Source organism: Roseobacter insulae (assembly GCF_019375555.1).
In the GTDB taxonomy this organism is placed as follows: domain Bacteria; phylum Pseudomonadota; class Alphaproteobacteria; order Rhodobacterales; family Rhodobacteraceae; genus Roseobacter; species Roseobacter insulae.
The window spans coordinates 629307-744649 of the sequence record NZ_JAHXDN010000001.1; the positions used below are offsets into that span (position 1 = coordinate 629307).

Genomic DNA, 115343 nt, shown 5'->3' on the forward strand with positions numbered 1-115343 from the left:
ATGCGTTATACTCCTCCTCGGGGTCGATATCACCATACTGTCTGTCATAGAGTTCTTGCACCGCATCCTCGGTCACCGCTTCGGCCAGCACGGCCTCGACAACTTCCGCAGCGATCAGTGATCTTTTCTCGTTGTCCAGCGACATGGCGACACGCGGCGGCAAATCCCCTTCGAATTTCTGCGCCAGCGCGCTTTGCTGCACGAGCTGCTCCAAAATGCCATCATAGAGCACGTCATCCGCCAGTTCCTGATACTGCTGCGGCAGGCTGGCGCGCGCCGCGATCATATGGCCGAGCTTTATTTCAACACCATTCACGGTTGCCACGACCGTCTGTGCGGTGACGGGCTCCGCGGCAGCGTCGTCCTGTGCCCAGACCTGTGATGCGATGCTGGCCATAAGCGCGGCCGTGGCCAGGATTTTGAGATGTTTTTGCATGGATCGGTCCTATGGATGCGTCACGGTAGGGCGCGACATTGACACGGTTTGGCGTGACCCTTACATCGCCCTATGGGCGTCGCAAGAGAGCTTCGTTCTATTCCTATCTATGGGCTGCATCGTAGACGAGCAAGCAGATCGGCACCATTACCTAAACTTCGGCTGGAGAACGCATGCTGGGCATCGGAACAATCGCAAAAAAGGTCTTTGGCACGCCCAATGACCGCAAAGTCAAAGCGACCCGCCCGCTGATCGACAAGATCAACGCGCTTGAGCCGGAATTCGAGAAGCTGACAGACGACGGCATCAAACAGAAAACCGAAGAGCTGCGCAAGCGTGCCCTGGACGGGGAACGCCTCGATGATCTTTTGCCCGAAGCTTTCGCAAACTGCCGCGAAGCCGCGCGGCGTGCGCTGGGTCTGCGGGCGTTTGACACACAGCTGATGGGTGCAGTGTTCCTGCACCAGGGCAACATCGCCGAGCAGAAAACGGGCGAGGGCAAGACCCTGACGGCGACCTTTGCCGCCTATCTGAATGCGCTGACCGGCAAGGGCGTTCATATCGTGACGGTGAACGAATACCTCGCCAAGCGGGATGCGGCGTGGATGGGTCAGGTCTTTGGTGCTTTGGGTCTGACAACGGGCGTTGCCCACTCGGAAATGACCGAGGAAGACAAGCGCGCGGCCTACGAGAGCGACATCACCTACGCGACGAACAACGAACTGGGCTTCGACTATCTGCGCGACAATATGAAATCCGAGCTCAGCCAGATTTTCCAGAAGCAGCACAATTTCGCAATCGTGGATGAGGTCGATTCCATCCTGATCGACGAAGCACGTACGCCACTGATCATCTCCGGCCCGTCGCAGGACCGCTCGGAAATGTACAAGGTCATCGATCAGGTGATCCCGGAGCTGGACGCGTCGCATTTCGAGCTGGATGAGAAAACCCGCAATGTAACCTTCACCGACGAAGGGAACGAATTCCTCGAAGACCTGCTGCGGTCCCGCGAACTGCTTGAAGAGGGGCAGACCCTCTATGATCCGGAAAGCACGACCATCGTCCACCACGTGAACCAGGGGTTGCGGGCGCATAAGCTCTTTCAACGTGACAAGGATTACATTGTCCGCGACGACGACGTGGTTCTGATCGATGAATTCACGGGCCGGATGATGGCCGGGCGGCGGCTGTCGGATGGTCTGCATCAGGCCATTGAGGCCAAAGAGAACGTCGCGATCAAACCAGAGAACGTGACGCTCGCATCCGTAACATTTCAGAACTATTTCCGGCTTTATGACAAGCTGGCCGGGATGACCGGCACCGCGCTGACCGAAGCGGAGGAGTTTCAGGAAATCTACGGGTTGGGCGTGGTCGAAGTGCCCACCAACAAGCCGATTGCCCGCGTGGATGAGGATGACCAGGTCTACCGCACCGTGCGCGAGAAATATGCGGCGATGCTGGAGCAGATCAAGGAAAGCAATGCCAAGGGCCAGCCCGCGCTGGTGGGCACCACCTCCATCGAGAAGTCGGAAATCCTGAGTAATCTGCTGACCGAGGCGGGCATCAAGCATAATGTGCTGAACGCCCGGCAGCACGAACAGGAAGCGCAGATCGTGGCGGATGCCGGCAAGTTCGGCGCGGTGACGATTGCCACCAACATGGCGGGCCGTGGTACGGATATCCAATTGGGTGGCAACGTTGATATGCAGGTGATGAACGCCATTGCCGCCGATCCCGACGCGGACCCCGAGGCCATCCGTGCGAAGGTCGAAGCGGAACACGCAGATGAGAAGGCCAAGGTGCTGGAGGCTGGTGGTCTTTATGTTCTGGCGTCTGAGCGACATGAAAGCCGCCGGATCGACAACCAGCTTCGCGGCCGATCCGGCCGTCAGGGTGACCCCGGGCGCTCCTCCTTCTACCTCAGCCTCGAAGATGACCTGATGCGCATTTTCGGCTCCGAACGGCTGGAGAAAGTGCTGACAACCCTTGGTCTCAAGGAAGGCGAAGCCATTGTGCACCCTTGGGTCAACAAATCGCTCGAACGTGCGCAGGCGAAGGTCGAGGGCCGCAACTTCGACATCCGCAAGCAACTATTGAAATTCGATGACGTGATGAACGAACAGCGTAAAGTTGTCTTCACGCAGCGGCGCGACATCATGGAAGCCGCCGACCTGTCCGAGATCACGACGGATATGCGCCATCAGGTGATCGATGACCTTATCGATCAGTACCTGCCGCCCAATACGTATGCAGATCAGTGGGACTCAGAGGGGCTCTATGCTGCTGTCAAGGAACAGCTGAGTGTTGACGTGCCCGTGCCCGACTGGGTGGAAGAAGAAGGGGTGGATGACGAGGCGATCCGGGACCGCCTTGTGGAAGCGACCGACAAGCTGATGACCGAGAAGGCCGCACAATTCGGTTCCGAAAACATGCGCAACATCGAAAAGCAGCTGCTCCTGCAATCCATTGACGGCAAGTGGCGCGAGCATCTCCTGACATTGGAACATCTGCGCTCGGTCGTGGGTTTCCGTGGTTACGCCCAGCGTGACCCGCTGAACGAATACAAGAATGAATCTTTCCAGCTGTTTGAGCGCATGCTCGACAGCCTGCGCGAGGACGTCACACAGAAGCTGTCGCAGATCAGACCGCTCTCGGAAGATGAGCAACGCGAGATGCTGGAGCAGATCAGAGCGCAGCAAGCCGCGGCCCAGGGTGCCGCGGCCGCGGCCGTTGCAAGCAGCGGAGACGGGCAATTGTCTGATCAGGCGGCCGAGGGATTTGTTGAAGACGATCCGTCGACATGGGGCAATCCTGGCCGAAACGAGACCTGTCCCTGTGGCTCCGGCAAGAAGTTCAAGCACTGTCATGGGCGCCTCGTCTGAGCTGACTGCCATGTTCTTGCCCGAATGACTCCCCGGCACGGCCACAACTCAGCCGTGTTTACGTTTCATTAAGACTTTGTTCCAACTGGTGGAGAGGGATCAAAGCAATGTCGCATAAGACAGAAATAATGACAGCGGTGGGCACCTTGGCCTGTGCTGTCGGCATCGGTTTCGTCATGCAAAGCGGCGAGGTTGCGGAGTTGCGGTACGGATCGGCAACGACATCTGTCGAAAACATAAAAGCCCAAAGCGCCTTATCCCTGGAACGCGCCGCACCAGCTGATCTTGAGATCGCCAACGATGAACCGGTTCTGGACGTCAGCGGCATCACCCTGACGTCGGCGGAAGTTGCGGCGCCCCAGATCCTCCCCAGTCGCCAAGAGCCGGTCGATATTGCAACTGCGCTGATCAGCAGCCTCGAAAAACCGGCCGCGCCGGAAACGCATCCGCAACTTGTCTGTCCGGTGAAAATGACGGTCGAACCCCATGCTGCAGCCATGGTCAAATTGAGCCTGACAGCGCCTTGCATGCAGAATGAGCGCGTCACGGTCAGCCACAACGGATTGCAGTTTACCGAAACAACTTCTGACACCGGCGGTCTTGACGTTGCCGTTCCCGCCATGTCGGAACGGGCGGAATTCTCCGTCGCATTTGCCAATGGGCATAGCGTCGATGCCATCGCACAAGTTCCCGGCGTCGCCCTTTACGACCGCGTGGCTGTGCAGTGGCAGGGCGCGGATACCGTACAAATCCACGCCCGGGAATTCGGCGCATCTTACGGGGATGCCGGACACGTGTGGGCCGGTGCCGCGCGCGACGTCTCCGCAGTTGTTGACGGACGCGGCGGTTTCCTTACGCGTCACGGAGACAGCTCCGCTGACGATGGCCTGATGATCGAGGTTTACACATACCCGTCCGAGCTCACCGCTGCTCAGAACGCGCTTGAACTCAGCGTGGAAACAGAAGTGACCAACAAGAATTGCGGACGCGAGGTTGAAGCGAAAGCCCTGAAACTGGTTGCGGGCGCGGTTCTCCCCATCAAGGCCCTGTCGCTGGCGGTGCCGGGATGTGATGCGATTGGTGATTTTCTGGTGTTGAATAATCCGCTTCAAGACCTGACAGTCGCATCGAACTAAATCTGCGACGAGGCACCTTAACATGACATGGAGACGTGCAGCGATTTTCGCTGCACTTTGCCTTTCCACCTTCCTCCCGGCAGCCCGGGCGCAGGACGTCACGTTGACGTCGCGGGATGGTCGTGTGGAGCTCACCGGCACCATCCTGGGGTTCGACGGGGAATTCTACCGCATCGAAACACTCTACGGCGAACTGACGGTGGATGGGTCGGGCGTGCTATGCGAGGGCCCCGGATGCCCAAACCTGCAGGACTTCGTGGCCGAACTCTATATCTCGGGTTCCGCAACCATGGGTGCCGTTCTGATGCCCGCGCTGGTCGAAGGCTTTGCCCTGCGCAATGGCTACGACGCGGTGCGCGAAACGCAGGACAAGACGCATTTCACCTACCGGCTGATGAATTCGGATACCGGCAAGCTCGCCGCCGAGTTTTTCTTCAGGGTCAGTAATACCGATGAAGGTTTCGCTGATCTTTTGGCCAATGAGGCGGACCTCGTGATGGCCTTGCGCGAAATCAGGCCCGATGAGCAGCTGCGCGCCCGCGAATCCGGCATGGGTGACATGACCGATGACAATCGCAGCCGGGTTCTGGCGCTGGACGCGGTTGTTCCCATCGTGGCCCCGAATAATCCCGTGCGCGATATCGCACCGCTCAGTCTGGCGCGTGCCTATGCCGGACAAATCACCAACTGGACCGACCTAGGGGGGCCGGACGCACCGATCACCCTGCATGCGCCCGCGGCCGAAACCGGCTTGGGTCAGGCGATTGACGATGAGATTATTGCGCCGGCGGGTCTCCAGATGTCACCCAACATCATCCGCCACAGTCGTGGCGCTGACCTTGCACAGGCCGTCGCGTCCGATGCCTTTGCCTTGGGTGCTGCCAGCTATGCCGAGGTTGGCAACGCGCAACCGCTGACCCTCAAAGGTCAGTGTGGCCGGGTATTGCGTGCAACGCGCCGGACAATCAAGACCGAAGATTATCCCCTCACGGCACCGATGTTCCTCTATCTTCCCGCCCGCCGTTTGCCCAAGATCGCGCGCGAGTTTCTGGCCTTTACACGCGGTCCCGCCGCGCAAATCGTGATCCGGCGCGCGGGTTTTGTGGATCAGGCGCCCGAAGAGGTCCCTTTGGATGAACAGGGGAACCGTTTTGCCAACGCTATTGCGGCCGCCGGGGCGGAAACGAGCCTGCAGGAATTGCAGCGGATGACCACGACCCTTTCACCGATGAAGCGGCTGACCACGTCCTTCAGGTTCGAAGCCGGGTCCGTCCGACTGGATGCGCAATCGCGCTCGAACGTGCAGCAAATGGCCCGCGCTCTTGAACAGGGGCGCTATGATGCGCGCCGTCTGTTGTTTGTTGGTTTCAGTGACGGTGACGGCCCGGCGGTGGCCAACAGGGGGATTGCCCTGCGCCGCGCGGAAGCCGTGAAACAAGCCGTGGTGCAGGCGGCGGAAACCGCCGATCTGGAGCGGGTTGTGTTGGACGTCGATGCATTTGGTGAAGCCATGCCAATGGCCTGTGACAGCAGCGCCTGGGGCCGCCAGGCCAATCGCCGTGTCGAGGTCTGGGTGCGATGAACCTAGAGGTACCCCTCGCTGCGGAAGCTCAGCTCTCGGGATTTTCCAATAATGAGATGATCATGCAAAGTCAGGCCGAGGGCGATGCATGCATTGTTGATCTGATCCGTCATCGTGATGTCCGACTGCGAAGGCGTCGGATCACCGGATGGATGATTATGAACTAATATCAATGCGCTGGCATTCAGTTCCAGTGCGCGCTTTGCCACCTCGCGCGGGTAGACCGGTACGTGATCCACGGTTCCTTTTGCCTGTTCTTCATCTGCAATGATCACGTTTTTCCGGTCAAGATAAAGCACGCGGAACTGCTCCGTCGCCCGATGCGCCATGGTGGTGTGACAATAGTCCAGCAGCGCATCCCAACTGCTGAGAACATGTTGCTGCATGACTTTCGCGCGCGCCATGCGATGTGCTGCAGCTTCGATGATCTTGAGCTCGGTGATCACCGCTTCGCCGACGCCCGATACGTCGCGAAGGCGCTCTGCGGGTGCTGTAACCACCCGGTTGAAATCGCCAAACTGTTCCATGAGCGCCCGCGCCAGCGGCTTGACGTCGCGCCGCGGAATCGCGCGGAACAGCGCGAGTTCCAGCAGTTCATAGTCCGGCATCGCGGCCGCACCGCCTTCCATGAACCGTGCACGCAACCTCTTCCGGTGATCGGCAATGTAGGAAGGCGTTTTACCGGCAGGCAGCGGTACAGGCTCCGCCTCGTCCAGCAGGAACGGCAGCGTGGATTCGGCAAATGTGTTTGAATCTTGAGACATGCCGCAAGCGTGCCGGATCATGGTTTCCGAATGGTTAATCCAAAGCCGAAATTCGGACTTGCCTGCAAGTAGATCGAACTGCCCGCGCTGGCGTCTCGGGAACACAAAAAAACCAGGCACCGGGCCTGGCCATTCGTACCTGTACTTGGTCGATATGGTGAGCAATTCCAACGGAACCGCTCACCGATATTTGCGCGGCCTGTGTTCGGGCCGGCTTACCCTTTCATCGAATCCCAGAAAGTTTTGACGCTGGAAAAGAAGCTGGACGATTCCGGATTGTTGTTCTCTGACAAATCCTCGAACTCTGCCAGCAACTCTTTTTGCCGCGTTGTCAGGTTCACCGGGGTTTCGACGGCAAGCTCTATGAACATGTCACCCGCACCCGCGCCGCGCAGGGCGGGCATGCCCTTACCGCGCAGACGCATCTGGCGACCGGATTGGCTGCCAGCGGGGATTTGCACACGTCCGCGGCCACCGTCGATGGTCGGCACTTCGATCGATCCGCCCAAAGCGGCCTTGGCCATGGAGACGGGGACACGGCAGAAGAGGTTGCCCCCATCACGCTGGAACAGTTCATGCTCGGCCACCTCGATGAAGATATAGAGATCTCCGGAAGGACCGCCGCGCATGCCCGCTTCGCCCTCGCCCGCCAGCCGGATGCGCGTACCGGTTTCAACACCGGCGGGAATGTTCACCGACAGCGCCCGGTCTTTTTCGACACGTCCGGCCCCGTGGCAGGAGTTACAGGGGTTCTTGATGTGCTGACCAAGGCCCGAGCAGGTGGGACAGGTCCGCTCAACGGTAAAGAAGCCCTGTTGCGCCCGCACCTTGCCCATGCCGGAACAGGTGGGACAGGTTGTGGGTTCGGAGCCGCCTTCAGCGCCCGTGCCGTTGCAGCTGTCACAGCCGACGGATGTAGGCACGTTGATGGTTTTTTGCAGCCCGTTATATGCCTCTTCCAGCGTGACGCTCAGGTTGTACCGCAGGTCGGACCCGCGTGCGGCACGGCGCCCACCGCCACCGCGTTGACCACCCATGAAGTCGCCGAAGAGATCGTCAAAAACGTCTGAAAATGCAGATGAGAAATCGCCTTGTCCGCCACCAAAGCCACCGCCGGGCCTGCCACCGCCACCCATGCCGCCTTCAAAGGCCGCGTGGCCATATCGGTCATAGGCTGCCTTCTTGTCGGCATCCTTGAGGACTTCATAGGCCTCGTTGGCTTCCTTGAATTGGGATTCGGCTTGCGGATTGTCCTTGTTACGGTCGGGATGCAGCTCTTTCGCCTTGGAGCGGTAGCCTTTCTTGATCTCGTCCGCCGAGGCTCCCTTGGCGACGCCAAGTACCTCGTAATAATCACGTTTTGCCATCAGCTGGGTCCCCTTACTGGAACGTGAGAGGCCGACCCGGGGGTCGGCCTATGCAGTGGTTCCGGGTTACGCGTCGTTCACGCGCGCTTGTCGTCGTCGAGGTCTTCGAACTCGGCGTCGACGATATCATCCTCGCCGCCATGCGGTTCATCCGCCGCCTCGGCGACGTCCTCGCCGTCTTCCTGAGCGGCTTTGTAGATGGCCTCGCCCAGTTTCATCGCGGCCTCGGTCACGTTCTGGATGCCGGATTTGATCTTGTCGGCATTGTCGGATTCCAGTTCGTCCTTGAGCGCTGCGATTGCAAGCTCAATGGCTTCGACCGTGGTCGGGTCAACCTTGTCAGAGTGCTCCTCGATCGACTTCTCGGTCGAGTGGATAAGGCTCTCCGCCTGGTTTTTCGCCTCGATCAGCTCGCGGCGCTCTTTATCGGCCTCCGCGTTCTCTTCGGCGTCCTTGACCATTTTCTCGATGTCTTCATCGGACAGACCGCCAGAAGCCTGGATCGTGATCTTCTGCTCCTTGCCGGTGCCCTTGTCCATCGCACCCACCGACACGATGCCGTTGGCGTCAATGTCGAAGGTGACTTCGATCTGCGGCATGCCGCGCGGGGCGGGCGGGATGTTTTCCAGGTTGAAAGCGCCGAGGATCTTGTTGTCGGACGCCATTTCACGTTCCCCCTGGAAAACCCGGATCGTCACAGCGTTCTGGTTGTCCTCGGCGGTGGAGAAGATCTGGCTTTTCTTGGTGGGGATCGTGGTGTTGCGGTCAATGAGACGGGTGAAGACGCCGCCGAGGGTTTCGATGCCGAGCGACAGCGGTGTCACGTCGAGCAGCACCACGTCTTTGACGTCGCCTTGCAGAACACCGGCCTGAATGGCGGCACCCATGGCAACCACTTCGTCAGGGTTCACACCCTTGTGCGGCTCCTTGCCGAAGAACTTGGTGACTTCCTCGACCACTTTCGGCATGCGGGTCATACCCCCAACCAGAACCACCTCGTCGATATCGGAGGGCGACAGACCCGCGTCTTTCAGCGCGGCCTGGCATGGCTTGATCGAATTCTTGATCAGGTCGTTCACGAGGCTTTCCAGCTTGGAACGGGTCAGCTTCATCACCATATGCAGCGGCTGGCCGTTGGCGCCCATGGAAATGAACGGCTGGTTGATCTCGGTCTGGCTGGAGCTCGACAGTTCGATCTTGGCTTTTTCAGCGGCTTCTTTCAGACGCTGCAGGGCCATCTTGTCTTTCGTCAGATCGACCTGATGCTCTTTTTTGAACTCATCCGCAAGGTAGTTCACGATGCGCATGTCGAAGTCCTCGCCACCGAGGAAGGTGTCACCGTTGGTGGATTTCACTTCGAAAAGGCCGTCATCGATTTCGAGGATGGTCACGTCGAAGGTCCCACCGCCGAGGTCGTAGACCGCGATGGTTTGCGTGTTTTCCTTATCGAGCCCATAGGCGAGGGCCGCGGCTGTCGGCTCGTTGATGATCCGCAGCACTTCAAGGCCCGCGATCTTACCCGCATCCTTAGTGGCCTGACGCTGGGCGTCGTTGAAATAGGCAGGCACGGTGATGACCGCCTGGGTCACCTCTTCGCCGAGATACGATTCAGCGGTCTCTTTCATCTTGCCAAGGATGAAGGCGGAGATTTGGCTCGGGGAGTATTTCTCCCCCTTGGCTTCCACCCAGGCGTCGCCATTGCCGCCGTCGATGACGTTGAACGGCATGTTCTTCTTGTCCTTGGCGAGGTCCGCGTCGTCGAACCGACGACCGATCAGACGCTTGACGCCGAAGATGGTGTTTTCGGGGTTGGTGACGGCTTGCCGTTTCGCGGGCTGACCCACGAGGCGCTCGTCATCCGTGAAAGCGACGATGGACGGTGTTGTCCGCGCGCCTTCGGAGTTTTCAATTACACGGGGCTGGCTGCCGTCCATGATGGAAATGCAGCTGTTGGTCGTCCCCAGGTCGATACCAATGACTTTGGCCATGTTTTAGATCCCTCATTTACTCAAGGCGATGACACGGAGCGATTGGCCCGTTATGGCGCCGCTGCCCCGATCTCAATACACATGAAGCGGGTCGCCTCACGCGGTTCGGAGGGTATATAAGGAGGGGCCTCGCGCGCTGCAACCTTTAGAGACCGGGTGTATGAGGAATCTTGGTACAATTTTGGCGTATTTTGATAATCCCGGAGGATGGATGGCACATTTGACGGTCGCGGGGTTCGACATTCACAAATCCTACCTGTCCGTTGAGGCGCAGCGCGGTCTGCTGGAGGACTTGCGACAGGTGGTGCGGTTGGCGCCGTTTTTCGCCCCGGTGACACCACGCGGCAAAGCGATGTCGGTGCGGATGACCGCAGCGGGCACATTCGGATGGATCACCGACCGGCGCGGCTATCGGTACGCCGAAACTCATCCGCAGGGGATGGCGTGGCCGCCAATGCCACAAAGTGTCCTGGATATCTGGCATGACCTCACCGGGTTGGCCCATCGGCCCGAGTGCTGCCTGATCAACTACTACGGCGAAGGCGCGCGAATGGGGATGCACCAGGACAAGGACGAAAGCAGCTTCGACTGGCCCGTGGTGTCTGTCTCCTTGGGCGATGATGGCCTGTTTCGAATGGGTGGCCCGCAGCGTGGTGACAAAACCCGATCGATCTGGTTGCACTCCGGTGACGTGGTGGTCATGGGCGGCACCGCGCGTCTGGCTCACCATGGTGTCGACCGGATCAGGTTCGGGTCGTCGTCTCTCTTGCCCAGAGGCGGACGGATCAACCTGACCCTGCGCGTTGTCGGCTAGCAGTTTGACGGCAGGTTTGAACCCACACCGAAAGGGTCAAAACCTGCTGCGTGTGTTCGCAGCGTAAGAAGCACCGCAGGGGCGCGGAAATCGGCCGCCGCGCAGCAGGAGAAACAGCCACTCAAGGAGAAGCAACATTTAGCAAAGCTCACATTCACAGGTCGGAGTAAGAGCTGCCATTGACCCTCTGCGCACCCAGACCTGCCTGCGGCTGCTCAAGATGCCGGAAGGGGTTCGAAGGGACCCAATGTGCCTGCAGCAGCGCTCAGAGGATGGTCGACTGAAAAGCCTTCGTTTCAAACGCCGCTGGATTGCTGACGTCAGCGCGATGCTGATGTCTGGGTTTGCAGAGCGGATTGGAGGGTAAACCACGCCAAAGGTCAAACTTCCCACGGTCACCCGAAACGCCAAGCCTGAAACAGCGGCCGGATCATTGGACAGAAATGACCTCTCTTACCAGAACAAGTAGGAGTTCTTTCACAAAAGCAGAGACCCTGAGCAGGCCTGCGTTCATGCGTCCCATTCTGTGACCGTAGCAGATTTCTCCATCTTGGTTTTGAGCTGGAAGATGCGCGGGGCATTGCCAGAATGACTGATGTCTGACAAGCCGCCGATGCTGCGGGCCAACGCCCGGTGGAGGACGCAAACTTTCACACAAAGGCTGCATTGATGAATTCCGCGACCAGTTTCAAACGGGTGCGGTCCTTGGTGGCGATCAGATACGTATCCTGCGAGTCCGGCATCTCGCGTATGGCGATCTGTGCGATGTTGTCCTGAATCAGGCTGCTGTTGCGCAGAAACAGCGCGACGCCAATGCCCTGCAACACGGCTTCGCACATCAGCGGAAAGGTTGTCATCGTGACCGTACGGGTCAGCGTGATCCCGTGGTCTTTACATGTCTGGCCAAGCAAACGTTGTGTGAGCGAGCCCTTTTCCGGCACAATGAGCGTTTCTTGTTGAAGCTCGGTCAGCGACACATCGTCTTGCTGGGCAAATCGATGATTCGCAGGGCAATAGAGGACGTAATGCGATTGCTCGATGTGGATACGCTCCCAGGTTTCATGTTCCGGTGCATCCGTGATCAGCCCGACATCGGCCAACCTGCTGCGGATCATCGATGTGGCCGTTGTCCAGTCATGTAACCCGAAGTCAACGCGAATATCCGGATAGCGCTGCCGGAACTGGGCGATAATCTTCAAGGCGGGCTGCGGCGCATTGCCGATAACTTTCAGCCTGCCCTCCTGCATCGCGTTGAACCCCTCCAAACGTTCGGAGACTTCTGCATCAAGAGCGACCATGCGGTCAGCGAGATCATAGAAATCCTGCCCGGTCGGGGTAAGCTCCACACCATCACGGCCCCGGAGCAGCAGCACAGTGCCGACGCTGTTTTCAAGCTTGGCAATATGCTGGGTGATTGTGGATTGCGTCACACCCAACCGGGCTGCGGCCGCAGAAAAACTGCCTTCACGAACGACATAGGCAAAGGCTTCGAATTGGTGGTGGTTCGGGCGCACGGCAGATCCTTTCCCATCACCCATAGCACCCATCGGTTTCACTAATATGACGTCACAAAACTTAAGCCTGCACCGACGTAAGGTCGGCCTGTTCCTAGGGGGAATCGCATGGCTCAACTGTCGATCACATCGATCACCAAACGCTTTGGGGAAACGCCGGTTCTGAAAGGTGTTTCTCTGGATGTGGCGAACGGCGAATTCGTCTCGCTCGTAGGCCCGTCAGGTTGTGGAAAGTCCACGCTGTTGCGCATCATCGCGGGGCTTGAGGCGCCGACGACGGGCAGCGTTACCCTTGGGGGTGTTGATGTGACGGCCACGCGTGCCGCGGATCGCAACCTGTCCATGGTGTTTCAATCCTATGCGCTTTACCCGCATCTCAGCGTGGGCGAGAACATCGCCGTTCCGCTGCGCATGCGCGAACTGACCGGGCTCCAGCGACTGCCCGTTGTGGGCGGTTTGATGCCGGGCGCGAAAGCGCGCAGACAACGCATTGCAAGCCAGGTCAGCCGCGCAGCAGAAATGCTGGAGATTGGCGCGTTGTTGGATCGCAAACCCGGGCAATTGTCCGGTGGGCAGCGGCAGCGTGTGGCGTTGGGCCGGGCGCTTGTTCGGAACCCGGCTGCGTTCCTGCTGGATGAACCCCTTTCAAACCTCGATGCGAAATTGCGGGTTCAGACGCGCGCGGAAATCGCAGAACTGCACCGGACCCTTGGGGCAACATTCATCTACGTGACCCACGACCAAGTGGAAGCAATGACGATGTCGGACCGTATTGCCGTGATGATGGGCGGCGAGATCCTGCAATGCGCGGCACCTGACATCATTTACGAAGACCCCGACGACATTCGCGTGGCCGAGTTCATCGGGTCCCCGAAGATCAATATCCTTCCGCTGGAGCGATCGGGCACCGGCCTGTACCTGTTTGGCAGGTCGCTGGAGTGGCGTGTGACAAATGCCGCGCCGGAGGTCATGCAGCTTGGGCTGCGACCCGAAGCGCTGCACCTGACGCAGCATGCGCCGCGCCTGACGGGTCGGGTGGCGCATTTCGAAAACCTCGGCTCCGAAGTCTTTGCCCAGATTGCACTCAACGACGACGCATTGCGCGTCACCCTGCGGGCGACGCCAGCCCAGCGGCAAATGCTGGGGCTTGGAGCAGAGGTCGGGCTGGGCTTCGACACACAGGCGGCAATGGTCTTTGACCCTGACGGAAAGCGCTTGCGCAAAGTCGAAGCCATGGCCGGCATGACAAGCGAGGTCGCCTGAGATGGCGGTGATTGACACAAGGGCGGTCGCGCACGCCAAGCCAGAGACCCGGCAAGCGCGGACGGCCTGGGGCCTTACAGCCCCGGCGCTGGCGCTGATGGTGTTGATCCTGCTGGTCCCGGTGTTCGTCGCAGGCGTGCTGTCTTTCAGCAACTACTCGTTGGGCAATCCGGGATTTGACTGGGTTGGGGCGCAGAACTACGAGAGACTTTTCACCCGCTCGACCTATGAAAAGATGTTCATAGCGACGTTCACCTATGTGGTGACGGTGGTGCCGATCTCCGTCGGCCTGGGGCTTGGTGCGGCCATGCTGGTGCATTCGCTGGGCCGGATCGGGGACATCTACAAGACCATTTATTTTCTGCCCGTTATGGCAACGCTGCTGGCGATGGCCATCGCATGGGAGTTCATGTTGCATCCGACCATCGGGATGGTGAATCGCACGCTGGCGATGGCCTGTGGCACGTGGGCGGAGGCCATTTCGTTCTTTAAAAGTGGATGCGCTGACGGGTTTCCGCTGTGGCTCGGGGATCGCGATTATGCGATCTGGGTGGTGTGCTTCATTGGCATCTGGCAAGGGTTCGGCTTCAACATGGTCCTGTACCTTGCAGGGCTGACATCCGTGCACCGCGAGTTGTACCACGCCGCCGAAGTGGACGGCGCAAAAAGCGCGTGGGAGCGGTTCCGGCTGGTCACGTGGCCCGCGCTTGGGCCAACGACCGTGTTTGTCGTGACGATCTCCTGTATCCGCGCCTTTCAGGTCTTTGACACGATTGAGGCATTTTGGCCGCAGGGCGGCGGCCCGAACAAATCTGCCTACGTGATGATGTTCGCGATCTTCGAGAAGGGTGTGCAGCAAAACCTGATCGGCATCGGCTCCGCTATCACCATGCTATTCCTGATCTTTGTGATGTTCCTGACCCTGATCCAGCGCTGGCTGGTCGAGCGCAGGGTTCACTACGGATGACACGCGACTGGCTCAAGCATCTGATACTCATCCTCGGCGCGATCATCGTGCTGGCACCGTTCTATATGATGGTCAGCTATTCGTTCAAAAGTCCGGGCGAGATTGACCGCGGCGAAGGGGGATTTTTTGGCCGTCAGGAGATGATGATCGACCCGCGTTGCGTGGCCTTGCGCCAGCCGGACCGCGCCGATATCGAAGCAGCGCGGTCGCAGTTTCCCGGGCAGGACGATGCGGGGGTTCAGTCAGCGTTATTGGCGGAGACAGAGGCTGCCTGTTCTATCCGCCCCGCGGTTTTCAACTACACCAAGGCCTTCACCGAAGCGCCCTTGCTGCGATATCTGCTGAATGGCGTCATTGTCACCGTATCCATTTTTCTGATCCAGATCGTGGTGGCCCTGCCTGCCGCCTATGCGCTGGCCAAACTGAGGTTCTGGGGCCGCGAGGCGGTCTTCGGGCTGGTGCTCTTTTGCCTGCTGATCCCGGTCCATGCCATCGCGCTGCCGCTTTACATCATGCTGGCAAAGCTGGGACTGACCAACACCTATGCGGCTTTGGTCGTGCCCTGGACGATCTCGGTCTTCGGGATATTTCTGATGCGCCAGTTTTTCATGACAGTGCCGGATGATCTGATCGATGCCGCGCGTATGGATGGGATGAGCGAATTCGCCATCGTCTGGCGCGTGATGCTGCCGACAGCCATCCCGGCGCTACTGGCCTTTGCCATCTTCAGCATCGTGGCCCACTGGAACGACTATTTCTGGCCGCGCATCGTGGTCACCGGCAACCGGGATTTGTTCACGCCTCCACTTGGTCTGCGTGAGTTCAAGGGCGATGGGGACGGGTCATTCTTTGGCCCCATGATGGCCACGGCCACCGTCATTGTCACACCGCTGATCGTCGCGTTTCTGATCGCACAACGCCGCTTTATCGAGGGGATCACATTGTCTGGAATGAAGTAAGGCGGGATCGCTCCCGCCCTACCCATAGCCCCGCAGGGGCACAATCACCGGGGTCTGCCAATCGCCAAATCGCACCTCCCCGGGCAACAGGAGCAAACCTAATGAAACTGACCACAACTGCAATGGTCTTGGCTTTATCTGCCAGTGCCGCGCTCGCCGAGGACAAGGTAACAATCGAGTTCGCCTATCCGTACAGCCACCTCTTTGACGTGACCTACGAGGCGATGATGCCGGCCTTCCAGGAGGCGCATCCCAACATCGAAGTAAAGTTTCGGGCCACGTACGAATCCTATGAAGACGGTACCAACACCGTTCTGCGCGAGGCCGTCGCGGGCAACCTTCCCGATGTGACCATGCGCGGCCTGAACCGTCAGGCGCCGCTGGTGGACAAGGGCATTGCCCAGTCGCTGGAGACCTTTATCGCCGCCGAAGCTGACTTTGAAAAGGACGGCTACCATCAGGCCATGCTGTCGCTGTCGACCTTTGATGACAAAGTCTATGGCCTGCCATTCTCGATTTCGCTGCCGGTCGGCTATTACAACATGGACATCCTGTGCGCTGGCGGCATCGACTCACTGCCCCAGACTTGGGACGACGTGATCGCCGCTTGCCAGACAATGAAGGCCAACGGCATCGACAACCCGATCTTCTGGGGGTGGAACATCACCGGCAACTGGTTCATGCAAGCGCTGCTGTGGAGCCAGGACAAGGCCATTGTCGAAGACGGTCGCGTCACGCTCGACAGCCCTGAAACGCTGGTTGCACTTGAGCAGATGCAGGAGATCTTCACCGAGTGCGAGATGCAGAACCTCGAATGGAAAGCCGCACTTTCGTCCTTCTCGGCCGGTGACATCGGCATGATGTTCTGGTCCACATCCGCCCTGGGTGCGGTTGAGCGGAGCCAAGGCGATTTCGAGCTGGTGACCGGCCCGTTCCCGGGTCTGGGCGATGCGCCGATGGGCCTGCCGGCGGGTGGTAACGCGGCGATGCTGACCTCGACGTCAGACGACCCAAAGGTGCGCGAAGCTGCGTGGACATGGCTCAAATACATCACGTCCGGTGAAGGCGCTGCGGAAGTGGCCAAGACGACGGGCTACATGCCCCCGAACAAGGCCGCCAACGAAATCATCCTGGCCGACTTCTACGAGCAGAACCCCAACAAGCAGACGGCCGTGGATCAGCTGCCCCTGCTGCGCGACTGGCTGGCCTATCCCGGCGACAACGGTCTGGCGATCACGCAGGTGATCTATGACAGCATTGAGCGGATCGTGACGGGTGATGCCACCGACATGAAAGAGCTCCAGCAGGAGATGGTGGAAGAGGTTGCTGACCTCTTGCCCAACGGCTGAGCCTGATGTGACCCGGCGGGGGGGGAGACATCCCCCTCGCCCTTTCCGGACGAAATCCAACATCTGAACGCAGGAGGAGCCGCCATGAAGCTCATCCACATGTCCGACATCCATCTCACCGTGCCCGGTGAACAGATGGGCGGTCTCGACCCCCACGCGCGCTTTGCGCAAGCCTTGGCCCATGTGGAAACGCATCACGGCGATGCCACGCGCCTGATCATCACGGGCGATCTGACCCATTGGGGGGAACCCAGGGCCTTCGACGCGCTGAAAGACGCGATAGACGCGTTTGTCGTGCCGGTCCGCCTGATGATCGGCAATCACGATGATCGCGCGGCGTTTCAGAACGCCTTTCCCGAGTACCCGAAGGACCCATCCGGCTACGTCAATCACTTCGAAGAGGTGGATGGCCTGCGCCTGATTTACCTCGACACCTGCGCGCCCAGGACACATGCGGGCCATTTCGGCGCAGATCGCTGTGACTGGCTTGCAGGCGCGCTTGAAGGCGCAGATCGCGCGCGGCTGTTTCTGCACCACAATCCGATGACGCTGGGCCTGCCCGCCGAGGATAAAATCGCACTGGTGCCTGAAGACCGCTCCGGGTTCCGCGCGGTGCTTGAAGCCCATCGGGACCGGATCGAGTATATCCATTTCGGCCACGTGCACGCGCCGATCCACGGCACCTATTGCCGCATTCCCTTCGCCAGCGTGCCGTCGACTGGCAACCAATCCATTCCGGACCTGAGGGAAACAGAGATGTTGACCGGCGGCCCATTGCCCCCGGCCTATTTCGTCATCGTCATCGATGCTGGCGCAACGACCATTCATCAGATCCCCTTTGCCTGGGACGGGCCGGTGCACAAAACCGGCACCGCATGGGATGACTGGGCGAAGCCGGTGGCCGCGGAATGAAATTCATTCACCTCACCGACACCCATGTGACAGGCGATGGTTTGCTTTATGGGCAGAACCCGGCGGCGCGGTTGGCGGTGGCGGTGCAGTCGATCAACGCCGAACATGGCGATGCGGCGTTTGTCGTGGTGACCGGCGATCTGACCCATTGGGGTGATGCCGACGCCTATGCACGCTTCTCCAATGAGATAGGCAATTTGCACATGCCAGTGCATCTGATGGTGGGAAACCACGACGATACAGGGGCATTTTCAGAGACATTTCCGGACACGCCGCAGGACAAAAACGGCTTTGTGCAAACGGCCATCGACACAGAGGCCGGGCGGTTTCTGCTGCTCGATACCACGGCTCCGGAAGGGCACGGCGGGGCCTATTGCGCGGCGCGGCGCGATTGGTTGCGCGGGCACCTCGAAACGCCTGAAGATCCGATCCTGATGTTCATGCACCACCCCCCTTGTCCGGTTGGGATCGCCGCCATGGACCGGATCATGCTGCAGGATGCCGAGGCGTTTCACGCCGTGATCGCACCGCATACCGCGCGCATTCGCCACCTGTTCCTTGGCCATGTGCATCGCGCCATCTGGGGCAATTGGCGCGGCATCAGCTATTCCTGCATGCGGGGGCTGAACCATCAGGTCGCGCTCGATCTGGATGCGCCCGCTGACCGCATTTCCGGCACCTTCGAACCACCGGCCAATGGGGTTGTTCTGCTGGGCGATGACCAGGTCACGGTTCACCTGCACGACTTCACCGACAGATCCGAAAGGTTCGACTTATAGCGCCAACCGCCGCTCGGGCTGTCACCTTGCACCCTCAACCAACCCAACCCCAACCTGGAGAGACCCATGAAACTTAAATCTGTTATCCTCGGTATCGGCCTTGCCGCTGCATCCGCCGTGGCGGTGGCTGCGGACACCTGGAAACTGGCTGTCACGGACGTCGAAGGCATGGAACGCCTGCAACTTGAATGGGGCCCCTTTAAGGACGCGCTGGAAGCTGCAACCGGCGACACATTCCAATTCTATGCCGTAAATTCGCGCACCGCTGCCGCTGAGGCACTGCGCGGTGAAACCGTAGATTTCGTCGTCTCCGGCCCTGCAGAATATGTCGTCATCAACAAGCTGACCAACGCAACCCCGCTGATCGGTCTGGGACGGCCTGACTATCACTGCGCCATCATCGTGCGCGCGGACAGCGGTATCAACGTGCCTGCAGATCTGAAGGGCAAAAAGGTGGCCTTCGGTGACATCGGCTCGACCTCGAACATGCTCTGCCCAATGCAGGTTCTGGCCGACCACGGTCTCGACCCTGTCAATGACATCGAAAAAACCCATACCTCGCGCAACATCGCGCATGAGGCGCTCAAGGCGGGTGATGTCGATGCGATTGGTTCCAATGCCGGGTCGTGGCTGAACGTGCGCAACAAGGAACCCGATCTGCCTTACGGATTCTTCAAAATGATCGCGCGGTCGGGCGACCTGCCCAATGACATGATCATGGTGGGCGCGCATGTGCCGTCCGAGGCGGCCGATCTGGTCAAAAACGCGATCCTTGAAAATAAACACGAGGTCATCGCGGGAATCACCGCCCATGAAGAAAACGACAAATATGTCGGCATGGATCTCGTCTCGATTGATGACAGCGCATATGACTACGTCCGCTCGATGTATTCCAACGCGGGCTTCCCCCAGTTCGATACCTTCATCGGTGACTGATCTTGGCGTCAAAAACCGGGCTGCGCCCCTTGCGCAGTCCGAACCCACCGGGGCCGCATTTGCCCCGGTGTCGCCCGTCGATATCGAGGCGCGGGGCGTTACCAAACGTTTTGGCGAGACGCCGGTTTTCTCTGACGTGAGCTTTCGTCTGGCGCGCGGCGAGGCCGTGGCGCTGGTGGGCGCCAACGGGACCGGTAAGTCCACGCTGCTGCGCTGCCTGATGGGGCTTATTCCGGCGACCGACGGCAGTGTGCATTTATTGGGTCAGCAAACCGACAGGTCCAAAGCTTCCGTCCTGCGTCAGCTTCGGGCAAATGTTGGCCTTGTGTCTCAGAAACACAATCTGGTGCCGCGCCTGTCTGTGCTGTCAAACGTCGTTCATGGGCTGCTGGGCACATACCCCGGCCTGCGCCACTGGAGCCATACTCTGGCCCCGCCACCCTCTCGCGCCGCCGCCCTGCATGCGCTGGAACGTGTCGGCCTGGCGCATTTTGCGGGCCGCCGTGCGGACCGTCTGTCGGGCGGGCAATCGCAGCGGGTCGCCATCGCCCGCGCCATTGTTGGTGCACCTAAGGTGCTGTTTGCTGATGAACCCTGCGCCTCACTCGACCCGTCCGCAGGTGAGGATGTGATGGAATTGTTCTTTCGCCTTGCCCGGGACGAAGGGGTTACGGTCGTCTTTACCTCTCACAACGTCACGCATGCGCTGAAGTACGGCGACCGGGTGCTTGGCCTTGCGCAGGGGCGCATGCGGCTTGACGCAACGGCCGCCTCGCTCAGTGCACAAGACCTTCGGGGGCTCTATGACTGATATCGCACCTGCCCGCTTCGAGCGGCCGTCGGCCCTTAGTTTCCTTGGATATGTTTTTGGCCTGGTGATCATCTTCTGGTGTCTCGCAGGTGCCGGATTTTCTGTTGAGAAAGTGGCCAGTGCCCCGCCGCGCTTTGCCGATTTCGCATCGCGCGCCTTCCCACCGAACCTTGCGCCGGATGTGTTGGTCCGGTTGGGCTGGAAAATGGTCGAAACACTGCAGATCGCCATCGCCGGGGCTGTGATCGGTGTCATTCTGTCGGTGCCTGTGGCGCTGGTGGCGGCGCGGGGGCTCATCGCCCCTCCATGGGTCAACCAGATCGTGCGCACCGCCTTGGGTTTCATCCGTGCGGTGCCGGACATCGCCTGGGCGCTGGTCTTTGTTGTCGCGGTGGGTCTTGGCCCCTTTGCGGGCATGCTCGCCATCGTGATCGACACGATCGGTTTTTGCGGGCGCTTCTTTGCCGACGACATGGAAGCGACGGAAAAGGGACCAGCCGAAAGCCTGACCGCCACCGGCGCGCGCAAGATCGATGTGGTTGCCTGCGCTACCATCCCTGCTGCCATGCCCGCGTTCATCTCAACCTCGCTCTATGCGCTGGAAAAAGCGGTGCGTTCATCCACCATTCTTGGTCTTGTGGGCGCGGGCGGGATCGGCATCGAACTGAAGGTCGGCTTTGATCTCTTTGACTATCCCACGGCGATGACGGTGATCCTGATGATTTCCGTTGTTGTTATCGGGATCGAACAGGTGAGTGGCTGGACCAGAACCAAAATTATCGGAGAACAGCAATGAAGACGGATACAGCCGATCAGCACTGGAACAATCAGTGGGCGGGCATTGAGCCGGGCAGCAAGTGGCTGACGCCCGAAGAGGACGTCAAAACCTGGGCGACCGGGCTGGCCAAAGGTGCCCGCATCCTCGATCTGGGCGCAGGCGTCGGGCGCCATGCGCTGTGGCTTGCAGGGGAAGGGTTTGACGTAACAGCCCTGGATGCGGCCCCCGAAGGTCTGGGCGAGATTGACAAGGCGGGCGGTGTGCAGACGGTGCAGGCCCGGATGGACAGCCTGCCGTTTGAGGATTGCAGTTTCGATCATGTGCTGAGCTGGAACGTGATCTATCACGGGGACGAGGACATCCTGCTGCGCACCATCAGCGAAATCCGGCGGGTCCTGAAACCCAGCGGCACCTATTTGGGCACGATGCTGTCCAGGCGTCGCCTGCCGCATGAACAGGCCAAGTATCCGGGCCGCGAAATCAGTCGCAACGCCTGGATTTTTGATGCACCGGGCACCGACAAGGTCCATCCGCACTACTTTTGCTCTGCGGCTGACCTCTTGGCCTTGTTCTCCGGCTTTGAGTGCCTCAGGCTGGAAGATCGGGAGCACGAGAAACCCGGCTCCTGGCACTGGCACCTGACACTGGAACGGCTTTAGATGATCACCTTTGAAGGCGCGCAGGTCTACCTGCCGACCGAGATTGCGGAGACAACCGTTACCGTGGCGGAGGGCCAGATCGCCGAGATTGGCGGCACCGCGCAAGGCGAGGTGATAGATGCGCGTGGCCTGATCCTGGCCCCTGCCCTGGTCGACGTTCACGGTGATGCGTTCGAACGCCAGCTGATGCCCCGGCCCGGCGTCTTTTTTCCAACCGAGACGGCGGTGATCGATACTGACAGACAACTGGCCGCCAACGGCATCGCCACCGCCTATCACGCCATTACACTGGGATGGGAACCGGGCCTGCGCGACGTCGCGCGCGGCGGCGATCTGATACGCGCCATGCGCGATCTGGCACCGCGGCTGACCGTAGAGAACCGGGTGCAACTGCGCTGGGAAACCTTCGCTTTCGAGGCCCTGGACGTCATCGAATGGGCGCTTTCAGGGCCACTGTTGCCAGCAATCGCCTTCAACGATCACACATCCATGACGATGCGCGCTTATGATGTATCAATTCAAGATCGTGCGTTTGAACTATCGCCTGATTTTTCGATTGCCTCGCTGGATGATGAACGGATGAGAACGCGCACGGCCTCCAAAGCCCATCGCTCAGGTCTGAGCGAAGACGACTACATCGCGCTTCTGGGCCGCGTCTGGGACCGGCGTGCTGAGGTGCCGGATGCGATCGCGCAGGTTGCTCAGATGGGCCGGGCCGTCGGTGCGCCAATGTTGAGCCATGATGATACCCGCGCTCAAACCCGCGCCTACTTCCGTGATCTGGGGGCCAGTGTCGCTGAATTTCCGATGGTCATGGAAGCCGCAGATGCCGCGCACGCAGGAGGTGATCCGATCATCTTCGGTGCGCCCAATGCGGCGCGCGGCGGCAGCCATATCGGCTCACTCGGTGCAGGCGACATGGTCGAGGCGGGTCTGTGCGATGCGCTGGCCTCGGACTATTTCTACCCTTCCATGCTTGCTGCTATCGCCAGACTTGACGATGAGCGCCGCGCGGATCGCCTTTCGCTCTGGTCACTGGTCTCGGCCGGCCCTGCGCGGGCGATGAAGCTGCACGACAGAGGCGGGATCGCAACAGGCAAGCGCGCTGACCTGGTTCTGGTGGACTGGCCCGATGGCGCAGCCCCGGCAATTCAGGGAACCTGGATCGCTGGCCGCTGCGCCTATCGTGGTATCCCCGCCGAACGATACGGATCACCAAGGCCCGCTTGAAGCGCGACAGCACCGCATGTGATTTTCTGTTGACGATGGCCGTGATGCACCGGGCGATAAAGCGCGGGGTCGCAGCGGTTTTTGATCCTAAAAAGCACATCTTCGACCCCTCCACGCCAGGTGAATTCGGCGGCGCAGAAAAAAACATCGTGATCCACTTCGTCGAGCAACTCCTGCACAAAGCGGGTAAACCGCGATGGATGGCACAAACGTCTCACCCGTTTAGGGCGTGGATTGTCCCGCGTATCGAAAGCGGATTGATACCTTGCCACCTACCGGGGTCACGCAACAGGCACGTTGCCCTGTTGTTGCTTCAAGAACCGCTTTCTGGTCTGGCGTGTTGAAAAGAGACGCAGTGTCCAGAGTACTGCCTATTGTCCTTTCGGGCGCTTGATCGAATCTTTGTCGTCAACGATGCTGCAAACAACACGTCAGTAATGATCGCTGGAAATTCGTCGGAAGTTCGGAGAAGCGTCCGGGCCCCAAGTCCGGTCTCCGCCGTGGTGTCTGACCTTGCTCTGGCGATCCGACATCGAAGGCATCGGAAAGACCTTGCTGATCAGCGAAACCTGGGGCTGGTATTTGAAAGATCAGATCGTCGGGTCGTGCGAACGTGCAGGCGAGTGAGAGGTCGATATTGATGGTTGCACGGTGGACTCCGATGGCGGTGAGGTATTTGACAGATCCTTGCGCAGCAAAGCGAAGTTGCGGTTATACGCCTTGAAGAAGAGGTAACATTCATCGCCAAGGATCGGCGCGGTGCCGAACAACGCGTCGAACCTCGTGTTCGCCGCCATCCGGGCAATCGTCTGCTTTTTGCACCCGGCCAGCAGTCGCAGCCGACCAACGCTTTGTCCTGCACGGTGCGCGTTTTCCTCGCTCTGATTTTGTGTCGTAGCAACTCAGGACGGTGGAGGCGTTGCAGTCAAAAACCCGCTTTCGACCTTGCCCATCCAACTCACAGAGTCCGACTGTAACGGGTTCGTGTTCCGCAAACCGATCCATTGGTATCGAAAATAATGGCGTTTTTCACTGCTACCTTCACCGCATTTTAATTGATCGCCCTTAATAGCCGCTTCTCAGAGCTAGGCAGCGCGAAGATCTGATCTTTGATATCACTCTACTGGCTTCGTCGGAAAAGGGAGGCTCACTCGATGACGCTCAACAAAAGACTCACACTGATGATCGGCGGACTGGTTGCAATCTCCTTGGGGATCGTGATCTGCGTGGTTCTGATCACTGGGAAAAATACCACAGAAAAACTGATCGTGTCGCAATTGGCAGACAGTCGGGACGCTGCAAAAGACGGCTTCAATGCTTATTTGACAAGCATCGAACAGGATGTTGACCTTTGGTCGTCGATGGCGCTGACGCGGGACGCATTGACCCAGTTCTCGGCCTCATGGAGCGCAATTGGCACCGACGCGACAGAGCAATTGCAGCGGCATTACATAACAGACAATCCAAATCCCGTGGGGGCAAAGCACAATCTGATTTCCGCGAATGACGGTAGCCAATACTCTGATGTCCATCGCATCTACCATCCAAGTTTCACTGCTCTGCAACAGGAGCGGGGCTACTACGACGTGTTCTTGTTCGACACCAATGGAAACCTTGTATACTCCGTGTTCAAGGAGCGTGACTTCGCAACGAATTTCGAAGATGGTCCATTCGCTGGTTCAGGATTGGGCGAGGTGTTTCGTGCCGCTCGCGATGGCATAACCGGAGAAATAGCATTCACAGACTTCGCTCCGTATGCGCCCAGCGAAGGTGCGCCAGCCAGTTTCATTGCCAAAAAAATTGTGGACGACAAGGGAAACTTTCTGGGTGTCCTAGCATTTCAGATGCCGGTTGACGCGCTCTCCGCTCTGGTTGGCGACCGCGGGGCCGGAATTCACGCTATGATCGTAGGTGCCGATGGACTTCTCCGAAATGACGACCTGCGCTTCGGCGAAGATACACTGCTCAAACACGAGATTTCCGGGAGTGCATTGGCGGCAGCTCTTTCAGGAAGCACCAGCACGGCGACTGATGTTCGGGACGGTGTCGCATATCTGCAGGCCGCCGCACCGCTGGAGTTTCAGGGCGTTTCCTGGGCTTTCGTCTCTGAAATTGATGAAAACCTCGCATTCGCGCCAATCCAGGCGATGCGCAACAAATTGCTGTTACTTTTGATAGGATGCCTGAGTGTCGCAATCGTCGCTTCTGTGCTTCTGGCGCGATCGATATCCAAACCTGTGGTTTCCCTGACCAAAACCATGAGCAAGCTGACCGAAGGCGAACTGGACGTTGAAGTTCACCATAATGACCGAAGCGATGAAATCGGTGCAATTGCCAAAAGTATCGATTACTTCAGAGAGAAACTGAAGGAAGTAGAAGCTGCGCGCGCCGAGAAAAGCGCGGCCGAAAAACGCGAGAGAGATGCGCTCGCCGAGCAGCAACGCGCTGAAGCTGAGGCGCTTGCAAAAGAGAAGGAAGCCGAAGAGCAACAGAGGCTTGAGGCAGAGGCAAAACGCACTTCTGAACTCGCAATTGCTGCGGAAATCGCGAAAGTTGTCACTGCCTGCGCCGATGGTGATTTTAGTCGGCGGCTCGATATGACTGGCAAGGACGGCGTATTTGCTGAACTCTGCACCGGTATCAATCAGATTGCCGAAGTCACTGAAGCGAACATCGCAGACGTAGTGGCCAGCATCAACGAGTTGGCGCGAGGCAACCTGGGCGCCCGGATTGACGGAGAGCGTCAGGGGGCTTTCCGCAAGATGCAGGATGACTTCAACGCGGCACTGATCACGCTTTCCGAGACCATGGCGATTGTACTGCAAAGCGGGGCAACTGTATCTTTGACCTCTTCGGAGCTTGAGAAATCATCAGTCGAGATGGCCCAACGCGCCGAAGACAATGCGGCAGCTGTCGAAGAAACCTCGGCAGCGGTGGAACAGATCACCGCGAGCATCCGTCAGGTCGTGACCAATTCAAAAGCTGCAGATGAAGCGACCCAAAGGGTGCGTGAGAGCGCTGACAAGAACCGTGCTATTTCCAACGAAACCGAAGCTTCGATCAACGCCATGACAGAGGCTTCCGCGCAGATTAACCGGGTTGTCAAGGTCATTGAGGACATTGCGTTCCAGATCAATCTTCTGGCTCTGAACGCTGGGGTTGAGGCTGCGCGCGCGGGCGAAGCGGGTCGAGGTTTCTCCGTGGTGGCCTCCGAAGTGCGCGCCCTTGCTCAGCGCTCACAGGATGCTGTTCAGGAAATTAGTGAAGTAATTCAACAGAACAACCTGAGCGTAGAAGCCGGTGTCGAGAAGGTCGGTCAATCCCGCAAAGCGCTTGACAGCATTATCTCCGAGGTTGAGGTCGCGGCGGGCCAAATCTCTGACATCGCAACAGCGGTTGAACAGCAGTCGATGGGCATAGGGGAGGTAAATTCAGCGATCAGATCAATCGATTCGACTTCGCAAACGAATGCTGCGGCTCTGGAAGAGATGACTGCTGCGAGCGTATCGTTGAGCGGAGAGGCAAAGGCTCTGGGCGACGCACTCAACCACTTCCACGGTGTTTCCGAAGCGGCGGCCGGGATCGGGAAAACGACAGTCGTTCCGTTTGATCGGAATTCGACCGGCAACGCCAGTGTTCGACCCAAAAACGCTGCATCTGCTGGCGGGGGAGGTTCTGTTGATGATGGTTGGGCCGAATTTTAATCATCTCAGGCATTTGAAAACCCACTCTCCCAGGTGTCGCTTTGCATCATGGGGAGTGGAAAAGCTTGGGTACGTGGCACCCCACTTGCCCTGCTGAAAGCCCACCGTTGAGAATAGTGACTTTTACTGTGGCCACGCAATGCGCTCCGCGCCGGAACCATCCCAGCCGCTGCTTTTTGCCGGTGCGGGTTTTGCGATGCCATCTACCAGGCCTTCAGCCCGAGAGGTTGAAACCGCCCGCCCTTGCAGCGGTCGCTGTTTATGGTTGACGACCGCGAAAATGTTGCAGTTGATTTGGATGCTGAGCTCTGTGGGGCGCGTAACAACCGATATTGCGACATCGCGCCTGGCTCCAATTGACTTTTCGCGCAATTGCATTCCGAGTTCGATCAGGGTTGCAAGTTCTCCCAAGGCCTGACCGGGCCGCCCGTGTGATACGCGCCATCGAAGGTTCCGGATCAACGTATCGATCTCATGGGTCTCAAAAGCGTACAGGTTGCGCAGTATGGTTTGACAGGTGGTGTCGACATGCCGGATGCAGACCGAGATATGCCGCCAGTCAACTGCGGTCACTATTCCGCTTCCGGATCGCCCTGGATTGGTATCTGTCGGAAGCCGGCCCAAACGCCATCGCACTACAAACTTGCCGTTCAGACGCTTCGAAAACATCCTGATTGCGCCGGACAGCTTCGCGGCGGCGGACAGGCTTCACCACATTTTCGTGGAATATCCTGAAGCATTACCTTATCCAAGGTCAGATCGGCGATCATGCGCTGTAGCTTGCTGCTCACGTCTTTGAGCTGCCTCGACCAACGTATCTCCGATATGCCCATCCCCGCATAGATTTTCCTGCGTCGATAGAACGTCGCTACCGCGATCCCCATGTTGCGAAAGACCTCGCCAACCGTCGTTGCCGCTTCAGCCTGTCTCAGCGCAAAGGCAATCTGCTCGTCGTTAAATCGTCTGCAATCCTCCCCCCTGAAGTGGTCCTCCGCTGTGTTTAGGAAACGGAGGAGACACATGGCAAAGAGGCGATCCAAGCCGGAAGGGATTGTCACAACTCTACGCCGAATTGATTTTCTGACCGGGCAAGGTATGCCACGTCTTGATGTGACCCGGCAGATCGGTGTGACGGAGCAAACTTTTTACCATTTCAGGAAGAAACACGGTGGAGCAGGCACAGATCAAATCAAAGAACTGAAGCGCCTGCTGAAAGAGAGAACGCGTGCGCAAGGCAGTCTCCGATCTGACGCATGACAAGCTGATCCTGGCGGAAGCTGCGAAGGGAAACGTCTGAGCGCCGCCGGTCGTCGCGTCTGCATTGATCGAGTTCGAATTGACCTGAATGTCTCAGCGCAGCGGGCTCGCCGGGTTCCAAGGCATCGTTCGACGCAGCGCAAAGTCGCGGTGGGCCGTGCTGATGACGAAATCCTGGTGTCTGACAAGATCGAACTGACCCGGCAATTTGGTCGATATGGGTATCGCAGGATCGCGGACTTGCTGAGAGATGCTGGCTGGCAAGTGAACGACAAACGTATCGAAAGGCTGTGGCGACGAGAGGGGCTGAAAGTGCCAAAGCAACAACCAAATAACGGGCGAATTTCTTTCGGGATGTGTCCCGCGCCTTGCCCGATCACGTAGCAACCTTTTGCCCGGCCGCGCAGGGTGTTCTCTGGGACGCAGACCAGCCGATCCCCTCGCAATGGGGGTTGGCCACATTCGTGCATAAATCGGTCCCGATCATCGGACAGGTCCAGGGCTTTGTTCACAAAAGCTATTCACCTGTTGGCTACGGTGATCATCCGAGACCCCGCAGCGCGCATGGTATTCGGATCTATGACGACAGGTTGGATCGCTCCATCAGCGTCACGCATATGCACGGGTTGCGTGATCTGAACGGTAAGATGGACACGCCCGCGCGGGCAGACCAAGCACGGCGACTTCTTGATCTGTCACAGCAGGTTTCAGAGCCGGACGACCTGAGGATCGTCTGTGGTGATTTCAACGTTGAACCCGACAGTGAAACGCTTGGTATTCTGGCCGGGGCAGGCCTGTCCGAGCTGGTGACCGGTCTTGGGTTCACCACTACGCGAAATGCACAATACAAAAAGCCCGGCAAATTCGCGGATTACATGCTGATCAGTGACGCCAATGCGATGCAAGGATTCGATGTGATCTACGATCCAGAAGTTTCAGATCATTGCCCGTTGGTGCTTAGAACTTAGCGCTCATACGAACAGTGCCGTATTTCACCGCCCTGACCTCAACGGCAGCTTCGTCCGGGAAGCAGCCCTTGCAGCCTGAATGGAGGTTCAGAGGAACAAAGGATCAGCTCTCGCAAGCCTAGCGAGGCGCGCGGGGGTCAGCCGGGAAATTGGACGCGAGCAATACGATGAGGATGCACACCATCGGGACCGGATCAGGCGTGGGAGGATCTGCCTACCATACGAGGCGGCTTGCAGAGAACCTTGTCAATCTGGCCACACTACACCGAAATCTGTAACTACATCGTTGATCTGCGCAGGTGTCAGGGCGTTTGGATGCAGGCCGCGTGTCATCATTGCGAGCCGCGCGGTGTCCTCCAGCTCTTCAACGGCGTTGCAGGCGGCTTCGACATCCTTACCCGCGACGACCGGGCCATGGTTGGCGAGCATGACCGCGCTGCGCTTACCTGCCAATCCGCGCACTGCCTCCCCCATGGCCGGATCGCCGGGCACGTAGAACGGCAGTAACTTCACCTTGCCCAGCTTCATAATCGCGTAAGGGGTGAGCGGCGGCAGGAAGTTGTCCAGATCGACCCCGGGCACCATCGACCAAGCGACAGAGTGGCAGGAATGCAGATGCACAACGGCACCGGCAGAGCTGCGCGTGTCGTAAAAGGCGGCGTGCAGCGGCATCTCCTTTGTAGGCGGGTCACCGTCGATCAGTCGGCCAGAACGGTCAAAATGCGACAGTCGCGCGGGGTCCAGTCGCCCGAAACTTGTTCCCGTGGGTGAAACAAGAATCCCGCCCTCCGCTGTTCTGGCGGAGATGTTGCCCGTCGATCCGCCTGTCAGGCCCCGATCGAACAGGGACTTTGCCAATATGCAGATCTGCTCACGTAATGCCGCGTCAGCCATTGACGCTTCCCAGAACCTGCGCGGCCTTGGCAAAGTAATCCTCCGCACCGAAATTGCCCGATTTCAATGCGAGTACCAAGGCGTCATTGGCCCGCAGCGCCGGTACACCGGGGTCGATCTCCGGCCCGATTTCAAGTGTATCCAGCTTCAACCCTTCGACGACGGCACCTGACGTTTCGCCCCCTGCGGTCAGGATTTTTCCGATGCCCGCATCCACCAGTTGCTGCGCCAGGGTGGCGAAGAACGTCTCTAACGCGGCGGCGCTTCTCGTGCCACCAAAACGGTCTTGGATCGCTGCGACGTGATCTGGATCCGCTGAGCTGTAGGCCAGTGGCACGCCCTTTGACTCCAGCAGCCAGTCAGTCACTGTTTGCGGTACAAGCGTGCCCTCGATCACCTTCGCCGCGTCGATTTCATACGTGGGATTGGACTGGCCATGCAAAGCCACCTGCGCGCGTGTGGCGGTGGAACATGACCCTGACAAGGCCACGCATTTTCCTGGCTGCCCGCGCCAAGCGATGCCCGCTTTCGAAATCTGCCCGCGCTGCGCAAAATTGCGAGGCAATCCAAGCGCCACGCCTGATCCGCCTGTGATCAATGGCAATTGATCCGCCGCCTTGCCGATCTCCAGCAGGTCCACGTCTCGCAACGCATCCACGACGATGAGACGCTTGCCGGCACGATGTTCAGCATCCAGCGCGCGCCCGATCGCCGCCGCACCTTCAAGGACTGACGTAGCCGCGACATGACCGACAGGATGCGTTGTCTGCCGTGCGAGCCAGCGCCGGATGTCAGGATCAGTCATCGGGGTCAGCGGGTGGTTTTGCATACCACATTCGTTCAGCAAGACATCGTTGACGAACAAGTGGCCTTGATAGACAGAGCGCCCCGTCCCGGGGAATGCCGGGCATACGATGACTTTATGCGCGTCCAGCGCTTCTGCCAGCGCCTCCGCAACCGGGCCGATGTTGCCGTCTGGCGTGGAATCGAAGGTGGAGCAGTATTTGAAAAAGAACTGTGTGCATCCCTGCGCCTGCAGCCAGCGCAACGCTGCAAGCGACTGGCTCACTGCGTCATGTCGATCGAGTGAGCGCGACTTGAGAGCGACCACCCCCGCCTCAACATCGTCAGCCGCAGGGCCGCTCGGGATACCCACATATTGCACACAGCGCATGCCCTCTTTGGACAAGGTGTTGCCCAAATCGGATGAGCCCGTGAAATCATCGCCGATACAGCCCAGCAGCATTACACGTCCCCCGGCAAGGTCAGCCCGGCATTGCGGGCATAAACCTTGGCCACTGCCGCGTCGTCTTCCTTTCCCAAACCGGACCCTGCCGCCGCGAGAAACTGCTGCATCGCTGCTGCGGTCAACGGCGCGCCGAACCCGGCGGATTTGGCGACGTCGAGAACGATCCCAAGATCCTTGGGCCAGATATTCACTGATGAATGAGGGGTGTAGTCCCCGTTGACGATATGCGGCGCACGATTTTCCAGCATCCACGACGTGCCCGCACATTTACTGATCACGTCAACAAAGGTTTGCGGTGCAACGCCTTGCGTCATGCCAAAGGTAATCGCTTCGGCCATCGCGGCGATATGCACACCGGCGAGAAGTTGATTGACCGCCTTCATCGCGGACCCCGGCCCTGCCGCGTCACCGAGTTTGAAGATACTGGCCGCCGTGGCCTCCAGAATGGGATCTGCTGCCTTGAAGGCGGCCGGGGTGCCTGCCGCCATGACGCTTAGCGCACCCTCTGCCGCTTTCTTGGCACCACCGGAAATGGGTGCGTCGAGGTAGTGCAGGCCCAATGACGCGCATTTCGTTTCCATCTCGCGGGCGAAGTCAGGGGCGACGGTTGCACAGGCGATGACCACTGCACCTGACTTGAGCGCAGTTGCGATACCATCTTCGCCAAACAGTACGTCCTGTGTTTGCGCGGCATTCAGGACCACAACGACGAGAGCGTCGAGATCGCCCGCAACCTGCTCCAGTGTGCCCTCTGCGCCGCCATCCTTCCGGAACGCGGCAACCTGTTGTGGATTAAGGTCGTAGCCATAGGTCACATGGCCCGCGCGCAACAAGGATTTTGCCATCCCAAAGCCCATGGAACCAAGTCCGATTACTGCGGTTTGAACGGGCATTATAAGGCACCTTCCGGGTTGTTGGCTAAATGCAGAAAAGCGTGGGCCGCATCTGTCCGGGTTGTCTGGACGCGCCAGACCATTCCGGAAGACGTTATGAACATCTCCATACCAGAAGCCCCGCCAAAGCACAGGTTGGATGTTTGGGCGGGCAAACGGATTTTGCCCAGACAATGGCCGGCCTGATCAAGGCAGTGAACACCATCCATTGCACTGGTCCAGAGAATTCCGCCGTGATCAATCCGCAAGCCGTCCGGCACGCCGGGCGTGATCTCTGCAAAAACGCGTCCATTTGACAGAGCAGTCCCCTTTACGTCAAACACGCGGATATGATGTGGGCGTTCGTAATCGATACCTGGAAAACTCGCGCCGCGAATGGCGCCGGAATCAGCGATGTATAGCTGCGTCTCATCCGGCGAAAAGGCCAGCCCGTTGGGCTTGTCAAAGTCAGTCGCAACTGCCGTCAATGTCCCGTCGGGACCTGCGCAGAACACGTAACACCCGCCGATTTCGCTTTCAGCCGGGTAGCCTTCGATATCCGAGTTGATGCCGTAGGGCGGATCTGTAAACCAGACGGACCCGTCAGAGCGGACAACGACATCGTTTGGGGAATTCAGCCGCTTGCCTTGATAGCTGTCGGCAATCACCTCGACCCCAGAGGCGTCTTCGGGTGACAATCGTCGGATCACGCGCCGCCCGCCATGTTCGCACGATATCATCCGCCCTTGCATGTCCCGTGTATTTCCATTGGCGAATTCACTGTTGGAAAGCGCCGTGCTGACGCCTTGTCCTTCGCGCCACATCATCATGCGCTTGGCGGGGATGTCGTTGAAATAGAGCCGGTCGCCCATCCAAACCGGCCCTTCGGTCCATGTCATGCCCTCCCCGATACATTCGGGCGCGCGGTCCGTGTCGATCATGTCGGCGAATGAGGGGTCAAAGATCTCGTAAGCGGCATCCATATCACGGGTCCTTTCTGCGTAGGGTCTGAAGCAGTAGCATCACGATGATGATCAGGCCAAAGATGATGTTGCGCCACGCGTCGGAAATCTGCATCACCGACAGGATAGAGGTCAGAAGCGTGATGAACAGCACTCCACCAATGGTCCCGATCAGGCTTCCACGCCCGCCCAGGATTGATGTGCCACCAATGACGACGGCCGCAATCGTTGGCAACAGGAACGGGTCGCCCATCGACTGATACGCCTGGTTTGCGTAACCGGCGAGCATCACGCCACCCAGCGCCGAACACAGGCCGGCGATTGCGAAGGCCGCGAAGATAACCGACGGGGTGGAGACACCCGATAGCAGGGTTGCCTTCTCATTGTACCCGATCGCGGACAGATAGCGCCCGAACCCGCTGCGTGTCAGCAGGAGCGCCATCACCCCCGTCACGGCCATCCAGACAACAAAGGCAACCGGGAAACCCGCCACGGTGCCGGTCGCAAGCCAGATCATCGTGCCGCTGGCCTCGCCCTTCGGGTTGAAGCCACCGGTATTGAGAACGGCCACGCCGAGCAGCATGGAGTTAACGGCGAGGGTCCAGACCATTGACGGTATGCGCAGGATCGCCACACCTGCGCCGTTGATCACTCCGACCACCGCACCAAAAAGCAGCGCTGCCGGGATCGCCATGCCCGCCAAAGCCGGATCGCCGGACCCCACCAGTGACGTTGACACGATGGCGGCACCGCCCAGCACCCAGGGCACCGACAGGTCGATGTGCCCCAGAAGGATAACCAAAGTGGCCCCAAGCGCCAACAGCCCGAGAAACGCTGCGATCTGCAACTGTTGTGCAAGGTAGTCGAGCCCGAGGATCTGAGGGAAGAAATAGCTTCCGCCCAGAACCAGAAGAACCGCACCGCCATAGGGCAACAAGGCGTCGACACCGGGAAGAGCCTGCGTGACCTTGCTCATTGCGCAAAGACCTCCAACCGGTTTTTGACACGCAGTACGCCTGCGCCGCCGATGGCGATGGCACCCGCGAGGATCAGGCCTTCGATGAAGGGTTGCGCCAAGGGCGGCAGGCCGGAGAAGAACATCAATGATCCGATGGTTTTGAGGATGAAGGCACCTGCCATGGCGCCGGTCAACGTGCCGACCCCCCCGCGAAGCGCGACTCCCCCCAGGACAACGGCGGCGATGGAATTCAGCGTGAAATTTGGTCCTATTCCGGCATCGCCAGTTGTCGTCACAAAGCTGAAATAAAGCCCGGCCAGCCCGGCAAACAGACCACCCATCGCGAAAGAGGCCAGCCGGATCACGGGTACCGGCATCCCCGATTGAAATGCCGCCTGTTCCGAGGAACCCACCGCGTAAAGCCCAAGGCCCAGGCCGGTCCGGCGCAGGGGCACCCAGAAGAGGCCAACGACCGCGGCTGCAATGATCAGGGCGGTTGGGATGCCGAGCACGTCCAAGGTGAATGCATCCGCCAGATCGTAGTCGATCTGCCCCCCCGGTGTCGGGCGCAAGAGCAAAGCCAGGCCAACGAACAGAGAGGCCGTGGCCAGTGTCGCCACGATGGGTTGCAGGCGGCCGAACACAACCAACGCTCCGTTAACGAGGCCGCAGGCAATACCCACGGCCAGAACCGCAACGATCCCTAGACCCATCTCCAGACCTGAGCCGATCACCAGATAGGATGCCACGCAATTGGTCAGCGCCATGACCGCGCCGACGGACAGATCGATGCCGCGCACGATCACTGCGAAAAACTGGGCAATCGCGGCCAGGGCAAGAATTAGACACTGGTTGGCCCAGATCGTCATCACATAGGTGTTCGGGCCACTCGGGTGCGTTGCAAGATACAGCGCAAGCAAGACAGAAAGCACCGCGATTGCGATCGCTTCGCGTTGATTGGACCTGAACAGATTACGCATTGGCGGCCTCTGAGCGTTCGGTGGTTGCGGGAATATTCAAAGACGCGGCAATGATCGCCTCGGCTGTGACGTCCTTCCCGGTCAGGTGTCGCACGATGCGGCCTTGGTAGAAAATATGCGTCTCGTCACACAGATGGATCAGTTCCTCGTAGTCGGTTGACAGCAAGAGGATCGCAACGCCGCTGTCGGCCAATCGGCGCAGCAGCGCATAAATCTGTGTTTTGGTTTTCACATCAATGCCGCGCGTCGGATCAGCCAGCAGCATGCATCGCGGTCCGAGCGTCAGCCATTTTGTCAAAGCCACCTTTTGCTGATTGCCGCCGGACAGCTGACTGACCGGTTGGTCGAGACTGTCACACTTCAGTTCAAGAGCATCCAGAAACGGCTGGTAAATCGTTTTGTCCGCCGCATCGATCCCGTGAGTTCCAAGGGCCGCCAGTTCCAGATTTCGGGCAATGCTCTGATCAAGAATGAGGCCTTCGGTCTTTCGGTCTTCTGGCACGAGCGCGATACCCAGCTTCGGATCTTTTGCCTGTTTGGGGTGGCGGATCGACACCTCCGTTTCGCCAATAAGGCAGCGCCCCGTTGTCCCCTTCAGCAACCCAAACAGCCCCTGCAGGACATCCCCTTGCCCTTGGCCATCCAGCCCGCCAAGCCCCGTGATCTGACCCTTGCGCAATACGATGGAGATATCTTGCAGCCTGTCCGACCAACCGAACGCTTCAAGGCGCAAAACCTCGTCGGCGTCCGGATCGGCCTTCGGTTTCGCCGGGAAAAGGTCGTCAATCCGCTGTCCGACCATCTTGCTGATGATTGCTCCGTAATCGTAGGCACCGTTGTCAAATGTTTCAACATGTGCGCCATTGCGAAAGATCGAAATGCGGTCAGCAAGCGTTTCGATCTCGTGAAACCGGTGTGAAATAAAAAGCACACCTACGCCCCGGTCACGTTCCGCGCGGATCAGGCGAAACACTTTTTCGACGACGGATGCGTTCAGGGCGGATGTCGCCTCGTCCAAGATCAACAGTTTCGGATCGCGCGTCAGGGCCTTGGCGATTTCGACCTGCTGACGCTCTGCCAGTGTCAGATCGGCAACCCGTGTCGTCAGGCCGATCGCCTCGCCATCTATCTGCCCAAGGATGTCCTGCGCGCGTTTGACCACGTCGGCATTCAGCCGTCCCAGCCCGGTTCCCACCGCGCCCAGCATCAGGTTTTCGCGTACACTGAGGTCCGGCACCAATGACAGTTCCTGAAACATGCAGATCAGCCCGCGGGAGATCGCGTCAGAAGGTCCCTTTAGCCGGGTGAGCTCGCCGTCAATTTCGATCTCACCGGCGGTCGGTTGAATGACCCCCGACACAAGTTTCATCAATGTCGATTTGCCAGCGCCGTTCTCACCCAGGATCGCGTGGATTTCCCCGCCATAACAGGAAAAATCGACGTCGGATAAAGCATGGGTTGCACCATAGACTTTAGAGACTCCACGAAGGTGCACAATCGGGTGTTCAGATCGAGACATCCAAAAATCTTCCGTGAGAAAAGCCGTGTTCCGGCGACGCAGCGCCGCCGGAACCCGTTACGTAAGGATCAGGTGTTATCCGCGCTTTGGCCGAGGAGTTCTTCTGGCGTGAACGGCGCAAAGCAATCAGGGAAACCGGTACCTGTGTTGAAGGATTTCGGCAGATCGGGGAAATAGTTCACCCCAGCCTCAAGATCCGCTGCCGCCACCTGTGGAATTGGCAGGAATACCGTCTGGGGCAGCTTGTTTCCCTGAAGCAGCGCCACAGCCGCTTCAAGCGCGACGGCGGACATTGCCGGGGCTTGTGAAGCGGAAATGCCGGGTATGTTGAGCTCATCCATCAGCATGCGGACTCCGTTCTCACCGTCCACGCCCATTGGCACAATCGGATGCCCGGCCGCCTGCATCGCGTTGATCGTACCGGCAGCGCCATGCTGAGACACGACAGCGTCAAACTGCCCGTGCGTGGCCAGCGCGTCTGCGACGACCTTCTGACTTGTCCCGGTATCCCAGTTGCCGACCACCTCGACAATCTCAAGGCCGTCGATCTTATCAAAAACGCTCATCATGCCTAAGCGGCGATCGCGATCCGTGGCATTGCCGGGCAAGCCGTTCACCATCAGGATCTTTTTGGCACTGCCGCCAAGCTCGTCCATGACTGTCTGCGCTTTGAGGCGGCCGAGTTCCAGCTGGCTTTCGTTGATCTGAACAACCTTGTCGGTATCCAAAACGTTGTCGAAAGGCACCAGAACTGTTCCTTGACGTTCTGCCCGGCGGATCACCGGCTCAAAGGCGCTCGGGTTCACCGCGATAAAGGTGATTGCATCGTACCCTGCGGCGATAAAGTTATCGATCGCCGCAATCTGCGCGGCGCTGTCGTTACCGACCGAGACAACGGTGAACTCTTCGATGTTTGCCGCGTTTTCGGGGCGCGCTGCCCATGCTTTGGACGCCTGAATTGCGGCGATGCGCCAGTCATTCCCGGCAAAGCCATTCACAAACGCAATTTTATAGGGTCCGTCTTTCGCCTCACCCTGAATAGTTGCTGTCCCCGGCGCGGGGGCAAAGCATTCTGCCCGATAAGTCTCTGCGGATGCATGTGACGCTGCAACGACCGCCAATGCGGTGCCCAACAGTAACTTTTTCATTTGGTTTCCTCCCAGAAGTCCGTGATCAAAGTCTATGTTTACGTAAACATATGGCAATACTGAATGTTTACGTAAACATATGTCAAGCGATTCGGTGGGACGGCCTAAAGTCCAGAAAAATGGAGACCGGTCTTGGCTGATCGAAAAACAGCACAACCAACCATGGATGATGTTGCGGCGCGTGCCGGCGTCAGCCAGATGACCGTGTCGCGCGTGATGAGCGGGAAGGGCTATATTTCCGAGAAAGTGCGCGACCGGGTCCACGCCGCGGCATTGGAAATCGGCTATGTCCAAAACCGATTGGCCCGTGGGTTGCGATCCGAAGAAACGCCGTTGGTTGCCGTTGTTCTTCCGACCTTGGGGAACACCGTGTTTACCGAGGTCCTGAGCGGCATAACAGATGCCCTGACGGCGCAAAGCTTCCGTCCGGTGTTTGGCTTGACCGAGTATTCGGAAGAACGGGAGTACGAGCTGGTGCGGGACCTTCTGTCTTGGCGACCATCGGGAATACTGCTTGCCGGGCTCGAACACTCCGCTGCCACGCGACGGGCGATCGCGTCGTCCCGCGTGCGCGTTGCCGAGATCATGGATATTGATGGCGCACCAATTTCAACCGCGTTCGGGTTCTCTCAGATCTCCGCAGGTCAAGTCACGGCAAAACACATGCTGGCCAAAGGTCACCGCAAATTTGTCTATGTCGGAAGCCAGGGCGGATCCGATCTGAGGGCCGGAAAACGCCTTGAAGGTTTCCGGCAAACGCTGCGCGAAGCGGGGGCTGCCTTGATGTCCGAGGTTGTCAGCCAGCAGCCATCTTCCATGATCGAAGGGCGTCGCATGACAGCAGAGATACTTTCGCGATCTGACCGGCCAGACGCAATTTATTATTCGAATGATGACCTTGCCGCAGGTGGGATCATGCATTGCTTCGCGCAGGGTGTGAGCATCCCGGACGACATTGCGATGGCGGGTTTCAACGGGCTCCCGTATCTGGACGCGTTGCCAATCAAGCTGACGACGATCAAAAGCCCCCGCTACGAGATTGGCAGGCAGGCCGGGCAGTTCCTGGCGATGCCCGCTAAAAAAGATGGGAAGACAACGCCGCAATTGATTGATCTGGGTTTTGAACTCAGCGTTGGACAGACCTGTTGAAATCGACGGCCGAAACGGGCTGTAGCGGTCATCCCGACCGGGCGGCGTCTCGCGTCACAATGGGACAGATGCGCAGGGTGCTTGATTGCCCACCGCCACCGCGGCTTGTCTCCCGCGAACTCGGACAGGGTTGTTTGGTCTGAAACCTACTTGGCGTGGCAATATCGCGCTCAGGCCAGGTGATAGAGAGCCACGATCGACGCGCCGTAAACAAAAAGCACAAGCCAGGAATCCAGCCCGGCGCCAAGATACCGAGGTGTCCGGCGGATAAGGATCCCCGCCGCGTAGATCGCCGTGACAAGGATACCGGCGGAGATGCTGAGTTGGGCACCTTCGGTCGCTTCGTTCAGTATCGGCCCTTGCCGGTAGGCGATATCGGCAGGCAGAAGAAGGGCGAGCATGATGAGATTGCTGCCAAGGATGTTGGAAATTGCCATCGTGTAAGCGCCGATCCGGGCCGCCGCCAGCGTTGTGCTCAGTTCCGGAAGCGATGTTGCCGCTGCAAGCAGGGTGACGCCGATGAAGGATGCGCCGAGGGTCGTGCGCGCTGCCAGCAAATCGGCGCTGAGGGCAAGGGCGGTACCGCCCGCAATGATCACGCCGCTGTAGGCCGTCGCCTCCGTTAACAATCGACGCGTGCTGGACACCTCAGGCGACCGTAGCCGTGATCGCAGGGTTTGTGCCCGCTCTTCTTCATCCGGCAGATCGACCGGCGCCCAGCTTTCCTTTTGATCGAACGTCCGTTGCAGCAGAATCACGAGCGGAAATCCTGCCGACAGAAGGATTGCCCCAAGCCCAATGCCATAAAGCACCTCGACGTCCCCCAGAAATGTCGTGCACAGGAGCATGCTGAGCAAGGCAATCAGCATCACGGCCAGAAGCGCATAGGTGGGTTTCCGAGGCCAGGAGGTCAGTGCGTAGCGCACCAAGAAAATGTCCGCCACGGCAAGAATGGCGGTCTGCATCGTGATCCCGCCGAACAGATTTCCCAATACCAGGTGGGCGTTGTCGACCCGTGCCGCGGTGACGGTTGTAACGATCTCGGGCAGCGAGGTGACCGTTGCGAGAAAGATCAGCCCGACGAAATCCTTGGCGAGGTTGAAGCGCTCTGCGATTTCATCTCCGACCAGCGCGAGCCGGGTTCCCGCCAGCCAGACGAAGAGCGCTGCAATAAGAAACACGACCGCGAGACCTGCCGTCGAGATATCCGGCATCTGCGTCATGTGCACCCGATGTGATCGCGGAAATCTTTGCCGCAGAATTCCGCGCTTTGAACACTCTGCCCGGAAGGTGCGCATGCCATTTGCATCGGATTTTCAGTGCCGAGGGACATCGGCAACATAGCGGGAAACGTCTGCGCCATAGTCGAAAGCCTGCTCCGTCTCTTCCGATCCACGCACCTTTGCGCACTGGTTCCTGCCAGCCGTGGCAAGCTGAAACCAACTGATCGCGTTTCTTGATGTCGAGGTGAAAGCGCCCGACAGCATTGACCTAGCACGCGCAGGCGTGATCCGGATTGAGCCTGATCAATGCTCAAAGGGAAAGGGTCGCACGCCAGAGACGATTGTAACCGTCACCCTGAATTCGGAGGCCGGCCGATGCCAGCGGCTGCGACCAGCTTGCCCTTGATCCTCAATCGGCACCCAGATCCGGTGGGCGAGCGAAACACAGGAAATGCGTCTCCGACCCGGTGATCATGGGGGTGGCTTTGACCTCGTGCGAGAGATTGACCTATCTCAATCCCCCTGAGCGCAAAGGGCCTTATCCAGATCTTGCAGCCGCTGAGGAGATGGAACCATGAAACCTCAAGTCGAGATAACCTTCAAGGACATCGAACATTCCGATGCGGTGGAAACACGTATACGCGAGCGCGTCGCGAAACTGCTGGCGATGAGCGAAAACATCCGTCGATGCCATGTCTGGGTACGGGTGCCACACCGCCGTGGCCGCAAGCCCGCGGCCTATGTGATCGATCTCAGCGTGCAGATGACCGGATCCAGCCTGCATGTCGATCATCGCCCCGGTGACGACACTGCGCACACCGATATCTATGTTGCGATCCGCGACGCCTTCAACGCGATGGAGCGTCAGCTGCGCAAGTGGAAGGAGCAGCACAAGGGTCGTCCGCAAACGCATGAAACACCCCTGCAAGGGCGGATTGAGTCCCTCGACGGCTACGCAGAATGCGGCCAGATCGCAACAACTGACGGGCGGTTGATCTATTTCCACCGCAACAGCGTGGTCAATGATGGGTACGACGGTTTGAACGAGGGGGACGTGGTCGAGTTGAGCGTCGATACCCGGGACGCGGAGGAAGGTCCCCATGCCCGCTTTGTGCGCCCGGTCAGTACACTTCGTTTTGTGAACACGCCGAACACACGTGTCTGACGGCGGTGCGACCGTTCTGATCCGCGCCGGGGCACGGTGGCTAGTGTGGCCGTGCCGGAAGTGCACCGCCTTGCCACCGGGTCACAAACGCTGAATGCCGCGACACCGGATATTCCTGTGAAAATTGGCTATTTCCTGCGGTTCCCGAGTGAGGCCGCTGACCGTGTGGTCTATGAAGATATCCATCATCGCGACGGGGGTTCGACAGCTGCGCGCACCACCAATGATTGACCTGCGGGCGTGAGCCCGGTTGCGCCGCAACGTCTTTGCGCGGGCAGCCCCGAACCAAAGGGAGTTGGGGAAATCCAAATCATACGGCATAACACAGACTATAGATCGCGCCGCGCTGGTGTGGGCGCTGTTCAGCGAGCTTGCCTATCCCGGGCAGCTTCGTCCGGCGTGCTCCGGAGGGTTCAACCGAAGACGTAAAGGCTGTCATGACGCCGGAAATTGCCCTTGTTCTGACCTTGCTCGTTTCGGCCCTGATCCTTCTAGCAAAAGAAATCCTGCCGGTCGAGCAGGTGTCGTTGTTGCTGGTCGCCATTCTCGCGGCAAGCGGTGTTTTGCCTGCAGACGTGGCGTTTCAAGGCTTCGCCAGTACAACCGTTATTATGCTTGGATGCGTCATGGTTCTGTCGCGGCGCCTCGCGGAATCGGGGTTGATTGCACGCCTGTCCGCGCGGATCAGGCAAAACACCAGACCCGGGTCGCGGAGTACGCTGGCCTGGCTCATGACTGTCTCCGCTGGTCTCTCAAGCGTTGTGACCAACACCAGCACAACCGCAGTTCTCATTCCGGCGGTCTCGGAGATGGCGCGTCGCAGTGGGGTCCGTCCGGGGCGCTTTCTGATGCCCGTGGCATTTGCCTCGATGATGGGCGGGTCGGCTACGCTGATCGGAACTTCGACAAACCTTGCCGCCAGCGGCGCAGTCTCCCGTCTGGGAATGGAGCCCTTTGGCGTGTTCGAGTTTGCCATGGTGGGTCTCGTTGTCAGCATCTCGGGCATTGTCATGATGACGGTGCTCAACCCGTGGCTGCTGCCCGACAACCCCGAAGATACCGAGCATCTTCCCGCCGCTGCAAAGCAGTTCATGGCCACATTGGTCGTGCCCGCAGGTTCGCGCAGCATCGGGATGGCGGTGGGGGATCTTGGCTTGGATGCCCGTGCACTGACCGCGCTGGCTGTCAGCCGGGACGGCGGGCGCGTGGCCGCACACCCCCGCCGCAAGTTGCGCGAGGCGGATCGGGTTATCGTGCGCGGCGCGCGCGCCGGGTTGTTGGACGCACTTGGCGACCCGCTGCTTGGCCTGGATCTCGATGTTCCCGCCCCCTTGGATGAACCTGCACATTTCATTCTGGCTGAAGCCATCCTCCTGCCGGGCGCGCGCTGGATTGGACAGACCCTGCGTTCCGCGCGCGCGGAACTGGGATCAAACCTGTGCATACTCGCCCTGCACAGGCGCGGGCAGGAGACCGCGGCCCTGATTGAGCGTATGCGCCTGAAGACCGGAGACGTTTTGCTGATCTCGGGCCCGCGCGATCAGGTTGAAGCCTTGGATCGGGACCCCGACTTGTCATTGTTGATGCCGCCTGAACCCGGACCTCCGTCCGAAAGGGAGGGAAAGCACACGGTGGTGGCGCTGATCTCGGCCATTGCCGCCGGGGCAACGGGCCTTCTGCCCTTTTCGGTTGCGTTGCTCATCGCCGTTCTGGCCCTTGTGCTGACAGGTCGGTTTTCCCTGCAGGACATGTTTGGGATGATCAGCTGGCGGATTCTCATCCTGATCGGGGGCATGTCCAGCTTCGGTGTGGCAATGCAGACCTCAGGCACCGCATCCTGGCTTGCGGGCAATGTGGTATCAGCGCTCGGCGGGTTCGGTCCGGTGGCGCTGCTGCTGGGTCTGGGGGTGCTGACCATCATTCTGACACAGCCCATGTCGAATGCTGCGGCGGCGCTGACGGTGCTGCCGGTCGCGATTGGGGTGGCTGACCAACTGGGGGCCGATCCACGTCCGTTCGCGGTCATGGTGACGCTGTCGGCCTCGCTGTCCTTTATCGCGCCGTTCGAACCCGCGCTGCTCCTCGTTTACGGTCCCGGGCATTACAGCATTCGCGATTTTCTGCGCGCCGGAATTCCGCTGACGCTGGTGTCACTTTGCATTCTGCTGGTGCTCGTCCCGCTTCTGTGGCCGCTCGGCATTGCGGCCTTCTGAAATCGCGCGATGCGTCTTTTAGCGCCCGGCAACCACCAGATCACGGTTTCAAGACGTTCCAGCCAAAATGATCACGACGTCTGCGCTGGTACTCGTTGGGGCTGCATCACACCATTCGGCGGTCGATTGACGCTCGCTGCACTTGTCGCGCGTCAATCGTCACGCGCGCGGCCCATGATATCGTTGAAATCAACCGGCTTGTTCTGACGCCGGTGCATCAAGGAGTGGTGCTAAAAACTTCTTTGTCAGTAACGTATGGCTGATGTGGTCCACGATGCTTTCGTTTCAGCCGCGGCATTTGCTGGCCGAACTGCGGCGCTACCTACGGCGACCACGGACCGCTTGCTGTCGGACGTACAGATTGATTTCTAGTCCTCCAAGACCTCGACCGCGGCCTCGCGCCGGCGGGAAGCAGGCAGCGAGTCCTCGTGCAGACGGTTCATATGGTGCTGGATACGCCACAGATGATAGGCAACCCGGTGAAGCCAGCGCAATGCGTCAAGCCGCAGAATGGCTTCATCGTCTTCCAGCTGCCCCGTTGAGGCGCGCACAAAGATGCGGTGCCTGTACACTTCGCGGTGGCGTCGCAGCGCGAGGCGCAGCCGATTCATCCGGGCTTCGAGGTCGGCCGCGTCAAAGTCCGTGCCCGCATATTTTGCAAGTCCCCGCACCAGATTGCGCCGCCGGCACAACGTGTGATCAGCATCGAGGGCATTCAATCTCTGTTCCTGGGTGCAGCGAAAATACAGCCTTCCCAAATGATCCATCACGTGCAGCGCTGACAGGATCCGTCGCGATCGCAGCGCATCGGGAGGCCCCGGAGAGATGGCGTCGACGAAACGACGTGTCTCGGCCAGTGCAGTCGAGATGGCATGCAATTGCGTGACGTCCTCACGCGCCGTTTCCGAGTAGTGCAGGCGTCGGGCCAGGAAAGCGAATTGGGCGTTCACGATCTCCCCGACCGTCGAAATTGCAGCGTCCGTGGCTGCATCCGGGTCGCGCAGCATTTCCTCGCCCAGATGCCGGGTCAGTTCGGGGCCGCGTTCCGGTACAAGCTTGATAACCAGATGCGCGAAGGGCCTGACAAAGGGAAGGATGATCAGCACCCCCAGAATGTTGAAGGTGGAGTGGAAGGCCACCAGCGCGATCTGGCTGTCCCCGTTTGCGGCCACCGATGACGCGAGCGCTGTGAATGGACCCAGCAGCAGAAAGGCCATGAAACCGGTCAGCAGGTTGTAGATCACATGCGACAGCCCGGTGCGCCGTGTTGCCGTGGAGCCGCCAACCGTGGCCAATGCGGCGGTGAACGTGGTGCCGACGTCCATGCCGATCACCATGGCTGCCGCTTGTGGCAGGTTGATGGCGCCTGCACCAAGGGCCGTAAGCGCGGTTGCAACGCCAGCGCTGGAAGACTGGGTCACAACCGTTATCAGCACGCCAATCAGAACAAGTTGCAGCCTTCCGGTCATGCTGTCCTTGGGAAAGCTGGCCGGGGTCACCACACCTTCGAACCCGGCCATGCCCGCCTTCATCACGTCTATTCCGATGAAAACAAGGCTGAACCCTGCCAGCGCGGTTCCCAACAGGGCGATACGTGATACGCCGAACAGACGCATGATAGCACCCACGAAAATCAGCGGTAGGGTGATGTCTCCGAGGGTCAGCTTAAAGCCCAGGATCGCTACGAGCCAACCGGTGATCGTGGTGCCTACATTGGCCCCGAATATGATGCCCAGTGCCTGCGGAAAGGTCAGCAATCCGGCGCTGACAAAGCCAACGGTTGTGACTGTTGTCGCGCTGGATGATTGAACAAGCGCTGTGCTGACCGCGCCCGTGGCGGCACCTTCGAGGGGCGTTCGGGTGAAGCGTGCAAGGAATGTGCGCAACGTGGTCCCTGCGAGGTCGCGAAGCCCTTCGGTAAGCAATATCATCCCGAAGAGGAACAAACCAACGCCGCCGAGGGCCTGAATAGCATCACTGGTCATCCGGTGAGTATCGGTTGCATTCCACGCGCAGGCAATCGCCCGATCACCGTAGGATCGGGGTCACATGAATGCGGGTATGTCGGTAAGCTGATGCTGCGTCGGGTGCGGATTTACGCAGCTGTGTCCACTTTGGGATCTGAAGTTCCCCCCCAAGGCGATATTGTCAAAGATTACAGGAGCGGCGCAGAGCCGGCTACGATCTCGGACACCTGAAAATGTTGAGAGACTGATCATCAGCTGCAATGAGCTTCTTGGCCGGGGCACGCACCCGGCGCGCGGCGGTGACGTTCTGTGGAGGGCAGCGACAGGAGGGGCGACACAACCATTTGTCCGAATTGACCTATGACAATTCGGGGTTTGCGAAAACCACTAGGCTCTGAGCAGGCTTGAAGCTGCTGAAACAGCGTTCAGGAGGCTCCGGATGGATCAAACAATTGACCCGACAACACACCGGGTAGCATCCAGATCTCGGGATCTGGCGATGTCCGCGATCAAGGAAATGTCGATTCGCAGCGCGCAGATACCTGACGCGGCATCGCTTGCCTGGGGGCTGCCGTCATTTCGGACGCCCGAACCGATCCGCGAGGCTGTGGCACAGGCCCTTGAAGGCGACCTCAAGCTGGGCATGTACACGCTGCCCGGCGGGTTGCCGGAAGTATGCGAAGCTGCCGCCGCCGCGCATGAACGCCGGACAGGTCAACGCGTCGATCCCAAGCGCAACATCACGATCACCGCGGGCAACATGGAGGGGCTAAATACGCTCTTCGCTGTGCTGATCGACCCGGGCGACGAAGTCATCGTGACCGATCCGGGCTTTGTCTCCCATATCAGTCAGATCCGCTTCAATGGCGGCATCCCGGTCTATTGGAAGATGCACGAAGATCGCGACTGGGAGCCCGACATTGCCGGGCTGACCGGCCTGGTGGGTCCCCGGACCAAAGCAATTGTTCTGGTCACGCCGTCAAACCCCACCGGCTCTATCCTGTCGGAAGCGGCTTTGCACGCGGTGGCCGAGATCGCCCGCGCCCATGGATTGCTTGTCATTCTCGACGATCCCTACAGCCACTTCATCTACGAAAACCACGCGCGATACTTCAACCTGGCCGCTCTGCCGGAATGCGCGCAGAACATAGTCTATCTGTTCACCTTCTCGAAATGCTACGCGATGAGCGGTTGGCGGGCGGGTTACATGGTAATGCCCGCCGACCTGCGTGCAGATGTCGTGAAGGTTCACGACCTGACGATGATCTGTGCGCCGCGTATATCGCAGATTGCGGCACAGGCCGCCCTGCAGGCGGATCAATCCCATCTTGCCCTGTTCGAGAGCACGCTGGACCGCAGACGTCAGTTGATTTGCGACCGGCTCGACCGGCTGGGCCATGTGTTTCACTACGTGCGGCCGCAAGGCGCCTATTACGTCTTTCCCCGCGTGCTGGTTGCTGCGGACGGTGACGTCAGCTTCGCGCATCAGCTTCTTGATCAGGCGCATGTCGCCGTCACGCCGGGCAGCGCCTTCGGGCCGTCGGGGAAAAATCATGTGCGCATGGCCTTTTGCGTAGAGGACGATGTGATCAACACCGCCTTCGACCGGATGGAGGCCTATTTTGGAACCTAGCCAGACACAGCAAAGCTATCTGCACGGGGTGTCGGACATGTGTCTTGTGGGGCTGACGGTCGGCCAATTGCTTGAACAAAGTGCCGCCAGATATGCCGATAACGATGCCCTGATTGTGCCCTATCAGGGCCTGCGCTGGAGCTACGGGGAACTGAACCGTCAGGCTGATGAGATGGCAGCAGGACTTCTGGCGCTTGGCTTCGCGCCCGGTGACCGCCTGGGGATCTGGGCTCCCAACATGGCCGAATGGGTGGCGCTGCAGTTTGCCACTGCGAAGGCGGGGCTGATCCTTGTGAACATCAACCCGGCCTACCGGCTGGCCGAACTGGAATATGCGCTCACCCAGACCGGGGTGCGAGGTCTGATCACGGTGCCTACCTTCAAGACAAGCGACTACATCGCGATGCTGAATGAGCTGATGCCCGAGCTTGCGGGGTCAAAGCCGGGGCAACTCAAAGCCCAAAAGATCCCCAGCCTGCGCTGGATCATCACGCTGGGAGAGACCGCAACCCCCGGCGCAATAACGCATGAAGAGGTCAGAGCCGGCGCAACCAACGCGACCCGTGTGCAGGTCCAGACACTTGGACTGGCCCTGCAATTCGACGACCCGATCAACATCCAGTTCACTTCGGGCACGACAGGGCGGCCCAAGGCGGCGACGCTGACCCACCACAATATCGTCAATAACGCACTGTTTACGGGTCTGCAGATGAAGCTGAACCATGAGGACCGGATGTGCATCCCGGTGCCGATGTATCACTGCTTTGGCATGGTGCTGGGAACGCTGTGCTGTGTCGCCCATGGCGCGACGATGGTCTTTGCGTCACCCGGGTTCGACGCGGAATCGACGATGCGGGTTGTCGAGACTGAACGCTGTTCGGCGTTGCACGGTGTCCCGACCATGTTCATTGCCGCACTGGATAGCCCGGGCTTTGCGGAGCGCGATCTGACGTCTTTGCGCACGGGTATCATCGCGGGCGCTCCCTGCCCGGCGGAATTGATGAAGCGCATCATGTCCGAGATGCATATGGATCAGATCACCATTGCCTATGGCATGACGGAGACCGGGCCAGTCAGCACGCAGACCACTGTCGATGATCCGGTCGCGCGCAGGGTCGAGACGGTGGGACGGGTGCTGCCGCATACCGAGATCAAGATCGTGGACGACAAGGGCCACATCACGCCGCGCGGCACTCCGGGCGAACTGCTGACCCGCGGTTATTGCGTGATGCCGAAATACTGGAACGATCCCGAAAAAACGGCCAGTGCGATTGACGAGGCCCGCTGGATCGCGAGCGGGGATATCGCCACAGTGGATGACGAGGGGTATTTTCAGATCGTCGGGCGCATCAAGGACATGCTGATCCGCGGCGGGGAGAACATCTTTCCGCGTGAGATCGAGGATTTTCTGTACACCCATCCGGCCATTGAGCAGGTGGAGGTGATCGGCGCGCCGGATCAGAAATATGGCGAGGAAGTCTGTGCCTGGATCAGGCTGCGTGAGGGACACACTGCGACGGAGGAGGAGATCCGCGCGTTCTGCAAAGGTCAGATCGCCCATTTCAAGATCCCCCGGTACATCAGGTTCGTGGATGAATTTCCGATGACGATCACCGGCAAGGTGCAGAAGTTCGTCATGCGCGCGCAAATGGCGCAAGAACTGGAACAGGCAAAGATGGAAGGGACGCAATGACTGGCAGCGCCGCCCTCTCCCCCTCCGAATGCGGCGTCTTTCTGGATGCCGAGGGCAAGGTGCTGCGGGACCTGCCAGACTTCGCGTTGGATTCAGAAACGCTGGTCGCGCTCTATTCCATGATGGTGACAACGCGGGCTTTTGATGCCAAGGCGATTGCACTGCAACGGACCGGACGGCTGGGAACCTATGCCTCCAGCCTCGGGCAGGAAGCAATCAGCGTGGGTGTTGCCAGCGCACTGTCCGAGGCGGACGTGTTCCTGCCGTCGTTCCGTGAACACGGTGGCCAGCTCTGGCGTGGTGTGACGATGCAAGAGCTGTTCCTGTACTGGGGGGGTGACGAACGCGGCAATGACTTTGCAGGGCCACGGCACGACTTTCCCATCTGCATTCCCGTGGCGTCTCAGTTTCCCCACGCCGCCGGGGTTGCACTTGGCTTGCTGCATCAGGGTGCGGGCGGTGTCGCCGTGGCGATTGGTGGCGATGGCGCTACTTCCAAGGGTGATTTCTATGAAGCACTGAACGTGATCGGGGCATGGAATTTGCCGGCGGTTTTTGTGATCAGCAACAACCAATGGGCCATTTCCATGCCGCGTGCCGAACAGACACGGGCCAAAACGCTGGCGCAAAAGGCGGATGCCGTCGGACTACCGGGCGAGGTAGTCGACGGCAATGACGTGATTGCCGTGCGCGACGCCACAAGGCAAGCGCTGGAACGGGCGCGCGCAGGACAGGGCGGAACGCTCATTGAATGCCTGAGCTACCGTTTGAGCGATCACACCACGGCTGATGACGCCAGCCGGTACCGCGATGACGCCGAGGTCAGTCGCCACTGGAAGGCCGAGCCTCTGGTGCGGCTGCGGGCGCATCTGGTGGCCGCACACGGATGGTCCAAGGAAGACGAGGAAAGCCTGCTGCGCGAGAGCCGGTCGGAGACGGAGACCGCGGCGGAGCGGTATCTCGCCACGCCCCCGCAGCCCGCGCGCGCGATGTTCGAGCACCTTTACGCCACGGCCCCGCCCGAGATCGCGGCACTTGCGCAGGAGATGGGCGATGACTGATCTGACAATGATCGACGCGATCCGCAGGGCGTTGTCCCGCGCGCTGGAGGAGGATCCGGATGTCATCCTTTTTGGCGAAGATATCGGTATTGATGGCGGTGTTTTCCGGGCAACAGATGGGCTGATGCAACGTTTCGGGGCTGCGCGGGTGCGGGATACGCCGCTGGCGGAAACGGTGATCGCGGGCATGGCCATCGGGGCCGCCGCGCAAGGCCTGAGGCCCGTGGCAGAGATACAGTTCATGGGTTTTCTGTATTCTGCGATCGACCAGTTGGCCAACCACGCCGCACGGCTGCGCAACCGGACGCGCGGTCGTCTGACCTGCCCGATGGTGCTGCGCGCGCCCTACGGCGGCGGCGTCAGGGCGCCTGAACATCATTCCGAAAGCATGGAGGCGATGCTGGCGCATATTCCGGGCCTGCGGGTCGTTGTGCCCAGTTCTCCGGCGCGGGCCTACGGTTTACTGCTCACCGCGATCCGCGACCCTGATCCGGTGGTCTTTCTTGAGCCCAAGCGCCTGTATCGTGCGCTGAAAGAGCCAGTATCCGAAGATGCAGATGCATTGCCTGTTGATAAGGCACATCTGGTGCACGAGGGCCGCGATCTTACGATCATCGCCTGGGGCGCGATGCTTGCGGACGCACGCACGGCCGCTGAAACTCTAACAGGTCGCGGGGTGTCGCCTGAGCTGATCGACCTGTCGTCACTCAAGCCGATTGACCGGCAAACCATTCGTGCGTCGGTGCGGAAAACCGGGCGATGCGTCATCGTGCACGAGGCCCCGCTGACGGCCGGTCTGGGGGCCGAGATCGCGGCCGATCTGGCCGAACACTGTCTGACCAGCCTGCTTGCCCCGGTGATCCGGGTGACCGGCTATGATACGGTCATGCCCTATGCCCGGCTCGAAGACCGCTACATGCCGGATGCGGCACGCATCGTGGCGGCTGTCCAACAGGTAATGGAGTTCGCATGACTGTATTCACGCTGCCCGATCTTGGTGAAGGTCTGCAGGAGGCCGAAATCGTCGCCTGGCATGTATCGCAGGGGGACCATGTGATGACGGATCAGCCGCTCCTGTCAGTTGAAACCGACAAGGCGGTAGTGGAGGTACCATCGCCCAATTCCGGAACGGTCAAGCAGATCATCGCGCAGGAGGGTGAGGTGATCGCCATCGGCGCGCCGCTCATTGATATCGTCACGGGCACGGCAGACGACAAAGGGGCCATCGTTGGCGAATTGGCGCAGCACACCCTGACGGCAAGCACCGCAAACAAACCTGATGCAGGCGGCACGGCCCCCGCGCCGTCCACGGCAAAGGCTACGCCTGCGGTTCGGCAGTTGGCGCGGGAAAAAGGGATTGATCTTGCCTCGGTGACGGGCAGCGGACCGCGCGGCACCATCCTGTCAAGCGATATACTTGCCGCGGAAACCGGTTCCGGGTCAGGCCAACCCCTGCGCGGTGTGCGCCGGTCCATGGCGCTGGCAATGGCGCGGTCGCGGGACAGTGTTGTGCCCGCAACGGTCACTGATCGCGCCGATATCCACTCGTGGTCCGCAAATGAGGATCCGACCTTGCGGCTGGTACAGGCGCTGGCAGTGGCATGTCGGGCGGAACCCGCATTGAACGCCTGGTTTGACGGCCAGGAACGCCAAGTGCACACGCATGTTGACCTTGCCATCGCCGTGGACACACCCGGGGGCCTGTTTACGCCCGTGCTGCGCGCGGTTCACACCCGCAGCAATCTTTCGACGCGCATTGCCGACTTGAAAGCAGCCGTTGCGGCGCGGACCATTGCCCCTGAGGCATTGCGCGGCGCAACGATAACCCTGTCGAATTTCGGCATGTTGGGCGGTGCCTTCGCGCAATTGGTTGTGACGCCGCCGCAAGTGGCCATCCTCGGCGCCGGGCGAATTGAAGAGGCTTGTGTCGCTCAGGATGGGCAAACGGTGGTACGACGCGTGCTGCCTTTGTCACTGACCTTCGATCACCGCGTGGTGACCGGCGCGGAAGCGGCACGCTTTCTTTGCGCCGCCCGGACTGATCTGGAACGGCCTTCACAGGCGGCAAGGGACTAGATCATGCGGTCGATTTTTGAGTTGGTAGATGACATCGGGCCAGAGAAGATCATCCATGTCAGCAACCACGGTGCCGGGCTGAAGGCCATTGTCGTCATCGACAACATCGCAATGGGTCCCGCCGTGGGCGGCGTGCGCATGGCACCTGACGCCGACCTGATGGAATGCATCCGGCTTGCGCGGGCGATGAGCCTGAAAAACGCAGCTGCCGGATTGCCGCATGGCGGCGGCAAATCCGTGATCATTGCCGACCCGTCGATGCCGGTGCGCGGCAAAGAGAGCCTGATCCGTGCCTTCGCTCAGGCGATCGGCGAGATCACCGACTACATTCCTGGCCCCGATATGGGCACGGATGAAACCTGCATGGCGTGGCTGCGGGATGAAACAGGCCGCGCCGTCGGTTTGCCGCGTGCCATCGGCGGCATTCCACTGGATGAGATCGGTGCCACGGGTCACGGCGTTGCGGTGGCGGCCAAAGCGGCGCAGGCCTTTGGCGGCGTCGCCCTCGAGGGCGCACGGGTGGCGATACAGGGATACGGCGCGGTGGGCAGGCATGCCGCGCATTTTCTTGCCAAGGAAGGCGCGCAAATCGTGGCGGTTGCCGACCGTCATGGGGCTGCCTTCCGTGCGAAGGGGTTTGATCTCGCCCGTCTCGACGCTCTGAAGGCCGACGGGCACGCGGTAACGGAGTATTCCGGTGCCACTGGTGTCGAGAGGGATGCGATCATCACTGCAGATTGTGATATTCTGGTTCCGGCTGCCCGGCCGGACGTGATCAACATCTCTAATGCCGCGGCGATCAGGGCGAAACTGATCGTTGAGGGCGCCAACATTCCGGCGACGGTTGAGGCAGAACGGGCATTGCACAAGCACGGTGTGCTGGTCATTCCGGATGTCATTGCAAATGCGGGTGGCGTTATCTGTGCCGCGGTGGAATATCGCGGCGGGACTGAGCAACAGGCGATGACGACAATCACCGAAAAGATCCGGGAGAATACACGGGAAGTGCTGCATATCGTGAAAGAGAGAGGGGTGTCTCCCCGTGATGCCGCCGGAAAACTGGCTGAAACGCGCCTCAACGAGGCAATGGCGTTTCGACGCATGTTCTGAGGATGCGGTTACGCCAATCGAACATGGTGATCGGGCTTGGCGCGGTCTTTCTACTGGCGCCCTTGATCCTGCAAGCACCCCAGGGCGTGTCCGAGGAAGGCTGGCGGGCCTTGGGCCTCTTGCTTGCCATGGCGCTTTTATGGCTGAGTGGCGCTTTACCGCTGGCGGTCACAGCCCTGTTACCGCTTGCCATAGCCCCACTGCTTGGCATCTCGCCAATGGCCACCGTGGCCGCTTACTACAGCCACCCACTGATCATTCTGTTTCTTGGCGGCTTCCTTCTGGCGAAAGCGATTGAACGATGGGGGCTGCACCGGCGGCTGGCACTTACGCTACTTGGCTATGCCGGGCAAAGCCCTGGACGAATACTCGCCGCAATGATGGCGACAACGGCGTTTCTGAGCCTTTGGGTCAACAACACGTCTTCCGCCATGGTCCTGGCTCCGGTTGCCGGGGCCATCGCTGCATCGCAGCCGGAACATCCGAAATTCGGCGCGGCCTTGATGCTTGGTGTTGCCTTTGCCGCAACGATTGGCGGCATGGGTTCGCTGATCGGCACGCCGCCCAATGCGGTTTTTGCCGCCCATATGAGCGCCACCTACGGGATTGAAATTGGCTTCGCGCAATGGGCGATGGTTGGGCTGCCTACCTCACTCATCCTGCTGACCGTGACCTGGGTCGTATTGGCGCGTGTGTCGCCCGGCACTCCGACGGCAGAGCTGACGATGTCTTTCGATCAGGACATCGGGGCGATGACCTCAGCCGAACGACGGGTTGCAACCGTTGCGGTGCTGACCGCCATGGCATGGATCACCCGCCCTCTGCTTGAAATGGTCGTGCCTTGGGTGTCGCTGACAGACGCCGGGATCGCCATGGTCGCGGCTGTCAGCCTGTTTCTCATTCCTGCCGGAGACCGTGACAAACTACTCGATTGGGATACCGCAAAGACATTGCGATGGGATGTGCTCATTCTGATCGGAGGTGGCCTCGCCCTCGCCGGGCTTGTCGAGCGCACCGGTCTCGCCGCGTGGCTCGGCGGACAAACTCCGGCGCTGCACTATCTGCCCACCCTGGCGTTGATCTTTCTGGTCGCCGCGCTGATCGTCTACGTGGGTGAGCTCGCGAGCAATACTGCGATGGCAGCGCTCTTTCTGCCCATCGCCAGCGCGTCGGCTGTCGCGCTTGAGATCGACCCGGTCACCTTCATTCTGCCCGTTGCGCTTGCGGCTTCCGTAGGTTTCATGCTGCCGGTCGCAACGCCCCCCAATGCGATTGTCTTCAGCTACCCATCCGTTACCCGCACGAACATGCTGCGCGCGGGCGCCCTTCTTGATGTCGCCGGCATCGTGGTGGCTGTGGCCATGGGTGTGCTCCTTGGTCCTTTGGTATTCGGAGAGGTTTCGCCGCCATAGCTCATGAACGGTACCGGATTCAGTGATGGTCAACACGCGCTCTGTCGTATCTCTGCTGATGCCGCTGGCCGCCTATACGGTGTGATGATCTCAAAAAGGAGCCAGTTCGCGTCAAATTGGCACCGACAGGTTGGGAAACGCTGCGCTCCTGAAAGTGGCTTTCTGCCAAGGTCGGCTAGGCGGACTCCTCCATTGACTTTCATCAAGGCTCAACGCGCGAAATCCGCGACAGTGGTCCCGGGTGCGACACCACAAGACAAGAATTCCAGTTTTGAGGACCGCAATGGCACGGAGAACGGCACGGTATTCGGCGATGATCCGCATGGCTGCGGTGCTTGCGCTGATCATGGGCGGGCTGATGGCGGGTCACGCACAGCTGCCCGCACGCCAACAGGCGATCGTTGCCGATCTTAACGGCGCGATCGGGCCAGCGGCAGCGCGGCACGTATCCGACGCGGTTGGTATCGCGCGCGAACGCTCGGCTGAGGTGCTCATCCTGCGCATCAATACGCCCGGTGGGCTGGCAACCAGCATGCGCGACATAATTACCGAAATCCTGGCATCCCCCGTGCCCGTGGTGGGCTTCGTTGCGCCTTCGGGCAGCCATGCTGCAAGTGCCGGTCTCTATGTGCTTTACGCGTGTCACGTCGCGGCAATGGCACCGGGCACCAACACCGGGTCGGCGACGCCCGTGCAAATCGGTGGCCTGCCCATCCCCATACCGCAGAGACCGCAGGACGAGGGCGAGGCCGAAGAACCGGGCGGACAAACCGAAGAGAGGTTGACCGAAGAGAGGTTGACCGAAGAGGGGCCGGACGAAGAGAGCGAGGTCACGAGGCGTCAGCCGGCACAACCCGACGATCCCATGGCGGCGAAGGTCGTGAATGATGCGGTGGCCTATATCCGCAGCCTCGCTCAATTGCGTGGACGCAACGCGGATTGGGCGGAAACCGCCGTGCGCGAGGCCGCGAGTTTGCCTGCGCAAGATGCCTTGCAGGCAAACGTCATTGATCTCATCGCGGGTGATGTCGACGACCTGCTTGCCCAGCTTGATGGGCGAAGGGTTATGGCCGGCGGGATCGCGCGGCAGCTTTCGACAGGGGCGCTGGTGATCGAGCGGGTCGATCCAAGCGTTGTCACGCAACTCCTGCAACTGCTTTCGAACCCGAATGTCGCGTTGCTGCTGATGGTTGTGGGGGTCTATGGGCTGATCTTCGAATTTTCCAACCCCGGCGTCGGACCGGGGATCATCGGTGCGATCTGTCTGGTGCTTGGTCTTTACGCGATAAATCAGCTTCCCGTGAATTACGCGGGTCTTGCGCTCATGCTGCTGGGTGTCGCCCTTATGGTTGCCGAGGCCGTGACACCCACTTTCGGCGTTCTTGGTGTGGGCGGCATCGGCGCATTCTCAATTGGCGCTGCCATTCTGATCGATACCGATGTGCCGGAATATCAAGTGTCCTGGTCAACGATCATGATCACCGCCGTACTCAGCTTCGCGATCCTCAGTCTCTTGTTCGGCTACGTCTGGCGCACCTTCCGCAAACCGGTCCGGACGGGTGCCGCAGCCCTGCGCGGCGCGTCGGCAGAGGTGATAGACTGGACGAACGGTACCGGCCACGTCTGGGCGCAGGGCGAACGCTGGGAGGCTGTCGGACCCCGCAGTCTCAAGCCCGGCGACCGCATCCATGTCGTCGGATTGAAGGGCCTGAGCCTGCAAATCAAGAAAACACCCCGTGACGACGCCAAAGATGGAGAAGACCGATGACACCACCTGTATTCGACCTTGCCGCCTATGGGCTTTTGTTCCTCGTCGTTGCGGGCTTCCTCGCATCGGCGATCAGGATCTTGCGCGAGTACGAACGTGGCGTGCTCTTTACCCTTGGAAGGTTCACCAAGGTTTCGGGCCCGGGGCTGATCATCGTCATCCCGGTAATCCAGCAAATCGTCCGCACCGATCTGCGGACCTTCGTCGAGGACGTGCCGAGCCAGGACGTGATTTCGCGCGACAACGTGTCGGTGAAGGTCAACGCCGTCATCTATTTTCGAATTGTGGACCCCGAGCGCGCTATCATCGCGGTCGCAAATTACCGCGAGGCGACGAGCCAGCTGGCGCAGACCACGCTGCGCTCGGTCCTGGGCAAACATGAGCTGGACGAGATGCTGGCAGAGCGGGACCAGTTGAATGTCGACATTCAGGAAATACTCGACAAGCAGACTGATCCGTGGGGCATCAAGGTCGCCAACGTGGAGATCAAGCACGTGGATATCGACGAGAGCATGGTGCGGGCGATCGCCCGGCAAGCCGAGGCGGAACGGCAGCGCCGTGCCAAGATCATCAATGCGGAGGGAGAACGGCAGGCAGCGGAGAAACTGGTGGAAGCCGGAGAGATCCTCGCAAGCGAGCCGAATTCGATGCAGCTAAGGTATCTCGAAGCGTTGCATGACATCGCCGGTACGAACACGTCGACCGTGGTTTTCCCTGTCCCGATGGACCTGTTGCAAGGGTTGGTGCCCCGGAAGCCTTCGAGGCATATCGCTGACGAGCCCTCATAGGTTCCGGACGTGCATCCACAGTGCGGAATGCGCCAGCCGCACACCGAGGTGCGAAGACCAGCTTTGTAACGCGTGGGCAAGGAGGCAGAATGCGATCCCGAACCGGAAAACCTGATGATGCGCGAATGTATGCCACCGAAATGGAAAGCGTTCTTGCTGTCCCGGAAACGGCGTTCTGGCTGATGTCGTGGAGCCATGGCGCAGCGAGCCACCGCCCAGGCCCGCCGAGCAAAAACATCGCCGAAAGACCGGGAAAGCGGAGTAACGCGAGCTTGATGTTAGAGCTTCTTTTCGCAAGGGACGTGCAGGGCCGTGCAAACAACTTTGACGTCTCTTGCGTCAGCGGAGCCATCGTTTTTGCAATACAGTCAGCACGCGCGCATATCGAGGCCGCACAGCGTCCCTATGGCCTCTTTGACTTGGGTTCCGGAAATGCGGCGACCACTCAACCTGACGCGGTGGCGGTCACGGTGCTGCGCGGTGCCAGACCCGACCTTGCTGCCGGGGCGCTGCCCATAGTCACGGCCCCGACACCCCGGGTTGCAGACGGCGCTGATCACGGTGGGGCCGGACAGAATGAAAACATGGCCGGAGCGCTGCCGTATCTTCCGATGTGTTCCTGGACTGCGCATCCGGCGGAGGTTTGCCTCGGTCTTTGTGAGATCGGGCAGAGCATGGTGACCCGTCATGGCCAAGCCGATGCTGCCGAGTAACCGGGTTTGCGGCCTTCAGAGCTATTTTGAAAAACGCGCGCCTGTTGCACTGACCGAGACCTCGAAATCCTGGGTGTTCCTCACACCCGATCTGGTATTCAAACTCAAGAAGCCGGTGCGCGACGATCTGCAGGATCTCACACCCTTGCAGGCGCGGCACGACAACACGCTGATGGAAATTGATCTGAACCGCCGTCTGGCCCCGCACCTGTACCTCGGAGCAGCGCGTGTGGGGCGCATGCCCGATGGCCGGCTCGTTTTGGATGACCCACGGGCCGAAACGGTGGACTGGATGGTCAAAATGCGCAGGTTGCCCGCGGACCTGATGCTGGACGCCTGTCTGATCGCCGATAAACCGCCAGCGGCCTTGTCGGACGACATTGAAATTTTAATATCCAGGCTCGGGGCGTACTATCGCCAAGCCCCGGCAACGCGTCTGACAGCGGCAGAGCTGATGCCGGTGCAGGAAAACCAGATCAGAATGACGCGGCGTGTCCTGCTGAATACATATTTCAAGGCGCATCACACCCGTTTCAGACGCCTCCTTGATCAGTTCGAAACATTGCTGCCACTGACGCTGGGCCTGTTGGAAACCCGTGTCCGGCAGGGTGCCGTCGTGGAATGTCACGGCGATCTGCGGCCCGAGCATATCTGCCTGACAGACCCGCCGGTTGTGTATGATTGCCTCGAGTTCAGCCGCATCCTCAGGCTGTCTGACCCCTATAGCGAAGCCGTTTTTCTGGGCATGGAATGCGCCATCCTGGGGGCGGACTGGATCGGGCCACGGCTGATCAAAGGCTTGGAAGCGGAGTTTGGCCCGGCACCTGACCCGGACCTTTTGCGGATATACAAAGCACATCACGCCCTGACCCGCGCCCGCCTGTCTTTGGCACATCTGCTTGTCCCGGTGCCGCGCAAACCGTTGAAGTGGGAACCGCTGGGCCTGCGATATGTGGAGATCGCGGAGCACTTAGTGTTCTGATGGCCCGGCAAGCCGACGAATGGCTTGGGCCAATGCCGGTGCTGCGCTGATGCTGATTTGTGCGGTGGCGGGCGTGGCCACGCTGTCAGAGACATAGATGGCCGACAAATCCGGAGACTGAAACAGCGCCGCGGATCCCTCGGTGAAAAGGCCATGAGCAGCAATCGCGATGCAATCCGCCGCCTGATGGGCTCGGCTGACCTCTGCCGCTGTGCGTATTGTGCCGCCGGTCGAAATGATATCGTCTACGATCAGCACCCGTGTTCCGGCAACATCACCAGACAGGGCGCCCCCCGTCCGCACGCCCGCGCTGCGCCGTTTGTCCAGAAAGGCGAACCGGACCGGGCAGTCAAGGCGCGCCTCCAGCCCTTCGCGGAAAATCTGGGCGCGCTTGACGCCGCCGGGATCAGGTGACATCACGCAGAGCGGTTTGTCGGACAGATGTTCCACCACCAGATCGGTAAATACAGCGCCCATTTCCAGGTGCAGCGTCTGGCACCGAAAGGCGTTCTGGAACGCCATGATGTTGTGCACCTCCAGCGTCAAGAGGCGGTCGCAACCCACTGCCTCGATCAGTTGAGCAACATAGCGCAGCGTCAGCGGATCACGCGATTTGGTGCGCCGGTCCTTGCGCGCGTAACACAGGTAGGGCGTGATGATGGTGATCCGGTCGGCACCATGGTCGCGCAGTGTCGCCGTCAGAAAGAGCAAACGGCACAGACGGTCATGAACCGAGTGACGTGCATCCCCATGCAGGCATTGGACGACATAGGCATCCGCTCCCCTGACCGACAGCAGCGGCCGCAGCTTGCCCTCGCCATCCTCGAAGGTGCGATCCTCCAGCGGCGCGAGTGCGACGTCCAGTGCCGCGGCCAACGGGCTTGCGATATGGCGTGCTTCGGGCAGGACGAAGATCAGCATGGCATCAGGCTTTCGCGCGCGGAGCAAAATGGTCGATGGCGGCACGGACTTCGGCATCGGTTGTCTGCGGGAATGACCGGTAGGCTCCTCCAACCGCCCCAAAATACCTCAGATCACTCAGGCATATGATGTCATCAGCGAGGTCATGCAGCTGTTCCGCGAGGTCTTGGGGTCCGACCGGAAGGGCGACGATGACGCGCTTTGGCTCTGCGGTCTGAACCGCCGCGAGGCTGGCGCGCAGTGTCGCACCGGTGGCGACGCCATCGTCCACAACCACCACCGTTTTGCCCTTGAGAGCCAATGGCGTGCGGCCGTGAAGATAGCTTTGCCGCCTGCGGGCGATCTCGGGCAAGAGCAGATATCCCCTCTCCTCCACATCCTGACGCGACAGGCCGAAATGCCGGGCAACGCTTTCGTTCACGGTAACCTGCGGTGCATCGCCGTTGGTGATCGCGCCCACCGCCAGTTCCGGCTGACCGGGCGCACCGATCTTGCGCACAAGGACCAGATCAAGCGGCAGATCATACGCAGCACATATCTCGACGGCGACTGGCACGCCGCCACGCGGCAGGGCGATGACAACTGTTTCGGCCGGGTCGAGTGCGGGCAGGGCATCCGCCAGCCGCCGCCCGGCCTCGGTTCGATCCTTGAAAACCACTGGTTGACTGGACATGAGACACCTCGTTTTTTCAGGAGATTACGGCGCAAGACATCCCGTGGGTTTGAGCAATCTCAATTTGAAAGAACGCTGACCATCTCAGCAGAGACCAGTGCTAAGGCGCATGTTGGGCGGCCTTATCGGATTGACCGATATCAACCACGGTTCAGATCGAGACAGCAGACTGCGCACATTCAATAAACTTCGAGAAAGGTGCAGAGCATGGAAAATGTTGAGAGACTGCTGAAAGGGACTGTCGAAGAGCTGGACCGCTTGCTGAACGCCAGGAATGTGCTTGGCGATCCGATCGAAAAGGGCAGCGCCACGGTTATCCCGATCGTCAGTTACGGGTTCGGATTTGGCGCCGGCGGTGGCGAAAGCACCAAGACGGGTGACGGGGCGGGCACCGGTGCAGGCGGTGGCATCAAGCCGCAGGGCGCGATTATCATTGATGACCATGGCGCGCGCGTTGAATCGGTTCAGGGGGCAATGACCACGTTTGCCGAAGTGCTGGGTACAACGGCTGGAAAGGCAATCGACAAGGTCGCCGACAGTGCGAAAGCCAAGGGCGAAAAAACCTGAGCGGCGGCGATGTCGATTGTCGGTGCGATATTGATTTGGCTGCTGATTGGAGCGCTGGCGCTGATTTTGCTTGCGGGCGTCCTGCCGCTGCGGATCGAACTTGCCCTGCACAAGCGGGAAGCGTGGGTCTATTCGGCAAAGCTGTATCTTTTTGCCGGATATGGGCCCCGGGTCTTACTGGCCGACAGTCGCAAGAAGTCCAAAGCCACAGATCGGGAGGCCGCAAAGAAGGGCCGCAAAAGCAGCTTTGACTGGCAGGGCGACCCCCTTCGGTTTCTGCGCGCCATCCTCAGGCTTCTGGCTCGCATGTTGAAGCATGTGCATGTTGATCATGCCAAGATCGACATGGCCTTTGGCCTTGGTGATCCGGCGGATACGGGTCAAGCTTTCGGGTTGCTGGCCCCTGTGGTGTACGGCTGCAAGCGTCTGCGAAGGGTGCAGGTTCACGTCGAACCTGTCTTCCACAACACCGTTCTCAGGGGGCGTGCGGACCTGAACATTTCGCTGGTCCCGGTTTTTCTTCTGCTGCCGCTGGTGCGTTTCGGCTGGTCCGTCTTTGGCCCGAACACATGAGCTGGACAATCGATCATCCACGGCGCATCGGGGATCAGATCATCGCCGCAGTGACCAAACAATGGATCGTGGTTGAAACCGCCGGTCCTGCCATCATCGGAACCGCACAAAAACAGCCGCTGGTCATTCTGCATCTCCAGAACGGTGTGGTCACGGCGACGGATGTTGCCGGACATGTCTATGACGCCGATGAGATCGAACGGCGATATCCCGGCGCCATCTTGCGGCTCCAGTCTTTGATGGGAGAGTACGGGTAATCGTTTCACGGCCCCGTCTGAAAGTCCGATGATGGTATGTGGTCATCCCCGATGCGCACCTCAAGGACCGAATCCGCCTGCGCCATTCCCTTGCGGCAAGGCCCTGCAACCTGCTTCGGCTTCTCGGGAATTCACTGCTTGGTCGCCAATCCGATCTGCCATCTTCCTGACGATAACGGCTGACATCCGTATTGGGGGGAAGAATCAGAAGAGGGTGCGGTCGGCATCAAGCCTACCAGCCGACATCCCCACCGATCAAGCCGCCAAACCTACGAAACCGTATGGGCCTAAATGAGGGCGCTGTCCCGGCACGTTTTGGTCTATGATCGTTTTGTTTGTGCGGACAAATCGCAGCGCGCCCTTCTGCCAAGTGCAGAATGGTGACGCGGGTGAGACTTCGGCGAAGGAGAGCAGATGGCACACTCTGGTACTGGTACGGGTCAGCTCAGGCGGTCAATCGGGCTGACCGGCCTCGTGTTATATGGACTTGGCGTCACGATCGGGGCGGGGATCTACGTTCTGGTCGGCGAGACCATCGTGCGCGCGGGGCCATACGCACCCGCAGCATTCCTACTCTCGGCCTTCGTGATGGGGTTCACTGCCGCGTCATTTGCCGAGTTATCCGGGCGCGTGCCGCAGGCCGCGGGCGAAGCGGTGTATGTCGAAAAGTCATTTGGCTTTGCGTGGCTGACGGTTGCTGTCGGCCTCGCCGTTCTGGCGGAGGCGGTGATTGCGGCCGCTGCCATCGCGGTGGGATCCGCAGGCTATGTCGCCGAGCTGATCGCGCTTCCCCGGGAAGTGCTGGTTGCCTGCATCGTGCTTTCGATGGCAACGATCGCTGCATGGGGTATCCGGGAATCCGTGGCCATCGCGGGGGCCATGACGCTTGTGGAAGTCGCTGGCCTTCTCATCATCATCGCGCTGGGTCTTGTTCATGATCCGGGCAGCATCGGTGCTTTGCCGCGATCGCTTGCACCGCCGCCCGGTGACTGGCCGGCCCTGTCCGGTGTGTTGGCCGCCAGCATGATTGCCTTTTTCGCTTTCATTGGGTTTGACGACATCGTCAACCTTGTCGAGGAAGCCAGGAACCCGCGAAAGATGATGCCATGGGCCATTGCCATAACGCTGCTGGTGGTGACAGTGCTTTATGTCATGGTCTCTTTTGTCGCCACGCAAAATGTCTCGGTCGACGAGATGGCCGGCACATCTGCCCCGATCAGCCTGTTATTTGAACGCCTGACCGGGTTGCCGCCGCTTGCGATCACCCTGATTGCGATTATTGCCACCATGAACGGCGTCGTGATCATCCTGATCATGGCTGCCCGCGTCACCTATGGCATGGCGCGGGCGGGGCGGTTGCCCGCCTGGATCGGCGCCGTGTCACCGCGTACGCAAACGCCGGTTCGGGCGACGGTCCTTATTGCCACGCTGGTTTTGGGTCTGGCGATCTTCACGCCGCTGGACACCCTCGCAGAAACCTCTTCCGAAGTTCTGTTGACGGTCTTTGCGGTTATCAATCTGGCGCTGGTGTGGTTCAAGCTGAAGGGCGTGCCCGCACCCGAAGGTGCCTTCACGGTGCATATCGCGTTCCCAATTGCGGGAGCGCTGTTTTGTCTCGCCCTCGTGGTCGGCGCAACGTTCGCGGGCGGCTGACATCAGATACCCTCGCAAGCGGATCATGGACCGTCGCGCCCGCTGCGGATACACTCGCTCTCACCAGACTGGAAATGCCCGCGTCAGGATATCGATTGTTGCAAGACCAAACACCTAACTCCGACGAGGTTTCGCCCGCCGCCACTGATGATGTTCGCGCCTTTCTGGAGAACCTGACCGGCCCGTCGCGTGGCCGCATCATGTGGCTGTCGTCAGATCGCTCGCAGGTCAGCGTGGATGAAGACCGTGCGCTGCTGATAACCCACGGCACCGGCAACAGGCCGGACCGGGAGACCGCTGCCCGACTGACGTGGTCAGGTGAGACATACGAGATCGAAGCGTTGCCGGACAATGACATCTGGGTGAACGGGCGCAAGATCGGCGCGGCGCACCTGCTCCACGGGGACATGATCGAATTTGGGGAGCACGGGCCGATGTCTCGGTTTCGCCTCTGCCGCCAGTCTTTCCCGACGCGCTGGCCGGTCGAGGAAATCCTGAGCGACGCCGTGGCCTACGCGCGCACCAGTCGGCGGCCTTTCGGGTCCCGCCTGTCCAATGCGCTGGTCGAGAGCGTCCGAAGGATATTGCTGGAAACATCGGTTCTGTTCCGCGTTACGGTGATCTTCGTGCTGATTGTGCTGACCACATTTGTCGCGATGCAGTACCGCAGTGACCAGATTTTTCAGGAGAGCATCGACAGGGAGGCCCGGCGGCTCGAAGCTGTCGCCATAGCGCTTGCGCAAACCCGTCAGGAGGCGCTGAGCGCCGATGAGCTTGCTGCATTGCGCGACCAGCTCGATCTGCAGCTCAGCACCAATGCCGAGCGCCTCGCCACGCTTGAACGACGCTTAAGCGCGTCTGCCCGCGTCATCCGCGAGTCGACCGCCTCTGTCGCCTTTCTGCAAGGCGCATACGGGTTGCGGCAGGAAGAAAGCGGGAAAATGCTGCGCCACGTTCTGGGACCCGACGGCGCGCCCCTGCAGACGCCTTTCGGCAAGCCGGTTGTCGATGTCGATGGAAATGGCAAACCCGTTGAGTTTCAGTTCACCGGCACGGGCTTCCTGCTCGAAGGAAACGGGCTGCTTGTCACCAACCGGCATGTTGCCCTGCCTTGGACAACGAGCGACAAGCTGACCGCGTTTCGAAGCAGCGGGTTCGCCCCCGAGATGCTGCAGCTCATTGCCTATTTTCCAGGCCTGACCGAGCCGGTCGAGGCTTCCTTCCTGGGCGCCAGCGATACGGCTGATCTGGCCCTGTTGACCGTGACGCCCTCCGCAACGACAGGCCGCGGGCTGACACTCTCGCAGACCGTGCCCGATATTGGCGACGAAGTGATCGTCATGGGCTTTTCCACCGGGTTGCGCGCCCTTATTGCACAGGCGGGGCGCGATTTTCTCACCGCGCTTCAGGAAACGGGTGAGACGGATTTCTGGACCGTGGCCACGCGCCTGTCAGAGCAGGGCAGAATTGCGCCTCTCGCAAGTCGGGGCATCATCGCGCAGATCACCGCAAAGGCAGTCATTTACGACGCAGAAACCACGGTTGGCGGAAGCGGGGGGCCGGCGCTGGATCGCAATGGTCAGGTTGTCGCGGTGAACGCGGCGATCCTGCCGGAATTCGGGGGTGCGAATATTGGTGTCCCAGTCCAGGAAGTACATCGCTTGCTGACCACCACGGCGGGCAAATGACACCGCCGTACTATTCGCTCGTGCGATAGGGTGATGCCTGCACGACAAGGACGATCAGAAGCGGCACGGCAACCGTGATCCCGCCCACAACGATCAACAGATACCCCAGCTGAGAATAATCCGCCCCCGAGATTTGTTCGCCTGTCACGGGATCGACGGACGCCCGGGTGACGAGAAACACCTTGTTGAGGTATTTCGTGCCCAGGCTGCTTGCCGACAGGGCCATGTTGGTAAACGATGCCATCACTGCAAAGAATGTGGCTTTCAGATGGGGCGGCGCATTGCGCGCGATCCAGGCGAGCATGGGTACCATGGCAATCTGGGCCAAAGGCGACTCGATTGCAGTATCCAGTATGGCGATAAACCGGGCATCCACGATGCCGCCCGTTCGCGCCGCCGTCCACTCATGCACTCCATAGTAAAGCCCGATATTCGGGAGCGACAGAATGCCTGTTGCGATGGTGAGCAGCACCACGATGTAGGCAATCGACCGCTTTGCCATCAGGGGTCTCAGGATGATCAGGCCAACCAACGCAAGCAGGGAGGTAATGAGGGACAGGACCGACAGGAACTGTTCGTCAAAACCGAGATTGTCGATCTCGAACCATGTCAGGCCCGGCCCCGGCAAGGGCACGGCCCGGAATACAAAGATGATCGTGGCGGTGCCAATCAGAACGCGGGCAGCGTCGGGATCGAGGTTTTTGAGCAATTGTCGGATCAAATACAGAATGATGGACAGCGAGGCGACAAAGACAGTTTCCTGCGCATACTCCAGGTCCGAGGTGCCCAGAACGAGGCTGAGAACGACAAACGCCAATCCGCCGCCCAGTATCTGCCAGTCGACCTCGGTCTCGCCTTTCGGACCGGTCTGTTGCAGGCCCCGGGCGGCGCGCCGGCGCTGAACAATCGTGTGCAGCACCACGCCGCTCACCGAGATCACGGGGATGATAAGAGCAATCAGGTAGACTCGTGCATAAAGCCCTAATCGCGCCTCGCGCGCCAGGGCTTCGGTATCTGCGAATATCCAGATGTTCACCGATGCCACCGACACGAAACCCGAAATGATTGCGATCCGGCCCAGCGTCTGCATTGTGGTGTGCATCGCGCGCGACTGCGTTTCGCCGTAGGGCTGTCCGGCGTCGTCGGTGCGCGGCACAGCCTCGACCGTCATCGCATCGGCGACCACATCCTGAATTGCATATCCCGATGGGGCCAGCAGCAGCGCAATGATGTACCACGTCTCCAGCGGAAAGACCGCGCGCATATTGTCGGGTCGCGACACCAATCCGAACATGATCAGCAACGACAGCGCGATCAGCCCCGCCCCGACCAGGATCAACACTGCCTTCCAGCGCCAGAAAAGGTCAACGACATGCCCAAGCGGCAGTTTCAGGATCCACGGCAGGCCCGCCCAAAATGCCAGACCCGCGATAAATGCAGCCGACAGGTCCAGATATTCTTTGAGGAAGAAAGCACCCACGACGGATGTCAGACCCGACACACCAGCCGCGAAATAGACCATGAGCGGCGGCAGAAATGACCAGCGCATCTGTCGTACAAGATCGAGAATCACCCGCTGAAACCAGGTGCCTTCATCATCCGAATTGTGTTCGTCTTGCCAGGTCACTCGATGGTCTCGGTATTCTTGCCTGCGGATGCGTGCGTACCTGGCGTCGGCATCCGGACAGGTTGCATCGTCACCCAGCAGCATACGCCGGTTTTTGGCTCAGAGTTGTAAAAAACGTACCTGACGTCCGAGCTGCCATCAGATCACCCGCGCGGGTCGTCACGGAATCGCTGTGATTGGCCCGTATGATCGGTGCGCTCAAAAAAGCAGCTATACCACGGAGTTGTCACGGCAGAACCGACGCCAGAAGCCCGACAAGACTGATCGCATGGCAAATGCAGGACACACGTGCCGAACGCTGGCCGGTCACGCCAGAGGGTCGGATGAACACCCGCTCCGCGGCAAGGGTGGCCTTTCGTACCTTAGGAGCCAGCAATTGCTGTGAGGGCACGCGCCCAGTCGCTTGGACCGCGCGGCATTCAACATGGCCCTTACAAGTCTTGGACTTAAGTCCATAGAAAAATCAGGTATAGCGGGGCATCAGGAGGTGGTGAAAATGATGCCTGGCAGTTTCATGCGCCTGTTCCACTCATTGTCGATCCAGTTTCTCGCGGCTGGCGGATTGGTGATGGCTGTGGCGGCTTATTCTGTCGGCACCTGGGTATCTGACCGTATTGAGCGGGGGGTCGTTCAGAATTCCGGCGCCTCTGCCGCGTTTTACATCGAAAGCCTGATCCCGAGCCAGACCGCGACGGGTGACGGCGAAATGGCAGTGTCGGATGCGGCACGCCTGGCGCTTCGCAAGGCCTTTGGTGAAGGTATCCTGAGCGAGCAGGTCGTCACCTACAACATCTGGAGTGAGGATGGCGACGTGCTGGATTCCTACCGGCCCGAACTGCGCGGCAGAAAATACAAGCCCTCTGAGGCGCTGCTCAAGGCGTGGTCCGGTAGCGTCGTTTCCCAGTTCCAGACCATCGAAGTACAGGCCGATCATCCTGAAAGCACATTGGGCGTTCCATTGCTGGAGGTTTACGCTCCCATTCGGGATGCGAACACCGGGCAGGTTCTGGCGGTTGTCGAGTTCTATCAGCGGGCAGAAGACCTCGCGGCAGAGCTTGACGCGGCAAGGCGCGACAGCTGGATGCTGGTGCTGCAGATCTTCGGCCTCAGCGGGGCGCTGCTTTTTGTGATCGTGCACGCGGGCAGCCGTCGGATCGAGCGTCAGCGCGCGCAACTGACGGCGCAACTGGCTGAGAGCCAAAGACTGTCGGAGCATAACGCGGCATTGCGGGAACGCGTCACGCGTGCTGCCCAGCGGTCCACGGCGCAATCGGAGAAGATCATGCAGCGCATAGGCCAGGATCTTCACGACGGCGTTGCACAGCATCTGTCGCTGGCGTGCCTCAGGCTCGAAGGCGTGGAACTGGGGCCATCACGGGATGCCGAGACGGTGACCACAGCACTGTCGAACGCAATGACGGAATTGCGCGCAATATCCCGCGGCCTCGCGCTTCCCGACCTCGCGACGCTCAGTCTTAACGGCTGCGTGGCCCGGGCAATCGCCGACCACAACAAGAGCTTTGGATCAAATGCGGCGTTGGCCGGCGAGATACTGGGGAGCCTTCAGGTTCCCTACGCGGTCAAGCTCTGCGTTTACCGCTTCCTTCAGGAAGCCCTGTCCAACGCCCATCGTCATGCCCAGGCGACATCGATCGAGGTGCGGACTGCTCTTGTGGCGGATGAGGTGGAAATTACCGTCTCTGACGATGGCAAGGGTTTCGAGCCGCAGGTGCAGGCAGGACTGCGAGACGATGGGGGGCAGGGGTTGCTCGGGCTTGCGGATCGGGCCGCCACCCTCAACGGGCGGATCGAGATCGACTCAGCGCAGGGCAGCGGCACCAAGATTCGGCTGCTCTTGCCCATGGGGGAAGATACATAATGACCATTCGCATTCTGGTCGCCGATGACCATCCGATTTTCCGCGACGGACTTGTAAAGAGCCTTGAGGAAACCGGCGATTTCCGGGTTGTCGCTACGGCGGCTTCCGCCGAAGAAGCGGTGTTGCTGGCCGATCAGAAACATCCTGACATTGCCCTTCTTGATTTGTCGATGCCGGGCGGCGGTCTCTCGGCGGTCAGGAAGATATCGGCAGAGGGCACTGTAAAACACATCGCCATGCTCACGGTGTCGGAAGAAGATGAGAACGTGGCGGATGCGCTTCGCTTTGGCGCGATCGCCTATATTCTGAAAGGCGTATCGGCGCGCGAACTACGCAATGTGCTCACGGGCGTGGCGAAGGGTGAGCCGCATGTCTCTCCTGCTCTGGCATCAAAAGTGCTGACATTCATGTCTCAGGCCGATCAGAATAAACCCGCGTCACCGGTGGATGATCTGACAAAGCGGGAGGAGGACATCCTGCGATTGGTTGCAAAGGGACTGAGCAACAAGGAAGTTGCCGCAGATCTCGGCCTGCAGGAAAAGACCATCAAGCATTACATGACGGTCATCATGGGCAAGCTGCATGCCCGCAACCGGGTCGAGGCTGCGTTGATTGCGCATAAGGCCTGGCGTGACGAGGAATAGGCGCTGGTCTGTTCAGGCAGTTTGCTTCGTAGCCGGACCGCCGTGGCAGGCTTTCAGGGTCTCCGCGCGCGTCTTAAGCGCGGAAAGTCGCGTTGAAAGCGACCGTCACCCGGTTCTCATCCGTCTGGTTTGGATAGACCCAGTGGACAAGGTAGGACGGGAAGAGGATCAGTTCACCCGGCTCTGGCCGGAGCGATTTCTTGGCGCTGAACGCGGGTGCCTTGAGAAGACGCCAATTGGGCAGATCGGTCCGTGGATTGAGGAATTCGATCTTTCCTGACTTCCCGGTTTCGACCTCGGGCTGGGACACGTAGTACACACCCGACCAATGTGCGCCCGGATGTGTATGCGGCGCATTCATGCCGCCGGGGGGATTGGTGTTCATCCAGGCGAACATCTTGAGCTTATAGATTTTCGGGTCGACTTTGGTGTTTATCCGGGCCGTCGCCTCGAGAACGGCATTTTCCGCAGCAGCTTTCAGCCTTTGGATGCAGGGCGTTGTGTCTGCAAACAGGTTACCGGCAGAATGCCACCCGCCGTGATTGGACTTTTCCACGCCTTCGCTTTCCGCCCGCAAACGCTTTTCCTCGCCAAGCAGGGCCGCGTTCAACGCCGCCGCGTCCGCGACGCGAAAGCGAAACAGGGGCGTCGAGAACAGCTTTTCATATTTGGTCTGTTCGATGAGTTCCATTTTGATCCACACGCCCTTGTCGATGTGACGATCGGCACCCGCATGCGCTGCGCGGGTACCGACTTTTTAAGGCTCCGGCTGCGATGTCATCGCGCGGGGTCAGTCATCACCTTCATCGCCGCCTTCATCGCCACCGCTGTCGCTGCCTTCATCGCCACCGCTATCGCTGTCGCCTTCGTCGCCGCCGCCTTCGTCGCTGTCGCCTGACTCGTCACCTTCATCGCTGTCGCTTTCGTCGCTCTCATCACCGTCGTCGTTGGCCTCGTCGCCTTCGTCATCACCGTCGTCGTCCGACTCATCGGCTTCATCGTCGTCAAGTTCATCATCCTCATCATCCGCTTCGTCATCATCCTCGTCATCGGATTCGTCGTCTTGAGAGACCTGAATTTCGGCGACACTGACCGACCCATCATCGTTCAGATCACTGCGCTCCAGAATCATGCCGGCGCCTCTTTGCCCAAACGCAGCTTTGAGTTCCCCGCGCGACAGTTCTCCGTCTCCATTCTCGTCAACTTCGGAAAACGGTCGATCCTGTGCGAAGGCGGGCAATGCGGCCACCGCACACAAAGAGGTTGTAATCAACAGTTGAGAGAGTTTCATTTCATCACTCCAATTGGCGCCTCACGTCCAAGGCCGCAGGTTTCCACTGAGCCCATGATGCAACATGCCGCGCGTCAAAGGATCAGGACATAGTCGCAATGGTAAGCGAAATGGTCCGAGATCTGGTCAGACCAAGGTCGGATCATCCTGCCTTTTGCCGGATGGTATGCGTTTATAGGCCGGTTTCCATCGGCGGGCGACTTTTGATCCTCTGGGCCATTGCCGCCGGAAGCACCCCAAGATCGGTGGTCAAGATCATGTGGCGAGGCTGCCAACCCATCCGAAGCTCTGACCGATCCATAAGGGTACCGAAAATCGCCCCGCTGCGGACATCCCACACAGCCGCGCATCTTGGCGTCACAGGCAGGTTATCGATGCGCGACCGGTCCGGGAAGGCGAACGCGGATGCCGGTCGACCCAATGTCTCAGGCCAGTCTTCTCGGTAATGATTTGGGACGATCCGTACCACGACACTGAACGGGGGCGGAGAGGATCACTGCTCTCATGCGGGACCCCAGGGTGGAAAAGGCAGCAATTCGTCGCTCTGCAGAAAACGACCGACGTGTCCGTCCGCGCGCCGTAATTTCACCGCCGTGCGCTCCAACTCAGCGAAGCATGCCGGCGCGTGTAGAATTCGCCCATGAGGCCGATCATTACCAGCACGACGCCAACCCACATCGCGTAGTGCCAGTCCGTGTAGCGTGGGTTGTAGTTAATGAAGGCAAAGCCGCGGGCCTGATCAATCGCATGGAAAAGAGGGTTCCAGTCAAACAGCGCAAGCATGAAACCGGGCAGGCTGTTGGCAACAAACATCTTGCCCGAGGCGATCATGTTTGCCCGTTGGTAAATCGTGCTGAAGACGGTGACGAATTGTGGAAACCAGGGTTTGATTGCCAGCAACACCAGCCCGAGCGCAACCCCGGTAAACCATGCAACCAGCAACATGCCAAAGGCCGCAATAGGCTGGTCGATGACCAGCGGATTGAAGGCGACGTGATAACCGAACAGAATAAGCAGCAGTGACAGCACCTGAATATAGAGCGCGCCAAGGGCCGCAGAACCGATGGCAACGATTGTGTTCATCGGCGCGTGCTGCATCATCGGGCTGGCCGGGCCTTCGGAACCGACAACCGCGCCCATCGATTTGGTGTGGGTCATGTACAGAAAGATGCCCGACATGATGTAGAGCAGGAAGTCGCCGCGAATGGCGGACCCGCGCAGGCCCAGAATAGAAAACATGAAGTAGAAGGCCACGACCATGATCAGCATCTGCAAGAGGTTGATCCCGATCGCGAGAAAAGCGTTGTTGTGGGTCTTTCGAACGGAACGCACGATGGAGTGGTACACCAGCTCCATCAGTGTAAGCGCGGACCCTAAGCCGCTTTCCTTTCGTCTGACCGCCTGAAACATGCTTCTCGCGCCTTGTGATGAGCGACATCGTCGCACGGAATTCTTGCTGTTCCGTTAGAGCCGGAGCATAAGGGGCATCGTTTCGAACATCAATGACTGTGAAATAGGATAAATTAGTATGGATTACGTGAAGTTGGTCGAAGTGATGCGCAAACTTTCGCTGGAAGCGGGTGCGAAGATCATGGAGATTTACGAGGCTGACGACTTCGATGTGAAGGTCAAATCCGACGACAGTCCGGTAACCGCCGCCGACGAAGCGGCAGACGCGTTGATATCCGCTGGCCTGCGGGACGCGTTTCCCGATGTGATGCTCGTGACAGAAGAGCAATCCGCGACGCACAGCACATCGGGTGATACATTCCTGATCGTCGACCCGCTGGATGGCACCAAGGAATTTATCCATCGTCGTGGTGATTTCACGGTCAACATCGCCCTCGTCGAAGGCGGCGTTCCGACACGTGGCGTTGTCTATGCTCCGGCCAAGGGGCGTATGTTCTACACGGATGCGACAGGTCAGTCTGTCGAGGAGACGGGTGCACTGGATCCCGATACGGTCGGAGCACTGGCGCCGTTGTCTGTGGCTGACGCGGATAATGCCGCGCTGATGGTGGTCGCCTCCAAATCACATCGCGATCAGGCCACGGACGATTACATCTCAAAATACGCCGTCAAGGATATGAAGAGTGCAGGCTCGTCCCTCAAATTCTGCCTCGTGGCAACGGGTGAGGCCGATTTGTACCCGCGCCTGGGTCGCACAATGGAATGGGATACCGCCGCGGGCCATGCCGTGCTGTCGGGCGCCGGTGGCGCGGTTGTCCGATTTGACGATCTGACGCCGCTTTCTTATGGCAAGGAGGATTACGCCAATCCCTTCTTCATTGCCTATGCACCTGCCGTCGAACTGAAGGCGGGCTGATGTCGGTCCTGATTGCCATTCCCGCGCGCTACGCGTCCAGCCGGTATCCCGGTAAGCCATTGGTGGAGTTGCGAGGGGCAACAGGCGCGTCGCTGAGCCTGATCGAACGCAGTTGGCGCGCCGCCTGCGAGGTCGGCGGTGTTGACCGCGTGGTTGTTGCCACGGACGATGAGCGGATCAGGGCCGCCTGCGAAGCTTTTGGAGCCGAGGTGGTGATGACCTCGCCCGACTGCGCCAACGGGACCGAACGCTGCGCCGAGGCACATGAGAAGCTGGGTGGCGGGTTCGAGATTGTCGTCAACCTGCAGGGCGATGCACCGCTGACGCCGCATTGGTTCATTGAAGACCTGATTGCAGGCTTGCGTGGCGCCCCGCAGGCGGAGATCGCCACCCCGGTGCTGAGGTGTGATGGTGAGACCCTGAACGGTTTTCTCAACGACAGGAAGGCCGGGCGTGTTGGCGGCACCACCGCCGTCTTTGATGCGATGAATCAGGCGATGTATTTTTCAAAGGAAGTCATCCCCTTCACGTCTCGCACGTATGGAGATGCCGAGGAGACGCCGGTTTTTCATCACGTGGGCGTCTACGCCTATCGGCCGGATGCGCTGGCTTCCTATCCCAGCTGGCCGACAGGACCGCTTGAGCAGCTCGAAGGACTCGAACAACTGCGTTTCATGGAAAATGGCCGCGCGGTCCTTTGCGTCGAAGTTGAGGCAAGAGGACGACAGTTCTGGGAGCTCAACAACCCGCAGGATGTGTCGAAAATTGAGACCATGATGTCTCAAATGGGGTTGGTTTAGCCCCGCGCAGAGACACATTTTTGGGCGGCAGTGTTGAAAACACTGGCAAAATGCCCCTATAAATTGCATGCTATGCAGGATGCCGCCCGTAATACGAGCATAATAGGCGAGTCCCTGCTATAATCCACCAAATGGCTCGATTTGTGCTTAAAATTTGCTTTAATTGGATGGCACGTCGTGTTTTTGACGCAATTCGACACTACGTGGAGTTCTGTAGAGTGCGATTATCAGGTGCGAGGGCCATTTAATGAAACGTAAAGTTACCAAAGCGATTTTTCCTGTTGCAGGCATGGGGACGCGCTTTCTCCCCGCAACGAAATCAGTTCCAAAAGAAATCATGACACTGGTGGATCGCCCGCTGATCCAATACGCAATCGATGAGGCGCGTGCGGCAGGCATCAAGGAATTCATTTTTGTAACCTCGCGCGGCAAAGGTGCGCTGGAGGACTATTTTGACCACGCACCGCAGCTAGAGCAGGAATTGCGCAAGAAGGGAAAGACCGACCTTCTGGAAATTCTGAAAAGCACCAATATGGACAGCGGCGCGATTGCCTACATTCGACAACACAAGGCGCTTGGTCTCGGTCACGCCGTGTGGTGCGCACGCCGCCTGATTGCAGACGAACCCTTTGCCGTCATTTTGCCGGACGATGTGATTGCAGCAGATGGTTGAGGCCTATGCCGAAACGGGCGGCAACATGGTCGCCGCGATGGAAGTCGCGCCGGATAAAGCTTCCTCATACGGTGTGCTCGATGTATCGGAAGACATGGGCGCGATGGTCAAGGTTAAGGGAATGGTGGAAAAGCCAAAAGCTGACGAAGCACCATCGAACCTGGCCGTCATCGGGCGCTACATCCTTTCGCCGTCTGTTCTGAAAAACCTGAGCAGGATCAAATCCGGTGCCGGCGGGGAAATCCAGCTGACCGACGCCATTGCCGCAGAGATCGACAACAAGAACGGCGTCTATGGCTATCGCTTCCGAGGCCAGCGTTTCGATTGTGGTTCCAAGTCGGGCTTCCTGCAGGCCACGGTTGCCTTTGGGCTGGATCGCGAAGAATTGCGCGATGACCTTTCGTCCTATCTGCACGATGTTGTAAGCATGGGCAAAGCTGCGGAATAGTCGAAGATTAGGACAGCAATGTGAGTAATGTACTGGTCACGGGCGGCGCAGGCTATATCGGCTCGCACGCCTGCAAAGCGTTGAAGGCAGCCGGGTTTACGCCGGTCACCTACGACAACCTGATCACAGGCTGGGAACAGGCGGTCAAGTTTGGCCCTTTCGAACGCGGCGACCTGCTGGACCGGGAACGGCTTGATCAGGTTTTCGCACAATATGAACCCGTCGCGGTCATGCATTTCGCCGCTCTCAGCCAAGTGGGCGAGAGCATGCAGGATCCCGGTGCCTATTGGCGCAACAACGTCAGCGGCTCGCTGACCCTGATCGAGGCCGCGGTTGCAGCGAAATGTCTGAATTTCGTCTTTTCCTCCACCTGCGCAACCTATGGCGATCAGGACAACGTGGTGCTGGATGAACAGTCAGCACAGCACCCGATTAACGCCTACGGAGCATCCAAACGCGCGATAGAGGACATTCTGCGCGACTTTGAACCGGCACATGGGTTGCACCATGTCATCTTCCGCTACTTCAACGTGGCAGGGGCCGACCCTGAAGGCGAAGTAGGCGAATTTCACCGGCCAGAGACGCATCTGATCCCGGTTCTGCTGGACGCGATTGACGGAAAGCGTGATGCTTTGACGATCCATGGCACGGATTATCCCACGCCCGATGGCACCTGCATACGTGACTATGTGCATGTCTGCGATCTGGTGGATGCGCATGTGCTGGGATTGAAATGGCTGCAGGACGGAAAAGGCAGCCGGGTGTTCAACCTTGGCACCGGGAGCGGATTCTCGGTGCGTGAAGTCATGGATCACTCGCGTGAAGTCACCAACCGCGAGGTGCCCTATTCAGAAGGTCCGCGTCGTGCCGGCGACTGTACGAAGCTGGTCTCCGGCTCCACCCGGGCAGAGAGCGAGCTTGGCTGGACGCCGACGCGCTCAACCATGCGCTCCATGATCACCGATGCCTGGCGCTGGCATCAAAACGGCCATTATGACAAGTAGGGTGCACCTGTAACACGCATCCACCCGGTCCGGGGCAGAAAGGACCCATGATGGCACGGCTTGGCCTTTGGACCAGATACAAGCTTCGGCTCAGACGCCGAAGACTGCTGTGGCGCGGTTTTCGGAGCCGCCACCAGTTAAACCGGATCAAGGACCTCACGGCAGAGATTGCCCCGGGTGACATCCTTTTGTTTGCAACTGTCCGTAACGAGGCCATCAGGCTTCCGTATTTCCTGGAGCATTACCGCCGGTTGGGCGTGTCCCATTTTTTGATTGTCGACAATGACAGCACGGATGATACCGCCGCCGTGCTGACCGCTGCCCCGGATGTTTCGTTTTGGCACACAACAGCCGGGTATAAGGATGCGCGCTTTGGCATGGATTGGCTGATGTGGTTGCTGATCCGTCATGGCCATGGGCATTGGACCATCACTGTCGATGCGGACGAACTGCTGGTGTACCCCGACCATGACAGCAGGCCATTGCCGCATCTCACCGCGTGGCTGGAGCAGCAGGGGCAGGAGATGATGGGCGCCACGATGCTGGATCTGTATCCGAAGGGATCCCCGGATGCGCAGCGATACACTCCCGGACAAAACCCCTGTGACGTTCTGAACTGGTTTGACGGCTATGGTTACTGGGCCCAACGGCAACCCAAGATGGATAACCTTTGGCTACAGGGCGGTGCGCGGGCGCGCTGCTTTTTCGCGGACGAACCCCGCCGTGCACCGACCTTGAACAAAATCCCGCTGGTGAAATGGAACAGGCGCTATGTCTTTGTAAATTCGACCCATAATGCGCTGCCGCGGCGGTTGAACAGGATTTACGACGCGCCAGGACGGGAGAAGGTTTCAGGCGTATTGCTGCATACCAAATTCTTGCCAGGCGTGTCGGATCGGGCGCGCGAAGAACAGTCACGACAGCAGCATTTTTCCAACTCGGAACAATACGACACATACTATCATGCGCTAGCTGAAAATCCTGATTTATGGGATGAACAGTCAATCGCCTACAGAGGATGGCAACAGCTGGTCGATCTTCGGTTGATGTCGCGGGGAAGCTGGTGATGTCACGTTCTGTCGCCGATCCGTGCACAATGCTATAAAACATTGCGAAAAATCGCTTTTTAGGCAATAAAATGTCAACAAGTCGCGAATTAACATAAGCGGCACACAAATCGACGTGGGGAGACGCCGGCAAACTGCCTGGAAACAACCCGCGGAAGAGGCGGCGAAGAAGGGCTGAAGCTTGGGTGTTCTGGGATCCTACCGGATGCGTCTGGCGCGAAAGCGTCTGCGAATTCGTGCCCGCCGCAAGAGCCTTGAGTTACGCCGGGTTGTGGACCGGACGGCGCAGATTGGCGAAGGCGAAATCCTGCTGTTCTCCACCCAGCGCAACGAGAAAGTGCGCCTTCCATATTTTCTCGACTACTATCGTGATATGGGTGTGACCCATTTCTTCATCGTGGATAATGACAGCACGGACGGCACCGCAGACTATCTTGCGGATCAACCGGATGTATCGCTGTGGCGGACAAGGGGAAGCTACAAGAAGTCACGCTACGGCGTTGACTGGCTGAACTACCTGCAGGGCAAATACGCGGACGGTCACTGGTGCGTTGTGGTCGACCCCGATGAATTCCTGCTCTATCCGTTTTGCGATACCCGGCCGCTGCGCGCGCTGACCGACTGGCTGGACAGTTGCTCGATCCGGGCGTTTTCGGCAATGCTGCTCGACATGTATCCAAAGGGCCGGTTGGAGGAACAACCCTATCTGCCCGGCCAGGACCCCATCGACATCGCGTGCTGGTTCGACAGCGGCAACTACACGATTTCGCGTAACCATCTCTACGGCAACTTGTGGATACAGGGCGGTCCGCGCAGCCGGGTCTTTTTCCCCGAAGAACCCGAACGGGCACCGGCGCTGAACAAGATCCCGCTCGTCAAATGGGACCGGCGGTATGCTTATGTGAATTCCACGCACATGCTTCTGCCGCGCGGATTGAACCTCGTCTACGATGAATGGGGTGGGGAGAAGGCATCGGGCGTTCTGCTGCACGCCAAGTTCCTCGATACCTTCGCGGATAAGGCGAGCGAAGAAATCGGCCGCCAACAGCATTACGCGGAATCCTACGAATACAGGGCCTATGCAACGAGCCTTGCGGATGATCCGCAGCTTTGGTGCAAGTGGTCGGAAAAATACATCAACTGGCGGCAGCTTGAAATACTGGGCCTGATGTCCAAGGGGAACTGGGCGTGAGTGTCGGCATCGTCATGCTGGTGCACACGGCGCTGGGTCGGGCGGAGCAGGTGGTGCGCCACTGGTCGGCTGCCGGATGCCCCGTTGTGATCCATGTCGACAAAAGCGTGGCCCGCAAAACCTACGACGCTTTCGTGGCCGGGCTGTCCGATGTGCCGGACATAACTTTCTCCAAGCGGTTTCGATGTGAATGGGGCACGTGGGGCATCGTGGCAGCCACGCAGACGGCATCCGAGAGGATGCTGGCGGAGTTTCCGCAAGTGCGCCATGTCTACCTGGCCTCGGGCTCCTGCCTGCCGCTGCGCCCGGTAGAGGAACTGATCGACTATCTCGCCGAGCGGCCGCAAACTGATTTCATCGAAAGCGCCACGACCTCGGACGTGCCGTGGACGGTGGGCGGGCTTGATGCGGAGCGGTTTACCCTGCGGTTTCCCTTCCCGTGGAAACGGCGGCGTTACCTGTTCGACCGGTATGTCGCCATACAACGCGCGCTGCGGGTCAAACGCAAGGTGCCCGGTGGGCTGGTACCGCACATGGGGTCGCAATGGTGGTGCCTGACCCGCCAGACGCTTTCCGCTATATTGCAGGATCCGGCGCGTGATGAATATGACCGGTACTTCCGGCGCGTATGGATCCCCGATGAGAGTTATTTCCAGACGCTGGCACGGCAATATGCGATCAACATCGAAAGCCGGTCGCTGACCCTCTCGAAATTCGATTATCAGGGTAAACCGCACATCTTTTACGATGATCATCTGCAACTGCTGCGGCGATCAGACTGTTTCGTGGCGCGGAAGATCTGGCCACATGCCAACCGGTTGTATGATGCATTCCTGACCGATGTGGCGGGTGCCATGAAGAAAACCGAACCTAACCCGGGCAAGATCGACCGGATTTTTGCCAAGGCGGTGGAGCGCCGGACGCGGGGGCGTGCGGGTCTTTACATGCAAAGCCGGCACCCCCGCGAAGATTGGGAAAACGGTGTGACGGCCGCGCCCTATTCGATGTTTCAGGGATTTGCCGAGCTGTTCGAGAATTTCGAACCCTGGCTTGCGAAGTCCACGGGTGCGCGCGTGCACGGGCACCTGTTCGCGCCGGACGGGGCACATTTCGCAGAAGGTCACACCGCCATGAACGGGGCGTTGAGCAGCAGCGCGACCTTGCGCGACTACAACCCCCATGCCTTCCTGACAAACCTGATCTGGAATACGCGGGGCGAGCGGCAGTGCTTTCAATTTGGACCCGGCGACAATCAGGCAATCAACTGGCGTGTAGCAAAAGACCCCAATGCACAGGTTTCGGTCATCAGTGGCGCATGGGCTGTCCCGCTTTTCCGGTCCAATGCGAATTTCATGGATTTGCGCCGGCTTGCAGCGCAATTGCAGAAAACCGAAAGTGAGCACCTCGACGTGCTGCGATCCACCTGGGTCAAAGCGCGGGTGCGCATCTGGACCATGGCGGAATTCATCGAAGCGCCGATGGAACCGTTACAGGGCATTCTGGACGAGATCGGCCCGTCGGCCCCCCGTCGGCTGTCCGAGGTCCCACGGATGGTCAACCTGAAGGGCTTCGGTCAATTTTTGCAGAACCTCAAAAATCAGGGAATGCATCCGTATCTCATGGGCGATTTCCCGGTGGAGCAAATGGGCACGGTGGGAACGCCGGACAAAGCCAGCAAACCCTATCTGGTGCGCTGATCCATGACCTCGTCTTTCGATTCATTCGTGATCTTTGCCGAGATGCGTACGGGATCAAACTTTTTGGAAACCAACCTGAATGCGATAGAGGGCGTTAGCTGCCACGGTGAGGCCTTCAACCCGCATTTCATTGGCTACCCCGACCGCCAGGAATTGCTGGGTATCACTCTTGCGGAGCGCGACCGCCGACCGCACGAGCTGCTGGATAGGCTGAGGTCTCGGGGGACGAACCTGTCGGGCTTTCGGTACTTTCACGACCACGATCCCCGGGTCCTGGACGCGATCCTCGACGATACAAACTGCGCCAAGACCATCCTGACACGCAATCCGGCAGAAAGTTACGTCAGCTGGAAAATCGCACGCACGACCGGTCAGTGGAAACTTACTGATGTGAAACGGCGCAAGGCCGCGCGGGCCGTTTTTGACGCAACCGACTTCGCGGATTATCTGGAAGCATTGCAGAATTTCCAGCTCAAGCTTCACAACCGGTTGCAGGCCAGTGGCCAAACGGCGTTCTACATCTCCTACGAAGATTTGCAGTCAAAGGATATGATAAATGGTTTGGCTGCATATCTTGGGGTGCCCGGGCGATTGGAAAAGCTCGACAGCAGTCTCAAGGTGCAAAATCCGGCGCCTCTCGCCAGCAAGGTAAGCAACTTTGCGGAGATGGAAACCGCGCTGTCCAAGCTGGACCGCTTCAACCTGACGCGCACGCCGAATTTCGAGCCACGTCGCCTCGCAGCCGTACCGAGCTATGTCGCCTGCGCCAACACTGGCCTGTTGTACCTGCCCCTCAAGGGCGGGCCGGTCGACCCTGTGACTGAGTGGATGGCAGCGCTGGACGGTGTGGCGCGGGACGATCTGATCACAGGCATGTCGCAAAAGGATCTTCGCCAGTGGAAGCGTCGGCATAAAGGGCAAAGAACTTTCACTGTTTTGCGCCATCCGGTGGCCCGGGCGCACCATGTTTTCTGCAGCTTCATTCTGGGCCAGGGTCCGCGGGTGTACGAGGCCATCCGGCACACATTGATCAAGCGCTACGGTCTGGGGGTTCCGGAAGCTGGGGTTGATGACACCTATGATCTGGACCGGCACAAGGCGGCTTTTCTGACTTTTCTTGGGTTCCTCAGGGAAAACCTGACCGGGCAGACCTCGATCAGGGTGGACGCCGCATGGTGCACCCAGGCGCAGGCGCTCCAGGGATTTGCGCAATTCGCCCTGCCGGACCTTGTCATTCGTGAAAGTGAGATGCAGGAGGACTTGCCCGCGGTGGCAGCCCGGTTGGGGGTTTCTGCGCCACCTGCGATCACGTTCAGCGCCAAGGACACGCCATTCGCCCTGAAGGATGTTTATGACGAGGAGATTGAGCATGCCGTCGCGCAGGCCTACCAGCGTGACTACATGATGTTCGGATTTGAGCGCTGGAGTTAAGGCGCTAGGCGGCTTGTTCCGACTGGGCAGATGTCAGGATCGTGTGCAGTGTTGCCGGGTTCGGGTTCGCTCTGAGCTTGCTGCAAATGCTGGTGTCGCGCAGCGTGCGAGACACCAGGGCAAGCGCCTTGAGATGTTCGACACCCGCATCTTCCGGCGCGAACAGGGCAAAGGCGATATCGACGGGCTGACGATCTACGGAATTGAAGTCAATCGGTTTGTCCAGCAGGACAAATGCACCAACAACTTCGTCCAACCCGTCCAGCCGCGCATGCGGCAAGGCAACACCATGTCCCACGCCTGTCGGTCCCAGCGCCTCCCGCTCCAACAGCGCATCAAGAACGGACCCCGCGCTGAGGTCGTACGCGTGTTCTGCTAGATCGCTAAGCTCCTGCATGAGACGTTTCTTGCTGGAAGCGGAAGTCAAAACCTTCACTGCCTCAGGCTTGAGGAGTTTGTCAAAATCCATAATGCTCGCACTTTTATTGAGGCGACTTTGCCTCTCGGACATCCTATTGCGGGTCGATCCAGCCAATATTCCCGTCGTCGCGACGGTAAACGACATTCAAACCCTCTTTGCCTTCGTTTCTAAAGACCAAAACCGGGGCACCAGCGAGCTCCATTTGCATCACCGCTTCACCGACAGACAAAGATGGTATCTTTGTTTCCATTTCGGCGACGATGATCGGTTGCAGCGTCTCTGGCTCCTGCGATTCTGAGTCGGCGTCTGATGCGAGGATATAGGAGGACGCACCGTAGATTTCAACCGGTTCTACCCGATCTTTGTGATGATCTTTCAACCTGCGCTTGTATCGCCGCAGCTGTTTTTCCATCTTGTCGCAGCATGTATCAAATGCGGCATAGATCTCCGTCTGATGCGCTTTTGCCTGTGCGGTCAAGCCAGTAGACAAGTGTACCGTCGTTTCGCAGACAAACTCGTGACCTGACTTGGAGAACACCACAACCGCTTCAGTCGGGCGTTCGGCATATTTTTTTACCGCTTCGCCCAATTCCTGTTGCACGTGGATTTGCAGGGCCTCGCCAATGTCGATCTGTTTGCCGCTGATTTGATACCGCATGGTCTCTCCTTAAGATGGTCGATCCCACAGCCATTTCGCGGACGCATGAGCGCCTGCAACACAAGCCGAAGGATCACGGAAAATGGCGTTCCATTTGGTTATTGCCGAACGGGCCCTGACAAGCAGGCCGATGCGCGGACAGACAGGAACTGGTAAGTGCCATACGCTTATTGAGCCCGATAACCGACACCAGAGTCAAACAAAAGCGGGCTGAATGAGCAGAAAAATGGTTAACATTCGCGCGCGCTGATCAGGAGATTTTGAAGTTGTCGCCAAGGTAGACACGACGCACGTTTTCGTTTTGCACAACCTCGTCCGGCGTTCCCGACATGAGCACCCGTCCTTCGTGCAGAATGTAAGCGCGATCAACGATTTCCAGCGTCTCGCGGACGTTGTGATCCGTGATCAGGACACCGATTCCGCGTTTCTTCAAGTCTGCGACTAAGTGCCGGATGTCGCCGACAGAAATCGGGTCGACTCCCGCGAAAGGTTCATCGAGCAGCAGGTATTTTGGATTGGCGGCAAGGCATCGCGCGATTTCGACCCGGCGCCGCTCTCCCCCCGACAATGCGAGGGCGGGCGCGCGGCGCAGGTGCTCGATGGAAAACTCGCTTAGCAGTTCCTCAAGCCGTTCGCGACGCTTGTGGCGGTCGGGCTCACGGATGTCGAGAATGGCGCTGATATTGTCCTGAACCGACAAGCCGCGGAAGATGCTCATCTCCTGCGGCAGGTAGCCGATGCCGAGGCGCGCACGGCGGTACATCGGCAGCTGCGTGACGTCCTGACCGTCGATGCGTACCGTGCCGCCCTCGGGAATAACCAGCCCCGCTACGGCGTAGAACGTCGTGGTTTTACCCGACCCGTTAGGCCCCAGAAGCGCAACAACTTCGCCCTTTTCCAGATACATCGAGAAATCGCGAATGACTGTCTTCTTGCGGTAGGATTTGCGCAGGTGCTCCACATGGAGCCCGGCAGACCCATCGGCAACCGTCAGGACGGGTCGGGCCATCAGTTGTCGCCCGTTTGAAGGATCGTTTTGACCGAGCCGGACATTTGCGCGGTGCCGCTTTCAAGCTGAACCGTCATGCGATCCGCCGTCAGTGCCGATGGCCCTTGGGTCAGCAGGACATTGCCCGTCATCACGATCGTGCCATCATCGATATTGTAGTTGGCCTTCTCTGATTCGGCCGCGTCAGGACCAGAAACAAGCAGCACGTCGCCCGTTGCCTCCATGCTTTCGATCCCATCGGTTTCTTCACGGTAGACAACCAGCACGCGTTTCGCGGAAAGCCGCATCTCTCCCTGACCAACTACCACATTTCCTGTGAAAACGGCGGTTCCGGTGGCTTGATCGACCGACAGATTGTCAGCCGTGACCTCGACGGGCAGGCTTTTGTCTTGTTGCAAGGCCCCGAATGCGACCTGCGTCCCTTGCGCCATGAGCGCGGGAGCCGTCGCCAGAATTATCAAGGGGAGGGTCATTAGTTTTAACAATTTCACGCGTCAGTCTTTCACCTGTTTGGGCTGATATATCAGTTTCACGCCGTTTGTGAAAAACAATTGGGCCGGCGCGTTCGGTTCGGGTGACATCAGGTGCATTTGACCCGCGATCAGATCGCCGCCAGGCGTCGTGGCAAGCACGGTATCGGGTGACCTGATGTCGAGGGCGGAAATGCGTGCGGTCAATGCTTCGCTGGTTATCTGGTATCCCTGTGACGTGGTGATGACCACATTGCCCGTCAAGTCCGAAGTGTCGTTTGCGAGATCGATGGTGGCTTCTTTCGAGGTCACGGTCAGGCGCGTGCCATTGGCCATGTCGACCTTCACGAAGACATCTTTTGCCGTTGTGGGCCCCGCCATGCTGTTGGGTGAGCTTGCGGTTTCGGCCACAAAGGCGATCAGGTCGCCGTTTGCTGTTGTGCCCGAGTAATAGGGGCCCGAGACCTTCTGGTTCAGCAAGCGGTCCTGAACCTCGGTATCGGCAAAAGGGATCGAGCTGGTCGGGTCGACCACCCGTGCCAGCAGAAACAGGGTAGACAGGAGGCCCAGAGCGGCAAGCGGCAGAGCCACCTTGAGCCATGCCACCATGCGTGAGTAACGATCTCCCTGCATCGGCGCTCAGCCCAGTCCGACGCGCAGACAGTCATGAATGCGGATCAGACCCTGCGGGATCGGCGGACCGTCCGTCGCGACGACGAACAGGCTGGTGATCTGACGCCCCTGCATCATCGCGACCGCTTTTTCAGCCAATGCGCCCGGTTCGATGGTGACGGGGGAGGCGGTCATGACATCCTGTGCGCGCAGGGCCAGAAGCCCCTCCATGTGGCGCCGCAAGTCACCATCTGTGATGATCCCCGCGAGGTGGCCTGCAGCGTCGGTCACGCCCACCACACCGAAACCCTTTTGGCTGATCTCTATCAGCGCTTCGGACATCGGCGTTGTCGGGGTCACCAATGGCAGTTCGTCGCCCGTGTGCATGAGGTCGGAGACCCGGCTCAACTGCGCGCCCAGTTTGCCGCCGGGATGGAAGTCGCGAAAGTTCTCCGGGGTGAATGCGCGGTGTTCCATAAGCGCAATGGCCAGAGCGTCCCCGAGGGCAAGGGTCATTGTGGTGGAGGAGGATGGCACAACGCCGGTGCCACAGGCCTCGCCCAGTTTGGGCAGCAACAGCACGACGTCGCATTCCCGTCCGAGGCTGGAGCCTTCGACGCTGGTAATGCCCAGCAGGGGAATGTCAAAGCGCCGTGCGTAGGCAACCAGATTGGCAAGTTCGGGCGCTTCGCCGGAATTCGAAATCGCCAGCACAACATCGGCGCTGGTGATCATGCCCAGATCGCCGTGGCTGGCCTCGGCCGGATGCACGAATTGCGCCGGAGTGCCGGTGCTTGCCATCGTTGCCGCAATCTTGCGGGCAATGTGACCGGACTTTCCGATCCCGGTGACAATGACCCTCCCCTTGCTGTTCAGCAGCAAATCAATCGCGTCACGGAAGCGTCCGTCGAGCCGATCGGCCAGCGTGGTCAATGCGTCCGCTTCGGTGCGGATAACGCGTCTTGCCGTATCAAGGAAAGGTGTGCTCATGAATGTGCAAAGATATCCGTGTCAGGCCAGCCTTCCAGATCGAGGCGTGCACGCATGGGCAAAAAGTCGAAACAGGCCTGTGCGATGTCCATCCGACCTTCCCGCTCCAGCATGACGTTGAGCGCATCCCGCAGGGCATGCAGGTACAGCACGTCTGACGCGGCATATTCGACTTGCGCCTCGGTCAGATCTTCGGCCCCCCAATCGCTGGACTGCTGTTGCTTGGAAATGTCGATGTTCAGCATTTCCTGCAACAGTTTTGCCAGACCGTGGCGATCTGTGTAGGTGCGCACCAGCCGGCTCGCGATCTTGGTGCAGTAAACGGGAGACGCCGTTGCGCCGAAGCTGTTCAGCATCGCTGCAATGTCGAAACGTCCGAAGTGAAAGAGCTTCAAAACGTCCTGATTCTCCAGCAGGGCGCAGAGGTTCCGTGCCTCCGTCTGGCCTTGCGCGATCTGCACCAGATGGGCATTGCCGTCCCCGCCTGAAAGCTGCACGACGCACAGTCGGTCGCGATGCGGATTGAGGCCCATGGTTTCGCAATCGATTGCGACGACACGGCCCAGTTCGAGACCGTCGGGCAGGTCATTTTTGTAAACGGAATGAGTCATGCACACCCTATATCCTGCCTTCTTGGCTTGTGGAAGCACGAGGTTACTTCGAAATCTCCGCCAGATCGGGTCTTGGAAACCGACGCAGGAGCTTGCAGACAAGCGCCCGGCAGTCATGTTCGCGCCAGCCCTCGGTGTAAAGTGCAGCGGGAAGGTCCGGGTGCTTGAGCACAAGCCGCCGCCAGTTATGTACGATCAGGCAGCGGAGAATTGCCACGTCCAGCGGTGCAAGCTGTGTTCCGTCCGGAAGGCACAGGTCTATTTCCTGCAGGATCTCGTGAAGGTTGTCGTAATCGGTCTTCAGCCCCTCAGGCGACAGCTGCATCTTAAGCCATTCAGGAACGTTGCGGCCCCTGAGGGCCAGTGCCCCTTGGGGCGGGATGGCGTCCTCCGCCCCGATGAATACCCGTGTCAGAAGCAGTGAAAAGCCGCGTGTCACCATGTCGTCACGCTGATCGGGCTCGGCGCTTTGGGTCACGACAATCTGCCAGTCCGTGGGCATGTCGCCGGGGCTTGCGTAAATACGCCGGGTCGCGGCGATGGTTTCTGCCCGGCCATGCGGTGTCAGGCTGTGTCGGCTGGTACGACCGGATTTCTGCGATACGATCCACCCATCGTTGCGCAGGCGATGCAGCGCGACGCGGGTGGCTTCCGCGCGCACATCCATAGCCGTCATGATCGCCGAGAGTACAGGTCCGTCTATGCCGGCTCCTTCAGCCTGAGACAAATCGCCAAACACGCTGACAAGCAGCGACCAGACGCGCTGACCCCCCAGATCGGTGAGGGCGCTGGCAAAACCCTTCACTTCTTCAGAAGGCATTCATGGTCAGCAGTTCATATTCCGCAACGGCTGCCTCTTTCTGGTTGGTCAATGTCACGTGCCAGCGTATTTCTCCGTAGTCGTCGTTGCGCGGCGTCTTTGCCTTTACGGTCAACCGGACACTGACACTGTCCCCCGGCTCCACCGGTGCCATGAAGCGCAGAGTGTCGAGGCCTGTATTGGCAAGGACCGGACCGGGGTCGGGTTGGACAAACATGCCAGCCGCAAAGCTCAACAGCAGGTAGCCATGCGCGACACGTCCGGGAAAGAATGGATTTGCGGCAGCGGCCGCATCGTCCATATGCGCGTAAAACGTGTCGCCGGTAAAATGTGCGAAGGTCTCGATATCTTCCAGGGTGATGGTGCGGAGCCCGGCATACAGCGTGTCACCGATCTGCAGGTCGTTAAAGGCGCGCGTGAACGGGTGAGGTTTGTCGGTAATTTCCTCGGCGCCCTTGATCCACTGGCCGCCGATCGCCGTCAAGATATCCGGGCTGCCCTGAACCGCTGTGCGTTGCATGTAGTGCATCACGCCCCGTATGCCCCCGAGCTCTTCGCCGCCACCCGCGCGGCCCGGCCCGCCGTGTACCATATGGGGCAGGGGCGCTCCGTGGCCGGTGGCCTCTTTCATCGATGACCGGTTATTGAAATAAAGCCTGCCGTGAAATGCCGCAGACCCGACAGTGATGTCGCGGGCCACCTCGCGATCATTGGTGATCACCGAGGCGACAAGCGATCCCTTGCCGCGATTGAGCAGTTGGATCGCATGATCGATGTCGCGATAGCCCATAACGGTAGAGACCGGGCCAAACGCTTCGGTGTCGTGCACCCGTTGGGCGCTGTCGGGGTTTGCGCAATGAAACAATATCGGCGGCAGGAAGGCGCCCTTGTCCCGGTCCGCGCCGTCGACGGCGAAATCATCCGGGTCACCGAAGACCCTTTCTGCCTCGTCTGCGATCCGGTCGACCTTGTCCAGAACATCACGTTTTTGCCCGCGCGAAACGAGCGCGCCCATACGTGTGGTATCCAACCGCGGGTCACCCAACCGCGTGGCGGACAGCCGTTCCGATATCGCCGAAATGGCGGCATCAACATGCGGTTGTGGCACGATAATGCGCCGAATGGCGGTGCATTTCTGCCCCGCCTTGGCCGTCATCTCGCGGTGAACTTCCTTGATGAAAAGGTCAAACTCCGGTGTCCCGGGTCCTGCATCAGGTCCCAGAATGGAGGCGTTGAGGCTGTCCTGCTCCGCTGTGAAACGGGTTGAGCGTTCGAGCAACAAGGGATTGGCACGCAATTTCAGCGCCGTGGCGGCTGACCCGGTAAAGCTGACTGCATCCTGGCAATCGAGATGGTCGAGCATATCGCCGATACCGCCGGTCACCAACTGCAAAGCCCCCGCAGGCAACAGGCCGCTTTCCAGCATGATCCGCACACAGGCCTCGGTGACATAGCAGGTTGTTGTTGCGGGTTTCACGATAGCCGGCACACCGGCCAGAATCGTCGGCGCCAGTTTTTCCAACATGCCCCAGACAGGAAAGTTGAACGCGTTGATATGAACGGCGACGCCCAGTAGCGGGGTGGCGATGTGACGACCCATGAATTGCCCGTCACGTCCCAGCTGTTCCACCGGGCCATCAAGGTAGACATGCCCGTCCGGCATTTCGCGCCTGCCCTTGGACGCGAACACCAGCATCGTACCGATACCGCCATCCACGTCGATCATGTGATCGGACTGCGTGGCTCCCGTGTCGAAGCTGAGATCATAAAGCGGCTGGCGATGCTCTTTGAGGTAAAGCGCGAGCGCCTTGAGCATGCGCGCGCGGTCGTGGAAGGTGAGTTTGCGCAGGTTTGGTCCACCGGTATCGCGAGCAAAACCAAGCATTGCCTGCACATCCAGCGCGTCATTGCCGGCGGTTGCGATGGCCTCGCCCGTGATGGCGCTTGCAATGGACCGCGCGCCTTCGCCCGGGCCGATCCATTGCCCGGCGGCAAAGCTCATGACATCGCGCAGGTTCTGATCCTTGGGCATTTGAGATCCTCAGTGGGTGTCGTATTCGACGACGATTTTATCACTCAGCGGATAGCACTGACAGGTCAGCACAAGGCCTTGCTCGACCTCGTAGTCTTCCAGGGCATGATTGCTGAGCATTTCGTATTCGCCCTCCAGCACCCGAGCCTTGCAGGTCGAACACACGCCTGCCTTGCAGGCAAAGGGTGCGTCCAGGGCGTTGTCGAGCGCGGCCTCCAATATGGATTGATCCTTGGGCATGGTGAACGTGCGGGTGACACCTTCGACGGTGACCTGCGCCTCGGTGCCCGCTTGATCCGCAGCGCGCGCCGCAAGTGCCTGTTTGGCCAGGCGGCCCTGCTGGCTTTCGGTAAAGAGCTCGAACTTGATCTGATCAGGCTCTAATCCGTGTGTCTTGAGACTATCCGCGATGGCCAGCATCATGGGTTCGGGTCCGCAGATGAACGCTGTAGTGACCGACGTCACATCGATCCAGTGTTTGAACAGGTTCTCGCACTTTTCCTGATCCACACGGCCCGTGAACAACTCCATATCCTGTCCCGATTCCAGAACGTGAATGATGGTCAATCGCCCCATGTAGCGGTTTTTCAGATCTTCAAGCTCTTCGCGAAACATGATCGTGTTAACCGCACGGTTGGCATAAACCAGCGTGAAGGTGGCGCGCGGTTCTCGCGCCAGCACGGTTTTCAGGATCGACAGCACCGGGGTGATACCCGACCCACCGGCAAAGCCGAGGTAGGATTTCGCCTGGTCAGGCTCTAACTCGGTGAAAAACGTGCCCGATGGCGGCATTGCCTGCAGGGTATCGCCGACTTTGAGATTTGTATTGGCAAAGGTCGAAAAGGCGCCGCCGTCCACGCGTTTGATGCCCACCCGCAACACGCCGTCGTCAAGACCCGCGCAGATCGAATAGTTGCGCCGCAGTTCCGTCCCGTCGAAGTCGCGCTTGAAGGTCAGGTACTGCCCTTGCTTGAAATCGAAGATTTCCGGGTTTTCGGGTTTCAGCGTGAGCACCACAGCATCACGAATGGTGTGGTGAATATCGGTCACGGTAAGGGGGTGAAACTGGGCCATATCTCTCAGATGCACTTGAAGTAATCGAAGGGTTCCAGGCATTCCTGACAGCGCCATTGCGCCTTGCAGGGGGTCGAGCCGAACTGGCTGATCCGCTCCACCCGGTCGGACTTGCAAAGCGGGCAGTGACTTGGTCCGCCCGCCGGTTGCGGCGGCGCTATGCCATATTCTTCAAGCCGCTTTCTGCCACGTTCGGTCAGCCAGTCGGTTGTCCAGGCCGGAGACAGTTGTGTCTTAAGGGCGATCTTTTCAACGCCGTGGCTCCGGAGTGCGGTCTCGATATCAAGGTTGATGATCCGTGTTGCAGGACAACCCGAATAGGTCGGGGTCACCGTCACCTCGAGCGTATCGTCTCGCCACTGAACATCACGGATGATCCCAAGGTCGATCAGGCTGATGACCGGGATCTCAGGATCCGGTACGGCGTCCAGCCATTGCCAGATCGTTTTTTCATCGGGTTTGTCGGTTACCATGTTGCGTCCGGATAGGCGCGTTGCAGCCACTGCATCTGCGCCAGGATGTGTCCAAGGTGTTCTGAGTGGCGTTGGCCGGATTTACCGCCCTTATGGGCAAATGTGCCGTCAGGTCGGGTGAGCGTTGCCTTGGCGAGGACCTCGTCCAGCAAGCTGTCAAATGCCGCGCGGAGGGATGTCGGATCAGGGGCAATCCCCTCGGATATCATCGCCTCATCGACGGCATCCTTGAAAAACATCTCGCCGATGTAGGGATAGAGCCTGTCAAGGGCGCTTTGCATCCTTTTGTGGCTTTCTTCGGTTCCGTCGCCAAGGCCGATCACCGTATCTGTTGTGCGTTCAAGGTGGTAGGTGACTTCCTTGAGTGATTTTTCGGCAATCGCGGCCACCTGCGTGTGGCTGCTGCCTGTCAAGGCGGTCAGATAGCCCCTGTGCCAGGCGTCAAACAGGAACTGCCGCATGATCGTCTGGCCAAAATCGCCATTGGGCTGTTCGACCAGCAGCACGTTATGAAAATCCCAGACATCGCGGCGAAAGGCGAGCGCATCGGCGTCACGGCCCTTGCCCTCGACCTCGCCCGCGAGGTTCAGCCAGAGCGTTGTCTGGCCGATCAGGTCAAGCGCGGTATTGGCCAGCGCGATGTCTTCTTCGAGCACCGGGGCCACGCCGCACCATTCCGACACGCGATGGCCCAGCACCAGCGTGTTGTCGCCCATCCGGCACAGAAATTCGAAAAGCGGATCGCTCACATTGCACCTACTTCGTCAGGGATGTCGAAGAACGTCGGGTGGCGGTAAACCTTGTCATTCGATGGCTCGTACAGCGGGCCTTTCTCTTCCGGCGATGACGCGGCGATGGCGCTGGCTTCGACCACCCAGATGCTGAGACCTTCGTTGCGGCGGGTATAGACGTCGCGTGCATTCTTGATGGCGCTTTCGGCATCGGCGGCATGCAGCGACCCCACGTGCCGGTGGCTGAGGCCATGCTGCCCGCGGATAAAGACCTCCCATAGGGGCCATTCGGTAGCGCGGGGTTTGCCATGGGGGGCTGCCTCGGTGGCATCGTAGGATCCGGATTCGGGGCTGCTCATATCAATTACTCCGCTGCCATTTTGCGTGCGCGTTTCTTTTCCGCGTGCGCCAGAAGCCCCTCGCGCACCCAACGGCCCTCGTCCCACGCCATGTTACGGGCTTCCATCCGATCGGTCGAACAGGGGCCGTTACCTTGCAGAACGTCAAAGAACTCATCCCAGTCGGGTTCCGAGAAGTCGTAATGCCCCCGCGTCTCGTTCCATTTCAGGTGCTCATCGGGGACAGTCAGGCCAAGGTATTCCGCCTGCGGCACGGTCTGGTCCACGAACTTCTGACGCAGTTCGTCATTGGTGTTCATCTTGATCTTCCATGCCATGGATTGTGCAGAATGCACCGATTCTGCATCAGATGGGCCGAACATCATCAGCGACGGATACCAGAAGCGGTTGAGCGCATCCTGCGCCATCCTGCGTTGCGCTTCCGTGCCATTCACCATCTTCATCATGATGTCGAAGCCCTGACGCTGGTGAAAGGATTCCTCTTTGCAGATGCGTACCATGGCGCGGGCATAGGGCCCGTAAGAGGTGCGCTGCAGCGGCACCTGGTTCATGATCGCGGCCCCATCGACGAGCCAGCCTACAGCGCCCATATCGGCCCATGTGAGGGTCGGATAGTTGAAGATGGAGGAGTATTTCATTCTGCCTGTCAGCAGGTCGCGGGTCAGCTGATCCCGGCTGACCCCCAGCGTTTCCGCGGCACAGTACAGATAAAGGCCATGCCCGGCCTCATCCTGCACCTTGGCAAGCAGGATCGCCTTCCGCTCCAGCGTGGGCGCGCGGGTGATCCAGTTGCCTTCGGGCAATTGGCCGACGATCTCGGAATGGGCGTGCTGGCCAATCTGGCGGATCAGCGTCTTGCGGTAACCTTCGGGCATCCAGTCCTTGGGTTCGATCTTGCCGCCGGCGTTGATGCGCTCCTGAAAGGCGCGCTCCTCGGGGTCCATCTCGTCAAGAGACTTCACGCCCTTGCCGGTGGATTTGATCATCTGTGCATACATCGTTCAGATCCTTTCGAGAATGAGGGCAACGCCCTGACCAACGCCGACACACATCGTGCAAAGCGCAAAGCGACCGCCCGTGCGCTTGAGCTGGTAGGCGGCTGTCATCACCAGCCGCGCCCCGGACATGCCCAGGGGGTGGCCAATTGCGATGGCGCCGCCGTTGGCATTCACATGCGGCGCGTCATCCGGGACACCAAGCGCGCGCAGTGTTGCCAGCCCCTGTGAGGAGAAGGCTTCATTCAATTCTATCACATCCATCTGATCAATGCTCAGGCCCGCGCGAGCCAGCACTTTTTCACACGCCGGGATCGGGCCAATGCCCATTACCCGCGGGGCGACGCCCGCCGCCGACATCGCAACAATACGTGCCATCGGGGTCAGGCCATTATCCCTGGTCGCTTGTTCGGAGGCGATCAGCAAGGCTGCGGCGCCATCATTCACGCCGGAGGCGTTGCCTGCTGTAACCGTGCAGTCCGGACCGTTGATCCCACGCAGTTTGCCGAGCTTTTCAGCGGATGTATCGGGGCGGGGGTGTTCATCGCGGTCAACGACAACCGGATCACCCTTGCGCTGTGGCACAAGCACGGGGCTGATTTCTTCTGCAAAAACACCGGCTGCGTCGGCGGCGGCCCAGCGGGCCTGGCTGCGCGCGGCAAAAGCATCCTGGTCGGCGCGGCTCACCTGATGATCTTCGGCTACGTTATCCGCCGTTTGAGGCATGGAATCGATGCCGTGGTCAGCTTTCATCTTCGGGTTCACGAAGCGCCAGCCGATGGTCGTGTCATAGACCTGATTGGCGCGTGAAAAAGCGGTTTCGGCCTTGGGCATGACAAAGGGCGCGCGGCTCATGCTTTCCACACCGCCAGCGATGGCAAGGTCCATATCGCCTGCACGAATGGCGCGTGCAGCAGACCCGACCGCATCCATGCCAGATGCGCAAAGCCGGTTGATCGTGGCCCCCGGCACCTCGACGGGCAGACCGGCGAGAAGTGCCGCCATGCGCGCCACATTGCGATTATCTTCGCCGGCCTGATTTGCGCAGCCATAGATCACATCATCGACCCGTGACCAGTCGACCGACGGGTTGCGCGCGATCAGTGCAGCGATTGGTGCCGCCGCAAGATCGTCCGCGCGCACGGGGGACAGGCTACCGCCATAGCGCCCGATCGGTGTGCGTTGCGCGTCACAGATAAATGCCTGCATAAAGCCCTCCAGGTTCGGGAGAGCTTATGGCACGCAGGGATTCGTTTCAATCATAATGTTACGATTTATGCTGATTGAGTGATAATTCGTAACACTTTGAGTGACGGATCAGATCTGGTCCTGTGCGCTTTCAAACAGCGCGCGCAACGTGCTGCCCCCAAGTTCTTGCATCAGATCGCCGTGGCCACTGGACTTGACCATCAGATGCGCTTCCTTCGGCACGGGTTTTGCCGGGTTTGCCGTTTGTACGGCCTCCTTGATATCTTCGACCGATCTTTGCACGGTGCGGCAAATGCCACACAGACGTGTGACACGCCCGGCACTATCGTCACTGAACAGGCCCTGATCGCGTGCCGCTTCGAACATGGACACGAGATTCTGCAGTTGCATGTCAGCGAGAGAGGAAAAGAACCGGATGTTGTCGAAGGTGATCTGGTTACCATCGGCGTAACGGTCGCTGGTGACCTGAAAGGCGGTCCCGATGATCCGGTCCCCGCCGGATTTCAGCGGCACATGCTGGATAGAGGTATCCCAATGCTGAATACCCTGCGGCATGGTCAGTGTCTCGAAGTACCGGATGTCACTGTGCAGGTCGGCGCATTGACTATACTTGCCATTGACGTTCAGCGCCTCAGGCTCCGGCAGAATGTCGCGAATACTGACATCGCGCAGGCTGGTTGACAGAAGTCCCGTTGCCGTCGCATGGGCTTCGTTGGTGCAGACTATCTTGAAAAAATCTTCTCCGTTCGAGCGTTCCGCCGCGAACATCGGTACCGAAAAGTGGTCTAAAAGGGCCGCAAGCTGGTCTGCGGATTGGGTCTCAAACATCTGGCCTCACTATGATTCAAAGCCAAAAAATGCCTGAAGTATCTTGCCAATATGTTTCGAGGAAAAAGCTGATTTTAGAAGTATTCTCGCAATTTGGCGCGCGCGGAGGTTCATGCGGGCTCTGCGATGTGCCGAATGTGCAGTCTTTTCAGAATGATGCCCGCTGAACACTTGATCCAGCGGGCCGTATTTGCCCGGATGTAAACAGTGTGTTGACGCGAATGCAGCAACACCAAGTGGTTTACTCAGGCAATTTGACCCATGCGGCGTTGCGCGACGAGGATCGGACACAGGCATCCACGAACTGCATTCCGCGCAACCCGTCATGAATAGTCGGGTAGGTCACGTCGGATGCGGGTTTTTGGCCCGTGCGATGAGCGGTGATGGCTTCTGCCGCTTCGCTGTAAATATTCGCGAAGCCTTCCAGATACCCCTCAGGGTGTCCGGGGGGCACCCGGCTCATCCGCGCGGCGGCATGCCCGGCACCAGCCCCGTTGCGGGTGATCAGCCGTTTCGGTTCTCCGAAGGGTGCGTGCCAGAGATGATTGGGGTTTTCCTGCGCCCACTCAAGACCGCCGTTTTCGCCATAGACCCTGATCCGCAAGGCATTCTCGTTGCCCGGGGCCACCTGGCTGGACCATAACATCCCCCGCGCGCCACCTTTGAAGCGCAACATGACATGCGCATTGTCATCAAGCTGCCGCCCCGACACGAAGGCCTGCAAATCCGCCGCGAGACTTTCGACTGTCAGCCCGGTCACAAAGCATGCGAGGTTGTGGGCATGCGTGCCGATATCGCCGGTCGACCCGCCCGCGCCGGAGCGTTCGGGGTCGGTACGCCACGCGGCCTGTTTGAAGTCCTCGTGTTTGGTCAGCCAGTCCTGCGGGTATTCGACCTGAACCACACGGATGGTGCCCAGTTCCCCGTTTGCCACCATCTCACGCGCCTGCCGGACCATCGGATAGCCGGTGTAGTTATGGGTCAGAATGAACAGCGCCTCTGAATCTTCGGCCGCTTTGAACATCTTCCGCGCGTCCGACATCGTCGAGGTGAGCGGCTTGTCGCAAATGACGTGGATGCCGCGCCTCAGGAACTCGCGCGCCGCGGCATAGTGCACGTGGTTGGGGGTCACGATGGCGACGGCCTCGATCCCGTTTTTGAGCCGCGCCTCGCGGATCGCCATCTGTTTGAAATCATCGTACGTACGGTCTTCGGGCAGGCCCAGTGCTGCGCCTGACGCGCGTGCCTTTTCAGGTGTGGATGACAGCGCACCGGCGACCAGCTCATAGCGATCATCCAGCCGTGCCGCGATGCGGTGCACCGCCCCGATAAAGGCGTCGTTCCCGCCGCCGACCATACCCAAGCGAATGCGATTGCTCATCGGTTAAATCCCCAGCATTTTGCGATTTGCAGCGTCATCCGTGCCGCTGTCGGCAAAATCATCGAACGCACGTTCGGTGACTCGGATGATGTGATCTTTGACAAATTCCGCCCCTTCGCGGGCACCATCTTCGGGGTGCTTGAGACAGCACTCCCACTCCACAACGGCCCAGCCGTCGAAATCGTTGGCCGCCATTTTGGAAAAGATCGCGGCGAAATCGACCTGCCCGTCACCGAGCGACCGGAACCGTCCGGCCCGATCCACCCAGGATTGGTAGCCGCCATAGACACCTTGACGACCGGTTGGATTGAACTCCGCATCCTTGACGTGGAACATCTTGATGCGGTCCTTGTAAATATCGATGTGGTCGAGGTAATCGAGACACTGCAAGACGAAGTGCGACGGATCATAAAGCATGTTGCAGCGCGCATGATTGTCGACGCGCTCCAGGAACATCTCGAAGGTCACACCATCGTGCAGGTCCTCGCCCGGGTGGATTTCGTAGCAGATGTTCACACCCTTCTCTTCAGCGTGATCAAGGATCGGACGCCAGCGTTTGGCCAGTTCGTCGAAAGCCGCCTCCACCAGCCCGGCAGGACGTTGCGGCCAGGGATACATGTAGGGCCATGCCAGCGCGCCGGAAAAGGATACATGGTCCGCGATGCCCATGTTGGCAGAGGCACTGATGGCTTTCATCACCTGGTCGACGGCCCATTCCTGACGGGCTTTTGGATTGCCGTGAACCGACGGATCGGCGAACCCGTCAAAGCCCGCGTCATAGGCGGGATGAACCGCAACCAACTGTCCCTGCAAATGGGTCGACAGTTCCGTGACCTCGACACCGTTGGCCGCTGCCTGCCCCTTGAATGCGTCACAATAGTCTTTCGAGCCGGCGGCCTTTTCCAGATCGAACAACCTGCCGTCCCAGCTTGGCACCTGAACCCCCTTGTACCCACAATCGGCCGCCCATCGGGTGATTGCGTCCCACGAGTTAAACGGCGCTTCATCGCCCGCAAATTGCGCCAGAAACAGCGCTGGTCCCTTAATGGTTTTCATCCTGATCTCCCTGTTGGTCGCCGGTTTCAGGCGGCAGATTTTCCTTGAGATAGACGTCGATCCTGATCCGCTCCTGAGCTAGGTTGATCGGAACGTTGTCGTTGTTGGCGCGCATGATCCGGACAGCGCTGCGCACCAGATGGCCGGAATCCTGGCTGATCACCGCATCGAACAACCCCTCCGACAATGCCCTGCGCGACAGCGGCGTCAACTCATGCGCGATGATCACGGGCGGCGGGTGTTTGACATGCCGTGCCAGATATCGAACCAGCCCGGCGTTGCCGGCGGCAGAGGAATAAATCCCGATGACGTTTCGGGCACCGGCGAAGGCCTGCGGCAACAGCTTTTCGATCAAGTCCGGGTCATCGCGACCTTCAAGCGACGCCTTGACATCCAGATTGGGAAAGTCGCGCGCGATCACTTCGTCAAATCCCAGGCGACGCTCCAGATGATCGCGGGCCAGCATCGAGCCGGTCAGGACCAGTATCTCTCCCGACACTGGGCCGAGGAACCGCCCCATCAGCTGTGCGGCTGTCCGGCCCGCCGCGACGTTGTCGATGCCCACATAGGTGTTTCGTTCCGAGCTTGGAATGTCTGAAACAAGGGAAACCACCGACACGCCATGCCGCCTGAGCTTGGAAATACTGTCGCGCACCGACGGGGTTTCAGGGCCGAAAATCGCAACGCCGTCAACGGTTTCGGGGTCAAGCGAATTGATCGCCTCGGCCAGTGCCATGGGGTCAAAAGCCGGCACCCGCATGTGTGAAATCTGGGTGCGCTCCCGCTTCAGCCCGTGCGACAGATCACCGATCTGCTGTTGCAGCAGGTCGACGAATTCATTGTTCGTGGCAGGCAGTATGAACAGGAACCGGTAAATCCGCCCGCGGGCAAGATTGGCCGCCGCGGTGTCGCGCACATATCCCAGATGTGCGATCGCCCGGTTGACCTTTTCCACCGTCACCTTGCGTACGCCGGGGCGTTCGTTCAACACGCGGTCCACGGTCGCGAGACTGACCTGCGCAACACGCGCAATGTCGTTCACGGTGGGGTTCAATGGGGTGTCGCGGCTGACCTTCATTGTGTCCTTCAGTTAGTTTGCAACGCCGATACGAGCCCTTCAAAGAGCCGCGCCACGGCCTCTGCGCCGGGGTCATTGTGACCAATCAGGTTTTCTTCGGGAACGTAGGAGGCGCGGCCCGCCTTTGCCCGGCCCATGGAGGCCGTGCCATCTGCGCCCGTGCGTGCGGCCGCCGCGGCCGCATCCATGCCCTGCGGCAAGGCTTCCAGCGCGGGCTGCAATGCATCGATCATCGTGCGATCACCCAGTTTCGCCCCGCCCACCTGGCTGATCCGGTGCAATCCGGTCAACAGGGCATCGGCGGTTGGCTTGCCGTTGGCGCAGGCATCCCCGGTGGCCCCGAAAAAGATCGCCAGAATGACCCCGGAAGACCCGCCCATCGTCTGGCTCAACTCGTTGCCCACGGCCCGAAAGAGCTGCGTGAGATCGGCAAGTGGCATGCGGTCCATTGATCCCTTCAGCGCCCGCGCCGCGGTGGAGAGGGTACTGCCGGTGTCGCCATCACCCGATTTCGCATCCAGGGCGTTCAGGTCAGCCTCCGCCGCGATCAGCAGATCGCAACAGGTCTCGATAACGCGTCTGGTCCTCACGTTTTCCGAGGGGATGGGCTGGATCGGGCTGAGGCCATCGGGCAGCGGTTTGACCACAACCTCTTCGAGTGGCACCAACGCCGGCCAGTCGGCCAATGGAATGTCACGGCTCAGCGCGTCCCCGTTGCCGCTGGTCAGCGGCAGAACCGATACAGAAAACCCATGCATGTCCAGCGACGTCATCATCGGCGCCGGGCCAATCACGGCTGTGATCCCCTTTGATTTGCCGGACGTCACAAGCGTATGCGCCAGCACGGACATTTCCAGCGGGGTGGTTCCGCCAAGATTGTTCAGCAACGCCACGTGGGTTTTGCCCGTCATATGCGGCAGCAGCTTGTCCAGAACCATATCCATCGCCGCGGCGGCATTGCTGAAATCGACCTGTTCCACACCGGCCTCGCCGTGGATGCCAAGACCGAGTTCCGCCATGCCTTTCGCAATACGGTCCTCCTTGACGGAGCCGGGCACCGTGCAGGTATCGAGCGACATGCCGATGGAGGCCGTGTCAGAGACGACCTGCGTCGCGACATCTGTTACGGTTTCGAGGTCGGCGCCGTCTTCGGCAAGGGCACCGGCGATCTTGTGCACGAACAAGGTACCGGACACCCCGCGTGCCTGCGGCAGGTCGGGCAGGGCGATATCGTCATCGACCACGACCATCGAAACCTTCAGGCCATAAGCGCGGGCCCGTTCCGCCGCCAGGCCGAAGTTCAGCCGGTCGCCGGTGTAGTTCTTGACGATCAGCAAACAGCCCGCCTCCCCGGTGACCGCGAGGATCCCGGCCAGCACCGCATCCACGGAAGGAGAGGCAAAGACTTCACCGCAAACGGCGGCGGTCAGCATGCCTTCGCCCACAAACCCCGCGTGCGCGGGCTCGTGGCCCGACCCGCCGCCGGAGATCAGCGCCACCTTGGATTTGTCCCAGTCGCTGCGGCAGACAACCTTGATGTGAGGGTAACCGTCGAGCCGGTAGAGGGCACCGCCCGACGTTGCGAGCAGCCCGTCGATCGCATCGGTAACAAGCGAGTCCTTGCTGTTGATGAATTGCGCCATGTCTCTCCCCTTCTTCAGTATATTCTGTTGCCGGTCGCGTCGAAGCACAGCGGGTCACGCGGGGCGATCTTGATTTCGGCCCCTGCTTCGTAGTCCGCATGCGGGTCTGCCAGCGTCGTGATATCGTGTCCGTCCAGCCGCAGATGCAATCGCGTGTGATCGCCAAGATGTTCAACCCGGCCCACCTGTGCGGCGCGCCCTTCACCCTGCGCCACGTGCTCGGGCCGCAGCCCGATCTGGTGAGCGCCCTTGGGTGCCGCGCCAAAGAGATCGCCGGGCAGGATATTGATCCGGGGCTGGCCCAGCCGCGAGGCGACATAGACGGAATTGGGATTCTCGTAGATGTCGCGTGGCGTGCCGAATTGCACCAGACGGCCCTCGTCAAGCACGCCCACGTGGGTGGCCATGGTCATCGCCTCGATCTGGTCATGGGTCACATAAAGGATGGTTGCCCCGAGGTTGGCCTGAATGCGCTTGAGTTCGATCCGCAGATCGGTGCGCAGCTTGGCGTCGAGCGAACTGAGCGGTTCGTCCATCAGGTAGACCTGCGGCTCGCGCACCAGCGCGCGGCCAATCGACACCCGCTGCATCTCTCCGCCCGACAGCGCCGTCGCCTTGTTGTCGAGCTTGTGGGTGATCTGCAGAACCGATGCCACTTCCTCCACCTTGCGGATGATTTCCTCCTCGGGCGTGTTGAGGATCGGAGATTTCAGCGGAAAGGCAAGGTTTTCGCGGACGCTGAGATGCGGGTAGAGCGAATACTGCTGGAAGACCATTGCCACGTCGCGTTGCGCGGGGGTTTCGTCATTGACCCTGCGGCCGCCGATGAACACCTCCCCCTGATCGAGTTTTTCCAGACCGGAAATCAGGCGCAGGGTCGTTGTCTTTCCGGCACCTGTGGGGCCGAGCAAGACCACGAAGGCGCCATCCGGGATGATCATGTCGATATCGGCCACGCCGACGGTGTCGCCGAAGGATTTGGAGACGCCTTTCAGGACAACTTCAGCCATGGGAAAGCACCTCCCTGTTCAGGTCCGACCGCAAGGCGCGACCGGAGTTTTCGTTGAAAAGAGTGATCGTGTCGGGCTTGAACCCGAGGCCGATCTTCTCGCCCACGGTGGCGACCTGCCCCGCGGGGACACGGGCCTTCAGATCGCCGTTCGGCGTGTCGAGCGTGATGATCTGCGTGGTGCCGAGATATTCGGTGGCGAGCACCTCGCCGCGGTAGTCGCCGGCATCGCTGAGGGTCACATGTTCGGGCCGGACGCCAAAGACCAGCTTGCCTGCTGTGCCCTCCAACTGGCGCGGAACCTGCATGGATTGGCCATTCATTTCAACCGCTTGTGCCCCTTCCGCCACGGAGCCGTCAAAGCGCAGAAAGTTCATCGAGGGAGAGCCGATGAAATCGGCCACGAACATGGTCGCGGGCTTGTCGTAGATCTCCTGCGGGGTGCCGAACTGCTCGACCACCGCGTTGTTCATCACCACGATCTTGTCGCCCATCTGCATGGCTTCGAGCTGGTCGTGGGTGACGTACACCGTGGTGGCACCCATCCGGTCGTGTAGCGCGCGCAGTTCTTCAGACATATGTTCGCGGAACTCCGCATCGAGCGCGCCCAGCGGTTCATCCATCATGAAGGCCTTGGGGTCGCGCACGATGGCACGGCCGAGGGCCACGCGCTGACGGTCGCCGCCCGACAGACCTCCCACAGGTTTGTTGAGGATCTTTTCGATGCCCAGAATGCCCGCGACCTCCTCGACCTTGGCCTTGACCGCAGCGCGAGGCATGCCCTGGCTTACCAGCGGGTAGCTCAGATTTTTGCGCACGTTCATATGCGGATAGAGCGCGAACATCTGGAAGACGAAGGCGATGTCGCGCTGTGACGGGGGGCGCTGGCTGATCTCTTCTCCGTCAAGGTAGATTTCCCCGGATGTCGGCAATTCCAGCCCGGCAATCATCCGCAGCGTGGTGGTCTTGCCGCAGCCCGACGGGCCCAGCAGCATGAAGAATTCGCCATCCTCGATGGTGAAGGAGCTTTCCTTCACGGCGGTGAAATTGCCGAATTCCTTGCGGACGTTCTTGATGATGATCTGGGCCAACGGGTTACTCCGGGAAGTGGCTGACGATGATGAACATCACCGTGCCGACAAGGGTGATGATGAAGGAATAGGTGAAGCCCCACATCACGAAGGGTTGCATCAGCATGAAGACCCCGAGGGCGATCAGGATGGTGGCCACGATCTCCCAGGGGCCGCGGCGCAGGCGCAGGAGGCCGGAGAGGAAATTGCTCATGAGTGATCCTCCGCAGGGGGGTGTGATGCCTGTGCACAGACTGTGCACCGGACGTGCACCGCATTGGCATATTTATCAAAATCGCATTGAGGTCTCATTTTCGCACCGCTCCGAAGGTGATGCCGCGCAGCAGGTGTTTGCGCAGGGCGACGGTGAAGATCATCACCGGCAGCAGGAAGATCGTGGCGCCTGCCGCCACGGCGGGCCAGTCGAGGCCGCCGACACCGATGATCGTGGGGATGAAGGGCGGGGCGGTCTGCGCCGTGCCGGAGGTCAGCAGCACCGCGAAGGCGTATTCGTTCCACGCGAAGATCAGGCAGAAAATTGCGGTGGAGGCGATGCCGGTGGCGGCCTGCGGCAGCACCACCTTGTAGAAGGCCTGAAAGCGGGTGTAGCCATCGATGAGGGCGGCTTCTTCATATTCGCGCGGGATCTCGTCGATGAAGCCTTTCAGCAGCCAGACCGCCAGCGAGATATTGACCGCCGTGTAGAGCAGGATCATGCCGAGGTGCGTGTCGCTGAGGCCGAGCTGCCGGTACATCAGGAAGATCGGGATCGCGACGGCAATGGGCGGCATCATGCGCGTGCTGAGGATGAAGAAGAGCAGGTCGTCTGCCAGCGGGATCTTGAACCGGCTGAAGGCATAGGCGGCGAGGGTTCCCAGCACGATGCTGAGGAAGGTCGAGCCGAAGCCGATGATCACGGAATTGAGGAAGCGTTCGCCGAATTTCGACGGACCGGCGATGACCATGTCGCGTTCGCGCACGATCTCTTCGTACCATGTGTCGGGCGGGGGCAGGGCATCAAGCGCCTCCTGGCCCACGCGGGTGCGGGTGGTGAAGAGGTTCACGTAGCCTTCCATGGAGGGCTCGAAAAACACCTTGGGCGGGTAGGAGATGCTGTCGGGCGGGGTCTTGAAGCCGGTCAGCATGATCCAGGCCAGCGGCACCATTGTGATCAGTGCGTAGAGGATGACCAATGTGCCGGCAAACCATTTGCTGCGCGGGCTGGGTTCGGTGACGGAGAAGCTGCTCATGATCTGGCCTTTCGGTTGAAAGCCGAGGGGCGGAGGGGGCTGCCTGCCCCCCGGCTTGCGCCGTCCCCCGGGGATATTTCCGAACCAGAGAGGCGGGGGCGGGTTGGTGCGGGAGCGGTCATCGTTCCTTCACCTTGTTCAGGGCTTTGACGTAGATGCTCGCCAGACCGAAGACCGTGACGAAAAGGATAATGGCGTAGGCCGAGGCGTAGCCGGTGCGCCATTTCTCGAAGGCCTCGCGTTTGAGGTTGATCGAGGTGAGTTCGGTGGTGGACCCCGGCCCGCCCCCGGTAAGCTGCACCACGAGGTCGAACATCTTGAAATTCTCGATACCGCGGAAGAGCACCGCGAGCATCAGGAAGGGCAGCACCATGGGAATGGTGATGGTGAAGAACTGGCGCAGCTTGGAGGCGCGGTCGATCTCTGCCGCCTCGTAGATGTAATCGGGGATGCTGCGCAGCCCGGCGAGGCAGATCAGCATCACGAAGGGTGTCCACATCCAGGTGTCGACGATCACGATCGACCAGGGGGCGAGGTCCACGGACCCCAGCATTTCGAAGCTGGAGGGGTCCTTGCCGGTGAAGAAGGCGACGATGTAGTTGAAGAGCCCGATCTGCGGCTGGTAGAGGAATTTCCAGAAATTGCCGACAACGGCGGGTGACAGCATCATCGGCAGTACGATGATCGTGGTCCAGAGATCGTTGCCCTTGAATTTCTTGTTGATCAGATAGGCCAGTGTGAAGCCGATGAGCACCTGGAAGAAGATGGTCCAGAAAAGGAAATGCGCGGTTGCCTGCATGTTCAGCCAGATATCGCTGTCGTTCAGGATGCGTTCGTAGTTCCGAAAACCGACGTTCTTAATCTCGCGCCCGGCGCGGTTGGCCTTGTAGTCGGTGAAGCTGAGCCGGACCGTCCAGATCAGCGGAAAGATGTTGATCGCGAGCAGCAGGAAGATCGTGGGGCCGACGAAGATCCAGGCGATGGCGCGGTCACTGAGCCCTTTTATCCTGCGGGCGACGCTGGGTGGCGTCGCGCTTGCGGCTCGGGTCATCGGTGTCTCTGACATGGTGTCGGTCCGGGAATTTTGGGTGTAAGGGGGGCGCGTTCCAAACAGCTGTTCGGAACGGCCCTTGGGCGCAAAGGCCCCGGCATGACGCCGGGATCTTCGGTGTCAGAGCTTGCCTTCGTCCTCGAAGACTTCGGTCCAGTCCTCGATCAGCTTATCAAGGGCTTCCTGTGCGGTGCCCTGATCTGCCACGATGTAGTCGTGCATGCGTTTCTGCATCGCGATCAGCAGTTCCGCGTAGGCAGGTTCCTGCCAGAAGTCCTGCACCGCGCCCATGGCCTCGAGGAAGTCACCCGCAAAGGGCGCCGAGTCCGGGAAGTCGGGGCTTTCCAGCACTGCCTTATGCGCGGAGTATCCTCCCAGATCCCACCATTTCTGCTGAACCGCCGGGTCGGCGAACCACTTGATGTATTCAAGAGCGGCCTCCTGCTTGTCGGAATAGGCGACAACCGAGATGCCCTGGCCGCCAAGCGTGGAGCCTTCCTGATTTTGCGGCGGGTTCACGAAGAAGTCGATCTTCTCGCCGCCGGTATCGGGGTCCGCGTAGAGGCCGGGGAAGAAGGCAAACCAGTTCATCGCCATGGCCACCTGACCGGATTTGAACGCGTCCAGCGATTCACCCATGTAGGAGTTGGTGTAGCCGGGCGGTGTCGCTGTTTCGTAGAATTCTTTATAGAATTCAAGGGCCTCAACCGCTTCTGGTGAGTTTACCGCGCCTTCCATATCGTAGGAACCGGGGGTGTTTTCATATTTGAAACCCCAAGGGTAAAGCGCGCCGGTCACGCCCATGGTGATGCCTTCCGAGCCCCGCTCGGTAAAGATCGCAGCGCCATAGACGGTCTGGCCGTCAATCTCGCGGCCCTGGAAGAACTGCGCGATTTCCAGCAGTTCCTTTTGTGACTTCGGCTCGCCCAGCTCACGCCCCGTGGCCTCCTTGAAGGCGGCACGAATGTCGTCCCGCGCGAACCAGTCCTTGCGGTAGAACCAGCCGTTGGCATCGCCCATCGCAGGCAGCGCGTAGTAGTTCGGCGTACCCTTGGGCCAGGTGGAATAGGCGTAGACGGTCGCTTCGGCGAAATCGTCCATCGAAATGCCCTCGGCATCGAAGAAATCGTTCAGCTTGACATAATGGCCGTTTTCGGCGCCACCGCCGATCCACTGGCTGTCGCCGATCAGCAGGTCGCAAAGCTTGCCGCCCGAGTTCAGCTCGTTGAGCATGCGGTCGGCGAAATTGGGCCATGGAATGAATTCGAAGCTCATGTTGTGGCCGGACTGGGCCTCGAATTCCTTGCTGAGTTCGACCAGAGCATTCGCCGGGTCCCATGCGGCCCAGCACAGTGTCAGGTCATCGGCTTGCGCGGCTCCGCCCAAACCCGCGACGGCGAGGCTCAATGCGCTGACCGTTGTCAGTTTCGAATGTTTCATGTGGTTCCTCCCTAGGTGTCGTTTCCGACCGGTCCATGCCGATTCGGTTTTCAGACACTCGAAGGCTAAATGAGGGACGTACCTCATGTCGATTGATTTTTGAGGGACGTACCTCTTTTATTGGCGCAAGTAAATGATAAGAAATGAAAAGTATTTTTCCGGGGTGGCGAAATCCACATGGTGAAGAGCGCGGTGACCCGGCCGGATCAGACGCTGCGCTGCCGCAATTGCCGCTCGCGCCAGACAATCATCAACCCGCCGAAGGCGATCAGAAGCGCGCCGGGAAAGAGTTCCGACCAGGGGGCTTCGTCGAAGAAGATCCACCCCAGAACGAAGGCCATCGGGATGCCGAAGTAGCTGAACGGCGCGAGGTTGCTTTGCTCGGTCATGCGGTAGGAGACCACCAGGAACAGGACGGCGGTGCCGCCAAATCCGCCCATCGCCAGAATCCAGGCGATATCGGTTGTATGAGCGATGGGGCTGAAGCCCCCGGTCGCCAGCGCGAGGATCAGCGCCCCGATCGCGGCCACGGCCGTCGAATAAAGATTGATCAGCGCCGATGGCACATCGGCGTCAACCATGCGCGCAGTGATACCGGCCAGGGCATAGAGAACCGCGGAAATCAGGGGCAGAAGGGCCGCGGGCGCAAAGGTATCGCTGCCCGGCTTTACGATCAGCATAACGCCGGCGAAACCGACCAGCACGGCGCTCCAGCGCAGGTATCCGACTTTCTCGCCCAGCAGGGGCACGGCCAGCGCGGTCATGAAAAGCGCGTTGGCGTAGGTAATCGAGCTGGCGGTTGCAAAGCTGAGTATGCCCAGGGACAGGTAAAAGGCGAATTGCGCGAAGGTCAGGATCACCCCCCGCATCATCGCCAGCGGCCATTGCCGGATGTGCAGGCGCCGTCCGGCTGCACGCCACGCGGAGGAGGAGTACAGTGCCAGAACAGACGGGATCAGCCCGCATAAATTGCGATAGGCGGAGAGTTCGGCCGCGGAATAATCGGGTGACAGGTGCTTGATCACAAGGCCCATCAGATCGAAAAGCAGGAGCGCTATCAGGGAATATGCTATTGCCAGGGTGGTGCGGTTGGGGTGCATGCGGCCTCGGAGGTGTTGCGCGGCACCCTAGCCCAAACCCGAAAAGCCGCCAGTCTAATTCGTGCGCGGCAGCGTTTTCGTGATCGGGGTTGACCACACCCTAGCCGTCGGGATCAACACGCCCACGCATGGCTTTGACCTCGCCGCGCACTTTCTTGTCTTTCAGGCGGCGTTTCTTCGACCCCAGGGTGGGCCGTGTCGCGATGCGCCTTTTCGGGGCGACAAGGGCCTTGCGGATCATATCGGCCAGTCGTTTGCGGACGATTTCCCGGTTGCGCGCCTGACTGCGGGTTTCGTCGCATTGCAGGACAAGCGCCCCATCGACGGTCCAGCGCCGCCCGGCCAGCCGTTTAAGCCGGGTTTTGACCGGCGCGGGCAGGGATGGTGAGCGCTCCGCCTCGAACCGCAGTTCCACGGCGGAGGACACCTTGTTGACGTTCTGCCCCCCGGGACCCGATGCCCGCATGAAGCTTTCGGTCAGTTCCCAATCCTGAATTTCGATGTCCTTGTTGATCTGCAGCATGTGCGGATCCTACCCGTTCGCAAAGCGACCCGACACGCTGACGGAATTGCCAGACGGGTCCTTGGTATTGGCAAAAACATAGCCGTCAGCCTGGTGCAAGGGGCCAAAGGTCAGGCCCCGGGCACTGCGGTCGTCACAAAATGCAGCGACATCGGCAACGGCGAACACCAGCTTGACGGTGGACTGACCCTGTCGCTGACCCTTGGCGGCCTTGTGCAGAAGCAGGGCGGGGCCGGTATCGCCGGGCTGCATCTCGACAATCCTGTCACCCGGAACGTCGTGCCGCACATAGCCGAAATGATCACGGTAAAATGCGGCCATCTCGTCAATCTTCGACGTGTAGAGAATTAAACTGCCGAGCACCGGTGATGTCATGTTTCTCACTCTTCGATCATGAAAAAGGGCCGCACTGTGTTGGTGCGGCCCCATCGAATGGTCTGAGGAGGGGAATCGGTTAGACCGAAATCCACTCTGGTAGTCTGCCCATCAAGGGCTGCCTCAGCAGGCGACCTCCAAAGCTGTTCCGACACCTCGCTCCAATACCTTTCTTGACACTGGATCACCTCCTTTACCTATCTGTTGACGTTGGAAGAATCGTCGCACAGCTTTCGGAAATCACCAAGCGTTTTTTCGTTAATGCGCGGGGCTCAGCCGGGTGGTGATCACGCGGAAGGGGACCAGCGCCAACAATGCGAGGGCCAGTTTCACGGACCAGTCCGCCACGGCCAGCGATACCCAAAGCGGTGCGGCCGGGCCGACACCGAGAACCGGGAGCACGTCGCCCGCCCAGCTGACGTCGTTGCCGGGTTCGATCCAGATCAGGCTGGCGGAGAAGGCGATGGTGAAGAACAGCGCGGTGTCCACCGTGCTGCCGATCAGCGTGGAGGCCAGCGGCGCGCGCCACCAGCGGCCATCGCGCAGGGCGGAAAAGATCGCGACATCCAGCAACTGGGCGGTCAGAAACGCGATGCCGGAGCCGATCGCGATGCGCAGGGTGACCAGCGGGCCGAATTCGCCCATGATCTGCGTGCCGATCAGCGAACAGATCAACCCGACACCAAAGCCGACAAGCACCACGCGCCGCGCGGCGGCGGCGCCATAGACGCGGTTCATCACATCGGTGACCAGAAAGGCGAGAGGGTAGGTGAATGCCCCCCATGTCAGCCATTGGCCAAACAGGAATTGCACAAGAATGTTGGAGGCCACCACGATGGCGGCCATGGCAAGAATGCCGGGAAGGTGAGCGCGTGTCATATGAGTATCCGTTTTGGCAAGGGTGCGGCACTTGGTCTGACAAGGCCAGACGCGCGGTCTTTAGGCAGTAATCACGCCAAGCGCAAGTCAGTCGTTCACGACATATTCGATAATATCGGTGCGCAGGACCGGCAGGAAGTTGTCATCCGAGATCATCGTCAGCCGGGTTCGGCCCGCGGCATCCTCCCAGACCGCGAGTCCCTCCACGTTGCCATGCCGCCGCAGCGGGGTTTCCAGCAGCGTTTCCGATGCGCCGAACCCCCTTGGCGTGAGCGCCATACGGCGGACGCGGCTGCGGAATTTGAGCCGGAAAAAATCCCGCTCCAGCAGGTAGAAAAACCCGTCCGGGCCGATGTCGCCGCCCACTGGTACGAAGTCGCCCTCCAGTTCCAGCGTGAAGGGCTGATCCCATTTCTGTCCCGGTTTGCGGCGGTAAACCAGCGCCTCGGACGCTCCGCGGGACACCCCCTCGGGCACCGCGTAAAGCACCCCATCGGCATCGACGAAGAGCGTTTCCAGCCCGCGGTTCTGATGCAGGGCGCGCCATGACCGGGTGTAGGAAGGCCAGGCGGCAGGGCTTTGCCAGGTGTCGTACCGCAACACCCGGTGCGCATGTTCAAAAGAGACGTTGAGCCGACCCTGCGGGTCCAGCGCGAGACCTTCGGCATCGGTATGGGGGAACTCCCGCACCCGTCCCTTGTCATCGACCAGCGGCCGCGCGGCGGTAACCTCGACCCCCGAGAGCCTGTCGCTTGCGCGGTTGAGTTGTCCGCGCACCAGGTACCCCCGGTCCGTCACGGCGTAAAACCTGTGCCCGTCCGCATCCACTTCGATACCGGAGAAGCCGCCGAACCAGTCTTCGTCATGCTGCCATCGAAAGGTCGACAGATGCTGCGCCGGCTGATCCCCGGCCGCGGTGGCCGGGGGCGGGGGCGGAGGATGCAGCGCGAAGACCGGGGCAACGGCCATCACGCAGATGACGGCTATTGCAAGACTGCGGCGCATTGCGCGGGCAAATCGGCGAGCAGAATTTCGCGTTTTGGTCTGGGTTTGGGCGCGTTGGGGTCCGGCGGCGGCGGGTTGAGGATGTTGTTGACCCAGGCCTGCGCATCGGCGCAGCCATCACCGGCGGGCGGTGGGGCCTGATCCACGCAGCCGCGCGCCCCGGCGGGGCAGGCCAGCCGCACGTGGAAATGATAGTGGTGCCCGTACCAGGGTCTGATTTTGCGCAGCCAGCTGCGATCACCCCTGGCATCCTTGCACATCTGCACCTTCGCCCCGGGAAAGATGAAGATCCGCGCAACGCGGGGGTCGGATGCTGCCGCCTTGAGAAGTTCGTGATGGGCGGGTGTCCAGTTGTCATTCACGAATGCACCCTTGTTGCGGCGCATGGATATGGAAGAGATGCTTTCGCGAGTTGCTGCCGAGAGCGCAAGGTTGTCTGCCCGGCGCAGCCAGATATCCGCATCAAGGCCGATCTGGTGGCTGGCGTGGCCTGACAGCATCGGGCCGCCGCGCGGTTGGCTTAAATCGCCGACATAAAGCCCGTTCCATCCCGGCAGAGCCGCGGCCTTCGCGCTCAGTTTCCTCACGTAATCCACAGTTTCCGGATGCGCCCAGTTGCGATTGCGCGACAGCCGCATCGCCTGCCATGTCGGGCCCGTTTCAGCCAGCCGTTCGGACCCGGCAAGGCATCCTTTTGCATAGCTGCCGTAAGGCGCGGGCGCGCTCGAAGACCCTGCCGATTTCGCCCCGAAGAGCTGCTTTGCAGGTTGGGTGCTCTTGGCGTGTCCGGATGTGCCGATGGTGGGCAGGATCACGGAGGCCTGCGACCGGGATTGCGGCGGTCCGTCCGAACAGGCGGCCAGCCCGAGACCAAATGCTGCGGTGACGGCGAAAAGGCGGAGCTTCATGTGGTAAAATCTCCTTTCGGTTTGACCCATGCTAGCAGGATGAGCCCAAGAATGAACAGCCCGGCGACAGGTGCTATTCCCAGACGCTGACTGCCGCTCAGATCACTGGCGATGGCAATCAGCGCGGGGGCCAGAAACGATGTGGCCTTGCCCGAGAGCGCATATAATCCGAAGGCCTCGGTCATGCGGTCCGGGTTCGCCTGATGGGTCAGCATGTTGCGCGAGGAGGCCTGCAGAACACCGCCCGCCGCCCCGATCATGGCGCCCGCTACGAAGAAGGTGATATCCGGCAGCGCCGAGCCGGCCGGCAGGGCGATGCCCAGAACGGATGTCGGGGTCAGGGAGATGATCAGCCCCGAGGTCAGAACCAGCACCACGCAGCAGGTCACGATGACCGGCATTGGCCCGATGCGCCGGTCGATACGCCCGCCAACCCAGCAGAACACCGCACCGCTGATCGCTGCGACGATGCCGAAAATGCCGATGTCGATGATTGACCAGTTGAGCACGCCCAGCGCATAGATGCCGCCGAAGGTATAAAGGCCGTTCAGGGCGTCGCGGTAAAACATCGACGATCCCAGGTAGGCCAGCAGGGAGGGATGTTGGGGCAGGCCTTTGAGCGTTTGCAGCAGGTCATGCAACCCCGCCCCCAGCCTGTAGGTGCTGGCCTGCGGGCTGGCGGGGTCTTTAACATAGAGGAAAAACGGGATCATGAAGAGCGCGAACCACACCGCCGTCAACGGCCCCACGATACGGGTGTCGGCACCGGTCTCGGGGGTCAGGCCGAACAGCGGTTTCATACCCGCCATGGTGCGCCCGGTCTCGCCCGCCTGAAAGAAGGCGATCATGATGACGAGAGCGACAACGCCGCCGACATAGCCAAAAGCCCAGCCCGAGCCCGAGATCCGGCCCCGCTCGTCCTTGCTGTCCACCAGTTCGGGCAGGAAGGAATTGGTGAAGATCGTTGCAAATTCCATCCCGATCAGGCCGAGGCCAAAAAAGAACAGCGCCCAGAAGATCGAGAACCCTTGCGGGGCGGTCCACCACAGCGCGCCCGCGCCAATTACATAGAGCGCCGAAAAGAACCACACCCAGGGGAGGCGTTTGCCGGAGCTGTCTGCGACCGCGCCCAGGACCGGGGCCAGAAGCGCTATGACGATCCCCGCGGTGGTCAACCCGTAGCCCCAGTAAGCCTGCGCCTGCGCCTTGGCGGCGCCGACATCCATGCCCTCCGCCACCAGAGACGCGGTGGCGGTCTGCGCGAAATAGGGACCAAAGATGAACGTCAGCAACAGGGTGTTATAGGGCTGGCTGGCCCAGTCAAAGAAATACCACCCCCAGATGCGTCGTCGCGGGCTGATCATCGGATTGCCTGTATCACTGCTTTGCCCAAGGTAGATCAGGCCGGGCGGGTTCAGGCAAGTAAAGCTTTGGGCCGGGTCAACCAAGACACCACGGCCGCCCTTGCTTATTGGGATGGCCTTGCTTAACTGAGCAGCGACGCAAAAAGAGGTCTGTCGATGCAATCCCTGTTCCAAATCCTGATGCTGCTGCTCAATGTGCTGTGGTTCTTCATCATCGCGCATGTGATCATGAGCTGGCTGATCAACTTTCAGGTGCTCAATACGCGCCAGCAGCTGGTGGCACAGATCTGGTACGGGCTGAACCGGATACTCGAACCGATCTACGCGCCCGTCCGGCGCATTCTGCCACCGCTGGGCGGGATCGATCTTGCCCCGCTGGCCGTGCTGATCGGCGTTGCGGCGCTGCGGATCATCCTTGTGAACAACTACGCGCTGTTCCTGTAGCCCGATCGGCCCCGCCCCGGTCACTTTCTGACAGAACCGGCACGACGGGCCTTGTTCACGATTCTTTAGTGTGGGAGTCTGCATAAAAAAGAGCAGACAATTTTAAGGTTCCCGCATGTCAGGCGCTGCCACGCTGTTACAGGATGTATTTGGGTTTGACGATTTTCGGCCGGGGCAGGCCGAGATTGTCGCAGCGGTAAGCCGGGGCGAAAACGTCCTTGCGATCATGCCCACGGGTGGCGGTAAATCCCTTTGTTTTCAATTGCCTGCCCTGCTGCGCGATGGTGTGACGGTTGTCATCTCGCCGCTGATCGCCCTGATGCGCGACCAGGTGCGCGCGCTGCAGGAAGCGGGTGTGCAGGCCGGGGCGCTGACCTCCGGCAACACCCCCGAGGAGACCGACGCGGTGTTTGACGCGCTGGAAGCCGGCACCCTGAAGCTTTTGTACATGGCGCCGGAACGTCTGGCCGCCGGGTCCGCCGTGGGTCTGTTGCGCCGCGCGGGGGTGTCGATGATTGCGGTGGACGAGGCGCATTGCGTCAGCCAGTGGGGCCATGACTTCCGGCCCGACTACCTGCGCATCGGGGCGCTGCGGCGGGATCTGGATGTGCCGCTGGCGGCTTTCACGGCCACGGCAGACACCGAGACGCAGGCGGAGATCGTCCAGAAGCTTTTTGACGGGGAGGCCCCGCGCAGCTTTCTGCAGGGGTTTGACCGCCCGAACATCCATTTGACCTTTGCCGCCAAGGACGGGCCGCGCCAGCAGATTCTGGCTTTTGCCGCCGCCCGCAAGGGGCAATCCGGGATCGTCTATTGCGGAACCCGCGCCAAGACGGAGGCGCTGGCCACCGCGCTGCGCGACGCGGGACATGCGGCGTTGCATTATCACGGCGGCATGGAGGCCGAAGACCGCCGCATCGCCGAGACCCGGTTCCAGCGTGAAGATGGTCTGATTGTCGTGGCCACGGTGGCTTTTGGCATGGGTATCGACAAGCCGGACATCCGCTGGGTGGCGCATGCCGATCTGCCGAAATCCATCGAGGCCTATTACCAGGAGATCGGCCGCGCCGGGCGCGATGGCGCGCCTGCGGAAACGCTGACGCTCTTTGGCCCCGAAGACATCCGGCTGCGCCGGTCACAGATTGACGAGGGGCTGGCCCCGCCCGAGCGTCGGGTGACCGATCATGGGCGGCTGAACGCGCTGCTGGGTCTGGCGGAGGCGCTGACATGCCGCCGGAAAACGCTGCTGGGCTATTTCGGCGAGACCGACGTCACCTGTGGCCACTGTGATCTGTGTGACCGGCCCGCGGATGTTTTCGACGGCACGACCGTTGTTCGCAAGGCGCTGTCGGCGATCCTGCGGACCGAGGAATGGTTTGGCGCCGGGCATCTGATCGACATCCTGATCGGCAATGAAACCGACAAGATCCGGCAGCGCGGGCACCAGTCGCTGCCAACCTATGGCGTGGGGAAGGAGTATGATCGCCGCCAGTGGCAGGCGATTTTTCGGCAGATGATGGGGCATGACCTCGTGCGTCCCGATCCGGACCGACATGGGGCGTTGCGGATGACGGATGCAGCGCTGCCGATCCTACGGGGGGAGGCGACGATTGCCCTGCGCCGGGACAGTATCCGTGCGGCTGCCGCGACACGGCGTCCGGCGGTCAAGGCGATGGTGTCGGACGAAGACGCCCCGCTGCTGTCGGCGTTGAAGGCCAAACGGCGGTCCTTTGCAGAGGCCTCCAAGGTGCCGGCTTACGTCATCTTCACGGACCGCACCCTGATCGAAATGGCGGAAACCCGCCCGCAAACGCTGGATTCGATGGCGCATGTCTCGGGTGTGGGCGCCAAGAAACTGGAGCGCTATGGCGCCGCCTTCCTCGAAGTGATCGTTGGCGAAGTTGAGCAGATGCACCCGACGCGGCGCAAGCTGGCCGGTCGCGAGGCGGGGTCGGTCTATGACCGGCTGCTGGCTGTTCAGGCCGATCTGGCGCGGGGCGAAGGCGGCGTTGAAAAACCGCTGAGCTGTTCGGCCTCGCTGCTCGCCAAGGTGGCGCAGCTGCGGAATGCGGATGCCTCGGCCCTGTTGCGGGTTCTGGGGGACAGGCGCGCGGAACGATTTGGCCCCGCGTTTCTGGACGTGCTGCGGGAGGCGGGCTAAGTCCCGTGACAAGCAAGGCGTTGAGCCTGAATGAAAGAGAGTGGGGATACACGACATGTTGGTGGTGATTTCACCGGCCAAACGGCTGGACTGGGCAGAGCGCGATGTGACCAAGACGGAGCCTGCGTTCCAGGAGGACGCGGTGCGGCTGGCAAAGACAGCGCGCAACCTGACGCTGGGCAACCTGAAAGGGCTGATGGATCTGTCCGACGATCTGGCCCGGCTCAACCGTGACCGCTTTGCCGCGTTTTCCGATGATCCGTCGCGCGACATCACGCGCCCCGCGGCACTGGCGTTTGCCGGTGATACCTATCAGGGGCTGGAGGCCACCAGCCTGGACGCGCCCGATATGGCATGGGCGCAGGATCACCTGCGCATTCTGTCGGGATTGTACGGATTGCTGCGCCCGCTCGACGCCATTCAACCGTACCGGCTGGAAATGGGCAGCAGGCTGAAGACCCGGCGTGGCAAGACCCTGTACGATTACTGGCGGGACGGGTTGTCAAAGGCATTGAATGCGCAGGCCGACGCGCTGGGCACCGATGTGCTGATCAATTGCGCCAGCCAGGAATATTTTGGTGCCGTGGCCCCCAAGGCGCTGAAACTGCGCGTGATCACACCGTCCTTCATGGAGGATAAGGACGATGGCAAGGGCCCGCGCATTGTCAGCTTCTTTGCCAAGAAAGCCCGCGGCGCGATGGCCCGTTACGTCATTCAGAACAGGCTGCAGGACCCCCAGGACGTGCTGCAATTCGGCGAGGGTGGCTATGCCTATGAGCCGTCGTTGTCCGAAGCGGACCGGCCGGTTTTCGTGCGGCCCTACCCGGCTTCCTGATCCGGCATATCAGGGCGCGGATGCATCGCGTCGGCAGGGCAATAGTTCAGAATATGGGCGTGCATCTCAGCCTTCCGCACGGGTTTTGACATGTAGTGATCCAGCCCGACCGCCAGAATATCCTTGTTATCCCCCTGCATCGCGTGCGCCGTCAGCGCAATGATCGGCACATGGCGGCCGGTCTCCTGCTCTTGCCGTCGGATGGTCTGTGTCGCCTCCTTGCCATCCATGCGGGGCATCGAGATATCCATGAAGATCAGGTCGGGGTCAAAGCTGCCATGGGCCTCGACCGCCTCGACCCCGTCGTTGGCAAAGGTCAGGTCGATATCGAAATCCTTGAGCATCTTGCGCAGAACCAGCTGGTTCGTCTTGTTGTCTTCGGCGGCCAGCACCCGCATGCGGCGCGCCTCTTTCGGGGTGTCGGCTGCCGATGTGTCCGAGGTGTCCGGGGTGTCTGCGGGACTATCTGCCGGGATAT

Annotated in this window: 108 protein-coding genes and 3 pseudogenes (2 of these 111 cut by a window edge); 53 read left to right on the forward strand and 58 right to left on the reverse strand. The window is 59.9% G+C overall.

Annotation, left to right across the window (positions count from 1 at the left end):
• Positions 1-436: the 5' portion of a peptidylprolyl isomerase gene (locus KX928_RS03085; protein ID WP_219498779.1), read on the reverse strand. It extends 428 nt beyond the left edge of the window; 436 of the gene's 864 nt are visible here — the first part of the coding sequence; it begins with the start codon at positions 434-436; the stop codon falls past the left edge of the window.
• Between the two features lie 173 nt (positions 437-609).
• Between KX928_RS03085 and secA the strand changes: the two genes are divergently transcribed.
• The 3 genes from secA to KX928_RS03100 all read left to right on the forward strand — a co-directional run bounded on the left by secA (position 610) and on the right by KX928_RS03100 (position 6036).
• Entirely contained in the window at positions 610-3318 is a 2709-nt protein-coding gene (gene secA, locus KX928_RS03090; protein ID WP_219498782.1) for a preprotein translocase subunit SecA, read from the forward strand.
• 107 nt (positions 3319-3425) lie between these two features.
• Positions 3426-4454, forward strand: a complete 1029-nt coding sequence (locus KX928_RS03095; RefSeq protein ID WP_219498785.1) for a hypothetical protein — start codon at positions 3426-3428, stop codon at positions 4452-4454.
• A 22-nt stretch (positions 4455-4476) separates the two neighbouring features.
• The gene (locus KX928_RS03100; protein ID WP_219498788.1) at positions 4477-6036 is read left to right on the forward strand and encodes a substrate-binding domain-containing protein; all 1560 of its coding nucleotides are present in this window, start codon (positions 4477-4479) and stop codon (positions 6034-6036) included.
• A gap of 2 nt (positions 6037-6038) precedes the next feature.
• On the opposite strand, the gene radC is transcribed toward KX928_RS03100, so the two are convergent.
• From radC to dnaK, 3 genes are all read right to left on the reverse strand, one after another.
• Positions 6039-6800 carry a RadC family protein gene (radC, locus tag KX928_RS03105; protein ID WP_219498791.1) on the reverse strand — a complete coding sequence of 254 codons (762 nt, stop codon included), beginning with the start codon at positions 6798-6800 and terminating at the stop codon, positions 6039-6041.
• 215 nt (positions 6801-7015) lie between these two features.
• Positions 7016-8167 (reverse strand): molecular chaperone DnaJ, encoded by a 1152-nt coding sequence (gene dnaJ, locus KX928_RS03110; RefSeq protein ID WP_219498795.1) that lies wholly within the window; start codon positions 8165-8167, stop codon positions 7016-7018.
• A gap of 77 nt (positions 8168-8244) precedes the next feature.
• On the reverse strand, positions 8245-10155 hold the full coding sequence (gene dnaK / locus KX928_RS03115) for a molecular chaperone DnaK (protein ID WP_219498798.1): 1911 nt from the start codon (positions 10153-10155) through the stop codon (positions 8245-8247).
• A gap of 211 nt (positions 10156-10366) precedes the next feature.
• Between dnaK and KX928_RS03120 the strand changes: the two genes are divergently transcribed.
• Positions 10367-10969 carry an alpha-ketoglutarate-dependent dioxygenase AlkB family protein gene (locus KX928_RS03120; RefSeq protein ID WP_219498800.1) on the forward strand — a complete coding sequence of 201 codons (603 nt, stop codon included), beginning with the start codon at positions 10367-10369 and terminating at the stop codon, positions 10967-10969.
• Between the two features lie 650 nt (positions 10970-11619).
• On the opposite strand, the gene KX928_RS03125 is transcribed toward KX928_RS03120, so the two are convergent.
• Positions 11620-12483 (reverse strand): LysR family transcriptional regulator, encoded by an 864-nt coding sequence (locus tag KX928_RS03125; protein ID WP_219498803.1) that lies wholly within the window; start codon positions 12481-12483, stop codon positions 11620-11622.
• A gap of 108 nt (positions 12484-12591) precedes the next feature.
• On the opposite strand from KX928_RS03125, the gene KX928_RS03130 reads away from it, so the two are divergent.
• The 12 genes from KX928_RS03130 (at position 12592) to KX928_RS03185 (ending at position 23470) form a co-directional block, all read left to right on the forward strand.
• The gene (locus KX928_RS03130) at positions 12592-13746 is read left to right on the forward strand and encodes an ABC transporter ATP-binding protein (protein WP_219498806.1); all 1155 of its coding nucleotides are present in this window, start codon (positions 12592-12594) and stop codon (positions 13744-13746) included.
• A 1-nt stretch (position 13747) separates the two neighbouring features.
• Positions 13748-14713, forward strand: a complete 966-nt coding sequence (locus KX928_RS03135) for a carbohydrate ABC transporter permease (RefSeq protein WP_219498808.1) — start codon at positions 13748-13750, stop codon at positions 14711-14713.
• A complete protein-coding gene (locus KX928_RS03140; protein WP_219498812.1) occupies positions 14710-15672 on the forward strand; it encodes a carbohydrate ABC transporter permease in 963 nt (320 codons plus the stop codon). The genes KX928_RS03135 and KX928_RS03140 overlap by 4 nt, the downstream gene beginning before the upstream one ends.
• Before the next feature lie 101 nt (positions 15673-15773).
• A complete protein-coding gene (locus KX928_RS03145; protein ID WP_219498815.1) occupies positions 15774-17021 on the forward strand; it encodes an ABC transporter substrate-binding protein in 1248 nt (415 codons plus the stop codon).
• A gap of 84 nt (positions 17022-17105) precedes the next feature.
• Positions 17106-17933: a metallophosphoesterase gene (locus KX928_RS03150; protein WP_219498818.1), complete on the forward strand. Its 828-nt coding sequence runs from the start codon at positions 17106-17108 to the stop codon at positions 17931-17933.
• Positions 17930-18712, forward strand: coding sequence for a phosphodiesterase (locus tag KX928_RS03155; protein WP_219498821.1), 783 nt, complete (start codon positions 17930-17932; stop codon positions 18710-18712). Before KX928_RS03150 ends, KX928_RS03155 begins: the two co-directional genes overlap by 4 nt.
• A gap of 66 nt (positions 18713-18778) precedes the next feature.
• Positions 18779-19648 (forward strand): PhnD/SsuA/transferrin family substrate-binding protein, encoded by an 870-nt coding sequence (locus KX928_RS03160; RefSeq protein WP_257883494.1) that lies wholly within the window; start codon positions 18779-18781, stop codon positions 19646-19648.
• Positions 19641-20459: a phosphonate ABC transporter ATP-binding protein gene (locus KX928_RS03165; protein ID WP_219498824.1), complete on the forward strand. Its 819-nt coding sequence runs from the start codon at positions 19641-19643 to the stop codon at positions 20457-20459. Before KX928_RS03160 ends, KX928_RS03165 begins: the two co-directional genes overlap by 8 nt.
• Positions 20452-21255, forward strand: a complete 804-nt coding sequence (gene phnE / locus KX928_RS03170; protein WP_219498827.1) for a phosphonate ABC transporter, permease protein PhnE — start codon at positions 20452-20454, stop codon at positions 21253-21255. The genes KX928_RS03165 and phnE overlap by 8 nt, the downstream gene beginning before the upstream one ends.
• Positions 21252-21896: a class I SAM-dependent methyltransferase gene (locus KX928_RS03175; protein ID WP_219498830.1), complete on the forward strand. Its 645-nt coding sequence runs from the start codon at positions 21252-21254 to the stop codon at positions 21894-21896. The genes phnE and KX928_RS03175 overlap by 4 nt, the downstream gene beginning before the upstream one ends.
• Positions 21897-23126: an alpha-D-ribose 1-methylphosphonate 5-triphosphate diphosphatase gene (locus KX928_RS03180; RefSeq protein WP_219498834.1), complete on the forward strand. Its 1230-nt coding sequence runs from the start codon at positions 21897-21899 to the stop codon at positions 23124-23126. It abuts the gene before it with no gap.
• Complete coding sequence (locus tag KX928_RS03185; RefSeq protein ID WP_219498837.1) at positions 23123-23470, forward strand: hypothetical protein; 348 nt, start codon at positions 23123-23125, stop codon at positions 23468-23470. The genes KX928_RS03180 and KX928_RS03185 overlap by 4 nt, the downstream gene beginning before the upstream one ends.
• Positions 23471-23716: 246 nt before the next feature.
• Here KX928_RS03185 and KX928_RS24295 read toward each other — a convergent pair whose 3' ends face one another.
• A complete protein-coding gene (locus KX928_RS24295; protein WP_373274788.1) occupies positions 23717-23965 on the reverse strand; it encodes a DUF4112 domain-containing protein in 249 nt (82 codons plus the stop codon).
• 315 nt (positions 23966-24280) lie between these two features.
• On the opposite strand from KX928_RS24295, the gene KX928_RS03195 reads away from it, so the two are divergent.
• A complete protein-coding gene (locus KX928_RS03195) occupies positions 24281-26830 on the forward strand; it encodes a methyl-accepting chemotaxis protein (protein WP_219498842.1) in 2550 nt (849 codons plus the stop codon).
• Between the two features lie 123 nt (positions 26831-26953).
• Here the strand turns inward: KX928_RS03195 and KX928_RS03200 are convergent, their stop codons facing one another.
• Positions 26954-27499 (reverse strand): hypothetical protein, encoded by a 546-nt coding sequence (locus KX928_RS03200; RefSeq protein WP_219498844.1) that lies wholly within the window; start codon positions 27497-27499, stop codon positions 26954-26956.
• Positions 27481-27852 carry a transposase gene (locus KX928_RS24300; protein WP_373274789.1) on the reverse strand — a complete coding sequence of 124 codons (372 nt, stop codon included), beginning with the start codon at positions 27850-27852 and terminating at the stop codon, positions 27481-27483. Before KX928_RS24300 ends, KX928_RS03200 begins: the two co-directional genes overlap by 19 nt.
• On the opposite strand from KX928_RS24300, the pseudogene KX928_RS23935 reads away from it, so the two are divergent.
• Together KX928_RS23935 and KX928_RS03220 are read left to right on the forward strand one after the other, a co-directional pair.
• Positions 27851-28432: pseudogene (locus KX928_RS23935) on the forward strand (IS3 family transposase); the annotation flags it as partial. The gene KX928_RS24300 and the pseudogene KX928_RS23935 sit on opposite strands and share 2 nt — an antisense overlap.
• 11 nt (positions 28433-28443) lie before the next feature.
• Complete coding sequence (locus KX928_RS03220; protein ID WP_219498850.1) at positions 28444-29055, forward strand: endonuclease/exonuclease/phosphatase family protein; 612 nt, start codon at positions 28444-28446, stop codon at positions 29053-29055.
• 246 nt (positions 29056-29301) lie between these two features.
• On the opposite strand, the gene otnC is transcribed toward KX928_RS03220, so the two are convergent.
• The 8 genes from otnC to KX928_RS03260 form a co-directional block, all read right to left on the reverse strand.
• Positions 29302-29949, reverse strand: coding sequence for a 3-oxo-tetronate 4-phosphate decarboxylase (otnC, locus tag KX928_RS03225; protein WP_219498852.1), 648 nt, complete (start codon positions 29947-29949; stop codon positions 29302-29304).
• Positions 29942-31195 (reverse strand): 3-oxo-tetronate kinase, encoded by a 1254-nt coding sequence (otnK, locus tag KX928_RS03230; RefSeq protein WP_219498855.1) that lies wholly within the window; start codon positions 31193-31195, stop codon positions 29942-29944. Before otnK ends, otnC begins: the two co-directional genes overlap by 8 nt.
• Entirely contained in the window at positions 31195-32091 is an 897-nt protein-coding gene (ltnD, locus tag KX928_RS03235; protein WP_219498857.1) for an L-threonate dehydrogenase, read from the reverse strand. Before ltnD ends, otnK begins: the two co-directional genes overlap by 1 nt.
• A complete protein-coding gene (locus KX928_RS03240) occupies positions 32091-33053 on the reverse strand; it encodes an SMP-30/gluconolactonase/LRE family protein (protein ID WP_219498858.1) in 963 nt (320 codons plus the stop codon). Before KX928_RS03240 ends, ltnD begins: the two co-directional genes overlap by 1 nt.
• 1 nt (position 33054) lies before the next feature.
• A complete protein-coding gene (locus KX928_RS03245) occupies positions 33055-34008 on the reverse strand; it encodes an ABC transporter permease (protein WP_219498862.1) in 954 nt (317 codons plus the stop codon).
• The gene (locus KX928_RS03250) at positions 34005-34970 is read right to left on the reverse strand and encodes an ABC transporter permease (RefSeq protein ID WP_219498865.1); all 966 of its coding nucleotides are present in this window, start codon (positions 34968-34970) and stop codon (positions 34005-34007) included. Before KX928_RS03250 ends, KX928_RS03245 begins: the two co-directional genes overlap by 4 nt.
• A complete protein-coding gene (locus KX928_RS03255; RefSeq protein WP_219498868.1) occupies positions 34963-36489 on the reverse strand; it encodes a sugar ABC transporter ATP-binding protein in 1527 nt (508 codons plus the stop codon). Before KX928_RS03255 ends, KX928_RS03250 begins: the two co-directional genes overlap by 8 nt.
• Positions 36490-36557: 68 nt before the next feature.
• Positions 36558-37793, reverse strand: a complete 1236-nt coding sequence (locus tag KX928_RS03260; protein WP_219498870.1) for a sugar ABC transporter substrate-binding protein — start codon at positions 37791-37793, stop codon at positions 36558-36560.
• On the opposite strand from KX928_RS03260, the gene KX928_RS03265 reads away from it, so the two are divergent.
• The gene (locus tag KX928_RS03265; protein WP_219498872.1) at positions 37770-38786 is read left to right on the forward strand and encodes a LacI family DNA-binding transcriptional regulator; all 1017 of its coding nucleotides are present in this window, start codon (positions 37770-37772) and stop codon (positions 38784-38786) included. The genes KX928_RS03260 and KX928_RS03265 overlap by 24 nt on opposite strands.
• A 170-nt stretch (positions 38787-38956) precedes the next feature.
• On the opposite strand, the gene KX928_RS03270 is transcribed toward KX928_RS03265, so the two are convergent.
• The gene (locus KX928_RS03270; protein WP_219498875.1) at positions 38957-40009 is read right to left on the reverse strand and encodes a sodium:calcium antiporter; all 1053 of its coding nucleotides are present in this window, start codon (positions 40007-40009) and stop codon (positions 38957-38959) included.
• A gap of 574 nt (positions 40010-40583) precedes the next feature.
• Between KX928_RS03270 and hpf (KX928_RS03275) the strand changes: the two genes are divergently transcribed.
• The 4 genes and pseudogenes from hpf (KX928_RS03275) to KX928_RS24305 all read left to right on the forward strand — a co-directional run.
• The gene (gene hpf, locus KX928_RS03275) at positions 40584-41174 is read left to right on the forward strand and encodes a ribosome hibernation-promoting factor, HPF/YfiA family (RefSeq protein ID WP_219498876.1); all 591 of its coding nucleotides are present in this window, start codon (positions 40584-40586) and stop codon (positions 41172-41174) included.
• 45 nt (positions 41175-41219) lie between these two features.
• The gene (locus KX928_RS03280) at positions 41220-41405 is read left to right on the forward strand and encodes a hypothetical protein (RefSeq protein WP_219498879.1); all 186 of its coding nucleotides are present in this window, start codon (positions 41220-41222) and stop codon (positions 41403-41405) included.
• A 206-nt stretch (positions 41406-41611) separates the two neighbouring features.
• On the forward strand, positions 41612-43387 hold the full coding sequence (locus KX928_RS03285; RefSeq protein WP_219498881.1) for an SLC13 family permease: 1776 nt from the start codon (positions 41612-41614) through the stop codon (positions 43385-43387).
• A 244-nt stretch (positions 43388-43631) separates the two neighbouring features.
• Positions 43632-43706, forward strand: a pseudogene (locus tag KX928_RS24305) (oleate hydratase); the annotation flags it as partial.
• 49 nt (positions 43707-43755) lie between these two features.
• On the opposite strand, the gene KX928_RS03295 reads toward KX928_RS24305, so the two are convergent.
• Positions 43756-45372: a Na/Pi cotransporter family protein gene (locus KX928_RS03295; RefSeq protein ID WP_219498884.1), complete on the reverse strand. Its 1617-nt coding sequence runs from the start codon at positions 45370-45372 to the stop codon at positions 43756-43758.
• Positions 45373-45793: 421 nt separating this feature from the next.
• On the opposite strand from KX928_RS03295, the gene KX928_RS03300 reads away from it, so the two are divergent.
• The 11 genes from KX928_RS03300 (at position 45794) to KX928_RS03350 (ending at position 58590) form a co-directional block, all read left to right on the forward strand.
• On the forward strand, positions 45794-46987 hold the full coding sequence (locus KX928_RS03300) for a pyridoxal phosphate-dependent aminotransferase (protein ID WP_219498886.1): 1194 nt from the start codon (positions 45794-45796) through the stop codon (positions 46985-46987).
• A complete protein-coding gene (locus KX928_RS03305) occupies positions 46977-48680 on the forward strand; it encodes an AMP-binding protein (RefSeq protein WP_257883496.1) in 1704 nt (567 codons plus the stop codon). The genes KX928_RS03300 and KX928_RS03305 overlap by 11 nt, the downstream gene beginning before the upstream one ends.
• Positions 48677-49741, forward strand: coding sequence for a pyruvate dehydrogenase (acetyl-transferring) E1 component subunit alpha (gene pdhA, locus KX928_RS03310; protein ID WP_219498889.1), 1065 nt, complete (start codon positions 48677-48679; stop codon positions 49739-49741). Before KX928_RS03305 ends, pdhA begins: the two co-directional genes overlap by 4 nt.
• Positions 49734-50714, forward strand: coding sequence for an alpha-ketoacid dehydrogenase subunit beta (locus KX928_RS03315; protein WP_219498892.1), 981 nt, complete (start codon positions 49734-49736; stop codon positions 50712-50714). Before pdhA ends, KX928_RS03315 begins: the two co-directional genes overlap by 8 nt.
• Positions 50711-51817, forward strand: coding sequence for a dihydrolipoamide acetyltransferase family protein (locus KX928_RS03320; protein ID WP_219498895.1), 1107 nt, complete (start codon positions 50711-50713; stop codon positions 51815-51817). Before KX928_RS03315 ends, KX928_RS03320 begins: the two co-directional genes overlap by 4 nt.
• Positions 51818-51820: 3 nt before the next feature.
• Entirely contained in the window at positions 51821-52927 is a 1107-nt protein-coding gene (locus KX928_RS03325; RefSeq protein WP_219498897.1) for a Glu/Leu/Phe/Val family dehydrogenase, read from the forward strand.
• A 2-nt stretch (positions 52928-52929) separates the two neighbouring features.
• Positions 52930-54339 carry an SLC13 family permease gene (locus KX928_RS03330; RefSeq protein WP_219498899.1) on the forward strand — a complete coding sequence of 470 codons (1410 nt, stop codon included), beginning with the start codon at positions 52930-52932 and terminating at the stop codon, positions 54337-54339.
• A gap of 283 nt (positions 54340-54622) precedes the next feature.
• Positions 54623-56107: an NfeD family protein gene (locus tag KX928_RS03335; RefSeq protein ID WP_219498901.1), complete on the forward strand. Its 1485-nt coding sequence runs from the start codon at positions 54623-54625 to the stop codon at positions 56105-56107.
• Positions 56104-56895, forward strand: a complete 792-nt coding sequence (locus KX928_RS03340) for a slipin family protein (RefSeq protein ID WP_219498904.1) — start codon at positions 56104-56106, stop codon at positions 56893-56895. The genes KX928_RS03335 and KX928_RS03340 overlap by 4 nt, the downstream gene beginning before the upstream one ends.
• A gap of 275 nt (positions 56896-57170) precedes the next feature.
• Positions 57171-57608 carry a hypothetical protein gene (locus tag KX928_RS03345; RefSeq protein ID WP_219498907.1) on the forward strand — a complete coding sequence of 146 codons (438 nt, stop codon included), beginning with the start codon at positions 57171-57173 and terminating at the stop codon, positions 57606-57608.
• Positions 57583-58590 (forward strand): hypothetical protein, encoded by a 1008-nt coding sequence (locus KX928_RS03350; RefSeq protein ID WP_219498910.1) that lies wholly within the window; start codon positions 57583-57585, stop codon positions 58588-58590. Before KX928_RS03345 ends, KX928_RS03350 begins: the two co-directional genes overlap by 26 nt.
• Here the strand turns inward: KX928_RS03350 and KX928_RS03355 are convergent.
• Together KX928_RS03355 and KX928_RS03360 are read right to left on the reverse strand one after the other, a co-directional pair.
• Positions 58579-59511, reverse strand: coding sequence for a ribose-phosphate diphosphokinase (locus KX928_RS03355; protein ID WP_219498913.1), 933 nt, complete (start codon positions 59509-59511; stop codon positions 58579-58581). The two genes, KX928_RS03350 and KX928_RS03355, sit on opposite strands and share 12 nt — an antisense overlap.
• 4 nt (positions 59512-59515) lie before the next feature.
• Positions 59516-60184, reverse strand: coding sequence for a phosphoribosyltransferase (locus tag KX928_RS03360; RefSeq protein WP_219498916.1), 669 nt, complete (start codon positions 60182-60184; stop codon positions 59516-59518).
• Positions 60185-60391: 207 nt separating this feature from the next.
• On the opposite strand from KX928_RS03360, the gene KX928_RS03365 reads away from it, so the two are divergent.
• From KX928_RS03365 to KX928_RS03385, 5 genes are all read left to right on the forward strand, one after another.
• Entirely contained in the window at positions 60392-60751 is a 360-nt protein-coding gene (locus KX928_RS03365) for a GerW family sporulation protein (RefSeq protein ID WP_219498920.1), read from the forward strand.
• Positions 60752-60760: 9 nt separating this feature from the next.
• Positions 60761-61324, forward strand: a complete 564-nt coding sequence (locus KX928_RS03370) for a DUF2953 domain-containing protein (protein ID WP_219498923.1) — start codon at positions 60761-60763, stop codon at positions 61322-61324.
• Positions 61321-61581 (forward strand): hypothetical protein, encoded by a 261-nt coding sequence (locus KX928_RS03375; RefSeq protein WP_219498925.1) that lies wholly within the window; start codon positions 61321-61323, stop codon positions 61579-61581. The genes KX928_RS03370 and KX928_RS03375 overlap by 4 nt, the downstream gene beginning before the upstream one ends.
• Positions 61582-61995: 414 nt before the next feature.
• The gene (locus KX928_RS03380) at positions 61996-63234 is read left to right on the forward strand and encodes an APC family permease (protein ID WP_219498927.1); all 1239 of its coding nucleotides are present in this window, start codon (positions 61996-61998) and stop codon (positions 63232-63234) included.
• A 98-nt stretch (positions 63235-63332) separates the two neighbouring features.
• Positions 63333-64922 (forward strand): trypsin-like peptidase domain-containing protein, encoded by a 1590-nt coding sequence (locus KX928_RS03385; protein ID WP_219498930.1) that lies wholly within the window; start codon positions 63333-63335, stop codon positions 64920-64922.
• A gap of 10 nt (positions 64923-64932) precedes the next feature.
• Here KX928_RS03385 and KX928_RS03390 read toward each other — a convergent pair whose 3' ends face one another.
• A complete protein-coding gene (locus KX928_RS03390; RefSeq protein WP_257883578.1) occupies positions 64933-66471 on the reverse strand; it encodes an MFS transporter in 1539 nt (512 codons plus the stop codon).
• A 574-nt stretch (positions 66472-67045) separates the two neighbouring features.
• On the opposite strand from KX928_RS03390, the gene KX928_RS03395 reads away from it, so the two are divergent.
• Positions 67046-68428, forward strand: a complete 1383-nt coding sequence (locus KX928_RS03395; RefSeq protein WP_219498935.1) for a sensor histidine kinase — start codon at positions 67046-67048, stop codon at positions 68426-68428.
• The gene (locus KX928_RS03400; protein ID WP_219498938.1) at positions 68428-69072 is read left to right on the forward strand and encodes a response regulator; all 645 of its coding nucleotides are present in this window, start codon (positions 68428-68430) and stop codon (positions 69070-69072) included. The genes KX928_RS03395 and KX928_RS03400 overlap by 1 nt, the downstream gene beginning before the upstream one ends.
• Positions 69073-69145: 73 nt before the next feature.
• Here KX928_RS03400 and KX928_RS03405 read toward each other — a convergent pair whose 3' ends face one another.
• The 3 genes from KX928_RS03405 to KX928_RS03415 all read right to left on the reverse strand — a co-directional run bounded on the left by KX928_RS03405 (position 69146) and on the right by KX928_RS03415 (position 71773).
• The gene (locus tag KX928_RS03405; protein WP_219498940.1) at positions 69146-69763 is read right to left on the reverse strand and encodes a TIGR02466 family protein; all 618 of its coding nucleotides are present in this window, start codon (positions 69761-69763) and stop codon (positions 69146-69148) included.
• Between the two features lie 99 nt (positions 69764-69862).
• Positions 69863-70363, reverse strand: a complete 501-nt coding sequence (locus tag KX928_RS03410) for an EF-hand domain-containing protein (protein WP_219498943.1) — start codon at positions 70361-70363, stop codon at positions 69863-69865.
• Positions 70364-70948: 585 nt separating this feature from the next.
• Positions 70949-71773: an ABC transporter permease gene (locus KX928_RS03415; RefSeq protein WP_219498944.1), complete on the reverse strand. Its 825-nt coding sequence runs from the start codon at positions 71771-71773 to the stop codon at positions 70949-70951.
• A 118-nt stretch (positions 71774-71891) separates the two neighbouring features.
• Between KX928_RS03415 and cysQ the strand changes: the two genes are divergently transcribed.
• From cysQ to KX928_RS03455, 8 genes and pseudogenes are all read left to right on the forward strand, one after another.
• Positions 71892-72689 (forward strand): 3'(2'),5'-bisphosphate nucleotidase CysQ, encoded by a 798-nt coding sequence (gene cysQ / locus KX928_RS03420; protein WP_219498948.1) that lies wholly within the window; start codon positions 71892-71894, stop codon positions 72687-72689.
• Positions 72689-73489, forward strand: coding sequence for a 3-deoxy-manno-octulosonate cytidylyltransferase (locus KX928_RS03425; RefSeq protein WP_219498951.1), 801 nt, complete (start codon positions 72689-72691; stop codon positions 73487-73489). Before cysQ ends, KX928_RS03425 begins: the two co-directional genes overlap by 1 nt.
• A 247-nt stretch (positions 73490-73736) precedes the next feature.
• Positions 73737-74610 (forward strand): annotated as a pseudogene (locus KX928_RS03430) (UTP--glucose-1-phosphate uridylyltransferase).
• A 20-nt stretch (positions 74611-74630) separates the two neighbouring features.
• Positions 74631-75614, forward strand: coding sequence for a UDP-glucose 4-epimerase GalE (gene galE, locus KX928_RS03435; RefSeq protein WP_219498954.1), 984 nt, complete (start codon positions 74631-74633; stop codon positions 75612-75614).
• A gap of 47 nt (positions 75615-75661) precedes the next feature.
• Entirely contained in the window at positions 75662-76681 is a 1020-nt protein-coding gene (locus tag KX928_RS03440) for a glycosyltransferase family 2 protein (RefSeq protein WP_219498956.1), read from the forward strand.
• 205 nt (positions 76682-76886) lie between these two features.
• Positions 76887-77873, forward strand: coding sequence for a glycosyltransferase family 2 protein (locus KX928_RS03445; protein WP_219500078.1), 987 nt, complete (start codon positions 76887-76889; stop codon positions 77871-77873).
• The gene (locus KX928_RS03450) at positions 77870-79570 is read left to right on the forward strand and encodes a DUF5927 domain-containing protein (RefSeq protein WP_219498958.1); all 1701 of its coding nucleotides are present in this window, start codon (positions 77870-77872) and stop codon (positions 79568-79570) included. The genes KX928_RS03445 and KX928_RS03450 overlap by 4 nt, the downstream gene beginning before the upstream one ends.
• 3 nt (positions 79571-79573) lie before the next feature.
• Entirely contained in the window at positions 79574-81001 is a 1428-nt protein-coding gene (locus KX928_RS03455; RefSeq protein ID WP_219498960.1) for a nodulation protein NodH, read from the forward strand.
• A 4-nt stretch (positions 81002-81005) separates the two neighbouring features.
• On the opposite strand, the gene KX928_RS03460 is transcribed toward KX928_RS03455, so the two are convergent.
• From KX928_RS03460 to KX928_RS03620, 33 genes are all read right to left on the reverse strand, one after another.
• Positions 81006-81470, reverse strand: coding sequence for a PTS sugar transporter subunit IIA (locus tag KX928_RS03460; protein ID WP_219498963.1), 465 nt, complete (start codon positions 81468-81470; stop codon positions 81006-81008).
• Between the two features lie 43 nt (positions 81471-81513).
• Complete coding sequence (gene hpf / locus KX928_RS03465; protein WP_219498965.1) at positions 81514-82080, reverse strand: ribosome hibernation-promoting factor, HPF/YfiA family; 567 nt, start codon at positions 82078-82080, stop codon at positions 81514-81516.
• Positions 82081-82330: 250 nt separating this feature from the next.
• On the reverse strand, positions 82331-83089 hold the full coding sequence (gene lptB, locus KX928_RS03470) for an LPS export ABC transporter ATP-binding protein (RefSeq protein WP_219498967.1): 759 nt from the start codon (positions 83087-83089) through the stop codon (positions 82331-82333).
• Positions 83089-83562: a lipopolysaccharide transport periplasmic protein LptA gene (lptA, locus tag KX928_RS03475; protein WP_257883581.1), complete on the reverse strand. Its 474-nt coding sequence runs from the start codon at positions 83560-83562 to the stop codon at positions 83089-83091. Before lptA ends, lptB begins: the two co-directional genes overlap by 1 nt.
• Before the next feature lie 21 nt (positions 83563-83583).
• Positions 83584-84168 (reverse strand): LPS export ABC transporter periplasmic protein LptC, encoded by a 585-nt coding sequence (lptC, locus tag KX928_RS03480; protein ID WP_257883500.1) that lies wholly within the window; start codon positions 84166-84168, stop codon positions 83584-83586.
• Between the two features lie 30 nt (positions 84169-84198).
• A complete protein-coding gene (locus KX928_RS03485; protein ID WP_219498973.1) occupies positions 84199-85161 on the reverse strand; it encodes a KpsF/GutQ family sugar-phosphate isomerase in 963 nt (320 codons plus the stop codon).
• Entirely contained in the window at positions 85158-85772 is a 615-nt protein-coding gene (locus KX928_RS03490) for a ribonuclease D (protein WP_219498975.1), read from the reverse strand. Before KX928_RS03490 ends, KX928_RS03485 begins: the two co-directional genes overlap by 4 nt.
• A 43-nt stretch (positions 85773-85815) precedes the next feature.
• The gene (locus KX928_RS03495; RefSeq protein ID WP_219498977.1) at positions 85816-86592 is read right to left on the reverse strand and encodes a PaaX family transcriptional regulator C-terminal domain-containing protein; all 777 of its coding nucleotides are present in this window, start codon (positions 86590-86592) and stop codon (positions 85816-85818) included.
• On the reverse strand, positions 86582-88624 hold the full coding sequence (gene paaZ / locus KX928_RS03500) for a phenylacetic acid degradation bifunctional protein PaaZ (RefSeq protein WP_219498979.1): 2043 nt from the start codon (positions 88622-88624) through the stop codon (positions 86582-86584). The genes KX928_RS03495 and paaZ overlap by 11 nt, the downstream gene beginning before the upstream one ends.
• Positions 88625-88633: 9 nt before the next feature.
• Positions 88634-89698 (reverse strand): ferredoxin--NADP reductase, encoded by a 1065-nt coding sequence (locus KX928_RS03505; protein ID WP_219498982.1) that lies wholly within the window; start codon positions 89696-89698, stop codon positions 88634-88636.
• A gap of 5 nt (positions 89699-89703) precedes the next feature.
• Positions 89704-90171 (reverse strand): 1,2-phenylacetyl-CoA epoxidase subunit PaaD, encoded by a 468-nt coding sequence (gene paaD, locus KX928_RS03510; RefSeq protein ID WP_219498984.1) that lies wholly within the window; start codon positions 90169-90171, stop codon positions 89704-89706.
• Positions 90165-90887 carry a 1,2-phenylacetyl-CoA epoxidase subunit PaaC gene (gene paaC / locus KX928_RS03515; protein ID WP_219500080.1) on the reverse strand — a complete coding sequence of 241 codons (723 nt, stop codon included), beginning with the start codon at positions 90885-90887 and terminating at the stop codon, positions 90165-90167. Before paaC ends, paaD begins: the two co-directional genes overlap by 7 nt.
• A 29-nt stretch (positions 90888-90916) precedes the next feature.
• A complete protein-coding gene (paaB, locus tag KX928_RS03520) occupies positions 90917-91261 on the reverse strand; it encodes a 1,2-phenylacetyl-CoA epoxidase subunit PaaB (RefSeq protein WP_219498986.1) in 345 nt (114 codons plus the stop codon).
• Between the two features lie 5 nt (positions 91262-91266).
• Positions 91267-92259, reverse strand: a complete 993-nt coding sequence (paaA, locus tag KX928_RS03525) for a 1,2-phenylacetyl-CoA epoxidase subunit PaaA (RefSeq protein WP_219498987.1) — start codon at positions 92257-92259, stop codon at positions 91267-91269.
• Between the two features lie 3 nt (positions 92260-92262).
• On the reverse strand, positions 92263-93465 hold the full coding sequence (pcaF, locus tag KX928_RS03530) for a 3-oxoadipyl-CoA thiolase (RefSeq protein ID WP_219498990.1): 1203 nt from the start codon (positions 93463-93465) through the stop codon (positions 92263-92265).
• 108 nt (positions 93466-93573) lie between these two features.
• The gene (locus tag KX928_RS03535) at positions 93574-94293 is read right to left on the reverse strand and encodes a hypothetical protein (RefSeq protein ID WP_219498992.1); all 720 of its coding nucleotides are present in this window, start codon (positions 94291-94293) and stop codon (positions 93574-93576) included.
• 241 nt (positions 94294-94534) lie between these two features.
• On the reverse strand, positions 94535-95674 hold the full coding sequence (locus KX928_RS03540; RefSeq protein WP_257883501.1) for a Gfo/Idh/MocA family protein: 1140 nt from the start codon (positions 95672-95674) through the stop codon (positions 94535-94537).
• A gap of 3 nt (positions 95675-95677) precedes the next feature.
• Entirely contained in the window at positions 95678-96730 is a 1053-nt protein-coding gene (locus KX928_RS03545) for a sugar phosphate isomerase/epimerase family protein (protein WP_219498994.1), read from the reverse strand.
• Positions 96717-97808: a LacI family DNA-binding transcriptional regulator gene (locus KX928_RS03550; protein WP_219498996.1), complete on the reverse strand. Its 1092-nt coding sequence runs from the start codon at positions 97806-97808 to the stop codon at positions 96717-96719. The genes KX928_RS03545 and KX928_RS03550 overlap by 14 nt, the downstream gene beginning before the upstream one ends.
• Before the next feature lie 8 nt (positions 97809-97816).
• Entirely contained in the window at positions 97817-99451 is a 1635-nt protein-coding gene (locus tag KX928_RS03555; protein ID WP_219498997.1) for a dihydroxyacetone kinase subunit DhaK, read from the reverse strand.
• 14 nt (positions 99452-99465) lie between these two features.
• A complete protein-coding gene (locus tag KX928_RS03560; RefSeq protein WP_219498999.1) occupies positions 99466-100461 on the reverse strand; it encodes an ABC transporter ATP-binding protein in 996 nt (331 codons plus the stop codon).
• Positions 100454-101551 (reverse strand): ABC transporter ATP-binding protein, encoded by a 1098-nt coding sequence (locus KX928_RS03565; protein WP_219499001.1) that lies wholly within the window; start codon positions 101549-101551, stop codon positions 100454-100456. Before KX928_RS03565 ends, KX928_RS03560 begins: the two co-directional genes overlap by 8 nt.
• 4 nt (positions 101552-101555) lie before the next feature.
• Positions 101556-101744 carry a hypothetical protein gene (locus tag KX928_RS03570; protein ID WP_219499002.1) on the reverse strand — a complete coding sequence of 63 codons (189 nt, stop codon included), beginning with the start codon at positions 101742-101744 and terminating at the stop codon, positions 101556-101558.
• Positions 101745-101838: 94 nt separating this feature from the next.
• The gene (locus tag KX928_RS03575) at positions 101839-102780 is read right to left on the reverse strand and encodes a carbohydrate ABC transporter permease (protein ID WP_219499008.1); all 942 of its coding nucleotides are present in this window, start codon (positions 102778-102780) and stop codon (positions 101839-101841) included.
• A gap of 118 nt (positions 102781-102898) precedes the next feature.
• Positions 102899-103846, reverse strand: a complete 948-nt coding sequence (locus KX928_RS03580; RefSeq protein WP_219499013.1) for a carbohydrate ABC transporter permease — start codon at positions 103844-103846, stop codon at positions 102899-102901.
• Between the two features lie 105 nt (positions 103847-103951).
• Positions 103952-105271: an ABC transporter substrate-binding protein gene (locus KX928_RS03585; protein WP_219499015.1), complete on the reverse strand. Its 1320-nt coding sequence runs from the start codon at positions 105269-105271 to the stop codon at positions 103952-103954.
• Between the two features lie 206 nt (positions 105272-105477).
• Positions 105478-106371 carry a DMT family transporter gene (locus KX928_RS03590; protein WP_219499018.1) on the reverse strand — a complete coding sequence of 298 codons (894 nt, stop codon included), beginning with the start codon at positions 106369-106371 and terminating at the stop codon, positions 105478-105480.
• A gap of 100 nt (positions 106372-106471) precedes the next feature.
• Entirely contained in the window at positions 106472-106894 is a 423-nt protein-coding gene (arfB, locus tag KX928_RS03595; protein WP_219499021.1) for an alternative ribosome rescue aminoacyl-tRNA hydrolase ArfB, read from the reverse strand.
• A gap of 9 nt (positions 106895-106903) precedes the next feature.
• Positions 106904-107269, reverse strand: coding sequence for a VOC family protein (locus KX928_RS03600; protein ID WP_219499024.1), 366 nt, complete (start codon positions 107267-107269; stop codon positions 106904-106906).
• A 258-nt stretch (positions 107270-107527) separates the two neighbouring features.
• Positions 107528-108148, reverse strand: coding sequence for a queuosine precursor transporter (locus tag KX928_RS03605; RefSeq protein ID WP_219499027.1), 621 nt, complete (start codon positions 108146-108148; stop codon positions 107528-107530).
• An 87-nt stretch (positions 108149-108235) separates the two neighbouring features.
• Positions 108236-109153 carry an esterase-like activity of phytase family protein gene (locus tag KX928_RS03610; RefSeq protein WP_219499030.1) on the reverse strand — a complete coding sequence of 306 codons (918 nt, stop codon included), beginning with the start codon at positions 109151-109153 and terminating at the stop codon, positions 108236-108238.
• On the reverse strand, positions 109132-110061 hold the full coding sequence (mepA, locus tag KX928_RS03615; RefSeq protein WP_219499033.1) for a penicillin-insensitive murein endopeptidase: 930 nt from the start codon (positions 110059-110061) through the stop codon (positions 109132-109134). The genes KX928_RS03610 and mepA overlap by 22 nt, the downstream gene beginning before the upstream one ends.
• The gene (locus KX928_RS03620; RefSeq protein ID WP_219500083.1) at positions 110058-111425 is read right to left on the reverse strand and encodes an MFS transporter; all 1368 of its coding nucleotides are present in this window, start codon (positions 111423-111425) and stop codon (positions 110058-110060) included. Before KX928_RS03620 ends, mepA begins: the two co-directional genes overlap by 4 nt.
• Positions 111426-111581: 156 nt before the next feature.
• Here KX928_RS03620 and KX928_RS03625 point away from each other — a divergent pair, with 156 nt between their 5' ends.
• From KX928_RS03625 to yaaA, 3 genes are all read left to right on the forward strand, one after another.
• Positions 111582-111869, forward strand: coding sequence for a YggT family protein (locus KX928_RS03625; RefSeq protein ID WP_219499036.1), 288 nt, complete (start codon positions 111582-111584; stop codon positions 111867-111869).
• 115 nt (positions 111870-111984) lie between these two features.
• Complete coding sequence (gene recQ, locus KX928_RS03630) at positions 111985-114030, forward strand: DNA helicase RecQ (protein WP_219499039.1); 2046 nt, start codon at positions 111985-111987, stop codon at positions 114028-114030.
• A 55-nt stretch (positions 114031-114085) separates the two neighbouring features.
• Positions 114086-114865, forward strand: a complete 780-nt coding sequence (gene yaaA, locus KX928_RS03635) for a peroxide stress protein YaaA (RefSeq protein ID WP_219499042.1) — start codon at positions 114086-114088, stop codon at positions 114863-114865.
• On the opposite strand, the gene KX928_RS03640 is transcribed toward yaaA, so the two are convergent.
• Positions 114850-115343 carry the 3' end of a response regulator gene (locus KX928_RS03640; protein ID WP_219499044.1) on the reverse strand. 1828 nt of this gene lie beyond the right edge of the window, so only the last 494 of its 2322 coding nucleotides appear in the window; its start codon lies off the right edge, out of view; it ends in the stop codon at positions 114850-114852. The two genes, yaaA and KX928_RS03640, sit on opposite strands and share 16 nt — an antisense overlap.

Excerpts from the sequence above, each read along its gene's own strand:
- secA (WP_219498782.1), top strand. The coding sequence starts at position 610 with ATGCTGGGCATCGGAACAATCGCAAAAAAGGTCTTTGGCACGCCCAAT.
- KX928_RS03095 (WP_219498785.1), top strand. The coding sequence starts at position 3,426 with ATGTCGCATAAGACAGAAATAATGACAGCGGTGGGCACCTTGGCCTGT.
- KX928_RS03100 (WP_219498788.1), top strand. The coding sequence starts at position 4,477 with ATGACATGGAGACGTGCAGCGATTTTCGCTGCACTTTGCCTTTCCACC.
- radC (WP_219498791.1), bottom strand. The coding sequence starts at position 6,800 with ATGTCTCAAGATTCAAACACATTTGCCGAATCCACGCTGCCGTTCCTG.
- dnaJ (WP_219498795.1), bottom strand. The coding sequence starts at position 8,167 with ATGGCAAAACGTGATTATTACGAGGTACTTGGCGTCGCCAAGGGAGCC.
- dnaK (WP_219498798.1), bottom strand. The coding sequence starts at position 10,155 with ATGGCCAAAGTCATTGGTATCGACCTGGGGACGACCAACAGCTGCATT.
- KX928_RS03120 (WP_219498800.1), top strand. The coding sequence starts at position 10,367 with ATGGCACATTTGACGGTCGCGGGGTTCGACATTCACAAATCCTACCTG.
- KX928_RS03130 (WP_219498806.1), top strand. The coding sequence starts at position 12,592 with ATGGCTCAACTGTCGATCACATCGATCACCAAACGCTTTGGGGAAACG.
- KX928_RS03135 (WP_219498808.1), top strand. The coding sequence starts at position 13,748 with ATGGCGGTGATTGACACAAGGGCGGTCGCGCACGCCAAGCCAGAGACC.
- KX928_RS03140 (WP_219498812.1), top strand. The coding sequence starts at position 14,710 with ATGACACGCGACTGGCTCAAGCATCTGATACTCATCCTCGGCGCGATC.
- KX928_RS03145 (WP_219498815.1), top strand. The coding sequence starts at position 15,774 with ATGAAACTGACCACAACTGCAATGGTCTTGGCTTTATCTGCCAGTGCC.
- KX928_RS03150 (WP_219498818.1), top strand. The coding sequence starts at position 17,106 with ATGAAGCTCATCCACATGTCCGACATCCATCTCACCGTGCCCGGTGAA.
- KX928_RS03155 (WP_219498821.1), top strand. The coding sequence starts at position 17,930 with ATGAAATTCATTCACCTCACCGACACCCATGTGACAGGCGATGGTTTG.
- KX928_RS03160 (WP_257883494.1), top strand. The coding sequence starts at position 18,779 with ATGAAACTTAAATCTGTTATCCTCGGTATCGGCCTTGCCGCTGCATCC.
- phnE (WP_219498827.1), top strand. The coding sequence starts at position 20,452 with ATGACTGATATCGCACCTGCCCGCTTCGAGCGGCCGTCGGCCCTTAGT.
- KX928_RS03175 (WP_219498830.1), top strand. The coding sequence starts at position 21,252 with ATGAAGACGGATACAGCCGATCAGCACTGGAACAATCAGTGGGCGGGC.
- KX928_RS03180 (WP_219498834.1), top strand. The coding sequence starts at position 21,897 with ATGATCACCTTTGAAGGCGCGCAGGTCTACCTGCCGACCGAGATTGCG.
- KX928_RS03195 (WP_219498842.1), top strand. The coding sequence starts at position 24,281 with ATGACGCTCAACAAAAGACTCACACTGATGATCGGCGGACTGGTTGCA.
- KX928_RS03200 (WP_219498844.1), bottom strand. The coding sequence starts at position 27,499 with ATGTTTTCGAAGCGTCTGAACGGCAAGTTTGTAGTGCGATGGCGTTTG.
- KX928_RS24300 (WP_373274789.1), bottom strand. The coding sequence starts at position 27,852 with ATGTGTCTCCTCCGTTTCCTAAACACAGCGGAGGACCACTTCAGGGGG.
- otnC (WP_219498852.1), bottom strand. The coding sequence starts at position 29,949 with ATGGCTGACGCGGCATTACGTGAGCAGATCTGCATATTGGCAAAGTCC.
- otnK (WP_219498855.1), bottom strand. The coding sequence starts at position 31,195 with ATGCTGCTGGGCTGTATCGGCGATGATTTCACGGGCTCATCCGATTTG.
- ltnD (WP_219498857.1), bottom strand. The coding sequence starts at position 32,091 with ATGCCCGTTCAAACCGCAGTAATCGGACTTGGTTCCATGGGCTTTGGG.
- KX928_RS03240 (WP_219498858.1), bottom strand. The coding sequence starts at position 33,053 with ATGGATGCCGCTTACGAGATCTTTGACCCCTCATTCGCCGACATGATC.
- KX928_RS03245 (WP_219498862.1), bottom strand. The coding sequence starts at position 34,008 with ATGAGCAAGGTCACGCAGGCTCTTCCCGGTGTCGACGCCTTGTTGCCC.
- KX928_RS03250 (WP_219498865.1), bottom strand. The coding sequence starts at position 34,970 with ATGCGTAATCTGTTCAGGTCCAATCAACGCGAAGCGATCGCAATCGCG.
- KX928_RS03255 (WP_219498868.1), bottom strand. The coding sequence starts at position 36,489 with ATGTCTCGATCTGAACACCCGATTGTGCACCTTCGTGGAGTCTCTAAA.
- KX928_RS03270 (WP_219498875.1), bottom strand. The coding sequence starts at position 40,009 with ATGACGCAGATGCCGGATATCTCGACGGCAGGTCTCGCGGTCGTGTTT.
- hpf (WP_219498876.1), top strand. The coding sequence starts at position 40,584 with ATGAAACCTCAAGTCGAGATAACCTTCAAGGACATCGAACATTCCGAT.
- KX928_RS03285 (WP_219498881.1), top strand. The coding sequence starts at position 41,612 with ATGACGCCGGAAATTGCCCTTGTTCTGACCTTGCTCGTTTCGGCCCTG.
- KX928_RS03295 (WP_219498884.1), bottom strand. The coding sequence starts at position 45,372 with ATGACCAGTGATGCTATTCAGGCCCTCGGCGGCGTTGGTTTGTTCCTC.
- KX928_RS03300 (WP_219498886.1), top strand. The coding sequence starts at position 45,794 with ATGGATCAAACAATTGACCCGACAACACACCGGGTAGCATCCAGATCT.
- pdhA (WP_219498889.1), top strand. The coding sequence starts at position 48,677 with ATGACTGGCAGCGCCGCCCTCTCCCCCTCCGAATGCGGCGTCTTTCTG.
- KX928_RS03315 (WP_219498892.1), top strand. The coding sequence starts at position 49,734 with ATGACTGATCTGACAATGATCGACGCGATCCGCAGGGCGTTGTCCCGC.
- KX928_RS03320 (WP_219498895.1), top strand. The coding sequence starts at position 50,711 with ATGACTGTATTCACGCTGCCCGATCTTGGTGAAGGTCTGCAGGAGGCC.
- KX928_RS03325 (WP_219498897.1), top strand. The coding sequence starts at position 51,821 with ATGCGGTCGATTTTTGAGTTGGTAGATGACATCGGGCCAGAGAAGATC.
- KX928_RS03330 (WP_219498899.1), top strand. The coding sequence starts at position 52,930 with ATGCGGTTACGCCAATCGAACATGGTGATCGGGCTTGGCGCGGTCTTT.
- KX928_RS03335 (WP_219498901.1), top strand. The coding sequence starts at position 54,623 with ATGGCACGGAGAACGGCACGGTATTCGGCGATGATCCGCATGGCTGCG.
- KX928_RS03340 (WP_219498904.1), top strand. The coding sequence starts at position 56,104 with ATGACACCACCTGTATTCGACCTTGCCGCCTATGGGCTTTTGTTCCTC.
- KX928_RS03345 (WP_219498907.1), top strand. The coding sequence starts at position 57,171 with ATGTTAGAGCTTCTTTTCGCAAGGGACGTGCAGGGCCGTGCAAACAAC.
- KX928_RS03350 (WP_219498910.1), top strand. The coding sequence starts at position 57,583 with ATGGCCAAGCCGATGCTGCCGAGTAACCGGGTTTGCGGCCTTCAGAGC.
- KX928_RS03355 (WP_219498913.1), bottom strand. The coding sequence starts at position 59,511 with ATGCTGATCTTCGTCCTGCCCGAAGCACGCCATATCGCAAGCCCGTTG.
- KX928_RS03360 (WP_219498916.1), bottom strand. The coding sequence starts at position 60,184 with ATGTCCAGTCAACCAGTGGTTTTCAAGGATCGAACCGAGGCCGGGCGG.
- KX928_RS03365 (WP_219498920.1), top strand. The coding sequence starts at position 60,392 with ATGGAAAATGTTGAGAGACTGCTGAAAGGGACTGTCGAAGAGCTGGAC.
- KX928_RS03370 (WP_219498923.1), top strand. The coding sequence starts at position 60,761 with ATGTCGATTGTCGGTGCGATATTGATTTGGCTGCTGATTGGAGCGCTG.
- KX928_RS03375 (WP_219498925.1), top strand. The coding sequence starts at position 61,321 with ATGAGCTGGACAATCGATCATCCACGGCGCATCGGGGATCAGATCATC.
- KX928_RS03380 (WP_219498927.1), top strand. The coding sequence starts at position 61,996 with ATGGCACACTCTGGTACTGGTACGGGTCAGCTCAGGCGGTCAATCGGG.
- KX928_RS03390 (WP_257883578.1), bottom strand. The coding sequence starts at position 66,471 with ATGCGCTGGTCATTTCTGCCGCCGCTCATGGTCTATTTCGCGGCTGGT.
- KX928_RS03395 (WP_219498935.1), top strand. The coding sequence starts at position 67,046 with ATGATGCCTGGCAGTTTCATGCGCCTGTTCCACTCATTGTCGATCCAG.
- KX928_RS03400 (WP_219498938.1), top strand. The coding sequence starts at position 68,428 with ATGACCATTCGCATTCTGGTCGCCGATGACCATCCGATTTTCCGCGAC.
- KX928_RS03405 (WP_219498940.1), bottom strand. The coding sequence starts at position 69,763 with ATGGAACTCATCGAACAGACCAAATATGAAAAGCTGTTCTCGACGCCC.
- KX928_RS03410 (WP_219498943.1), bottom strand. The coding sequence starts at position 70,363 with ATGAAACTCTCTCAACTGTTGATTACAACCTCTTTGTGTGCGGTGGCC.
- KX928_RS03415 (WP_219498944.1), bottom strand. The coding sequence starts at position 71,773 with ATGTTTCAGGCGGTCAGACGAAAGGAAAGCGGCTTAGGGTCCGCGCTT.
- cysQ (WP_219498948.1), top strand. The coding sequence starts at position 71,892 with ATGGATTACGTGAAGTTGGTCGAAGTGATGCGCAAACTTTCGCTGGAA.
- KX928_RS03425 (WP_219498951.1), top strand. The coding sequence starts at position 72,689 with ATGTCGGTCCTGATTGCCATTCCCGCGCGCTACGCGTCCAGCCGGTAT.
- KX928_RS03440 (WP_219498956.1), top strand. The coding sequence starts at position 75,662 with ATGATGGCACGGCTTGGCCTTTGGACCAGATACAAGCTTCGGCTCAGA.
- KX928_RS03445 (WP_219500078.1), top strand. The coding sequence starts at position 76,887 with ATGCGTCTGGCGCGAAAGCGTCTGCGAATTCGTGCCCGCCGCAAGAGC.
- KX928_RS03455 (WP_219498960.1), top strand. The coding sequence starts at position 79,574 with ATGACCTCGTCTTTCGATTCATTCGTGATCTTTGCCGAGATGCGTACG.
- KX928_RS03460 (WP_219498963.1), bottom strand. The coding sequence starts at position 81,470 with ATGGATTTTGACAAACTCCTCAAGCCTGAGGCAGTGAAGGTTTTGACT.
- hpf (WP_219498965.1), bottom strand. The coding sequence starts at position 82,080 with ATGCGGTATCAAATCAGCGGCAAACAGATCGACATTGGCGAGGCCCTG.
- lptB (WP_219498967.1), bottom strand. The coding sequence starts at position 83,089 with ATGGCCCGACCCGTCCTGACGGTTGCCGATGGGTCTGCCGGGCTCCAT.
- lptA (WP_257883581.1), bottom strand. The coding sequence starts at position 83,562 with ATGACCCTCCCCTTGATAATTCTGGCGACGGCTCCCGCGCTCATGGCG.
- lptC (WP_257883500.1), bottom strand. The coding sequence starts at position 84,168 with ATGGTGGCATGGCTCAAGGTGGCTCTGCCGCTTGCCGCTCTGGGCCTC.
- KX928_RS03485 (WP_219498973.1), bottom strand. The coding sequence starts at position 85,161 with ATGAGCACACCTTTCCTTGATACGGCAAGACGCGTTATCCGCACCGAA.
- KX928_RS03490 (WP_219498975.1), bottom strand. The coding sequence starts at position 85,772 with ATGACTCATTCCGTTTACAAAAATGACCTGCCCGACGGTCTCGAACTG.
- KX928_RS03495 (WP_219498977.1), bottom strand. The coding sequence starts at position 86,592 with ATGCCTTCTGAAGAAGTGAAGGGTTTTGCCAGCGCCCTCACCGATCTG.
- paaZ (WP_219498979.1), bottom strand. The coding sequence starts at position 88,624 with ATGCCCAAGGATCAGAACCTGCGCGATGTCATGAGCTTTGCCGCCGGG.
- KX928_RS03505 (WP_219498982.1), bottom strand. The coding sequence starts at position 89,698 with ATGGCCCAGTTTCACCCCCTTACCGTGACCGATATTCACCACACCATT.
- paaD (WP_219498984.1), bottom strand. The coding sequence starts at position 90,171 with ATGGTAACCGACAAACCCGATGAAAAAACGATCTGGCAATGGCTGGAC.
- paaC (WP_219500080.1), bottom strand. The coding sequence starts at position 90,887 with ATGGGCGACAACACGCTGGTGCTGGGCCATCGCGTGTCGGAATGGTGC.
- paaB (WP_219498986.1), bottom strand. The coding sequence starts at position 91,261 with ATGAGCAGCCCCGAATCCGGATCCTACGATGCCACCGAGGCAGCCCCC.
- paaA (WP_219498987.1), bottom strand. The coding sequence starts at position 92,259 with ATGTATGCACAGATGATCAAATCCACCGGCAAGGGCGTGAAGTCTCTT.
- pcaF (WP_219498990.1), bottom strand. The coding sequence starts at position 93,465 with ATGCAGGCATTTATCTGTGACGCGCAACGCACACCGATCGGGCGCTAT.
- KX928_RS03535 (WP_219498992.1), bottom strand. The coding sequence starts at position 94,293 with ATGTTTGAGACCCAATCCGCAGACCAGCTTGCGGCCCTTTTAGACCAC.
- KX928_RS03540 (WP_257883501.1), bottom strand. The coding sequence starts at position 95,674 with ATGAGCAATCGCATTCGCTTGGGTATGGTCGGCGGCGGGAACGACGCC.
- KX928_RS03545 (WP_219498994.1), bottom strand. The coding sequence starts at position 96,730 with ATGAAAACCATTAAGGGACCAGCGCTGTTTCTGGCGCAATTTGCGGGC.
- KX928_RS03550 (WP_219498996.1), bottom strand. The coding sequence starts at position 97,808 with ATGAAGGTCAGCCGCGACACCCCATTGAACCCCACCGTGAACGACATT.
- KX928_RS03555 (WP_219498997.1), bottom strand. The coding sequence starts at position 99,451 with ATGGCGCAATTCATCAACAGCAAGGACTCGCTTGTTACCGATGCGATC.
- KX928_RS03560 (WP_219498999.1), bottom strand. The coding sequence starts at position 100,461 with ATGGCTGAAGTTGTCCTGAAAGGCGTCTCCAAATCCTTCGGCGACACC.
- KX928_RS03570 (WP_219499002.1), bottom strand. The coding sequence starts at position 101,744 with ATGAGCAATTTCCTCTCCGGCCTCCTGCGCCTGCGCCGCGGCCCCTGG.
- KX928_RS03575 (WP_219499008.1), bottom strand. The coding sequence starts at position 102,780 with ATGAGCAGCTTCTCCGTCACCGAACCCAGCCCGCGCAGCAAATGGTTT.
- KX928_RS03580 (WP_219499013.1), bottom strand. The coding sequence starts at position 103,846 with ATGTCAGAGACACCGATGACCCGAGCCGCAAGCGCGACGCCACCCAGC.
- KX928_RS03585 (WP_219499015.1), bottom strand. The coding sequence starts at position 105,271 with ATGAAACATTCGAAACTGACAACGGTCAGCGCATTGAGCCTCGCCGTC.
- KX928_RS03590 (WP_219499018.1), bottom strand. The coding sequence starts at position 106,371 with ATGCACCCCAACCGCACCACCCTGGCAATAGCATATTCCCTGATAGCG.
- arfB (WP_219499021.1), bottom strand. The coding sequence starts at position 106,894 with ATGCTGCAGATCAACAAGGACATCGAAATTCAGGATTGGGAACTGACC.
- KX928_RS03600 (WP_219499024.1), bottom strand. The coding sequence starts at position 107,269 with ATGACATCACCGGTGCTCGGCAGTTTAATTCTCTACACGTCGAAGATT.
- KX928_RS03605 (WP_219499027.1), bottom strand. The coding sequence starts at position 108,148 with ATGACACGCGCTCACCTTCCCGGCATTCTTGCCATGGCCGCCATCGTG.
- KX928_RS03610 (WP_219499030.1), bottom strand. The coding sequence starts at position 109,153 with ATGCGCCGCAGTCTTGCAATAGCCGTCATCTGCGTGATGGCCGTTGCC.
- mepA (WP_219499033.1), bottom strand. The coding sequence starts at position 110,061 with ATGAAGCTCCGCCTTTTCGCCGTCACCGCAGCATTTGGTCTCGGGCTG.
- KX928_RS03620 (WP_219500083.1), bottom strand. The coding sequence starts at position 111,425 with ATGATCAGCCCGCGACGACGCATCTGGGGGTGGTATTTCTTTGACTGG.
- KX928_RS03625 (WP_219499036.1), top strand. The coding sequence starts at position 111,582 with ATGCAATCCCTGTTCCAAATCCTGATGCTGCTGCTCAATGTGCTGTGG.
- recQ (WP_219499039.1), top strand. The coding sequence starts at position 111,985 with ATGTCAGGCGCTGCCACGCTGTTACAGGATGTATTTGGGTTTGACGAT.
- yaaA (WP_219499042.1), top strand. The coding sequence starts at position 114,086 with ATGTTGGTGGTGATTTCACCGGCCAAACGGCTGGACTGGGCAGAGCGC.